Source organism: Pseudomonas kilonensis, from assembly GCF_001269885.1.
GTDB classification, from domain to species: domain Bacteria; phylum Pseudomonadota; class Gammaproteobacteria; order Pseudomonadales; family Pseudomonadaceae; genus Aquipseudomonas; species Aquipseudomonas kilonensis.
In genome coordinates this window covers 55,546-169,758 of the sequence record NZ_LHVH01000034.1, presented here as the reverse complement: position 1 = coordinate 169,758, position 114,213 = coordinate 55,546, and the positions used below count along the sequence as shown (strand labels likewise).

Genomic DNA, 114,213 nt, shown 5'->3' with positions numbered 1-114,213 from the left:
TGTTGCTGACTGGGGTTTACCTGTCCGGCTATATGACGCCTTTTGTCGTGTTCTATCTGCTGCCGATTTTGCTTGTTACGCAGTTTTCGTCTTGGATACAACACGTTACCGAGCATTTGTGGTTTTCGGAAAATACCAAGGGTTTGCCCAAGTATATTTTCTACGGCTCACTCAGCTGGGGGCGTTTTTTTGGTCGCCCTTACCCTTTGAATTACACCGGTTGGGCGTTTGCCTGGCGTGTAGTGAAGTGGGGTTTGGCAGTCGTATTCATTGATATTCCGTTGCGTGTTTTTTCCTTTATGCAAGATTTGCCGAGCCATGATTTTCATCACCGCAACCCGGGTGTGAACTTCTGGAGCATCGCCCCGGAAAGGGCGGCCAATGAAGCATTGGTATCGCGGTTTGGCCCGATGACCGAAACCTGGAGCATGACCGAGAGCTTCCTTATCTTGCGAGACCACTTGTGTCGGGATGAAAGTGATCCGTTCGATCTCATCACTTGGTACAACACGAGCAAACAGCACCTTGAGATAAAAGCGACGCGTGAAGCGTCAGCAGTAGAAGTCGAAGTTTAATGAACGATTTTGAACGAGGGAACGTGAAATGAATGTTGTTGAAGTCGCGAAGAAAGAATTGGCAGTGAACGGTTCGTTTTACTCCAGCGCTACCGAGTTTCTGTACAGTCAGAATGACTGGGATGAGATCAATACCATCCTGGCAAGTAAGGCGTTGCCGTGGGAGCAAGTCTTCATCGGTGATGCTGACGAACTCAACGATCTTGCAGTCGCCCGTTTCATGACCGACGTCGAAAGACCGATGCGCGTTAACCAGCCACTCGCGGATCAGATGATTTCGGTGGTTTGCAATCAGAAACTGCTGGGTTTTGTTTCCAATCTGTTGGGGGGGGAAGAGTTCTACATTCGCCGTATGCAGGTTAACAAGATGAAAGACGGATCTTTCATTGGCAAACATTTGGATGTCGACAGTAATCCGGATTATTTGTATTCGATCGTACTGCAGTTGGGTAAAGGTTTTTCCGGTGGCGAATTCTTGATTTTCAATGACCAGGGCGAGCAGGTGAATCTCATTCGGCCCGAGCTGCAATCCATCGTAATCACCGACTGCTCCTTTCCTCATCAGGTTGAAGCCGTGACTGAGGGTGAACGAGTATCGCTGGTGTTCTTCGTGAGCAAGTACGCAGAAAAAAATCGTCGGGTGGCGTGAGTGCTCTGGGTCAGGACGTAGATGTCATGAAAGCAACAATTAAAATAATAGTGTTTGGTATTTTCGGCGTGCTCGGTATCGCAGTTGTCGGTGTGATGTATGTGCTGCACAACATTACACTGTCCAATGTGTTCGAGACCGGTATCATAAAAGTCGCGGACGGCATTTCTGATAAAGGCAGTATTGCCTGGGATGCCAACGCCGTTCCGCACATCAAGGCTGCAAATGATCGGGATGCGTATTTTTTGCTGGGGTATAGCCATGCCCGGGATCGGTTGTGGCAGATGCAGTTCAGCAAAAACTACGCGAACGGCACCCTGTCGGAGACATTTGGCCCCAAGACACTGGACATGGACAAATTTTCCAGGACGTTGGGGTTCAAGAAAACCGCAGACTCGATATTTCAGCAGCTGAAACCGCAAACCCAGGACGTACTGAAGAGCTACAGCGACGGTGTGAACTTTTTCATCGACAAGTTCGCAGATCGCTTGCCCGTCGAGTTTTCATTGACTCGTTCCGCACCGCTCAAACGGTGGGAGCCTTCCGATTCAGTCGCGCTGCATTTATTGTTTTCATGGACGTTAAGCTCCAACCTGGGCATGCAATTGCAACGACTGTCGCTGTCCAAAAACTTGACCGTCTCACAGATTAATGAGGTGTTTGCGCCTTACCCGGGAAGTGCGCCGGTCAAAACCAGGGACTATGCCGCGCTGTACAACAACCTGGACGTGTCCGGCACCGGTTTGGCGCTGCTGGATAAACTGCCGCCCTCGAATGTCGAGGGCGTAGGGTCGAACAACTGGGTGATTGCCGGCGACCATACGGTTACGGGTAAACCGATACTGGCCAACGATCCGCACTTGAAATTGACCAATCCGGCGCTGTTTTATCTTGCTTCTATCGAGACGCCCGAGTCGTCGCTCGTGGGGGCAACTTATGCCGGTGCGCCACTTTTTGTGATCGGACACAACAAGAAGATCGCGTGGGGCTACACCAATACCGGGTCGTCCGTTCAGGATGCGTACCTAGAGAAACTGAACCCTTCGGATAACAACCTCTATCTCGCCTCCGATTCGACCTACAAGCCGTTTCGGGTGGTGCAGGAGAAGATTGATGTCAAAGGTGAGGCGTCTGTCACGTTACCGGTCCGGTATACGAATCACGGCCCGGTAATCAGTGATATCTACCAGGCGGCGCAACAGGCCATCAACGGTAAAAAATCCGTGGTCATTGCGCTGGCCTGGACCGGGCTGGAGACCAATGACAAAACCTTCGACAGCATTCTGGGCATCAACCGTTCAGAGAACTGGCCGCAATTTTTGCAGGCCTCCGCCGAGTTTGGCGTGCCTCCGCAAAACATGGTTTATGGGGATACGGCAGGCAACATTGGCTATGTTTCCGCGGGCCGGGTGCCGGTAAAAGCGAAGGATAACGACCTCTTGGGTCAAGCCCCTGCACCTGGCTGGGAAGCTAAGTATGACTGGACAGGGTATGTGCCCCAGTCGGCGAAGCCCACGCAGTTCAACCCTGCCAGTGGTTACATTGCCACCGCTAACAACCGCATTGTTCCCGATAATTACCCGTTCAACTTCGGCCATGACTGGGTTTTGCCTTATCGCTACGACCGCATCATGGATCTTTTGAAGGGGCGTGCGCCTCATACCCTGCAAACGTCCGCCGACATCCAGCTTGATCGTTACTCGTCGTCCATGGCCGATCTGTTACCCAAAATGATTGCGCTGGTCGAAGGGCTGCCTTCAACGCCTGCGCAGTTGAGCATCCTCAAGGCCTGGCGGTTTGACTCGGATCCCGAGTCGGCGGCGCCATTGATTGCAGCATACTGGGTGAAGAACTTCACGCAGGAATTGCTGGAGCAGAAAATTGGCAAAGAGCTTTTGGCGGCGGGCTGGAATCAGCGTAACTACGATGCTTTTCTCAACCTTGTGTTAAGCAAAAAAGCCGATCAGGTCTTTTGGTGTGGGGGCGCTGACAATTGTCAGCGAGCGCTGGAAAGGTCATTAAACCTGTCGCTGCAGCAAATCAAGGACAAGTATGGCGCTGACGTCAGTGATTGGAATTGGGGGCGCGCGCATACCGCAGTTGCCGAACATGTGCCCTTGCACAAGAGTCCCATGGCCTGGTTCTTTGATAACCGCAATACCATGGGCGGGGACAACTTTACGGTGAATGTCGGGCGTTACAATTACAGTGACCCGGCCAACCCGTTCAATACCAATATTGCGGCCACGTTCAGGATGGTGGCGGATCTGTCGAACCTTGATAACTCAAGTTACATACTGTCCTCCTCTAATACGGGCATAAAGTTTAACGGCTATGTGGACATGAACAGGCTCTGGGGACGGGGGGACTACATAAAAATCCCTGTGTCAGGACATATGCCTGAAAGCCATGCGCTCAGATTTTATCCAAACAACAAATTTTGAATTAAGGTGGCGTATGAACAGTCAGGAAAATAGCGCGGGTTGGGATCTGGATTACTCGGCTGTCGGCCGTAGTTTTCCGGAGAGTTTCAAGGCCAAGATCGTCGCGGATTTGCAGCAAGGAATGCCTGAATACGACGTCAATCAATACTTTGGTAATCAGCCAGGCATTTTCGAGATATACGAGCATCTGGCGCTGGCCATCGATTCGAACACCGAAAAGGTGGTGGGGATCATTGGGGCAAAAAGCCTTCCTTTTGGTTCTTCGTCGTTCCTGTATCTCTGGACGGCGATGATCGCGGATGAATACCGAGGGTCGGCGCTTTTTAAAAAGCTTAATCAGTTCTTTTTGAAAAATGTCATTCAAGCGATCGGCATGCCGAAGCTGATCGTTGCCAAGACCTATAACCCGGTTGTCTACAATATGTTCAGGGTCATGTCTTCGCGGGTTCCATCGGCACGTTTCTACCCGGATTTGCGCGTCGATGTGCAGAGTGCCGACATGGCGGCGCTGGCGGTTGAAATTGTTCACTCCTTGTCCAAGGACCTGGTGCTGGATGTGAATACCGGTGTCATTCCTGGAGGCCAGAGTTCTGTCGCGCCTAACTTCTTTCCGAAGATGGACATGTCCAGTGATGAAGTGACTAACGCGCACTTTATCAAGCACGTCACCTATTCGGATCAGATCTTGTGCGTGGTGATGCTGCAGCCTGATTCGGAGTGGTTTGTTAAAGAAAAGATCATCCGATAGTTTATGTGAGTGAATAAGACGTCTGTTCTTCTCTCGGCGCTGCCGGCGGCCATTTTTTATGGTTTGCTGGCAGCGGTATCCAATAGTGCTCACAGCATGAAAGTGATGGGGCTGGCGGCAATCACTCAAGGCCTCATCAGTTATGTTTCAACGCTCATTGCGTTGTCAGTCATGTTTAAGCTGGCGCAAATGTTGGCTGGATGGCATGCGCTGGCTCGACGTGCGGTCGTGCCATTGACCGTGGTGAGTCTGTTTTCTGCTTTGTCGGCGGCTGTTCATATAGGGGCAGGCACGCCCAATGTGTTGTTGACGATCGCCCCCTCGTTTTTGATCGGTTGGGGGTATTTCACGACGGTCTATTGGCTCAAGGATTCAAATCGGTCCTTTCGAACACCTGGCCGCAGTTCGTGAGCGCCGATACTCAAACCTGAACATTGATGAGCGCTCACCGTCGGCGCGGGTCAAGCCGCGCAAGTGAGCTGAAGAAATTCAGGATATGAAATACAAACTCTGTGGGAGCGAGCTTGCTCGCGATGGCGGTATGTCAGCCAAATAGTCATGTTGCTGATCCACCGCTATCGCGAGCAAGCTCGCTCCCACATGTGTTCGGTGGTGAGCCCGCTAAGGCGTTGCCGGCAACAAGAACCGCGCAATCACCGGCAAATGATCGGAGATGCGCAAGGTGTCGTCCTGCCTTACCTGGGCTTCGACTCGTTTGAGGCGCGGGCTGTAGAACAGGTAGTCGACGGTGCGGTCGGGGCCGTTGAGGCCGGGGTCGTTCGGGTAGTGGGTCAGCCAGTGTGCGCGATCGATACCGCTGGCCTCGTTGTTGGTGGGGATCATCGGGTATTTGTCCCACAGCTGGTGCAAGGGGCTGTCGGCGGAGTAGGGCGTGCGTTGCTCGGACGGCAGGCGTCGGTACTGGCCCAAGGGCAGCAGGTTGAAGTCGCCGCCGATCAGCCAGGGCGTGCCTGCGGATTCGAATTTATCCAGTGCCTTGGTTACGGTGGTGATTTGTCTGGGCAGGGTTTCGTCCGGCTCGGTGGCCCGTTCCAGATGCGTGTTGAGCACCGCCAGCTGGCCGCCATCGCTCAGCGCTAGATAACTTACCAACAGGGCATTTTTCGGCTGGAACTGACGGCTGATGAAGTTGGTGTCGGCCACCGGCAGTTGCACCCGTTCGGCACGGTCGATGCGGTAGCGACTCAGGGTCGCCAGTTGCCGGCCGACACTGCCGAAGATGTGCGGGTCGGGGATGAAGTCGGCCTTCCAGTCGAAGGCGCTGGTGCCGCACGGATAGAGGTCGGCCAGCCGTTCCTGCAACAGCTTGAGCTGGTCCTGGTAATCGCTGGCCTTGGCGCCCTTGTCCAGCTCCTGGAGCAACACGATGTCCGGTTGCTCGTCGCGGATGACCCGGGCCACTTCGTCGAGGCTGAAGGCCATGTCTTCCAGGGTCGGGCGTTCATCGTCGCCCTGGGCCAGGTCGTTCCAGAACACGTAGCGCTTGCCGGCGAGGAACTGCACGTTCCAGGTCATCACCTTCAAGGCCTGGCCGGGCACCAGGGGAGCTGCGTTGGCGGTGCAACTGACCGGCAGGGTTTCCCGGGGCTGTGGCCGCCAGGTCAGGGCGTAGATCGACAGGGCGGCCAGGCTGAGGATCAACAGCAGGCCCAGCAAGGTGTGGCGCAGTAGACGGGTCATGGCTCAGGTTTTTCTGCAATCAACATGAACATTCGGAACAGCACGACAGTGGTGAACAATTGCAGAAAACTGTGGATGCTGTCGATCAGCAAGCTGACCAAAGGATTTTGCGGCGGCGGATACACCGAGACGCTGGCGCCCTTGAGCAGCCACAGCGGGACCATAACAGCCAGGATGCACAGCAGGATTCGCCAGAAATGGCCTCGACTCAGGCGCGCGCTTTCCTTCATGGCGGCCAGTGGCGCCAAGCCCTTCAATACCAGCAGGTACTCACCGAAAGCCAGGACGACCATCAGCCATAGCCCTGGCAGGAAATACAACGAGATGCCGATCAGGATCAGCAGAGTATTGAGCGCGGTCAGCAAGGCGAAGCGTGGCCACTGGAGGAGCGCGGCGGCGAGCAAATCGCGGGCGCGGGGGGCTTCGCCACGACTGCGGGCATCGAGAAACAGAATCAAAGCCGCGGTGTACAGCGGGTACACCAATAGCCCGACGATCACGCTGTAGCCGGAAAAGCCGTCGGCCCCGACGGCGCTGTCCACTCCCTGCTGCAGCACCGCTTCGAGTATCACCAGCGGCAAGCACAACTGGGCGATCCGGCCCAGATGGCGCTTGAAAAAATACAAAGAGTCACGCAGTACTTCTAACGGATTCATGGGTCGGTATCGCAGTTCGAAAAAGCGGTCCGACACTTTACCCATCAGGTGACCGCAGAAACAAACGTAAACATCAGGTAAAGACCATTGAAAGCTTTTCGACGAGCCCCATTACTGATGGGCACCGGTCTTCGGGATCGGAATGGTTTCTACCCGGCAATCTAATGAGGTCGCCATGAACAGCGAAGAACAAACCCTGATCGATGGACTGTTTTCACGGCTGCAACAGGCCGAAAAGGATTCAGCCCCGCGCGACGCCCAGGCCGAGGCACGGATCAAGGAACACCTGGCCAGCCAGCCAGCGGCGGGCTATTTCATGGCCCAGGCGATTCTGGTGCAGGAGGCCGCGATCAAGCGCCTCGATGAGCAGAACAAGCAACTCACCCAGCAAGTCGAGCAATTGCAGGCCGAGCTGCAACAGGCCCGCAAACAGACGTCGGCGCCCAGCGGCGGCGGAGGTTTCCTCTCGAGTATTTTCGGTGGCAGCCCGCGGGATTCACGCCCGGCGAGCGCGCCGGCCGCAAGCGGTGGTGGCTGGCGCGAACCGGCACAGCCGTCCTTCAATGCCCAGCCCCAACAGGGCTTCGGCGCGCCGCCCGGCAATTATGGCGCACCGCAGCAGCAGGCCCCGGCAGCGGGCAGCTTCCTGGGTGGCGCCCTGAAAACCGCGGCGGGCGTGGCCGGCGGCGTGATGCTGGCCCAAGGCATCAGCAGCCTGTTTCACAGCAACCAGCAACCCCAGGAAGTCGTCGAGGTCATCAAGGAAGAGCCGGCCCAACCGGTCAACGACACCGCCAACAACAGCGACAACGGCTGGGGCGATGACCAGCGCGTGGCCGATAATGACGCCTACAGCAACGACCCGGGCGGCTTCAGCGACGCGGACTACAGCGACGATTCGTCTTCCTTCGGCGACGACGACTCCTTCGTCTGACCTGCCATTCGTCCGGGGCGCTCTGGCGCCTCGGGCCGATTATTCGCGGAACAATCCTTCGGGCTGGCATACTGGGCGACTTTTCGGCCCAGGTGGTCTGCGTGCATGTGCATCCAAGAGGAAACGCGGTGAAAAAAATTGCAGTGTTCGCCGATGTGCAGAACCTCTACTACACCGTGCGCCAGGCCTACGGTTGCCATTTCAACTACGCCGCGCTGTGGGCCGATGTCAGCAAACAGGGGCAGATCGTCGAGGCCTACGCCTACGCGATCGATCGCGGTGACAGCAAGCAGCAGCAATTCCAGCAGATCCTGCGCAACCTGGGCTTCATCGTGAAGCTCAAGCCCTACATCCAGCGCAGCGACGGCTCGGCCAAGGGCGACTGGGACGTGGGCATCACGCTGGACATCATGGACGCTGCCGACCACGTCGATGAGGTGGTGCTGGCCTCCGGCGACGGCGATTTCGACATGTTGCTCGAGCGCATTATCCAAAAGCACGGTGTACAAGCCGTGGCCTATGGCGTGCCGGGGTTGACCGCCAACTCGCTGATCCGCGCCGCCAGCCGCTACGTGCCCATCGAAGGTGCGTTGCTGCTCAAGAATTGATTTTCACGGAGTTCAAAAGGTTTGGAACGCATCGCAGTCATCGACTTTGAAACCACCGGGATCACCCCGAGCAGCAGTTGCCGGGCCACTGAAATCGCGGTGGTGATGCTCGAGCAAGGCCGGATCGTCGACCGCTACCAGAGCCTGATGAATGCCGGTGTACGGGTGCCAGCCTTCATCGAACAACTGACCGGCATCAGCAACGCCATGCTGCGCAGCGCCCCGTCGGCGGAAAAAGTGATGAACGAGGTCAACGAGTTCGTCGGCATCACGCCCCTGCTGGCCCACAACGCCGCGTTCGACCAGAAGTTCTGGGACTTCGAACTGGGGCGAATCAAGCGTACTCGCTTGCAGAATTTTGCCTGTTCACTGTTGCTGGCCCGGCGCCTGATGCCGGCTGCACCGAACCACAAGCTCGGCACGCTCAACGCTTTCGCCGGCTTGCCCCACACCGGCCAGGCTCACCGGGCCATGGCCGACGCCGAAATGGCCGCCAACCTCACCGCGCACCTGGCTTCGGAGCTGCGACAAAAGCATGGGCTGCGGGAGTTGTCCCATGATTTGCTGTGCAGTTTGCAGAAAGTGCCGGCGGCGAAGATCAATGAGCACCTCAAGCGGCATCGCGGGTTCTAAACACACCACAGAACCCTTGTGGGAGCGGGCTTGCTCGCGAATGCGGTGTGTCATTAGGTAAATGTGCGACTGACACCCCGCATTCGCGAGCAAGCCCGCTCCCACACAGGTCGTTCAGTGTTTGATCCTTATTTACCGTTGCCTTCCAACTGCCCCAACGGCACGCGCTTTTCAATGGCGCTGGACAGCACGATCGAGGTCTTGCTGAAGCCGAACTTGGCGATGCGGTTGATCAATTCTTCCAGCTCGGGCATCGAACCCACTGCCGCTTGCATGATCACGCACGGGTCGCCGGTGACCCGGTGGCACTCGGTCAGTTGTGGGATCTTGCACAGTTCGTCGTAGGTCTTCTGGTTGCCGTGCTGGTTCATTCGCAGTTCGATGACGCACTGCACCGGCAGACCGATCTTTGCCATGTCGACTTTGGCTTGATAACCGGTGATGACACCGCTGGTTTCCAGTTTGCTGACTCGCTCGGCCACGGCGGGGGCTGACAGGTTCACTTTGCGGGCCAGTTCAGCGTAGGACGCACGACCGTTGTCCAACAAAGCGCTGAGCAGCATGCGGTCGTATTTATCCACGGTTTGGCTTCCTGTTGGCGTGACTTTCGAAAACGCGATTTATAGCGCTGATCTCCGTGTTTTGAAAAGTGTATGGCTTTGATAAACAGGTTTTGTAACTTATTTTCCGTCTATCGCCTTTCTAGAATAAAGCCTCTCATTGTCCTGACTTCGAGCTGAACATGCCTGGCCTACGCCGTTTCCCCCTGCCATTGATCGCTGCTTTTTTTGCCTTGTACGTCATCTGGGGTTCGACCTACCTGGTGATTCGTATCGGTGTGGAGCATTGGCCGCCGCTGTTGTTGGCCGGGATTCGTTTTGTGCTGGCCGGTTCGTTGATGTACGGCTTCCTGCGCTGGCGTGGGGCCCCGGCCCCGACGTGGGCGCAATGGAAGGCCGGGGCCATCATTGGCGTGCTGTTGCTCAGTTTTGGTAACGGCGCGGTCAGTGTGGCCGAGCACACGGGCGTGGCGTCCGGGGTGGCGGCCCTGGCCGTGGCGACAGTGCCTTTGTTTACCTTGCTCTGTGGATATTTCTGGGGCGCGCGTAATACCCGTCTGGAATGGGCGGGGATTGTGCTGGGGTTGATCGGCATCGCCATGCTCAACCTCGGTTCCAACCTGCAGTCCAGCCCGTTGGGGGCGACCTTGCTGGTATTCGCGGCGGCGTCCTGGGCCTTCGGTTCGGTGCTGAGCAAACATGTGCAGTTGCCAACCGGGGCGATGGCCAGTGCCGTGGAAATGCTGGTGGGCGGTGTGGTGCTGTTGATCGGCAGCGTGGCCAGCGGCGAGCACCTGGACAGCATGCCGCCGCTGGAAGGTTGGCTTGCCTTGGCTTACCTGACCTGCTTCGGTTCGATCGTTGCCTTCAATGCCTACATGTACCTGCTCAAGCATGTGCGCCCGGCGGCGGCCACCAGTTATGCCTACGTCAACCCAGCCGTGGCAGTGTTGCTGGGGATCGTGTTCGCGGGTGAAACCATTGGCGCTGAAGAAAGTGTGGCGATGCTGGTGATCATCAGCGCCGTGGTGTTGATCGGATTGCCGCAGTGGCGCAAACCCAAGCCTGCGCCGGCCGCCGCCTGATTTAGGGTAAACTGCCGCGCATTGCACACCTTGCGCTGATTTTTCCTACGGTACTTCCATGACTTTCGCCACCCTTGGCCTGATCGAACCCTTGCTGCGCGCCCTCGAGACGCTCGGCTACCAGACCCCGACCCCGGTTCAGGCTCAAGCCATGCCGGCGGTGCTCGCCGGTCGCGACCTGATGGCCGCCGCCCAGACCGGTACCGGCAAGACCGCCGGTTTCGCGGTGCCGCTGTTGCAGTTGCTGACCACTGAAGGGCCGAAGGTCGCGGCCAACTCGGTGCGGGCGCTGATCCTGGTGCCGACCCGTGAGCTGGCTGAGCAGGTCCATGAAAGCGTGCGCCAGTACGCGCAAAACCTGCCGCTGAGCACCTACGCCGTGTACGGCGGCGTCAGCATCAACCCGCAGATGATGAAATTGCGCAAAGGCGTCGACCTGTTGGTCGCCACGCCGGGGCGTCTGCTCGATTTGTTCCGCCAGAACGCGCTGAAGTTCAACCAGTTGCAGACCCTGGTGCTGGACGAAGCCGATCGCATGCTCGACCTGGGCTTCTCCGAGGAGCTGGCGAACATCTACAAGGCCCTGCCGAAGAAGCGCCAGACCCTGCTGTTCTCGGCGACCTTCTCCGACGCGATCCGCCTGCTGGCCGGGCAGATGCTCAACGATCCGCTGAGCATTGAAGTGAGCCCGCGCAACGTCGCCGCCAACACCGTCAAGCAATGGGTGGTGACGGTGGACAAGAAGCGCAAGCCGGAATTGTTTGTGCACCTGATGCGCAAGAACAAGTGGAAGCAGGTGCTGGTCTTTGCCAAGACCCGCAACGGCGTCGATGCGCTGGTGGAAAAACTCCAGGGCCTGGGCATCAACGCCGACGGCATCCACGGTGACAAGCCCCAGGCCACCCGCCAGCGCGCGCTGGACCGCTTCAAGGCCAGCGAAGTGCAGATCCTGGTGGCGACCGACGTCGCCGCCCGTGGCTTGGATATCGAGGACTTGCCGTTGGTGGTGAACTTCGACCTGCCGATCGTCGCCGAGGACTACATCCACCGCATCGGCCGTACCGGTCGGGCGGGTTCGACCGGGGAAGCGATTTCCCTGGTCTGCGCCGACGAAGTGAACCTGCTGTCGGCCATCGAGATGCTGACGCGCCAGACACTGACTCGCCAGATGGAACAGGACTTCGAGCCTGAGCATCGGGTACCGGACACCGATGCCAGCGGCCAGGTGATCAAGAAACCGAAAAAACCGAAGAAACCGAAAACCTCCGGTGGTGGCGGCAAGCGCAACCTGGGCAAGTGGGTGGACAGCGGCGATGCCTCGCCTGTGGAACCTTCGGTCAAGCCTGTGCGCAAAGTGCCGGTGTTCAACACTGGGCCGCGTAAGCGCAAGCCTTGATATCAAAGGCCACATGGGAACTGTAGGAGCTGTCGAGCGAAGCGAGGCTGCGATCTTTTGATCTTACGCTTGAGATTCAAGTGTCTGGGGAAAGATCCCAGCCTCGTTTCACTCGTCAGCTCCTACGGGTTCAACCGTTCAAGAATTCCAGGATTCCCAACCCCGCCGCGCGACCGCTGGCAAAGCACGCCGTGAGCAGGTAGCCGCCGGTCGGTGCTTCCCAATCGAGCATTTCCCCGGCGCAGAACACGCCGGGCAATTGCTTGAGCATCAGGCGTTCATCCAGGGCCTCGAAGGTCACGCCACCAGCGCTGCTGATAGCTTCGTCCAAAGGGCGGGTCTTCACCAGGGTGACTGGCAGGGCCTTGATCGCCTGGGCCAGCCGCGCCGGGTCAGTGAAACATTCGGCCGGCGTGAGCTCGCGCAACAGCGCCGCCTTGGCGCCGTCGATCCCCAGCTGGCTGTGCAAGTGCTTGGCCATCGAGCGAGAGCCGCGTGGCTTGCTCAGGGCTTGCTGGATCTTATCCACAGGCCGGCCCGGCAGCAGGTCCAGATGGATCGTCGCGCTGCCGTGTTGGTTGATGGCTTCGCGAACCGGCGCCGACAGGGCGTAGACCAGGCTGCCTTCGAGGCCAGTGGCGGTGATCACGCATTCACCGAGGCGCGGTACATCGTCGTTCAAGCCCATGGCGATATTTTTCAGCGGGGCGCCAGCGAATTTGCTGATCATCAGGTCGCTCCAGGCCTCTACCTCGAACCCGCAGTTGCTCGGTTGCAATGGCGCCAGGGGCACGCCGCGTTGTTCCAGCGCCAGCATCCAGGCGCCGTCGGAGCCCAGGCGCGACCAACTGCCGCCGCCCAGCGCCAGCAGGGTCGCGTCGGGGCGTAGCGTTGTCTCACCTTCCGGACTCGCAATGCGCAAGCTGCCATCAGGGTTCCAACCGAGCCAGCGGTGGCGCGTGTGGATCGCCACGCCGGCATCGCGCAGGCGCTTGAGCCAGGCGCGCAGCAGTGGCGCGGCTTTCATGTCGGTGGGAAATACCCGCCCGGAACTGCCGACAAAGGTGTCGATACCCAGGCCATGAATCCATTCGCACAGTTCGTTTGCGCCAAATGCCCGCAGCAGCGGGGCGATATTCGCCGCGCGTTCGGCATAGCGGGACAGGAAGGCCGGGAAGGCTTCGGAGTGGGTGATGTTCATGCCGCCCACGCCGGCCAGCAGGAATTTGCGGCCCACCGATGGCATGCCGTCGTACAGGTCGACCTGAAGGCCCGCCTGGCTCAACACCTCGGCCGCCATCAGGCCGGCGGGGCCGCCGCCGATGATGGCGACGTTTGGAGTGGAAGGCTTGGAAGCTTGAGTCATGGCGAGCGATGTCTGGCGGATCAGGGCGGGCATTCTATCAGCTCGGTCCACTGGCCGAGGGGCATGGCGTGTGTGTCTACAACTTGAAAGTGTCGACCACACTCCTGAGGCGTCCGACTTCAAAATCCAGTTCCCCACACGCCTTGAGGGTCGAGCACAAGTTGTCGGTGGCATGGCGATTCAACTGACTGATCTCATGAACATCCCGAGTAAGCTGGTCAACAGCACTGGTTTGCTCCTCGGTTGCCGCGGCGACCGTCAGGCACATCTCATCGATCTCGATGATGCGTGACACCACGGTCAGCAGGCTGTCCCCGGCCTCGGTCGCCACCCGTACACTTTGGCTGCCGATTTCATGGCTGCGCAGCATGGTCTTGGCCGCCTGGGTAGCCCCCTCCTGCAGCGCCTCGATCACCGCGCGGATTTCTTCGGTCGCTGTCTGGGTGTGGTGGGCAAGGCTTCTGACTTCGTCCGCCACCACGGCAAACCCGCGCCCGGCCGCTCCGGCCCGGGCTGCCTCGATGGCCGCGTTCAAGGCCAGCAGGTTGGTTTTTCCGGAGATCGTCGAGATGACCTCCAGCACCTTGCCGATATTGGCGCTTTTGGCGTTGAGTTCTTCGATCTGTGCGCGGGTTTCTTCGATGTTTGCTTGCAGGCAACTCATGGCATTGACCGTGTTCTCGACGAGCCTGCAGCTCGAATCGATCTGCGCCCTGGCGCTCGAGGCGCCTCTGGACGCCGCCGAGGCACTCGAGGCGATTTCTTGCGCCGACGCCCCAAGCTCCTCAATGGCCGCCGCCACGTTGCTGGTAAAGCCGGATTGGTGTTCCGACTTCCCAACCGAGGAGTTGGAGGCCGTCAGGACCTTGCTGGTGGCCTCTTTCAGGGAGTTCGTCGTCGATGAGACTTCGGTGATGGAGGCATGGATCCGGTCGCCGAAGCGATTGAAACTCACGGCCAATTGGCCGAATTCATCCTTGGACAGGATCGACAAGCGTCGGGTCAGGTCACCGTCGCCCTGGGCGATATCTTCCATCGCGTGACTGATAAGGCGCAGGGGTTTCATCAACACGCGAATAAGCAGTCCGAGCAGCAGCAGGGTGGCCATGCCGGCAACGATTGTCGTGATGATCGCCGAACTGCGGAACGCAGCAAGACTGGCCATGGCTGCCTGTTTGTCCAGGACGATGCCGATGTACCAGTCTTTCATCGGCAGGCCCTTGATCGCAGAGAACAGGGTGAATTTCACGCCATCGACCGTAGTGGCTTCCACCAATCGATCATTGAGCGTCGGGGTGTTGCCCGGAAACAGATCGGACAGTGTCTTGCCGATCAGCGCCTTGTCGGGGTGAACCAGTATTTTACCTTCCTTGCTTACCACAAAGGCGTATCCGTTGCCCTCGAAGGCTTGCGCGTTGAGCGTCTGGGAAATCGTCTCGATGTTCAGACTGGCGCCCAGGACGCCGAGCGTTTGCTGCCCGGCGTGGATGGCGACCGCCTGGGTGATAATCGGGTAGTCGATCCCGGCCCCTACGTAGGGTTCGGTCATCGCCACGCCATGGTCTGCGGCGTCTATGTACCATTGCCGTTGCCTGCTGTCGTAATCGGCTGGCATCTGCCGCGGGGGATGGATCTGGAACCCACCGTCACGGGTACCCGCATAACCTGCGATAAATTGGCTCATGAGCACTTGGCTTTGCAATTTGTCGAGTATGTTTTGCGGCGAGGGATCGTCGCCGATGAGTTCGGCAAATCCCCTTAGCAGAATCATTCGTCCGTCCAGCCAGCTCTGGATATCATGTGCCATCGCTGCCGAGAGGGCGCGGGTGTGCTCCTCGATTTTTTTTACGTTGTCGTCACGCAACCGAACATCATTCAATACGGTGAATGTGCAAAACACCGTCATGATAAGCAACGAAGCAATCAGTAGTATCTTCTGGTTAAACCTGAGACTTTTCATTGCACTTTCTCTGAATAAGGATCGGTTGCGCAGGGACAAAGGTCGCCGTCAGCGGATTACCAAAGTGCTAATGTGTAACTCACGATCAGACGGGTTTCGTCCAGGTCATTGCCGAAGTTCGAACGAACCGTAGCGTTTCTGAGTTTGACCCCGAGGTTTTTTAGCGAACCGCTTTGGATCACGTAACCGATATCCGTATCGCGCTCCCACTCTTTGCCCGTGTTACTGCCCCCGACCAACGCGTTGTCACCCTGGACGTAGCGACTCATGAACGTCAGCCCGGGAATGCCCATTGCCGCGAAGTTGTAGTCATAACGCAGCTGCCAGGAGCGTTCCTGAGTGTTGGCAAAGTCATTGATCTGGACAAAGTTGACCAGGTACGGGTCGCTATTGGCAATGTACGGGAAGGGGTCGTCACCGCTCATGTGTTGATAGGCGGCCGTGAACACGTTGGCGCCCAGGGTGTAGGCAACCAGTCCGTTCGCTGCCCGGTTATCGAGCGGGCGGAAGTTACCGTCATCGGTACTTTTCGAATAACGTAGATCGAACTTCAGCGACTGCTGCGCGGCAAGGGGAATTTCATAGACGACGCCGCCAAAGAACTGCCGGTAGACATTTTCCAGATTGCCGTAGAACAGACTTGTGCTAAGGGCTTTGTTGAAACTGTAGGTACCACCGGCAAAGCGGAAGTCATCACTGACACCGCCGATGCGGTTCCCCGTGAAGTCCTGATAGTCCGAGGAACTGTTGAACTTGATTTGCGCCAGCTTGCCCCCTTGCAGGACCAACTGATCAATGTCTTTGGAGGTCAGTAGCGCGCCTTCGAACGTGGAGGGCAGCAGGCGTGTGTCATTGCTCGATACCACGGGTGTACGGAAGGCGAGTGAGCCAGCCTTTAGAACCGTTTCCGACACCTTCGCCTTGGCCGTCAGCTCAAGTTTGGAATATTCGTCCTGTGAGCCGCGGCTGTTTTTCGAACTGAGATCAGCCGGCAACAGGCCGGTGCCACCGGAACCATCACCGCCGTCAAGCTTGAGGCCGAGCATGCCAACGGCGTCGATGCCCAGGCCCACGGTGCCGGCGGTATAACCTGACTCGAACCGCAACATGGCGCCCTGGGCCCATTCTTTTGCCGCGTCCCGCTGGGCCGTCGGAGGGCCGTTGCGAAAGTCACGATTGAAGTAGAAGTTACGCAGTTCAATACTGGCCTTACTGTCGGCAATAAAATCTGCAGATGCCGTGAATGGGAAAATCAACGCGCAAGTACCCGCAATAGCGAACGCCTTATTGATTGACATGCTCTTTATGCTCCAGATAACGGCAGATTTATTTGTTGGGTTTTATCGTTATTTTGATTGCAAAGTTACATCTACAGTTTTCTGCGGGCAGCACGCGGCAACCGGGGTATTACCCCGTTGCGCGTACTGACTGCGAAAAGAAAAGTTTTAAATCAGTGAGCTGTTTGGATGCGGCCAATGACGGAGCCGGCTTCAAAGTAGTCGCCTGCTTGTTTGGCGATCTGCACCTGGCCTTCACACGGTGCGAGGACCGAGGTTTCCATTTTCATGGCTTCTACCACCGCGATCACTTGCCCCGCGCTCACCGACTCGCCGTCTTTGACGACCCAGGTATGCAGATTACCCGCCACGGGCGTCACTACCGCCTGCGGATCAGCGGCCTCGGATGGGGCCGCGCTTTCGCTGGCGCTACCCGCAGCGTTCAAGCTGACGCCTCGCAGCAGCGCAGCCGGAAGGCCCAGTTCATGGCGCTTGCCGTCGATCTCGACAAACGTGCGCAGGATGCCAGGGTCGGCGGATACGGCGGTACGTGGGGCGAGCGTGATCTGTTCGGCGAAATCGGTCTCGATCCAGCGCGTGTGCACGGCGAATTTATCGGCACCGGTGAAGTCGTCATGGTCCATCACGGCCCGGTGGAACGGCAGCACCGAGGCAATGCCTTCAATGTTGAATTCAGCCAAGGCGCGCCGGGCGCGGACGATGGCCTGTTCGCGGGTGGCGCCGGTGACGATCAGTTTGGCCATCATCGAGTCGAAGGTGCTGGGCACTCGCGAGCCGCTTATCACGCCGCTGTCCAGGCGAACGCCCGGGCCAGATGGCGGCAGGAAATCGGTGATCTGACCGGGGGTGGGCAGGAAGCCCTTGCCTGGGTCTTCCGCGTTGATGCGAAATTCGAAGCTGTGGCCACGCGGGGGCGGCGTCTCACTGAAGGACAACGGGAAACCGTCGGCGATCCGCAGTTGTTCGATCACCAGATCCACCCCAGTGGTCTCTTCGGTCACCGGGTGCTCGACCTGCAAGCGGGTATTGACCTCGAGGAACGACAGGGTGCCATCCTGGCTGAGCAGGAACTCCACCGTGCCGGCACCGACGTAGCCGGCTTTGGCGCAGATATCCTGAGCGGATTGATGAATCCGCTGGCGCTGTTCGTCGCTGATAAAGGGCGCTGGCGCTTCCTCCACCAGCTTCTGATTGCGCCGCTGCAAGGAGCAGTCACGCGTGCCGACGACGACGACCTTGCCGTGTTTGTCGGCGAGGATCTGCGCTTCGATGTGCCGAGGACGGTCGAGGAACTGTTCGACGTAGCATTCGCCACGACCAAAGGCCGCTTGCGCTTCGCGCACGGCGGAGGCGAACAATTCAGCCACTTCATCCATGCGCCAGGCGACTTTCATGCCGCGTCCACCGCCGCCAAAGGCAGCCTTGATGGCAATTGGCAGGCCGTGCTGTTCGGCAAAGGCCAATACTTCGGCGGCGCTTTCGACCGGGCCAGGCGTACCGGCTACCAGAGGTGCCCCGACCAGTTGGGCAATTTTTCGCGCCTCGACTTTGTCGCCGAGCACGTCGATGGTCTGCGGGTTGGGACCGATCCAGATCAACCCTGCGTCGATCACCGCCCGGGCGAAGTCGGCCCGTTCAGACAGAAAACCATAGCCGGGGTGCACGGCATCGGCGCCGCTGCGTTTGGCGACGGCGATCAGTTTGCCGATATCCAGGTAGGTCTCGGCCGGGCGCTGGCCATTGAGTGAGTAGGCTTCGTCGGCCTGGCGCACGTGCAGGGCGTCGATGTCCGCGTCGGCATAGACCGCAACAGACTGCACGCCGTAGTCGCGGCAGGCGCGGGCGATGCGGACGGCAATTTCACCACGGTTGGCAATCAGTAATTTTTTCATGGAAGTTTTTTCACATCGGCAGTTGAAGAGGCTTGCGTAACGGGTTGAATCTCTTTGAAGCCGTCCACAGGGTTGAAGCGAATCTGCGCATTGATAGGGATCTGGCCAGCCAGGTCGAGATGGTAGTGGGCAACTGCGCCGATCACCGGATAGCCACCGGTCAACGGGTGATCGGCGAGAAACAGAACCGGTTGGCCGCTGGCCGGAACCTGAATGGCGCCGACGCAGGTGCCTTCGCTGGGCAACTCATGGTGGTTGCTGCGCGCAAGCGGCATTTCACCGGCCAGACGAATACCGACGCGGTTGGACTGTGGGGTGACGCGCCAGAGCTGGCTGCTCAGACGCTGGATAGCGTCTTCGGTAAACCAGTCGGTACGCGGTCCCATGACCACGTCAAGGGTGATGATGTTGGCAGTAGTAGGCAATTCAAAGGCCGGGGCTTCGTTCAGCGATACGCTGGTTCCCGTGGTCAGTGTCGTAAAACCCAATAGGTCGCCGACGGCGAGCGCCGGGGGGCCGACCTGGGCCAGGGTGTCTGTGGACAGGCTGCCTAGCACCGGAGCGATGTCAAAGCCGCCGCGAATCGCCAGGTAGCTGCGCAGCCCCGCGAGGGGCGAACCCAGGCTGACGCGGTCACCCACGTCCAGCTCGATGGGCTGGTAGTGACTTGCCTGCCATTGCAGACCACTGGCGTTGGTGATTGTGACCGGGGTTTTCGCACCGGTGACAGCGATCACGGCACGGCCATGGCAAACGAAGCTCAGGCCGCCGAGTACCGATTCCACACAGGCCATGTCCGAGCGGTTGCCGACCGCGCGGTTGGCTGCCCGCAGCGCGCCCTGGTCCAGCGCGCCGGAACAGGATACGCCTTGGCCGGTCTGGCCGGGACGGCCCATATCCTGCAGTACGCTGTGCAAACCGGGGGTGATGATTTCCAGATAGGTGCCGCTGGGCGCGGTGGCGCTTGCCGGTACCGTGGGGGCGGGCAGGCCACCCGCCGGGAGCGGGCCGGCATCGGTGAACCGTACTTTATAGCCTGGACGCAGCAAGGCCGATTCAGCGCGGTTCAGGTCCCACATCTGCAAAGGCGTGACGCCGATGATCTGCCACCCACCGGGGCTGGCTTGTGGATAAACCCCGCTGAATTCCCCCGCCAGGGCAACCGCACCTGCGGGTATGCGGGTGCGTGGAGTTTGTCGGCGAGGCACCTGGAAACCGGCACCGCCAGTGAGGTAGGCGAAGCCCGGCGCAAATCCGCAGAAGGCCACGCTGTAGTCATGGGCGGTGTGGCGTTGGACCACTTCGGCACGGCTGATCCCCAGCAGCGTGGCGACCTCGTCAAGGTCTTCACCATTGTAATGGACGGGAATTTCCACCCGGCGATGCTCGATCTCGCGGCGCTGGCTCAGGTCCTGGCCAGCGATACGATTGACGAGCGCCTGCTGGGCAATGGCGCTGGGGCGAAATTGGATCAGCAGCGTTCGTGCGGCAGGAATGATCTCCTCCACGCCAGCAATAGGTTCGGCCATCAGGGCGTCGAACAACGCCAGGGTCTCGTCCAGGTCTTTCAGTTCGACGAGCAGGGCGTCCAGGTTGACGGGTAGAAAACGCACAGGAAACTCCTAGACGTGATAGGTGCTGTCAGGCACATCGGTGATGAACATATGGCCGGGCGCATGGGTAATGGCAAAGGGCACGCCCGAGGCCACGACCGCGGCCTGGGGCGTTACACCGCAGGCCCAGAACACCGGGATCTCACCGGGTTCGATGCGTACGGCGTCGCCGAAGTCGGGTCGACTCAGGTCCTGGATCCCGAGCAGCGCCGGTTCGCCGATGTGCACCGGGGCGCCATGGACTGAGGGATAGCGTCCGGAGATACCGCTCGCCTCGGCCACGCGATCGGCTGGAATCGGTCGCATCGATACCACCATTTCACCCTGCAGACGTCCCGCCGGACGGCAGGCACGGTTGGTCCGGTACATCGGTACGTTGCAACCATCAGTGATATGCCGCACTTCGATGCCGGCCTCTTGCAGGGCCGTTTCAAAGGTAAAGCTGCAGCCGATCAAGAAGGCCACCATGTCGTCGTGTTCGGCCCAGGCCTGAGTGGCGTCGCTGACTTCCTCCACCAGTTTCCCATCACGCCAGATGCGGTACAGGGGGATATCGGTGCGCAGGTCGGCCCCTTCAGCCAGCAGCGTACCTGGGCTGCCGGCGTCGCTGACGTCAAGGATCGGGCAGGCTTTAGGATTGCGCTGGGCATACAGTAGAAAATCGTATGCCCAGGCGCGCGGCAAGGCGATCAGGTTGGCCTGGGTCATGCCCGGCGCGATACCTGCCGTGGGGGTGACCAGGCCGCCACGGTAGGCAGTGCGTGCTTGGCGGGCAGCAGCGATGGCCGCCTGGCGGGCGAGATCAAGAGCGTTCATGGGCGTCCTCCGGCAAAGGGCAGCAAGGACATGTTGGCCTGTTCCAGTACGCGGCGCAGCTCGCGGGCCATTTCCACCGCTGCCGGGCTGTCGCCATGGACACAGATCGAGTCGGCCTGGATTCTGGTCAGGCTGCCATCGATCGCTTCGATGGTGCCGTCTTCAACGAGGCGCAGCATACGTTGGGCGACGAGCTTGGGATCGTGCAGCACGGCGCCTGGTTCGCGGCGAGAGACGAGGGTGCCCTGTGGCGTATAGGCACGGTCAGCGAAGGCTTCGGCGATACACTGCAACCCCTCGTTGCGGGCCAGTTCAATCAGGCTTGAGCCTGCCAGGGCAACCAATATGAGGTTGGAGTCGATCGTGCGGATGGCTTCGATCACGGCCAGCGCCTGGCGGCGATCGTGAGCAATGGTGTTGTACAAGGCGCCATGGGGCTTCACATAGCGCACGCAGGTGCCGGCGGCCTTGGCCAGGCCTTGCAGCGCGCCGATCTGGTAGATCACGTCGGCAGTCAGCTCATCGCTGGCCACGTCCATGTTTCGTCGGCCAAAGCCCACTTTGTCCGGGTAAGCGACATGGGCACCAATGGCGACATTTTTTGCCGCCGCCGCTTTCAGTGTCCGCAGGATGCCGGCAGGGTCTCCGGCGTGAAAACCGCAGGCGACATTGGCGCTGGTCACGACATCGAGCATCGCGGCATCGTCGCCCATGTGCCAGGCGCCAAAGCTTTCACCCAGGTCGCTGTTGATATCTATGGTTGGCATTCACGTGACTCCTTGTTCGTTATCGGGCTCAGGCGACGTTGAGGAAGGCGAAGATCGGCCCAACGGATTTGATTGCCATGTACCAGGTCAGCAGGCAGGTCAGGACGCCCAGTACCAGCAGCCAGCGTGGGTAATGGTAACCGCCCATGAGGTCGGACCGGCGCCAGCCGACGTAGATAAAGATGCTCAAGCCGATTGGCAGTATCAGGCCGTTGAAACCGCCCGCGAAGAGCAGCAGTGCGGCAGGAGCAGTCCCCATCAGGACAAAGATCAGCAGCGATAGGGTGATGAATACGGTGGTGGCGCGGTTGCGACCCTGCTCAGTGATGTCCGGCTTGAACACGGTGATAAAGGAAATGGAGGTGTAAGCGGCGCCGATCACGCTGGTGATACTGGCGGCCCAGAGGATGAGACCGAAGACGCGCAGGCCGAACTGCCCGGCTGCCGCCTGGAAGGCTTGTGCGGCCGGATTGGCGCCCTGGCCCGAGGTGTCGATGACTACGCCGCTGGCAACAACGCCGAGGATGGCGAGAAACAGGATGTAGCGCATGAGGCCGGTGACCAGGATGCCGCCCAGGGCTGCCTTGGTCACTGCCTGGAGATTTTCTACCCCGGTAGTACCGCGGTCCAGCAGTTTGTGGGCCCCCGCATAGGTGATGTAACCACCGACCGTGCCGCCGACGATGGTAGTAATGGTGGCGAAATTGATCTGGTCCGGAAGTACGGTCTGGTAGAGGGCTTCACCCAGTGGCGGGTTAGAGGCAAAGGCCACGAACAGCGTCAGGGCAATCATCACCAGGCCCAGCACGACGATCAGCCGGTCGACGGCCAATCCGGCGCGGTGGGAGAGGAAGATGCCGATGGCCAGCAGGGCGCTGAGACCGCCGCCCCATTTTGCATCAAGCCCCATCAGCGCGTTCAGGCCCAGCCCGGCACCGGCGATGTTGCCGACGTTGAACACCAGCCCGCCGAAGATCACCAGAACCGCCAGCAGGTAGCCACTGCCTGGAATCGCTTTGTTGGCCACGTCTGCGGCACGCATTCGAGTCAGGGTGACGATACGCCAGACGTTAAGTTGAACCACGAAGTCGATCAGAATCGAGGCCAGGATACCGAACGCAAATGCCGCACCCATCTTGGCCGTGAACGTGGCGGTCTGGGTGATGAAGCCAGGGCCGATGGCGGACGTCGCCATCATGAAAATTGCGGCGATCAGGGAAGCGCGTCGCGTCTTTGTAAAATCTTGAGCGGTCTGTGTCACGGCTGTCTGTGTCACGGCATCAATTCCTACGGTGGGAGATATTTTTTATTGAGCAACGAGCGTGCCAGGACTCAAACATCCGCCTAGAAGTGTTGATCTATAGCGTCTCGATTGTTCAACAATCAATTTGCTGTGAGGCTACAATTTGCACCAAATTGTAACCTTGTCACTCGTGGGTGTTACTTAATGATGCAGGCAACACCCTTGCTCCTTGCCATGGGCTGGGCTCTCATGGAACATCAAAGTGACTTCCTCATATTCTGGATTGCACATGAACGACGTTTCACCTTCCCTTCCTCGCTCGCTGGGAGAATCCATTACCCAGGAGATCCGCAGAATGCTGGTCGAAGGTGAGCTGGTTCCGGGCCAGCGGCTGTCCGAAGCGGCCCTGGCCGACAACCTGCAGATTTCACGCAACACCTTGAGGGAAGCGTTCAGGGTCCTGACGCGGGAGGGGTTGCTCAAGCATGAACCCAATCGAGGGGTGACCGTGGCGGAGCCGGATATGGCCTCGATCATTGACATCTATCGTGTGCGCCGTTTTATCGAATGCAAGGCCATCGCGCAGGGTTATCCGCTGCACCCGGGAACACTGCATATGCGCGAAGCCGTGGAAGCGGGCATGCGAGCGCGTGAGGCCAAGGATTGGATCGCAGTCGGCACCGCGAACATGATGTTCCACAAGGCGATCGTCGAACTCGCCGACAGCCCGCGCCTGGTGGTGTTCTACGGGCAGATATCGGCTGAGCTGCGGTTGGCCTTCGGCCTGCTCAATGATCCCGAATTCTTGCATATGCCCTATGTCGACATGAACGTTTCAATCCTGCGCTGTATCGAAGAAAGGCGACCCGAGGAAGCCACCCAGATGCTCGAAGCCTATCTGGTGCAATCGGAGCGCACTGTTCTGGCAGCCTACGAGCGCTGCATGAACCGATAGCGCCAGGCGAGCGCTTCGCAAGCAAAGCCACACCTATCGTTTTTTCCGCTCAGGCCCTCACACCCACCTTATAGTTCCGGGTATCGATGGGTGATTTCCTGGGGCGGCCGCGTGGCACTGGGCAGGCCAAGTCGCCGTTGGTCTTCGCGAGCCAACCCAGCGCCCATGTAGCGTTCGATATGAGCGCGGTCGTGAGCCAGGTTTTCAGCGCTGATTGAGTGACGGATCTTGCCTGCGATGTAGACTCAGGGGGCATGGAGGAGAGTGAAGATGGAGCCGATACTGGAACTGGAAAGCGCGCGGCTGCTGTTGCGGCAGTGGCGCGATGATGACTTGCCGGAATTTGCCGCCATGTGCGCCGACCCGCAGGTGATGCGTTATTTCCCGGCGCGCCTGAGTCGCCTGGAAAGCGCAGCCCTGATCGGTCGCGTGCGGGGACATTTCGCCGAGCATGATTTTGGTTTGTGGGCCCTGGAACGCAAGGACACCGGCGCCTTCATTGGCTTCACCGGGCTGGGTGTGGTCGGGTTCGATGCGCCTTTCACACCGGCTATCGAGATCGGCTGGCGCCTGGCCCGGGAGCACTGGGGCCTGGGGTACGCCAGCGAAGCGGCGTGGACCGCCCTGCGTTGTGCCTTCGACCAGTTGACGCTGGACGAAGTGGTGGCGTTCACCGCCGTCGACAACCTGCCATCGCAAAAGGTCATGCAGGCCATTGGCATGCAGCACGACCCGGCTGACGACTTCGAACACCCGACACTCGCCGTCGGTCATCCGTTGCGTCACCATGTGCTCTATCGCATCAATCGTGAGCAGTGGTTGCAGACCCTGCACGGTTAGCCGACACGGACGTTTACAATGCCCGCCAAAATGGCCCGGGCCACTATCATAGACTGCGCGTTTTTTGCGCTGTGTGAGGAAAGTCTGAATGAGCCACGTGTTGGAAGATCTGGTCGACCTGCTGACCCTGGAACCGATCGAAGAGAACCTGTTTCGCGGACGTAGCCAGGACCTGGGGTTTCGCCAGTTGTTCGGCGGCCAGGTACTGGGCCAGTCGTTGTCGGCGGCCAGCCAGACCGTGGAAGCGGCGCGCCATGTGCATTCGATGCACGGTTATTTCCTGCGTCCAGGCGACGCTGCGCTGCCGGTGGTCTACCAGGTGGACCGCGTGCGCGACGGTGGCAGCTTCAGCACCCGCCGGGTGACGGCGATCCAGAAGGGCAACCCGATTTTTACCTGCAGTGCCTCGTTCCAGTACGACGAAGAGGGCTTTGAGCACCAGAGCAGCATGCCGCAAGTCGTCGGGCCGGAGAACCTGCCGTCCGAGCTGGAACTGACCCAGCAGCGTGCGCACCTGCTGCCCGAGCACATGCGCGAAAAACTGCTGTGCCCCAAGCCGATCGAAGTACGCCCGGTCACCGAAAAAGACCCTTACAACCCGCAACCGGCCGACCCGGTCAAATACGTGTGGTTCCGCGCCGATGGCGCCCTGGCGGATTCGCCGGCCTTGCACAAATACCTGCTGGCCTACGCGTCGGACTTCGGCCTGCTGACCACTTCGCTGCTGCCCCACGGTAAATCGGTGTGGCACAAAGACATGCAGGTCGCCAGCCTCGACCACGCCTTGTGGTTCCATGCCGACCTGCGCGCCGATGACTGGTTGCTCTACGCCATGGACAGCCCGTGGGCCGGAAATTCCCGCGGGTTCTCCCGTGGCAGCGTGTTCAACCGCGCCGGGCAACTGGTGGCCTCGGTGACCCAGGAAGGCCTGATTCGCCATCGCAAGGACTGGGCATGAGCCTGGCCGAGGTCCGTCACTGGGTGTTCGACATGGATGGCACGCTGACGATCGCCGTGCATGACTTCGCGGCGATCCGCGTGGCCCTGGCGATTCCGGCCGAAGACGACATCCTGACCCACCTGGCCGCGTTGCCAGCGGAGGAGGCCGCGGCCAAGCATGCCTGGCTGCTGGAGCACGAACGGGACCTGGCATTGGGCTCCAGGCCCGCGCCGGGGGCGGTCGAGTTGGTGCGCGAGCTGGCCGGGCGCGGCCATCGCCTGGGCATCCTCACCCGCAACGCCCGCGAGCTGGCCCACGTCACCCTCGAAGCCATTGGCCTGGCGGACTGTTTCGCCGTGGAAGATGTGCTGGGCCGCGACGAAGCACCGCCCAAGCCTCACCCCGGTGGCCTGTTGAAGCTGGCCGAGGCTTGGAACGTGGCGCCCGAGGCGATGGTGATGGTGGGCGATTACCGTTTTGACCTGGACTGCGGACGTGCGGCGGGCGCACGGACGGTGCTGGTGAACCTGCCGGACAATCCATGGCCGGAGCTGGCGGATTGGCATGCGCGCGATTGTGGGGAGTTGCGGCGGATGCTTTCGGCTTGAGACGTCGGTTGACTGGTTAATCGCTTTCGCGAGCAAGCCCGCTCCCACAGGGGCCCTCTGTCGATTACAAAATCTGTGTTCGTCGCAAATCCCCTGTGGGAGCGGGCTTGCTCGCGAAAGGGCCTTCCCTGTCGCTGCAAGACTCACTGACCAAACAAAACCTTCAGCCCCTCCGGCGAATTGAACATCCCATCCCCATCATGCCCCACCCCCGGCACTTCGATCAGCCGCTGGTTCAACCCCTCGGGATGGCGCCGGGTCAGGTAGTCGAAAAAGAAACGCCCGCGCAGTAACCGATACGGCCCCTGGGTTTGTGCTTCGCAGCCTTTATCCAGCGCCGGATGTTCCGGGTCGGTGTCTTGTTGCCCGAGCAAATAGACGATGTCGCGCTTGGCGTAGTTATCTTCCAGTTGCGCAGGTGTTTGCCCCGCCGCGTAGGCTGGCAAGTTCTGCAGGCCGTACTTCCAATGATTGAAGCCAGGGCAACTGGCAGGGTCGAACGCCATGGGCCGTTGCGCATCGAAGTAGGCATAGGACGACGGGTTGGCGATGACAAAGCGTGGGCTGATCCGGTATTGGCCGTGGGCGAGCAGGGCATAGCGCTGCACGACCTGGGCGCCGCCGGAATGGCCGGCGATGACGATCTCTTTCACTTCGGGAAACTGCTGCCGGTCACTGACTCGCGCAACGATGTCGTCCAGTACCTGGAACGAACTGACCGGGTTGGGCCCTGTGGACAGGCCGCCGGCCATCCAGTCGTTGCCTTGCCAGCGCAGGAGGTCATTGGGCAATTGATGGCGCGCCACGTCCTGTTCATTGAGAAACTGCGGGGCGATGATCAGGGTGGTGCCCAGTTGTCCGGCCTGCCCGGCAGCCTTTTCGGCGCTGTGCAGGTAGGTGTCGGCATTGCGCAGCCGACCGTGGAGGATGATCAGCACGCGCTGGATGGACGCCGGCGGTGGGCTTACGCCGACGGCCATGGCGCCGCCCTTGAACTGCAGTCGCCCTTGGGCGACCACGTTGACGCCATGTTCCTCGGCCTGGGCAACGGCGCAGCACAGCACCAGCCCGATCAACGCCCCCCACTTCATCTACAGGGCTTTCGCCGCGAACGTGTCGCACTGACTGACCTGGCCCTGGGCGAACCCGGTCTTGAACCAGCGCACGCGCTGCGCCGACGTGCCGTGGGTGAAGGAGTCCGGCACCACGCGGCCCTGGCCTTGTTGCTGCAAGCGGTCATCGCCGATGGCATTGGCGGCGTTCAAGGCCTCCTCGATGTCTCCCGGCTCCAGCCAGTTCAGGCGTTTTTGCGCATGGTTGGCCCACACACCCGCCAGGCAATCGGCCTGCAACTCCTGGCGTACCAACAAGCCGCCGTCGCCTTCCATCTGCCGGCCTTGCTGGCGCGCTTCCTGGATTTTCGCCGACACGCCGAGCAGCGTCTGCACATGGTGGCCGACTTCGTGTGCAATGACGTAGGCCTGGGCGAAGTCCCCGGCCGCGGCGAAGCGTTGGGACATTTCCTTGAAGAAGCTCATGTCCAGGTAGACCTGGCGGTCTGCCGGGCAATAGAACGGACCGGTCGCCGATGAGGCAAGGCCGCAGGCCGAATTGACTCGACCGCTGAACAACACCAGTTTGGGTTGCTGGTATTGGCGTCCGGCCTGCTGGAACACCTGGCCCCAGGTGTCTTCGGTATCGCCGAGGATCGAGCGCACGAACTCGGCCTGTTCATCGTTGGCCGGTGGCGCCTGGCGGGTTTGTGAAGTGGCGGGGGCGGACTGGTCCATCTGCCCGGCCAGTTGCCCGAGAATCTGCATCGGGTCCTGACCGGTGATCCAGCCGATGCCGACGATCAGGAGGACGGCCGTCAGGCTCAACCCCTTGCCGCCGCCGAAACGCATTCCGCCGCCGCCCCCACCGTCACCGCGAGCGTCCACCACGTTGTCACTGCGGCGACCTTTTTTCCATAACATGTGGGAAACCCTCTGAATGACCCTGCGAGAAATGACTGCTGTGGCGATGAGTCTAGCTTTTAGGCGCCCAAGGTGCGCGCCGCGCTTGAGCTGTCAGGCAACGGACACGGGGTTTGGTTCAGCGGTGAGCCAATCCTGCCTGGCTGCGGAATTTTCATTACACTTCGGATTCAGAACTTATCGGTATGCTCGCTGGCCCAACAACTGCATCGTGTGTCACGGCCCTTACATCAAGCAACGCAGGTTTCCCTCATGACCGTCAGCACACCGCTCTCCGGCGTCAATCAGGCTTTCAAGGGCATCGTGCTTATTCTGGTCGCAACGTTCCTGTTCTCCAGTCATGACGCGTTGTCGAAATACCTCTCGGGTTTCTACCCGATCATCATGGTGGTCTGGGCGCGCTACGTGGTGCACACCTTGTTGATGGCGGGTATTTTCCTGCCGCGCTCGGGGCTGCGGGTGCTGCGTACCAAGCGTCCGTTGTGGCAACTGGCCCGGGCGTTGTGCCTGCTGGGCACCAGTCTGTTTTTCACCTCCGCGTTGATGTTCATTCCACTGGCGGAGGCGACAGCGGTCAACTTTCTCGCGCCTGTGCTGGTCACCGCGTTGTCGGTGCCATTGTTGGGCGAACACGTGACACGCGGCCAATGGATCGCGGTGATCTTCGGTTTTATCGGGGTGTTGATCATTGTCCATCCCGGCGGCGATCTGTTCACCCCGGCGGTGATACTGCCGTTCTGTTCGGCGCTGTTCTTCTGTTTCTACCAACTGCTCACGCGCAAGCTCAGCGAGATCGACAGCCCGACCACCAGCAACTTCTTCGCCGGCTTGTGCAATACCTTGGTGATGAGCGCGCTGGTGCCGTTCTTCTGGCAAGTGCCGAGCCTGTTGCACGGTGCGATGATGCTGGCGCTGGGCGCCTGCGGGATGACGGCGCACCTGATGCTGACCCAGGCCTTCCGCTTTGCCGCCCCGGCGCTGCTCGCGCCGTTCGGGTACTGCCAGATCGTGTTTGCCGGGCTGCTGGGCTGGTTGTTGTTCAACCACACGCCGACGCTGACCACCGTGGTGGGTATCGCCTTGATCTGCTTGAGTGGGTTGGCGGCGGCGTGGCAACAGCGGCGGGCTTAACACCGATTGTGAAGGGGGCAATTGTGGGAGCAAGGCTTGCCCGCGATGAAGACGATGCGGTCCTGAGTGAACCGAGGCACCTTCATCGCGGGCAAGCCTTGCTCCCACGGTGGGATAAATAATCCCGGGCTGACTGGTATCAGTTTTCCAGCGTAGGCACCTTGCGCGGTGCCATGAAGTACAGCCAGGTCAGGGCAATGAAGTACATCGCCGGGATCAGGGTGAACAGCACGGTGTAGTTGTTGTTGGTGATCGTGAGGATGTGGCCCACCAGTTGTGTCATGAACATCCCGCCGATGGCCGCGCACATGCCGCCGAAGCCGAACACCGTACTCATCATGTGCTTGGGCGTGTAGTCCATGACCAGGCTCCAGATGTTGGCGGTCCAGGCCTGGTGCGCGCCGATGGCCAGGGAAATGGCGAACACCGCCATCCACAGGCTGCTGGAACCCGCGGCCATGATCACACCAATGATGCAGCAGGCGAACAGCAGCATGGACACCAGTCGCGCCTTGATCGGATTGAGGCCACGGCCGATCAGGAACGAAGACAGGATGCCGCCGCCCACGCTGCCGAAGTCGGCGGTGAGGTAGATGATGATCAGCGGGATGCCCATCTGGGTCACGTTGATGCCCAGGTTGTACTGCTGGTTCAGGAACGGCGGCAGCCAATAGAGGTAGAACCAGAACACCGGGGCGGTGATCGAGTAGGCCAGGGCGAACGCCCAGGTGCCGCGCATGCGCAGGATGCGTGAGAACGGCACGCGGACCTGGTCCGGTTCGTCCTGGGCCTGGATGTAGTCCAGTTCCGACTGTTTGACGGTGGGGTGGTCTTCGGGGTTGAAGTATTTCAGGCCCCAGAACAGCAGCCAGATCCCGCCCAGAGCGGCCATGCACAGGAACGCCGCCTGCCAGCCCCACACGTGCAGGACCAGCGGCAGCAGCATCGGGGTGAACATCGCGCCGACGTTGGTCCCGGCGTTGAAGATACCGGTGGCCACGGCCCGCTCGCCCGCCGGGAACCACAGCCGTGTGGTCTTCACGCAGGCCGGGTAGTTGGCGGCTTCGGTGAGGCCCAGGATAAAGCGGCAGACCATGAAGCCCACCGCCGAGGTGGCTAGGCCGTGGGCGCCGGTCGCCAGGCTCCAGAGCAGCACGGCGCAGAAGAACACGCGCTTGACGCCGATCCGGTCGATCAGCCGCCCCTGCAACACGAAGCCGACGGCATAACCGACCTGGAACCAGAAGTTGATGTTGGCGTAGTCCATCGCCGTCCAGTTCATTTCCTTGGCCAGGATCGGCTGCATGACGCCCAGGGCGGCGCGGTCGATGTAGTTCAGGGTCGTGGCGAAAAACACCAGGGCGAGCATGCCCCAACGGGTCTTGCCCACGGCCATGGCGCCGCGGATCTTGTCACCGATGGTGCCGGTGGAGACTCCCAGGGCGGGGGCCAGGCGGGAACTTTGGGAAGGAATCATAACGTGTACCCGTTTTTGAAATTCTTATGGTTGGTCTGGGTCTGTCCATCGAGGTCGGCAGGGCCGGCATCCATGTGGGAGCGATGGTGCGCAGTGAGCAAAAAATCGTCAATTCAGCTATGGGCATTTTGTTCGATAATCGCCCAAAAAACTAACCGGATGGTACATATTAAATTGCTGAAAGAAACTGACAGCTCAATAATCGGCTGACTCTTTAAAAAGCGGCGCACCTTTTGTAGCCGATGCCTGTCCCGGGAGCCGAAGTCATGCAGCGTTCCATTGCCACCGTGTCCTTGAGCGGTACCTTGCCGGAAAAACTCGAAGCCATTGCCGCCGCCGGTTTTGATGGGGTGGAAATTTTTGAGAACGACCTTCTCTACTACGATGGCAGCCCTCGGGAAATCAGGCAGATGTGCGCCGACCTGGGCATCGCCATCACGTTATTCCAACCGTTTCGCGACTTCGAAGGCTGCCGCCGCGATCGCCTGTCGCGCAACCTGGAGCGGGCCGAGCGCAAGTTCGACCTGATGCAGGAACTGGGCACCGACCTGGTGCTGGTGTGCAGCAATGCTTCGGCCGACAGCGTCGGCGATGAACAGATTCTCATCGATGACCTGCGCCTGCTGGCCGAACGGGCCGGTGCGCGGGGCTTGCGGATCGGTTATGAAGCGCTGGCCTGGGGCCGCCACGTCAATACTTATCAACAGGTCTGGAACATCGTGCGCCAAGCCGATCACCCCAGCCTCGGCGTGTTGCTCGACAGCTTTCATACCTTGTCCCTCAAGGGCGATCCGAGCGCGATCGCCGAGATCCCCGGCGACAAAATCTTCTTCGTGCAGATGGCCGACGCGCCGATCCTGGCCATGGATGTCCTGGAATGGAGCCGGCATTTCCGTTGTTTTCCGGGGCAGGGCGAGTTCGACTTGCCGGGTTTCCTGGCGCCGATCATCAAGAGTGGCTATACCGGGCCGCTGTCGCTGGAAATCTTCAACGACGGGTTCCGCGCCGCGCCGCCACGGGCCAATGCCGCCGACGGCCTGCGCTCGCTGCTGTACCTGGAAGAAAAGACCCGCCAGCGCCTGGCTGAAGAAGCGAGCGCCGTTGGCCATGCCGATATCCTGTTCGCCACACCGCCGGCCAGCGAATACGACGGCATCGAATTCCTCGAGTTCGCCGTGGACGATAACCTCGGCGCCAAGCTGTCCCATTGGCTGGAACGGCTGGGGTTCGTCAAGGCCGGCCAGCATCGCTCGAAGAATGTGAGCTTGCTGCGCCAGGGCGATATCAACCTGATCCTCAACAGCGAACCGTACTCGTTCGCCCACAGTTTTTTCGAAGCCCACGGACCGTCGTTGTGCGCCACCGCCGTGCGCGTGAAAAACAGCGCCAGCGCCCTGGAGCGGGCCGTTGCCTACAAAGGCCAGCCCTATCGTGGGTTGGTGGGCCCCAATGAACTGGAGCTGGCGGCGGTGCGCGCACCGGACGGTAGCCTGATTTACCTGGTGGACCAGCAGGCCGACGTCTATGGCACCGATTTCAACCTGCAGCCGGGTGCGGTCATTGGGGCCGGGCTCAAGCGCATCGACCACATGGCGATGGCGCTACCGGCCGACAGCCTCGACAGTTGGGTGCTGTTCTACAAGAGCCTGCTGGATTTCGAGGCCGACGACGAAGTGGTCTTGCCCGACCCTTATGGCTTGGTAAAAAGCCGTGCGCTGCGCAGCCGCTGCAGTTCGATCCGCTTGCCGCTGAACATTTCCGAGAACCGCAACACCGCGATCTCACACGCGCTGTCGAGTTATCGCGGCTCCGGCGTGCATCACATCGCCTTCGACTGCGACGACATCTTCGCTCAGGTCAGTCGTGCCAAAGAGGCGGGCGTACCGTTGCTGGACATCCCGCTCAATTACTACGACGACCTGGCGGCGCGTTTCGATTTCGACGACGAGTTCCTCAGCGAACTGGCCTACTTCAACGTGTTGTACGACCGTGACGCCCAGGGTGGCGAGCTGTTCCACGTCTACACCGAGCCGTTCGAAGGGCGGTTTTTCTTCGAGATCATCCAGCGCAAGAACGGTTACGTCGGTTATGGCGCCGCCAATGTCGCGGTGCGCCTGGCGGCCATGGCCAAGTCCCGCAGCGGTGGTTTGCGACACGCCAAGTTGTAGGGAAATCGTAAACGTGGCGGTAATGGGCCGTGTCGTGGCTTCCTTCAGTGCACGGTGCGGCCCATAATCGCCAGCCTGTGCAGTGATGGCCGTGAGCCCCGCAATGACTATGAATCCAGAGCTTTCCGCAGCGCTCGACGAACCCGTCGTCGCGCCGCGCAAGAGTCGCAAGAACAACCCGGAGAAGACCCGGGAAAACATTCTTCAGGAAGCCATCGTCGAGTTCGTCCAGCAAGGCCTGGCCGGTGCCCGGGTCGACGCCATCGCCGAGCGCATCCACACCTCCAAGCGCATGATCTACTACTACTTCGGCAGCAAGGAGCAGTTGTACGTCGAGGTGCTGGAAAAACTCTACGGCGATATCCGCACCACCGAGAGCCGCCTGCACCTGGCGGAACTGGCCCCGGTCGACGCGATCCGGCGCCTGGTGGAGTTCACCTTCGACCACCACGATCGCAATGTGGATTTCGTGCGCATCGTCTGCATCGAGAACATCCACAACGCCGAGTACGTGAAGCAGTCAGGCGCGATCAAGGCGATGACCAATACCATCCTCGATTCCCTGGGCGTGATCCTGCGGCGCGGCGCTGAAGAGGGTGTGTTCCGTGCCGGCCTCGAGCCGCTGGATGTGCATCTGCTGATCAGTTCGTTCTGTTTTTACCGGGTGTCCAATCGCCAGACGTTCGGTGAGATCTTTCAGATCGACCTGTCGGATGAAGCGGTCAAGCAGCGGCATCGGCAGATGGTCTGTGAATCGGTATTGCGCTATCTGCAGGCCTGACACCGAATCCAGTGTGGGAGCGGGCTTGCTCGCGAATGCGGTGTGTCAGTTGCACATTTGCTTGCTGACACACCGCATTCGCGAGCAAGCCCGCTCCCACAGGGGATGTAGTCAGGCTTCAGTGATTCATGTCCTGGAAATGCGCCAGCATCCGCTGCGCATCTGGTGCCACGCCGCTGAATAATTCGAACGCCTTCACCGCCTGGAACACGGCCATGTTGCCGCCATCCAGTGTGCGGCAGCCGACCGCGCGGGCGTTGCGCAGCAGTTCGGTTTCCAGTGGGAAGTAGACGATCTCCGCGACCCATAAAGTGCCGCGCAACAGCTCGACCGGCACCGGCATGCCCGGTAGTTTTGCCATGCCCATGGGCGTGGTGTTCACCAGGCCATCGGCCTCGGCCATGGCGGTGGGCAGGTCATGCCCGGCGCGGGCGCGGCCAGCGCCGAAGTGTTGATTCAAGTTGTTGGCCAGCGCCTCGGCACGGCTGACCTCGACGTCAAAAATGCTCAGGGTTTCTACGCCTTCCATCAACAGCGCATGGGCCACCGCCGCGCCGGCGCCACCGGCGCCCATCTGGACCACACGCTTGCGCGCCACATCCCCCAGGCCGCGACGAAAACCTTCGGCGAACCCCAGGCAGTCGGTGTTGTGGCCGATGCGCTTGCCGTCCTTGAGCACCACGGTGTTGACCGCGCCGATACCACGGGCCTCGGGTGACAACTCATCGAGCAGCGGGATGATCGCCTGCTTGCAGGGGAAGGTGATGTTCAGGCCGGTGAAGTCCATGCGTTCGGCGGCCACCAGTAGATCGGCCAGGGCGCCGCTGTCGAGCTTCAGCGCATCGAGGTCGATCAGCCGATAGAGGTAACGCATGCCTTGGGCATCGCCCTCATGCTCATGCAGCGCAGGCGTGCGAGAAGCCTGGATGCCCGCGCCGATCAGGCCGGCCAGCACAGTGATATTCGACATGCTCATCAACCCTTCAACCGCTGACTGAAATGTTCAAGGGCCAGACGATAACCATGGCTACCAAACCCGCACATCACGCCAATGGCGACGGATGAGACGAAGGAGTGATGACGGAAGGTCTCACGGGCGTGGACGTTGGACAGGTGGACTTCGATGACCGGTACTTCGCTGGCCACCAAGGCATCGCGGATCGCCACGGAGGTGTGGGTCCAGGCTGCCGGGTTGATGACGATACCGGCGCAGCGGCCACGGGCGCCGTGAACCCAGTCCAGCAATTCGCCTTCCTGGTTGGTCTGGCGAAATTCCACCGCCAGGCCGAATTCTTCAGCGGCGCGGCCGCACAGTGCCGAGATGTCAGCCAGGGTTTCATGGCCATAAGTCGCCGGCTCGCGGGTGCCGAGCAGGTTCAGGTTCGGGCCGTTGAGCACCAGAACGATCGGAGGCATCGCAATTTCTCCACATTTTTATTGTTGGTGTCGGCGGGGTTTCAGCCGTTGGAGATAAATTGTACTAGATGGTTAATTTGGTCAAATAAAGCAGCCGACATCGGCCAATAAGTGTTCGATGATCGAACATGACCTTTGCCAAGAGAGGAGGGAGGGCTCTTGTGGCGAGGGCATTTATTTGTGGGAGCAAGGCTTGCCCGCGATACAGGCGATGCGGTCTTTCAGAAATTGAGTCGCCTGTATCGCGGGCAAGCCTTGCTCCCACAGAGCTTTGCCCAGCCAGAGGGAGGTCGCCCCAGCGTTTAACGCCGAGTCAACAACACCCCAGACTCCATGTGATGGGTCCAGGGAAATTGATCGAACAACGCGCAGCGCGTGATGCGGTGGGTGTCGTTCAGTTGCGCGATGTTCGCGGCGAGGGTGTCCGGGTTGCAGGAGATGTACAGGATGTTGTCGAAGCGCCGTGTCAGCTCGCAGGTATCCGGGTCCATGCCGGCGCGAGGCGGATCGACGAAGACACTGCCGAATTCGTAGCTTTTCAGGTCAATACCATGCAAGCGACGGAACGGCCGGACTTCGTTCAGGGCTTCGGTCAGCTCTTCAGCGGACAGGCGCACCAGCGTGACGTTATCCACAGCGTTTTCGCTGAGGTTGCTCAGCGCGGCGTTCACCGAGGTCTTGCTGATTTCGGTGGCCAGCACTTTGCGCACGCGGGTGGCCAGGGGCAGGGTGAAGTTGCCGTTGCCGCAGTACAACTCCAGCAGATCGTCGCTGCGATCGCCCAGCGCGTCATAGGCCCAGTTGAGCATCTTCTGGTTCACCGTGCCGTTGGGCTGGGTGAAGGCGCCTTCGGGTTGGCGATAACTGAAGGTACGACCGCCCACTTCGAGCTTCTCTACCACGTAGTCGTGGCCGATCACTTCGCGCTTGCCCTTGGAGCGGCCAATGATGCTCACGCCCAGGTCTGCCGCCAGCTTCGAGGCGGCAGCGTGCCAGTGCTCGTCCAGCGGGCGGTGATAACACAGGGTGATCATCGCGTCACCCGCCAGGGTAGTCAGGAACTCCACCTGGAACAGCTTGTGGCTCAGGGGCGCGCTGGCTTGCCAGGCGGCCTTGAGTTGCGGCATCAACTGGTTGATGCGCAGGCTGGCGATGGGAAACTCCTCAATGAGGATCGGTGTGCGCTTGTCGTCCTGGGAGAACATTGCGTAATGCCGTTCGCCGGCCTCGCGCCAGAGACGGAATTCGGCGCGCAGGCGGAAGTGCTTCAGGGGCGAATCGAACACCGCAGGTTCTGGTGCCTCGAATGGCGCCAACAGGTCACGCAAGCGGGTGACTTTGTCCTGGAGCTGAGCGGCGTAGGCCTGGGAATCAAAAGTCATGCGTTGTACCAACCCAACTTGATCACGAACAGGATCGACAGAATGACCAGCGCCGGGTTCAACTCACGGCCACGGCCGGAGACCAGTTTGATGGCGGTCCAGGCGATGAAACCGAAAGCGATGCCGTTGGCGATGGAATAGGTGAACGGCATTGCCAGGGCGGTCACCACCACGGGCGCGGCGACGGTGATGTCGTCCCAGTCGATTTCCGCCAGGCCCGAGGTCATCAGTACGGCGACGAACAACAGGGCTGGCGCGGTGGCGAAGGGCGGGACGCTGGCGGCCAGTGGCGAGAAGAACAGCGCCAGCAGGAACAGGATTGCCACGACGACGGCGGTCAGGCCGGTGCGGCCGCCGGCACTGACGCCCGCCGCCGATTCGATGTAGCTGGTGGTGGTGGAGGTGCCCAGCAGCGAACCGGCCATGGCGGCGGTGCTGTCGGCGATCAGCGCACGGCCCATCTTCGGCATGTGGCCGTCCTTGCCCATCAGCCCGGCGCGCTTGGCGACGCCGATCAGGGTGCCGGAGTTGTCGAACAGGTCGACGAACAGGAAGGCGAAGATCACGCTCACCAGGCCGATGTCCAGGGCGCCCTTGATGTCCAGTTGCAGGAAGGTCGGGGCCAGGGATGGCGGCGCGGAGATGACGCCGTTGAACGAGGTGAAGCCCATCAGGATCGAAACGATGGTGACCGCCAGGATGCCGATCAGCACCGCGCCGCGTACTTTCAAGGCTTCGAGGGCGACGATCAGGACAAAGCCCAGCGTGGCGAGGATCGGCGCCGGTTGTTTCAAGTCGCCGAGGCCGACCATGGTCGCCGGGTTTTTCACCACGATGCCGGCGTTGTTCAGGGCGATCAGCGCCAGGAACAGGCCGATGCCGGCGGCAATCGCCGAGCGCAGCGGCAGCGGGATGCTGTTGATGATCCATTCGCGGATACGAAAGATCGACAATATGAAGAACAGTACGGCGGAGATGAACACTGCGCCCAGCGCCACTTGCCAGGTGTGGCCCATGTGCAGGACCACGGTGTAGGTAAAGAAGGCATTCAGGCCCATGCCCGGGGCGAGGGCGATCGGATAGTTGGCGATCAGGCCCATGACCGTGGAGCCAATGGCCGCTGCCAGGCAGGTGGCGACGAACACCGCGCCCTTGTCCATGCCGGTTTCGCCGAGGATGCTCGGGTTGACGAACAGAATGTAGGCCATCGCCAGGAACGTTGTGACGCCCGCCAGGATCTCGGTCCGCACGTTGGTGTTGTGTGCCTTGAGTTGAAACAGCCTTTCCAGCATGTCTGCTCCCCGTGGCGCGCCCGGCGCCGTGAATGTATCGACCTCAACAGCAAAGCACAGGTCGCCAGCGGCGCCCGGGAATTTTCTGCGGGTCGGAAAAAGCCGCGCATCATACCAGCAGCGTAGCGTTGTGGCTGCGATCGTCGTCGATGTTTTGCCAACGCGCCAAGTGGGCCATACTGCGCGCGGTTCCGGGAGGTCTCTATGTATTGCATGAATAAAAAGCTGCTGGCGGCGGTGGGTTGCATGCTGGGTTGGTGGTTGTCCGGCCAGGCCGCCAATGCCGCGTCGGCACCGCCCTTGAGCGAGGTCAAGGTGCTCAAGGTCGAGTCGCCGGCCTGTGGCTTCGAGGACATCGTCCCGGGGCAGGCACAGACGCGTTGCGACCACAGTGGCCCGAATATCAAGGTCTACGTGCTGGAGGTCGGTTATGGCCGTCAGCCCCATGTCATCCTGGACGGCTTTGAAGTCGACGGCACCCGCTCGCCCGTGTGTGCGTACAGTAACGGCAACCTTAACGACTGCTCCGTGCGGACCAAGGTCGTTGGCTATGTGTACATCTTCGACCTGAAGGGCAAGCAAGAGGGCACCTTCAGCTTCAGCAACATCTCGATCAACGCACCGGGCAACCGGATGTCGACCCAGCTGTACATCAAATAACCGCTGTCCCATGTAGGGGCTGTGTAGGAGCTGTCGAGCGAAGCGAGGCTGCGATCTTTCCCTCTGACGCTTGAATCTCAAGCGCCTATCAAAAGATCGCAGCCTTCGGCAGCTCCTACACTACAGGTATCAGCCAGTGGAGAGAGCGCCCATGATTCCAGGAACCAAGATCCCCCGAGCCCTGATAGTCGTCGCCGAGGGTGTCGACGACTTGCAGACGGTCACCCTGATCGATGTGCTGCGTCGAGCGCAGATCGAAACCGTGGTGGCGAGCATCGAAGGGCGACGGATGCTCACCTGCGCCCGCGGCACGCGCCTGACGGCCGATGGCATGCTGGTGGACGTGCTCGTGCAGGACTTCGACCTGGTCGTCCTGCCGGGCGGCATCATCGGCGCCCAACACTTGGCGGCCCATCAGCCGCTGCAACAACTGATCAAGGGCCAGGCCGCCACCGGACGGTTTTTCGCCGCCATCGCCGAAGCCCCGGCCCTGGCGCTACAGGCCTTTGGCGTCCTGCGCCAACGGCGCATGACCTGCCTGCCCGCCGTCAGCCAGCAGTTGTCCGGGTGCAGCTTCGTCGATCAACCCGTGGTGGTGGATGGCAACTGCATCACCGCCCAGGGTTCGGCCGCCGCCCTGGCGTTTGCCTTGACGCTGGTGGAACAACTCAGTGGCAAGGGCGTGAGGAGTGTGGTGGCGGCGGAGTTGCTGGCCTGACGGACATCAAGCGTGTTGTGGGAACGGCTCGATCACAGGCTGCACGCGCTGCTCGGCTTGCCACAAATCGTAATCGGTCTGGACGCCCAGCCAGACCCTGGCCTTGCCGATCCCGGCACGCTCCAGGCGCACGGCCAGATCGGGGCTGATGGGCGCATGACCATGCAATACCCGGGAGAGATGAGGCCGGGCGAAGCCCAGGTGTCGCGCCAGTTCGGTGACCGTGATGCCCAGCTCGGGCAACACGTCCAGCCGCAAGGTTTCGCCAGGGTGTGGCGGATTGTGCATGGGCATGTTCCAGCCTCCTGATCAGTGGTAGTCCAGATAATCGACCAGTTCGATATCGGACCCGATGAAACGAAAAATAACCCGCCAGTTCCCCGAAACCCCCAGCGACCAGTATCCATCCAGCTCACCCTTGAGCGGATGCAATCGCCATCCGGGAATATCCAAGTCGTTGGCGACCTGCGCCCTGTCCATGAACTGGAGCATGCGGGCCAGGCGTTTCCCGTGGTCCGCCCGGATACCACGGGTCGACCCCGTCTCATAAAAGAGCCTGAGGCCTTTGTGCTGGAAGGATTTAATCATGGAATCGAGTGTAATGCGATACATTACACTCGGTGCGGTACATAGATACCGCACATGCCAGGAAAATCTGTGTCTCTTGCGGTTGCCACTGCTGAGCCGGACGAAAAGCGCCAGGCCTACGCCACCGCCACCCACTCGGCGGTGTTCGTCGAGGTATTGGTAGATGAAGACTTGGGTTCCGTGAAGGTCAATCGGGTGGCCAACGCGATCTATCACGCCACCGGCAAACGGGTGCGGGATTTCCCGATCACCCTCGACAAGCTGCTCTAGGCTTTTGCTTCATCCACCGGTTCGTGCATCCGGTCACGGTTGGCCAGGGTCGGGAACAGTTTGATCCAGGTTCCGGTGACCAGCAGCGTGCCGACGCCGCCCATGACCACCGCCGGCACGGTGCCGAACCAGTGGGCGGTGAGGCCGGACTCGAACTCGCCCAACTGGTTCGAGGCACCGATGAACAACCCGTTCACCGCGCTGACCCGGCCGCGCATTTCATCCGGTGTTTCCAGTTGTACGAAGGAGGCACGGATCACCATGCTGATCATGTCCGCCGCGCCCAGCACCACCAGCACCGCCAGGGAAAACCAGAACGAAGTGGAGAGGCCGAATGCAATGGTGGCGACGCCGAACACGCCCACCGCCGTGAACATCACCCGGCCGACCTTGCGCTCCACGGCAAACCGCGCCAGCCACAGCGACATCAGCAAGGCCCCGACCGCCGGTGCCGAGCGCAACAGGCCCAGGCCCCACGGGCCGGTGAGCAGGATGTCCTTGGCGAACACCGGCAGCAGCGCCGTCGCGCCGCCGAGCAACACCGCGAACAGGTCCAGGGAGATCGCCCCGAGAATGTCCGGGCGACTGCGGATGAAGCGAATCCCGGCGAGCAACGAATCCAGGGTCGCCTTGCCTTTGTTCAGCGGCGTCTGCCGGGCGGGCAGGTTGAGCATCAGGCCGCAGGCGATGAGGTAAAGCAGCACCGTCGGCCCGTAGACCCAGACACTGCCAAAGGCGTAGAGCAAGCCGCCGAGCGCCGGGGCGACGATGGTGGCCGACTGCTGGGCCGATTGCGCGGCGGCCACGGCACGGGGAAACAGCGCAGCCGGCACGATGCTCGGCAGCAGCGCCTGGGTGGTGGGCATTTCGAAGGAGCGGGCGGCGCCCAGCAGGAAGGCGAGGATGAAGATCATTTCCCGCGTGACGTTGTCAGTGGCGCTGCCGATCACCAGCGCCAGGGCAATCATCGCCTGCAATGACTGGCAGATGGCCGCCACCTTGCGCCGGTCATAGCGGTCGGCCACATGCCCGGTGTGGAGCATGAACAGCACGCGCGGGGCAAACTCCACCAACCCCACCAGGCCAAGGTCCAGGACGTTGCCGGTCAGTTGATAGAGGTTCCAGCCGATGGCCACGGTGAGCATCTGGAAGCCGCTGGCGGTGAATATCCGGGCCAGCCAGAAGGCGATGAAGGGACGGTGGTGACGGAGCAGCAGCGGCGCTTGGCTGGGCATCTATGACGGGTCCGGTGATGAAGGCATCGAGATTATCACCGAGCTGTAACTGGAAGTTGCGGTGGCTGGAAAAATAGTTAGCCAAGCATCGATCTTCCACATCGCACCGTTTTTTTGTGGCGAGGGGATTTATCCCTTTGTGGGAGCAAGGCTTGCCCGCGATGGACGCGACTCGATTTCAGAAAGACCGCATTGCCTGTATCGCGGGCAAGCCTTGCTCCCACACATCCCTTCGCCTCAGCCAGCCCTGAGACAACCTGTCACGCGACAAACGACCACGCCGTTCATCGACGAGAATGCGGCTACTCTTTGAACATTGCTTGATCCAGGTCAATACCTCTCGAGGCGTTGGGCTGGTGGCCATCCGGCCAGAGTCCTGCGTTGTGACGGTTTTAAAAAAGAACGATTTGAAAAGCATCGCACTCCATATCCCTGGGGATAGTGATGCAGGCCCCGCCCGCAGCCGGTTTTACCTGACAGAGGAAGACTTATGTTCGGTTTGGAGGCGCTCGATCTCGCCCGAATCCAGTTCGCGTTCACCATCTCGTTCCACATCCTGTTCCCGGCCATCACCATTGGTCTGGCGAGTTACCTGGCGGTACTCGAAGGCTTGTGGCTCAAGACCCGCGATGACACCTACCGCGACCTGTACCACTTCTGGTCGAAGATATTTGCCGTCAACTTCGGCATGGGGGTGGTGTCCGGGTTGGTCATGGCCTATCAGTTCGGGACCAACTGGAGTCGTTTCTCGGACTTCGCCGGTGCGGTGACCGGGCCGTTGCTGACCTACGAGGTGCTCACGGCGTTCTTCCTCGAGGCGGGTTTCCTGGGCGTGATGCTGTTCGGCTGGAATCGCGTCGGCCGCGGCCTGCATTTCTTTTCCACGGTCATGGTGGCGATCGGCACCCTGATCTCGACCTTCTGGATCCTGTCCTCCAACAGCTGGATGCAGACCCCCCAGGGCTACGAAATCATCGACGGCCGGGTGATCCCGGTGGACTGGCTGGCGGTGGTGTTCAACCCCTCGTTTCCTTATCGATTGCTGCACATGTCCACCGCCGCGTTTGTCGCCACGGCGTTCTTCGTCGGCTCGTCGGCAGCCTGGCATTTGCTGCGTGGCCGTGACAACCCAGCCATCCGCCGGATGCTGTCGATGGCGATGTGGATGGCCTTGCTGGTGGCGCCGATACAGGCGGTCATCGGCGACTTCCATGGCCTGAACACCCTCAAGCATCAACCGGCGAAAATCGCCGCCATCGAGGGCCACTGGGAAAACGTCGGCAATGAACCGACCCCGCTGATCCTGTTCGGCTGGCCCGACATGAAGGCGGAAAAAACCAAATACGCCGTGGAAATTCCTTACCTGGGCAGCCTGATCCTGACCCACAGCCTGGACAAGCAGGTGCCGGCCCTCAAGGAGTTCCCGCCTGAGGACCGACCGAACTCGACCATCGTGTTCTGGTCGTTCCGGGTCATGGTCGGCCTTGGGCTGCTGATGATTTTCACCGGCCTGTGCAGCCTGTGGCTGCGCCGCAACGATCGGATCTATCAATCCCGGCCGTTCCTCTACATGGTGCTGTGGATGGGGCCGTCCGGGCTGATCGCGATCCTGGCTGGCTGGTTTACCACGGAGATCGGCCGCCAGCCCTGGGTGGTCTATGGCCTGATGCGCACGGCCGATGCTTCGTCCGGCCACAGCTTCGCCCAGATGAGCATCACCCTGGTGCTGTTCGTCGTGGTGTATTTCGCACTGTTCGGTGCGGGCCTGAGCTACATGATGCGCCTGGTGCGCAAGGGGCCGGAGGCCCACGAAGCCGAGCCGAGCGATGGTGGCCCGGGCCAGAAACGCACGCCGGCCCGGCCATTGTCGGCCGCCGATGACGGCGACGACATGGACCATAACGAACGCTCGAACAAGGGGAATTGAATCATGGGTATTGATCTTCCGCTGATCTGGGCCGTGGTCATCATCTTCGGCATCATGATGTACGTGATCATGGACGGCTTCGACCTGGGGATCGGCATTCTCTTCCCCTTCGTCAAGGGCGAGCGCGACCGCGACGTGATGATGAACACTGTGGCCCCGGTCTGGGACGGTAACGAAACCTGGCTGGTGCTGGGCGGTGCCGGGCTGTTCGGAGCGTTTCCGCTGGCCTACTCGGTGGTGCTTTCGGCGCTGTACCTGCCGTTGATCCTGATGCTCATCGGCCTGATCTTCCGCGGCGTGGCCTTCGAGTTCCGCTTCAAGGCCAAGGCTGAGAAGCGTCACCTCTGGGACAAGGCATTCATTGGCGGTTCGCTGACGGCCACCTTCTTCCAGGGTGTGGCGCTGGGGGCGTTCATCGACGGCTTCGAGGTGGTCAATCGCCAGTTCGCCGGCGGCTCCCTGGACTGGTTCACGCCATTCACGATGTTCTGTGGCCTGGCGTTGATCGCGGCCTACGCATTGCTCGGCTGCACCTGGCTGATCATGAAGACCGAGGGCAAGTTGCAAGAGCAGATGCATGACCTGGCCCGGCCGCTGGCGTTCGTGGTGCTGGCGGTGATCGGTATTGTCAGCATCTGGACGCCGCTGGCCCATGCGGACATCGCGGCCCGCTGGTTCACCCTGCCGAACCTGTTCTGGTTCCTGCCGGTGCCGATCCTGGTGCTGGTGACGATGTACGGCTTGTTCCGCGCGGTGGCGCGCAATGCCAACTACACGCCCTTCATCCTGACCCTGGTGCTGATCTTCCTCGGCTACAGCGGCTTGGGCATCAGCCTGTGGCCGAACATCGTGCCGCCGTCCATCTCGATCTGGGACGCCTCGTCACCGCCCCAGAGCCAGGGTTTCATGCTGGTCGGCACACTGTTCATCATTCCGTTGATCCTGGTGTACACCTTCTGGAGCTACTACGTGTTCCGCGGCAAGGTGACCCACGACGACGGCTACCATTGAGGGCGTCGAGCATGGCCAAACCTGACTTGAAAGACATCGAGGCCGCTGAGCGCAAGCCATTCTGGCAGCGGCTCGGCTGGCTGGCGCTGATCTGGGCCGGCAGTGTGCTGGCGCTGTTCATCGTCGCCAGCCTGATGCGGATGTTCATGAATGCCGCGGGCCTGACCACTCACTGATGTCCCTGTGGGAGCGAGCTTGCTCGCGATGAGGACACTGCGGTCTCGCAGGAGCCGAGGTGCTTGCATCGCGAGCCAGCTTTGCTCCCACAGACGATTTATTTGCGGGCTTTGAGGATCACGAATTTCGGCGTGGCGGCCACTTGCTCGACACCGCGGAACAACCGCGCCAGTTTGCTGTGGTAACCCAGGTGCCGGTTGCCGACGATGTACAGCGCGCCGCCCACCACCAGCGCTTCGCGAGCCTGCTGGAACATCCGCCAGGCGAGGAAATCGCCCACCACTTGCTGCTGGTGGAAGGGTGGATTGCACAGCACCACATCCAGTGACTGCGCCTCTTGTCCGGCCAGGCCATCACCGGCCCGCAGGGTCACTTCGCGTTCGCCCAGGGCTGCACGCCAATTCTCGGCGGCCGATTGCACGGCCATATACGACTCGTCCACCAGGGTGTAATGGGCCTCGGGGTTTTGCAGCGCGCTGGCGATGGCCAGCACGCCGTTGCCGCACCCCAGGTCCGCGACCCGGGCCGTCCCGAGGTTTTTCGGCAGATGTGGCAGGAACGCACGGGTGCCGATGTCCAGGCCTTCGCGGCAGAACACGTTGGCGTGGTTGAGCAGCTCGATCTTTGGCTCGTCCAACCAGTAACGCGTGGGGTAGGGCGATACGATCGGCGCACTGCCTTGTGAAGAGCCGGGTTGTGGCGTGGCAATCAACAGCCGCGCTTTTTTCACCGCCAGGGAGGCCTGCACCGGGCCGATATACCGCTCCAACAAATCGCCAGCGGCCCGGGGCAGGTGCTTGATCATGGCCCCGGCAATCACCTGGGCGCCTGGCGCCAGTTGGCCTTGCAGGCGAATCAGCTGTTCCTCCAGCAAGGCCAGGGTTTTCGGTACTTTGATCAGGACGCGATCGAACGGGCCGGTCAGTGGCTCGCTGGCGGGCAGCGTCGGCACTGCATCGAAGGATCGGCCATTGCGCACCAGGTTTTTCTCCAGCGCCTGCAACGCCAGGAAGGAGTCACCGCTGCTGGTCACCAGGACGTTGTCCGCCAGACTGGCCGCCAGGGCGCCGAAGCCGTCATTGAGTACCAGGACCCGAGTCTGTGCGCTCGGCTGTTGTTCGGCCAGGTACGCGAGCAGGTACTCGTCGGCCGCATCGAAGGCTTGCAGTGGTTCGTTCTGCTGTTCGGGTTGGCGGATCAGGTCGAGTTGGGCGAAGGGGCTGTCGAGCAGGGGCATGGCTGGGGACTCTGGAGATCAACGAATGTCCCGCTGCCTGGAGGTAGGTGTCTGTGCGTGCGGGACCTCCTGAATGAACGACGTCGCGTGCAAGAAGCGGCATCATCCAAGTGGAACCGTAAATGGTACGTTTTTTTGTTGCACATTACTCGTGGGTTTTTCAGCTCGACAGTGTCGTGCCACGGGTCAGATCACATGGATCTGGGCGGCTTTAGCCACCGCTGAAATCTTATTGCTGACGTTCAGTTTTCGCATGCAACTGCACACATGGAAATTCACGGTTCGTTCGGAAAGACAAAGGATCCTGCCCACTTCCGACGCCGTCTTGCCTTCGGCTGACCACCTCAATACTTCGATCTCTCTGGGTGACAAGTGACATTTTGGCTGGACTGCGAGGGCGTCCGCCAGTTTTTTGCTGGCAAGCGCATGCAGCTTTTGACTGGCGAAGATGGCGTAGCCGAGATTTGCATAGTGCTCCTCGATATCAATGGGACAGTGGGTTCGTGCAAGACTGAACAGGCTGGACTGTGCCCCTTGTTCGTCATGAACGGCCTGGGTCCAGCCGTACTTGAGTCCTTGTCGATTAAGTTCTCGCCATAACTTAGGGGCCTGAGCGAAAACATTCTCATCCCACATGATCGGAAGTGGTGATTGATTGCAATGTGCTACTAGTGGGTCGTTCGATGCGTAACCGTTTTGTTCATAAAGCCGATCCCATCCATAAGGGTAATTATTCAGGTTCACCTTACTGGTGTGTTTGTTGGGACTTCCGAGATAGGTTGCAAATGCACAGTATTCAAATCCTTGATTGTTAAAGAAATTCACTACCAGACGATAGGCCGTCTGCAGGTCTTTTTCACAGGATAACTTCCTCAGCAACAAGTCCTTCCACCTGTCCATCGCTTTCTCCTGGGTTTGATTCGTCCATGCGGATCCAATCCCTGATGCGAATTTTTAGTGTAGGACTTTTCCTAACTTGTAGTGAGATTTTTTTTAACTAGCTTACAAAATTGTAATGCATTAGTTCTGTAGATTGATTTCTTTTACAGTGTTCTAACTTTGTACAGTTTTGGTAAAGGTTTAAATGGGATGAGTGCAACTAAAGTGCTATTACTTGCCCGTCGGTGGTGAAACGGTTCACTTTGCGGGACACTGTATGTCTTGTCCCATAGGAGTGGCTCATGACCGACAGCGCAGAGAAGTTCACCCGCCAAACCCTGCTCGATGTCCAGCCGTTGACGCCTCATCTGTTTACGTTGCGCACGACCCGGGATCGCGGCTTTCGCTTTCGGGCGGGTCAGTTTGCCCGGCTGGGGGTCGTCAAGGCGGACGGAACCACCGTCTGGCGGGCGTATTCCATGGTGTCTTCGCCGTTCGACGAGTTCCTCGAATTTTTTTCCATCGTGGTTCCCGATGGCGAGTTCACCAGCGAACTGAGCCGCCTGCAGGCGGGTGACGCACTGTTGGTGGATCGCCAGGCTTTCGGCTACCTGACGCTGGATCGCTTTGTCGATGGTCGGGATTTGTGGCTGCTGTCTACCGGGACGGGTGTGGCGCCGTTTCTTTCGATCCTCCAGGATTTTGAGGTCTGGGAAAAATTCGAGCGGATCATCCTGGTCTACAGCGTGCGCGAGGCGCAGGAGCTGGCGTATCAGGCGCTGATCAAGGAACTGCCCCAGCGCGACTACCTGGCCGAGTACGCCCACAAGTTTCGTTTCATTGCGAGCGTCACCCGTGAGCAACATCCGGGGGCGCTCAGTGGGCGGATCACCACGCTGATCGAAAATGGCGAGCTGGAGCGGGCGGCCGGCGTAGCGCTGACGCCGGAGCATTCGCGAGTGATGCTGTGCGGCAATCCGCAAATGATCGATGATACACGCAAGTTGCTCAAGGCCAGGGGGCTGCAACTGAGCCTGACTCGTCGGCCGGGCCAGGTGGCGGTGGAAAACTACTGGTAGGTTGTGGCGAGGGGATAAATCCCCTCGCCACAGGAGGGGTCAGTGACTGACTGCCTCAGGGCCGCTCGTTCTGGGTCTTGAGCAGGTCGCGAATTTCGGTGAGCAGCAGTTCTTCCTTGGTCGGAACCGGTGGGGCGCTAGGAGCCACGGCTTCTTCACGCTTGAGGCGGTTGATGGCCTTGACGCCCATGAAAATGGCGAACGCCACGATGATGAAGTCGATGGTGCTCTGGATGAATTTACCGTAGGCCAGCATAACGGCAGGCGCCTCACCCTGGGCGGCCTTGAGGGTGATGGCCAGGTCACTGAAGTCCACTCCACCAATCAGCAGGCCGATGGGAGGCATGACCACGTCGCCAACGAATGACGAAACGATTTTGCCGAAAGCGGCACCGATGATGATCCCGACGGCCATGTCGACGACATTGCCTTTGACCGCGAAGGCCTTGAACTCGCTTAGCACGCCCATGAGTTATTCCTTGTGACAGATTAAAGATGAGTGGCAGTGTAAGTCAGCCCGACGAGTCTTGCTCGAAACGCCTGCTTACAAAGCCTCAGTTATCGACCCGGTCCCGGGTGAAAAGTTTTCAAAGTGCCATCAATCGCGCGTGATACGCGGTTTCAGCCTGATGCCCCACAACGTTTTTTCTATCGGCACGGTACGGCATTTCTATTTAGGTTTTCCTTTGTCGAGCACTAGCCTCTGGATGGCGCACATGGATGCGCTCTATAACATCAGAGGAACACGCCTATGAACACTTCCCTTGGCCACGGGGCTTATTCCCATCGCCGCGCTTTTTTTGTGCTGACCGCGAGCCTTTTGTCCTTGTCTGTCAACGCGGCCACCCTGACCCGGGACAACGGTGCGGCTGTCGGCGACAACCAGAACTCGCAAACGGCTGGCCCCAACGGCCCGACCCTGCTGCAAGACGTGCAGTTGATCCAGAAGCTCCAGCGTTTTGACCGTGAACGTATCCCCGAGCGCGTGGTGCATGCCCGTGGGACCGGTGCCCATGGCACATTCACCGTTTCCGACGACCTCAGCGACCTGACCAAGGCCAAGGTCTTTGCCGCAGGCCAGGTCACGCCGGTGTTCGTGCGTTTTTCTGCCGTGGTGCACGGCAATCATTCGCCGGAAACCCTGCGCGATCCCCGTGGTTTCGCCACGAAGTTCTACACCGCCGACGGTAATTGGGACTTGGTGGGTAACAACTTCCCGACCTTCTTCATCCGCGATGCCATCAAGTTTCCGGACATGGTCCACGCCTTCAAACCCGACCCGCGGACCAACCTGGACGATGATTCTCGCCGCTTCGATTTCTTCTCCCATGTTCCAGAATCGACTCGCACCCTGACCGAGTTGTATTCCAACTCCGGGACGCCGGCCAGTTACCGCGAAATGGACGGCAATGGTGTACATGCCTACAAGTTGGTTAATGCCAAGGGTGAAGTTCACTACGTGAAGTTTCATTGGAAAAGTTTGCAGGGCTTGAAAAATCTCGATCCGAAAGAAGTTGTGAAAGTTCAGGGTCAAGATTACAGCCATATGACAAATGATCTGGTGACTCATATTAATAAGGGCGACTTCCCGAAGTGGGACTTGTACGTCCAGGTACTGAACCCACAGGACCTTGCCAAGTTTGACTTCGACCCACTGGACGCGACCAAGATCTGGCCGGGCGTGCCTGAGCGCAAGGTTGGGCAAATGGTCTTGAATCGCAATCCGGCGAATGTCTTCCAGGAAACCGAGCAGGTGGCCATGGCGCCGGCCAATCTTGTACCGGGTATCGAACCTTCCGAAGATCGTTTGCTCCAGGGACGAGTATTTTCCTACGCCGACACGCAGATGTATCGGATAGGCGCCAATGCCCTGCAATTACCGATCAACGCCCCCAAGGTGGCGGTGAACAACGGTAACCAGGACGGTGCGATGAACCCAGGCAGCACCAGCACCGGGGTGAATTATCAGCCGAGCCGCCTGACGCCGCGTGAAGAACCGCAAGCGGCACGCTACAGCCAGACCGCAATGACCGGCAGTACCCAGCAGGCGAAGATCCAGCGCGAGCAGAACTTCAAGCAGGCCGGTGATTTGTATCGTTCGTTCAGCAAGAAAGAGCGTGATGACCTGATCGACAGCTTCGGCGGCTCTTTGGCGACCACCGATGACGAGAGCAAGCACATCATCCTGTCGTTCCTCTACAAGGCTGACCCTGAGTACGGCACTGGCGTGGCTCGTGTCGCCAAAGGCGACCTGGCTCGGGTCAAGGCCCTGGCAGAAAAACTGACTGACTGATCCACAGCCAGGCAGGTGCATGACCTGTGGGAGCAAAGCTTGCTCGCGAAACAGGCGCTGGGGTCTGAAACCAGACCGAGTCGTCTGCATCGCGGGCAAGCCTTGCTCCCACAACCATGCCCCCACAGTCATCTGCCAGAGGAGACGTCATGATGCGCAGATTTCTTTTATCGATGCTTGCGACCTGGTCAGTGAGCGTACTGGCCGATCAGCCAATACCCACCGAACCGGCTGCGGTCCAGGAACAGTTGCAAAACTATTATTTCGACGCCGCTCGCCGCGGCGACGTGCCGATGCTCGAGACTTTTATCGAGGCCGGTTATTCGCTCAATACCCAGGATGAAAAGGGCTACACCGCGCTGATTCTGGCGGCTTATCACGGCCACGGCCCGGCGGTGGAGCGGCTGCTGGCCGCTGGCGCCGATGCCTGTGCCCAGGACAAACGTGGTAACACGGCGTTGATGGGCGCCATTTTCAAGGGCGAAGTGCAGATTGCGCGGCGTTTGTTGTCCACCGATTGCAGCCCGGACCAACGCAACGGCGCCGGGCAGACCGCGGCGATGTATGCCGGCCTGTTCAAACGTGCCGAGTTGCTCGACGCCTTGAAGGCCAAGGGCGCCGATCTGCAGGCCCAGGACCCGTTGGGCAATACCGCGGTGGATCTGGCGAGGGGGGAAATCAGAATGCCGGCCCCGCGCTGACCGCTGCGTGGGCTATCATCGCGGTTTTTACCCGGAGTTCAGATGGCCAAGGCAAAGCGCATGTACGGCTGCACCGAGTGCGGCTCGACCTTTCCCAAATGGGCCGGCCAATGCAGCGAATGCGGGGCCTGGAACACCCTGACCGAAACCATGGTGGAAAGCGGCGGTGCGGCGGCGCCCACCGGTCGTACGGGTTGGGCCGGTCAGCAGGCGCAGATCAAGACCCTGGCCGAAGTCAGCGTCGAAGAAGTCCCGCGTTTTTCCACCGCATCCGGTGAACTGGACCGCGTGCTGGGCGGTGGCCTGGTGGACGGTTCGGTGGTGCTGATCGGCGGCGATCCGGGCATCGGCAAATCCACCATCCTGTTGCAAACCTTGTGCAGCCTCGCCACCCGCATGCCGGCGCTGTACGTCACAGGTGAAGAATCCCAACAGCAGGTAGCCATGCGCGCCCGGCGCCTGGGCTTGCCCCAGGACCAGTTGCGGGTCATGACCGAAACCTGCATCGAAACCATCATCGCCACGGCGCGCCTGGAAAAACCCAAGGTGATGGTGATCGACTCGATCCAGACCATTTTCACTGAACAGCTGCAATCGGCCCCGGGCGGCGTCTCCCAGGTGCGCGAAAGCGCGGCGTTGCTGGTGCGCTACGCCAAGCAGAGCGGCACGGCGATTTTCCTGGTGGGCCACGTCACCAAGGAAGGCGCGCTGGCGGGGCCGCGCGTGTTGGAGCACATGGTCGATACCGTGTTGTATTTCGAGGGCGAATCCGATGGCCGCCTGCGTTTGCTGCGGGCGGTGAAGAACCGCTTTGGTGCCGTGAACGAACTGGGTGTGTTCGGCATGACCGACAGAGGCTTGAAAGAAGTCTCAAACCCTTCGGCGATCTTTCTGACGCGTGCCCAGGAAGAAGTCCCCGGCAGTGTGGTCATGGCGACGTGGGAAGGCACCCGGCCGATGCTGGTCGAGGTGCAAGCGCTGGTGGACGACAGCCACCTGGCGAACCCGCGCCGGGTCACCCTGGGCCTGGATCAGAATCGGCTCGCCATGTTGCTGGCGGTGCTGCATCGACACGGTGGGATTCCGACTCACGACCAGGACGTGTTCCTCAACGTCGTGGGCGGGGTCAAGGTGCTGGAAACCGCGTCCGACCTGGCGCTGATGGCCGCAGTCATGTCCAGCCTGCGCAACCGACCGCTGCCCCACGACCTGTTGGTGTTCGGCGAAGTGGGATTGTCGGGCGAAGTGCGGCCGGTGCCCAGTGGCCAGGAGCGGCTCAAGGAAGCGGCCAAACACGGTTTCAAACGCGCCATCGTGCCCAAGGGCAACGCGCCGAAGGAAGCCCCGCCGGGGTTGCAGATCATTGCCGTGACGCGCCTGGAACAGGCGTTGGATGCGTTGTTCGAATAGCGCTGGCAATTGCGCAAGGACTGTATGTGGGAGCAAAGCTTGCTCGCGATGCAGGCGACTCGATTTTGAAGGACCGCATCGCCGCCATCGCGGGCAAGCCTTGCTCCCACAGAATCCCCTCGTCACAAGGGACCGGGCTTTTCAGATCTGGATCAACGCCGCCAACTCCCGCTCCAACTCGTCATGGTCGCCCAGGTTCAGCTCTACCAGCCGGCGTAGGTGTGCGATGGAGTCCAGGTCAATGTGCTCGCAGGCGAAGCCCAAGTGACCATGGTCATCATGGGCCAAGCGAACTTCCATTTTGATCTCAGCATCAGGGCTCAAATGAATATCGGCCATGAAGGGACGTTCGATATCGCCAAGCCAGGGTGCGGGTTTCTTGATCAGCAACCCCTTGAGGGACAGATCCAGCAACTCTACCGGCCAGATGAAGGGGCCCTGGCTCAGCTCGGTCCTGGCATGGAAGTCAACTCGTACGAAGCGGCGACGTTCGCTCATTACGCATTCCCTCTGGAGATTCACTGACTATAGACCGAACTGGGAGAGCATCGTCACCGTTCGGCAACCGACAGACGAATGTCGAGTATGGCCTTTGCCCGGGTTAGCGCTAAACTCCTGTGGCTATCTTTCTTGTCCACCCTGGCTGGAATATAAAAATGAAAAACAATAATAGCCTGCTGCGCCATCTACCCTGGCTACTGCTGGCCGTCGTAGGCGCGTGCGCCCTGGGCGTCGTGGCATTGCGTCGAGGCGAGGCGATCAACGCCTTATGGATCGTCGTCGCAGCCGTGGCCATCTACCTGGTCGCCTACCGCTACTACAGCCTCTTCATCGCCAACAACGTGATGCAACTCGATGCGCGCCGGGCCACCCCCGCCGTGCTCAACAACGATGGCCTGGACTATGTCCCGACCAACAAACACATTCTGTTCGGCCACCACTTCGCGGCCATTGCCGGCGCGGGGCCGCTGGTCGGGCCGGTGCTGGCGGCGCAGATGGGCTATTTGCCCGGCACGCTCTGGCTGATCGCCGGCGTGGTGCTGGCCGGTGCGGTGCAGGACTTCATGGTCCTGTTCCTGTCCACCCGCCGCAACGGGCGTTCCCTGGGTGACATGGTGCGCGAGGAAATGGGCCGCATCCCTGGCACCATCGCGCTGTTCGGCTGCTTCCTGATCATGATCATCATCCTCGCGGTGCTGGCGCTGATCGTGGTCAAGGCCCTGGCCGAGAGCCCGTGGGGGATCTTCACGGTGATGGCGACCATCCCGATCGCGATGTTCATGGGCATCTACATGCGCTACATCCGCCCGGGCCGCATCGGTGAAATCTCGATCATCGGCGTGCTGTTGCTGCTGGGCTCGATCTGGCTGGGCGGGCAAATTGCTGCCGACCCGGTCTGGGCCAAGGCCTTCACCTTCACCGGGATCCAGATCACCTGGATGCTGATCGGCTACGGCTTTGTCGCGGCGGTACTGCCGGTGTGGCTGATCCTGGCGCCGCGGGACTACCTGTCGACCTTCCTCAAGATCGGCACCATCGTCGCCCTGGCGATCGGCATCCTGGTCACCATGCCCGATCTGAAAATGCCGGCGCTGACCCAGTTCACCGACGGCACGGGACCTGTGTGGAAGGGCGGGCTGTTCCCGTTCCTGTTCATCACCATCGCCTGCGGCGCGGTCTCGGGTTTCCACGCGCTGATCTCCTCGGGCACCACGCCCAAGCTGCTGGATAACGAAACCAATGCCCGCTACATCGGTTACGGCGGCATGCTGATGGAGTCCTTTGTGGCGATCATGGCCATGGTCGCCGCCTCGGTGATCGAGCCAGGCGTGTACTTCGCCATGAACAGCCCGGCGGCGATCGTCGGCAGTGATGTGGTGGCCGTGGCCCAGACCGTCAGCAGCTGGGGCTTTGCAATCACCCCCGAGGCGCTGCAAGCGGTGGCCAAGGACATCGGCGAAACCACCATCCTGGCCCGTGCCGGCGGTGCGCCGACCCTGGCGGTCGGTATCGCGCAGATCCTGCACTCGGTGCTGCCGGGTGAGAACACCATGGCGTTCTGGTACCACTTCGCGATCCTGTTCGAAGCGCTGTTCATCCTCACCGCGGTGGACGCCGGCACCCGTGCCGGGCGGTTCATGCTGCAGGATTTGCTGGGCTCGTTCGTGCCTTCGCTCAAGCGCACCGAATCCTGGCCGGCCAACCTGATCGCCACCGCCGGTTGCGTGGCGCTGTGGGGTTACTTGCTGTACCAGGGCGTGATCGATCCGCTGGGCGGCATCAACACCTTGTGGCCGCTGTTCGGCATCTCCAACCAGATGCTGGCCGGTATCGCCCTGATGCTCGCCACCGTGGTCCTGATCAAGATGAAGCGCCAGCGCTACGTCTGGGTCACGCTGCTGCCGGCGAGCTGGCTGCTGATCTGCACCACCACGGCGGGCCTGATCAAGCTGTTCGACGCCAACCCGGCGATCGGCTTCCTGGCCCTGGCACGCAAATACAACGATGCCCTGGCCGCCGGCCAGATCCTGGCCCCGGCCAAGAGCATCGAGCAGATGCAGCACGTGGTGTTCAACGCCTACACCAACGCGACGCTGACGGTGTTGTTCCTGTTCGTGGTCTTCAGCATCCTGTTCTACGCGCTCAAGGTCGGCATCGCCGCCTGGGGCACCAAGGAACGCACGGACAAAGAAGCGCCATTCCAGGCCCTGCCAGACGCTTGATAGAGGATTGCAACGATGTTCAATGACTTGAGTCGCCTGGGTAAATACCTCGGTCAGGCCGCCCGCCTGATGGTCGGCATGCCCGACTACGACAACTACGTCGAGCACATGCAAACCAAGCACCCGGACAAGCCGATGATGGACTACGAGGCGTTCTTTCGTGAACGCCAGGAGGCCCGTTACGGCGGCAAGGGTGGGCCCAAGTGCTGTTGAGTTGAGCTAGCCTCAAACCCCATGTGGGAGCGGGCTTGCTCGCGAAGGCGGAGTGTCAGTTACGATCATGTTGACTGACACTCTGCTATCGCGAGCAAGCTCGCTCCCACAGTTGTTTTGGGGTGGTCTCAGGATTTGCATACACCACCGATTCCCTGTGGGAGCGAGCTTGCTCGCGATGGCGTCGGGTCAGTAGCATCGATGTCAACTGACACAGCGCCTTCGCGAGCAAGCCCGCTCCCACAAAACCGCTTCCCTTTCAGGCATCAAGGAGATTCAGTTTGTCCTCTCCCATCCCAGTCACCATCCTCAGCGGCTTCCTCGGCGCCGGCAAGACCACGCTGTTGCGCCATCTGCTCAAGGCCGAGCACGGCCTTAAGATCGCCGTGATCGAGAACGAATTCAGCGATGCCGGCATCGACACCCAACTGCTGGGCGACGAGCCGGTGCAGGTCATGACCCTGGCCAACGGTTGCGTGTGCTGCACCATTCACACCGACCTGACCAAGGCCCTGTACCTGTTGCTTGAGCGGCTGGACAGCGGCGAGATCGCCTTCGACCGCCTGGTGATCGAATGCACCGGCCTGGCCGATCCGGCCCCGGTGGCGCAGACTTTTTTCATCGACGAGGACCTGCGCGAGCGCTATATCCTCGACGGCATTCTTACGCTGGTGGACGCTGCTCATGCCGAGATCCACCTGACCCAGGCCATCGCCCAGGCCCAGGTCGGGTTTGCCGATCGCCTGCTCCTGAGCAAGACCGACCTGGTGGACACGGCCCAGGTCCAGGCCCTTGGTGAGCGCCTGACGCGCATCAACCGACGGGCGCCGATCCGGGTGGTCGAGCACGGCAAGATCGACCTGGCCGAGCTGCTCGATATTCGTGGCTTCAATCTCAATGCGGACTTGGGCGCAGGGTTCAGCCTGCGACCGGTCGGCAAGGCCACACCGGGTGATCGCATCAGCAGTTTGGTGCTACGTACCGATAAGGCGCTGGATATCGACAAGCTCAGCGAGTTCATGAACCAGTTGCTGGAAGAACACGGCAAACAATTGCTGCGCTACAAGGGTGTGCTGAACATCGCCGGCGAACCCCGTCGGTTGGTGTTCCAGGGCGTGCTCAAGTTGTACGGTTTCGATTGGGACACCGAATGGGCCCCCGGCGAAGCCCGGGAAAGCGTGATCGTGTTCATCGCCGACGAACTGCCCGAAGAGAAGATCCGCGCCGGCTTCGAAGCCGCGCTACGTTAACAGTGTGGCGAGGGGATTTATCCCCGTTGGGCTGCGCAGCGGCCCCAAACCAGGCAACTCGGTGTGCCAGGAAGATTGAGTTAACTGCTTTAGGGCCGCTGCGCAGCCCAGCGGGGATAAATCCCCTCGCCACAACCGCTATGCGACCAGCAGCTTTTGAGCAAGGTGGTCCAGGTGCTCATCCATCAGCCGCACCGCTTCGTTGACGTTGCGGCCTTCCACGGCGTCGACGATTGCCAGGTGTTCCTGCCAGGCGCAGTGCCGGCGGGATTTGATCTCGTGTCGCGCCAGGGCCAGCGAGGTCAACGGCACCAGGCTGCCGAGGAATTGCATCAACGGTGCGTTGCCGGCCATGGCCGCCAGTTGCAGGTGAAACTCGCCGGACAGGCGTATCGCCGGGCCACGCTCACCACGATCCAGGCATTGGCGCTCGCGCTCCACCAGATCGCGCAGCAGTTGCAAGTCCTTGGGCTGCGGCGCCTTGCAGGCCAGGCGCACCAGGGTCTGCTCGGCCAGGCGGCGAGCGTGGAGGATCTGCCGGGTCTGCTCCAGGTCTGGCGCGGCGACTTGTGGCCGGTGGTTGGGCCGCAGGATCACCACTTGCTGATGGGACAGGCGCGCCAGGACGCGGCGAATGACACTGCGGCTGACGCCGAACACATCCCCCAGGCTTTCCTCGGTGAAGCGGCTGGCCGGGGCAATGCGTTGTTCGAGGATGGCGTCGAAGATCCGCGGATAGATATCGTCCACCGACGGTTTGCCGACCCGGCCGGGCAGGGGCAGGGCGGCGAGTACATTGCGGTTATGTTGATGGGACACGAGATTGTTCATGGCGGTCTCCGCAGGCCCAGGCTCAAGTGCCGAGGTTGTCGTCCGGAATATTCAATTCGATGCCCATGCGCTGGCCTTCCCGGAGAATGTGCCGGCGCATTTCGGCGCTGGCCTGTGCGCTGTTCTTGCCCCGGATGGCACGGACCACGGCTTCGTTCTCTTCCAGGCGTTCGGCCAGGTGCTCGGGGGAGTTGCGCAACACATCGGCGCTCTGCTTGAGAGCGTTACTGGTCTGCTGGACCACGTTCTGGAAGATCGGGTTGGACGTCAGGGCAAACAGTTCTTCATGGAAAGCGATGTAGGCGTTGGCGCAGGCGTCGCTGTCGTTGGCTTCCAGGGCTTCGCGCATGTCCATGAGGGTCAGGCGCAACTGGCCGACGTCCTTGCTGCTGATGGACTGGGCCACCAGGCCGACGATGAACGGTTCCAGGGTGTAGCGCAGCTGCAGCAGGTCTTCCAGGCTCGCGCCGGCCATGGCGCTGCCTTCACCGGCAGCATCGTTGAGATGGGCCTCCAGCACCACGACGCCTTTGCCGGGCATCGAGCGCACCAGGCCCAGGGTCTCCAGCACAATCACCGCTTCACGCAGGCTGGGTCGGCTGATGCCCAGTTGCTCGGCCAGCTCGCGCTGGCCGGGCAGCATGTCACCCGAGCGCCATTGGCCCCGGGCGAGGGCGGCGCGGAGTTTCTCCACCACGGAATTGACGACGGTCGATGAACTGATCACATGTGACTCCTTGAAAATCGATCAGGCGATGCCGGTTCGCGGGCCGGCATCGCCGTCTTTCAGAATTGCTGGTGATGGGCACTGCCCACCGGTTTCCTGGGTTGGAAGGTATAGCCTTGTTGGCCGGACAGCACCTTGCGCGCCCGAGGGACGTCGATGTCTTTTTCCCAGCGGGCAATCGCCACGGTGGCCACGCAGTTGCCGATCAGGTTGGTCAGGGCCCGGCCAATGCCCATGAACCAGTCCACGGCCAACACCAGCACCAGGCCGACCACCGGGATCGCCGGGATCGCGGTCAGCGTCGCTGCCAGGATCACCAGCGCCGAGCCGGGAATCCCGTGGGCGCCCTTGGAGGTGATCAGCGAGACCAGCAGGATGGTCAACAGATCGCTCATGGCCAGGGGCGTGCCGGTCGCGTTGGCGATGAAGACAATGGCCAGGGTCAGGTAGATCGAGAAACCATCCAGGTTGAACGAGTAGCCGGTGGGAATGACCAGGCCCACGGTGGAGCTGCCGATTCCCAGGTGTTCGAGCTTGCGCATGATCTGTGGCAGCACGGCGTCGGACGACGCGGTGCCGAGTACGATCAGCAGCTCTTCGCGCAGGTATTTGAGGAATGGCAGCATCGGCAGGCCCGACACGCGCATCACCGCACCCAGGATCACCGCGACAAACGCGATGCAGGTCAGGTAGAACAGGCCGACGAGGCTGCCCAGGTGCTGGAGCGACTCCAGGCCATATTTGCTGGTGGTGAAGGCAATGGCCCCGAAGACGCCGATTGGGGCCAGGCGCACGATCATGCCCATGATGCGGAAGATCACGTGGCTGAGTTCGTTGATCAGGCGCGAAATGCCGGAAGCGGCGTCACCGACGAGATTCAACGCACTGCCGAACAGCACGGCAAACAGCAGCACCTGGAGAATGTTGTTTTCCGCGAATGCTCCGATCACCGACGTCGGGATCAGGTTCATCAGGAATTGGGTGGTGGTGACCATGTGCTGGCCGCGCTGGGCGATGTCGTTCACGTCCGCGCTGGAGAGCTGCTCCAGGTGGATGTTCGCGCCGCTGCCAATGCCTGTGCTGAAAGCAAGGACCAGACCGATGACCAGGGCGATGGTGGTGAGTATTTCGAAGTAGATGACCGACTTGAGGCCGATACGCCCGACCTTCTTGAGATCGCCGGCACCGGAGATACCACTGACCACCACGCAGAACACGATCAGGCCGATGAGCATCTTGATCAGCTTGATAAAGCCGTCGCCGAGGGGTTTGAGCTGTGCAGAATATTCGGGAAGGGTAAGCCCGCAGACGATGCCGAGCACCAGTCCGAGGACAACTTGAAGGAAGATCGACCGCGAGCACCATTTGAGCATGGGAGGGATTCCTGGTTCGGTGTCCTTGTTCGCCAGGGAGGGCTGGCGTCGGGACTTCATTATTGTGGTCTTACCGGTTTGTCCAGTGCAGGCGCAGTCTAGGCGCTGTTTTCGCGGGGATGCAAGCTCGATTGTGATGATTTGGCTTGACCGGTCTTACCAGTTGGGGTGAAAGCCCTGTGCTTGAGCGTTTTCTCAAAAGAAAAAATGACGGGTGGTCAATAGCCGGCCCGGCATGGAACCCTGTGGCGAGGGGATTTATCCCCGTTGGGCCGCGCAGCGGCCCCTGTGTCCCATCGGACACACCGCAGTGATAAATACAATTGGGGCCGCTGCGCGACCCAGCGGGGATAAATCCCCTCGCCACAAGGGCTGTGCTTCGTCCCTTCGACTGACTTTACATGCCAACAGGGGGACCTTCAGAGTACGCTCAGAATGAACATGGCTTTTGACTGTTCTTCTGTCTCGGCAAGATAAAGATAAGGCGAGCCGCGTACCCTTAGTCCCCCGACATGTTTCTTATTGCCTGTCATGAGCGAGATGGGGACATGGCGGGATGTGATGTGCTTGCGCATGATGATGTTTTGCTGATGATCGAGCAGGCTGAAAAGAGTCGGGTTGCGAGTGTTTGGATCACTTACCCCAAATACTTCGAGCCAGCTTTTACTGATCAGTTTGTTGTAGTGTTCACCGGTGTTTTTCAGGGTCAGGAAGTAGCCACCCGCTGTATACCGGAAATGCAGCCGCAATGGCTCGCTGCGCACGCCCTGGTCATCGGCGTGCATGCCGAGCAGGCTTGAGTGATCCTGGGTTTGGGGTCTACCGGTAAAGAATCCACCGCTGAATGAACTGATGGTCGCCATCGCGGGTTTGCCATGCAGCCTTTCCAGCAGATTTACGCGGGTATTTAACATGCTGAGTGTTGCATTAAAGGATTGTTCACTGTCCATGTGAATAAGCGTCCTGTTTTGAGTGATTAGGTTCAGGGGGCAGGAGGGATCGTATGGGTTTACTAATTGCGTGTGGGGTTTTCTGTATTGCAGAAAATTAAGTGTTGGAGGGTGTTAGTTGTTTCGCCCTGTTTTCCAGGGCAATAAAAAAGGCCCGCATCTTTCGAAGCGGGCCTTATTCAACTGCGCTCTAGCGGGCTAATTAAGCGCCGTAGACCGGCAGCTTCTTGCAGATCGCCTTGACCTTCTCACGCACGGCGTCGATGACCGCTTCGTTGTTCAGGTCCGCCAGGATGTCGCAGATCCAGCCAGCCAGTTCCTTGCACTCGGCTTCCTTGAAACCGCGAGTGGTCACGGCCGGGGTGCCGAAGCGCAGGCCCGAGGTGACGAACGGAGAGCGTGGGTCGTTTGGCACCGAGTTCTTGTTGACGGTGATGAACGCCTTGCCCAGCGCCGCGTCGGCGTCTTTGCCGGAGATCTCTTGCTTGATCAGCGACAACAGGAACAGGTGGTTTTCAGTACCGCCGGACACCACGTCGAAGCCGCGCTCGATGAACACGCCGGCCATGGCCTTGGCATTCTTCACCACTTGTTGCTGGTAAGCCTTGAACTCAGGTTGCAGGGCTTCCTTGAAGCAGATCGCCTTGGCGGCGATCACGTGCTCCAGCGGGCCACCCTGGGCGCCCGGGAAAACAGCGGAGTTCAGCTTCTTCTCGATGTCGGCATTGGCGCGCGCCAGGATCAGGCCGCCACGTGGACCGCGCAGGGTCTTGTGGGTGGTGGTGGTGACCACGTCGGCGAATGGCACCGGGTTCGGGTAGACGCCAGCGGCGACCAGGCCGGCCACGTGGGCCATGTCGACGAACAGGTAGGCACCGACCTTGTCGGCGATCTCGCGAAAGCGCGGGAAGTCGAGGATCTGGGAGTAGGCGGAGAAACCGGCCACGATCATTTTCGGCTTGTGCTCGAGGGCCAGGCGCTCGACTTCGTCGTAGTCGATCAGGCCGTTGCCGTCGATGCCGTACTGGACGGCATTGTACAGCTTGCCGGAGGAGGAAACGCTGGCGCCGTGGGTCAGGTGACCGCCGTGGGCCAGGCTCATGCCCAGGATGGTGTCACCGGCCGACAGCAGCGCCAGGTACACGGCGGAGTTGGCTTGGGAGCCTGCGTGCGGCTGGACGTTGGCATAGTCGGCACCGAACAGTTGCTTGGCGCGGTCGATGGCCAGTTGCTCGACCACGTCGACGTACTCGCAACCACCGTAGTAACGCTTACCCGGGTAGCCTTCGGCGTACTTGTTGGTCAGTACCGAGCCTTGAGCTTCCATCACCGCGGGGCTGGTGTAGTTTTCCGAAGCGATCAGCTCAATGTGCTCTTCCTGGCGCTGAGCTTCTTGCTCCATGGCGGCAAAGAGATCGGCGTCGTACTTGGCAATAGTCAAATCACGGCTGAACATGGCGGTCCTCAAGGATCGGGGGCAGAAAAGGGGGGCATTCTACCTCAACCGGTTTTGGAAGGCATATGAAAGGGCGTCATGTCGCGGACGAATGGGTTTCACACAAGAGGGGCGTTGCCTGTACTGGCCTCATCGCGGGCAAGCCTTGCTCCCACAGAAGCCCGCTTTCCCCTGTGGGAGCAAGGTTCTCCACAGAAGCCGGTGTTCCCCTGTGGGAGCAAGGTTCTCCACAGAAGCCGGTGTTCCCCTGTGGGAGCAAGGTTCTCCACAGAAGCCGGTGTTCCCCTGTGGGAGCAAGGTTCTCCACAGAAGCCGGTGTTCCCCTGTGGGAGCAAGGTTTTCCACAGAAGCCGGTGTTCCCCTGTGGGAGCAAGGTTTTCCACAGAAGCCGGTGTTCCCCTGTGGGAGCAAGGCTTGCCCGCGAGAGGCCGGCCCAGATAGTACAAGGCCTCAGTCGAGCATGAACAACGCATCATTGCTGAACTGCGCTTCAAACCGGGTGGCCGGCATCGGGCGGCCGAACAGGTAGCCCTGGACTTCGTCGCAGCCGTGTTCGCGCAAGAAGTCCAGTTGCTCGTGGGTCTCGACACCCTCGGCGATCACCGCCAGGTTGAGGCTGTGGGCCATGGCGATGATCGCCCGGGCGATCTGCGCATCCTGCTCGCCGGACGGCAGGCCGTCGACGAAGGTGCGGTCGATCTTCAGCACATCGATGGGGAATTGCTTGAGGTAGTTGAGCGACGAATAACCAGTGCCGAAGTCATCGACGGCGATGCTCAGGCCCAGGTTCTTCAACCCGGCCAGGATCTGCATTGCCTCGCTGACTTCGCGCATCAGGATACTTTCCGTCAGTTCCAGCTCCAGGCAGGCTGGCGGCAGGCCGGTGCTGCGCAGGATATTGGCGATGCGCGTGCCCAACTGGCCGTCGGAGAACTGCCGGGCCGAAATGTTGACCGAGACCTTCGGCACCCGGACCTTGGCCTGGTGCCACGTCCTGAGCTGCCGACAGGCTTCGGTGATGACCCAGTCGCCCACGTCCACCACCAAACCGAGTTCTTCGAGTACCGGAATGAAGTCCCCCGGCGGCACCAACCCGCGTCGCGGATGGCGCCAGCGCAGCAGGGCTTCGGCGCCAGTCAAACGTTTGCCATCGCCGCTGAACTGCGGCTGGTAATACAGCACGAACTCGTTCTGTTCCAAGGCGTGGCGCAGGTCGCTTTCCAGCTCCAGGCGCTCCAGGGCGCTGGCGTTCATGTCGGCCTGGTAGAACTGGAAGTTGTTCTTGCCGCGCTCCTTGGCGTGATACATGGCCGTGTCGGCGTTCTTCATCAATTGGCTCAGTTCGTTGCCGTCCTGGGGACTCAGGGCGATACCGATACTGGCGGTGACGAAGAACTCCCGGCCTTCGAGCACGAATGGCCGGACCAGGCTGGCGAGGATCTGCTCGGCCACGGAGATGGCCCGGTTCAGCGCCATTTCACGGCTGGCGCGCGGTTGCAGGAGCAGGGTGAATTCGTCGCCGCCCATGCGCGCCACGGTGTCGTCGTCGGCGACGCAGCCGAGCAGGCGCGTGGCCATTTCCTTGAGCATCCGGTCGCCGGCGGCATGGCCCAGGGAGTCGTTGATCGGCTTGAAGCGGTCCAGGTCGAGGAACATCAGCACGACCCAGGTCTTCTGCCTATCGGCCGATTGCAGCGCGGTGTGCAGGCGATCCTGGAACAGCGTGCGGTTGGGCAGGTGAGTCAGGGCGTCGTAATAGGCCAGGCGATGAATGCGCTGCTCGCTGGCCTTGCGTTCGCTGATGTCGCTGAAAAAGCACACATAGCTGGCCAGGTCGCCTTCGTCATCCAGCACGGCCGTGATGCCGACCCAGGCCGGATAGTGTTCGCCGTTGCGGCGTTTGAGCCAGACCTCGCCTTCCCAGGTGCTGTGCTGCTGCAGCTGCTTGAGCACGTAGCGCAAGTGGGCTTCCTGCTGCTCGTCCACGGTCAGCATGTTGGGCAACTGGTCCAGCACTTGCGACACGGCATAACCGCTGACGCGACTGAACGCTTCGTTGGCCTGGACAATGTAGCCAGCCGGGTCGGTGATCAGGATCGCCGAGGTCGAGTGCTCGAAGACCGTGGCGGCCATGCGCAGGTCTTTTTCGGCGCGACGCTGCTGGCTGATGTCGCGACCGACGCCGAGCACGCCTTCGAACGCGCCGTGTTCATCCCACACCAGCACCAGCCGCAGCTCGATGGGAATCTTGCGCCCGTCGGCACGCAGGCAGTCGAACAGGAACAACTGGGTCTGCATCTGGTTGCGCAGCTCGGCCAGTTGGTCGGGCTTGTCGAGGGCCTTGCTGACCCGGTCCATCAGGCTGTAGATGCCGGTCAGTTGTTGCGGGTTGGCGATGATCGATTGCCAGCCGCTCTGGAAAATCCAGTCGGCGGTGTAGCCCAGTACCGCTTGCACCGACGGGCTGACATAGTTGAGCGAAAGCTTGTTGTCGGTGGAGAAAATCACGTCGCTGATGCTTTCGGCGAGCATCCGGTAGCGCTGCTCGCTGTCACGCAGCGATTCGCTGGCCTCGATCTGCTCGGTGACGTCCTTGGCCACGCCGATGATTCGTGTCACCTGGTTATGCCGGTCGCGGGCCAGGGCCTGTTCGCGAATGTCGAAGCAGCGCCATTTGCCATTGCGATGGCGAAAGCGCAATTGGCATTGCAACAGTTGCGTGTACCCGCCCCGGCGTTGTTCCTGGCGCAGGTTGTGGTAGTGATCGGCGTCGTCGCTGTGCAACAGGATTTCCCAGAAGTACTCGCCCATCTGGTGCAGTTCGGTGCGGTCGTAGCCCAGGGTCTGGCCCAGGTGATGGTTGCTGAAGATCATCCGCTGGCTGATGACGTCCTGCACATAGAGATGATCCGGCACGGTGCGCACCACGTCGGACCAGAAACCTTCGCGTTCGAGCAGCGAGAGTTCGATCAGCTTGCGGCTGGTGATGTCGCTGATGCTCAGGATGACCGCATTATAGTCATGCTGTTTTTCCGGCAGGCGCAGCACCAGCCACAGGTGCTGGTCGCGGCCATGGGCGTCCTGGAGCTTGATTTCCAGTTCCAGTTGCTTGTGTTGGTCGAGCAACGCTTCGAGCAGCTTCGAGCCAACGGGGTTGTTGTCCTGCGCGCCCTTGCCGACCAGCAGTTGCCAGGCCTGATCGCAAGAGTCGACGTTGAGCAGTTTCAACGCCATCTGGTTGACTTCGGTGACGTGAACTTCCTGACGCAATTGCTCGAGTTGATGGGAGGTTTTCGTCCAGGCGCGCAATTGATCGCCGTTGTGCAGGCCGGCCCGCTCAAAAAAGGCCTTGAGCCCCGACAGGTCGAGCACGCACAGGGCCACGCCGGTGCCTTCGAAAATATCCTGGTAGCGCCGTCGCCCTTCATGCAACTGTCGCTGGCGCCGACGCATGTTCAAGAGCGCGATCACTGGCAACAACGAAAACGCCAGGCCCAGCAGGCATTTGCCGATGAACGCCGGCAGCAGTTGCTCGATCACCTGGCGACGGTCGAACAGCCCTCGCAGTTGCCAGTCGCTGCTGCTCAGGGGCACTGTCAGTACGGTGTTTTTCAGGTCATCCGGGGATAGATGGGTAGGGCTGCTCGAGGGCAGGCTTTCGTCGCGGCTGATGATCTGCTGGTTGAGACGGTTTTCCACCAGCCACAATGGGCGCAGCCCCGTATCGGCCTGCTTGGTCAGGGTGGAGAAAAAGCTTGGGGTCAGGCGCAGGGCCCAGTAGCCACGGCTGCTACCGCTGGCCTGGTGCAACAATAGATGCACCACGGAGCCGTCTTCGACATTGCTGAAATAATGCGCCTGGGCCCGACTGCGCCGCACCAGTTCACCCAGGTAATCGGCGTCGTGGCTGTCGGCGTCGCTGTCACTGAGCACTCGACCGGAGGGGCTCAGCAGGGCCAGGCTGCGCAGTTCAGGCAACGACTGCTGGAGTTTGCGAACCAGTGCCTGCTGTTCGTCGGCCGTTTGTGGTTGTTCGACGATCGGTAGCAGGTTGAGGGCGATTTGCGCGTTCAGGGCCATGTTCAGGCTGACCTGTGCGGCAAGATCGGCGGTGTAGTCGATGGTGTATTGGCGCTGTTGCTGTTGGGTTTCGCGCAGTTGATCGAGCAGTTGCCAGAACAGCAAGCCGAGCAACAGCAGCACCAGGGTGGCCAGGCCACCCTTCAATGTCCCGCGCAGGGGCGAGCCGGGCACGACAGCGGGTGCGCGAGGGGACAGGGGCGGAGTGACGTTGGACAAGCTGTAATCCTGCGGTTTGCTGGACTGGCGCGACGTGCACTATAAGCCGGACGCCCGAAGGGCGGCTAGCATGCCTTGACTTGTGGCAAAGTGCCAGCCCTTGGCGGCTGGACCTTGACCGACGGTTGAGGTAGCTTTGCCGGTCAAACAAGAGCGTTCCAGCTCCAGATTCCCAGGCTCTATCCGCCCGCAGGCATTGATGACCGTCAAGAGCCGGCGCCGCGCATGGCCTGGCTCGTTCTTTTCACCTGTCACTGACGCTAGGTTCACCATGGCTCAATACGTCTTCACCATGCATCGGCTGAGCAAAGTTGTTCCGCCGAAGCGGGAAATCCTGAAAAACATTTCTCTGTCCTTCTTCCCCGGCGCCAAGATCGGCGTACTGGGCCTCAACGGTTCGGGTAAATCCACGCTGCTGAAAATCATGGCCGGCGTCGATAACGAATTCGACGGCGAAGCCCGCCCGATGCCGGACCTGAACATCGGCTACCTGCCCCAGGAACCTCAGCTGGACCCGAGCAAGACCGTCCGTGAAGTGGTCGAGGAAGCGGTTAGCGTGATCAAGGACGCCCAGGCGCGCCTCGACGAGGTCTATGCCGCCTACGCCGACCCGGATGCCGATTTCGACAAGCTGGCCGCCGAACAGGCCAAGCTCGAAGCGATCCTGCAGGCCAGCGACGGCCACAACCTGGACCGCCAGCTGGAAGTCGCCGCCGATGCGCTGCGCCTGCCGGCCTGGGACGCGAAGGTCGAACACCTGTCCGGTGGTGAAAAACGCCGCGTGGCCCTGTGCCGCCTGCTGCTGTCGGCCCCGGACATGCTGCTGCTCGACGAACCGACCAACCACCTGGACGCCGATTCCGTCGCCTGGCTCGAACACTTCCTGCACGACTTCCCAGGCACCGTGGTTGCGATCACGCACGACCGTTACTTCCTGGACAACGTCGCCGGCTGGATCCTGGAACTCGACCGCGGCGCAGGCATTCCGTACGAGGGCAACTATTCGGGCTGGCTGGAAGCCAAGTCCGATCGTCTGGCCCAGGAATCCAAGCAGCAGTCGGCCCATGAAAAAGCCATGAAGGAAGAGCTGGAGTGGGTGCGCAAAGGCGCCAAGGCCCGCCAGTCCAAATCCAAGGCTCGTCTGCAACGCTTCGAAGAAATGCAATCGCAGGAATTCCAGAAGCGCAGCGAAACCAACGAGATCTACATCCCGGCCGGTCCGCGCCTGGGCGACAAGGTCATCGAGTTCAAGAACGTCAGCAAGGGCTACGGCGATCGCGTGCTGATCGACAACCTGTCGTTCTCCATGCCTAAAGGCGCCATCGTTGGCGTGATCGGCGGTAACGGTGCCGGTAAATCGACGCTGTTCCGCATGCTGATGGGCAAGGAAACGCCGGATTCGGGCAGCATTGAAATCGGTGAGACCGTGCAACTGGCCTGCGTCGACCAGAGCCGCGAAGACCTGGACGGCAGCAAGACCGTGTTCCAGCAGATCTCCGACGGTTCCGACCAGATCCGCATCGGCAACTATGAAATCCCGTCGCGCACTTATGTGGGCCGCTTCAACTTCAAGGGCGGCGATCAGCAGAAGTTCGTCAAGGACCTGTCCGGTGGTGAGCGCGGTCGCTTGCACCTGGCCCTGACCCTGAAAGAGGGCGGCAACGTCCTGCTGCTCGACGAACCGTCCAACGACCTCGACGTTGAAACCCTGCGTTCCCTGGAAGAAGCCCTGCTGGACTTCCCGGGCGCCGCCATTGTGATCTCTCACGATCGGTGGTTCCTTGACCGCGTCGCGACTCACATCCTGGCGTACGAAGACGACTCGCAAGCGGTGTTCTTCGAAGGCAACTACACCGAGTACGAAGCCGATCGCAAGAAACGCCTCGGCGAAGCCGCTGCCCAGCCGCATCGCGTACGGCACAAGAAACTGGCCTGATTCGGTCGGTTGCATAAAAAACGGAGCCTTCGAAGGCTCCGTTTTTTTAGGGTCACAATCCCCCTGTGGGAGCGAGCTTGTAAGGCTTAATTGATGGGGCTACCCGAGCACCGCGAAATCGAGCGAGAGAACATTGGGGATTGTCGGATCGATCTCGTACAGCAAGGCATAGCCCGCCCCCGCGATTCCAGTCAGCAGACTGACGTCGGGCACCCGGTCGCTATCCAGATAAGGCCCTTCGAAAAACTGCTGGGCGACTTCGTCAAGTGCCTCTCTGACTCTGCCCATGCCTTCAGAATTATCGGAATGCCGATACAAGTCATACAGACAGATCAGATTGCCGAAATCACCATGACAAAGGTTGTAGCCCTCGCCAAACCCATGGGCCCAGAGGTTGTTCTCGCATCGTCGTATATCGTCGTGCACTGTCTGTCGGGTCGCTTCGTCCAGGGCGTCTCCCATCGATTCCATGAGTTGTCGCCTGGCGATGAGGATACCTCCATCGCCGTGGCACCACTTGGACGTATGGTCCGCCGGCCCGAGGTTGCGCAGGTCCAGCCAGAAACCATCCCGACTCAAGCGGTTTTCACCCTCCAGTACCTGGATGGCCAAGGGCACCAGCGCCGAATCGCCGGTCACGTCATAGGCTTTGCACAATGCATGGATGACGCCCGAGAGGCCATGGGACAAGCCCGTCAAAATGACGGAGCGATCACTGCGTCGTAGCAGTTGGCCGTCTTCAATCAGGATTTGATCCTTGATGTAGTCGACCATGCGTCGGATGGCCGGCAGCACATCCTTTTGCGCAGACAACGCATGGATATTGGCCAGCAGCGTCACCGTTCCACAACAACCTCCCAGGAAGTCGAACTCATAATTTTCAGGAGGCACTTCAATCAGCTGGGCCAACAGACCGGCAATTCTTTCATCATGGCTGGCGTCGCCAGTGACCTGGCGACGATTGATGAGCAAATAAATGAAAGCCCCCAGCCCGTGATAGGCACTGACCGTCGAATCGGTTTTGAAAAAGCCGAAGCGTTGTTCCAGTGAGTACAGGACTTGATCCATGCGCGACAGAAAGACGGGTTGACCACTTACTTTAAACAGGCTCAGGTAAAACAACCCAATCCCGGCGATGCCGGAGTAAAGCCCGTGATCCATGGGCGACGGGTACTTTCTGCGTGTCGTGGGATGCGTATGAAAATACAACCAGCTTACGTCCGTTGTTGTTCCCGCTACCGCGAGCTCCTCAAGGCGGGAACTGATGCTCGATATGGCGCCGAGTCGGTCCGCCTGGAGCGTCTTTTTAAGGTCTCCAGGCACCTGCCCGACACGGGGTGGCGGATGTCCAATTGGCTCTGGAAACAAACAGATTTCGAGCAGTGTGCGTTGTAAAGCCCAGTCCTTTCGGGACAGGTTGGCTATCTTTTGAAGACAGCTTTTTATCGGTGGCTCCACGGCTGCCATCTCTATTGTTTCACCCTGTGCGCTCGTAAAATGGTTGGCGCTCAGAGGCAGGGTGAAACACGGAATGCTGGACCTCTGCAGGTCGGCTATTTCATAGCGGGGAATGCCCATCTTCCGATAGGGTTCTTTCAGGTCTTTCCACAGGGTTGCGAGCAGAAGTTCTCTGTCGAGCATGTTTTGTGTAAAGCGTGGATGACGGATCAGCCCGATAAAGTCGGCATAGCGCTGAGAATTTTTGAGCAATACGCGGGTGGTCAGTTCACCGGCGGATCGTTCCAGCATCCGCATGATCTTGTATCGATGAACCATCAATTCCTTATAGGCATATTCAAAGCCTTGGAACAGTTCGGTTTTATAGGCTTCCAGTCCCTTGCGCTCACCCAGCAAAAGCGGCAGGTGTTTTTGTATCAGCTGATGCTCGAATGAGGTTTTACGCAAATGATAAAAGCCATCCTCGAAAACCAGCGAATGGCGGGTGGCGATGAATAGCTCTTGCCGACTCAGCCCGCTCTGGTCGTTATTGGGGTGTTGTGAAAAGGGGAGAAAACCGCTGGAGCATACCGACTGCTGGACCGATCTAAAGCTGTTGGACAATGCACAGCCAGCGGGCAGGTCGCTCAGCAGGTCGCTGGTGGAAGCGGTGAATAAACACTCAAGGTCGATCATGACCGGACTGTTGCCGCACGCAATAATATTCTCGTAGTGAAAGTCGATGCCGTTCAGTGCATGAATGACCGCTATCTGCGCGCCCATTTTCTTATAGAACAGTTCAACGTCCGCTGCGTTGTCGCAGGGCTCGTTGTCGATTTTTTCCACCCAGCTACGCCGCTCGCGGCTGAGAATCCTGGGGGCGCGGATGGAAAAACAATCCGCTTTTGTCCATTCATGCAGTTGGTCCAGAAGGCGGTTGAAAAAAAGCGCCTCTCGGCTTGCCCTCGGTTTGTAGACCAATGAAATCGCGCAGATTTTAACCTGACAGACCGTTTCACCACGGCCGTGGGGGTCCCCCAGGCCGAGCTCAATAGCGTCGATTTGTCGAGACGGAACAGAAAATTCAGCTTCCAGCGACTCGATATCGGCAGCGAAGTCGAGAATGACCGCATAAAGATAATCGAGGGTGTCTTCCAGCAGATCAAACAACAACGTCGCCAGCACCGGGTAGGCTTCGAAGAACTTCAGCAGCGGCAATGTGCGCAGCTGTTCATTGAACGTGCTCAAGTCAATGTCATCGCCGTGGGCGATTTTCGTGTTCAAACAATGGACCAGGCTTTGTTCTGACGTGCGACCAACCCGGGCCAGGACATAGGGTTCCAGGCTTGTAAAAAAAGTGGGTTCGTTAATGTATGTTGACGCATGGGAATAGCGCCCATCCGCTTGGAAGATCTCGATGGCATAAAGAAAAAAACGATAACCAAACCAATAAAAATTGTCTTTGTCGCCCGAGCTTGTGTTCGTTTCCATATTAATGCTGTCAAGTCGAGCAAGCTTTTTCTTCAGGGTGTTCAGGACGGTTTCACCGTCGATAGGCAGGGGCTCGTTGTCGATGGGTGAATTGATATGGGAAACCAGTTGTTCCCTGCCCGCTCCAAAGTGATCCAGCAAGGCCTGATCATCAGTATGTAGACGGCTCAGGTTGTTTTCAAAAAGGGCGATGCAACCTTCGGAAGAGAATCCGTACTTCCCTCGCTGATCCAACTTTAAAGCATTGACAAGCATGCCGTAGCTCCTGACATGGATAGAGCAGGCGGTGCCTGCTCTATGTTAACGTTTGTTGCAAGTTTCGATGGTCAGTCAGGCGCTATTAACACCCGATTGTCGAACAGCCAATGTTGGTGCAGGTTCCGAAGGTGTTGCATTCCATCGTCGTTGCCAGGATCTCGCCGGTGTTGGCGGGCGCTTGATAGGCGTTGAACTCGAAATCGAAGTCGCCGGACATGTTCAGGATTTTTTCGCTCATAGGTAGTTCCTCATCAGGTTATACAATCTAATACAGTGACCAGCGGTCAATCGGGTGCCGGAAAGCACCCGAGCTGTAGGATGTAATGAAGTTACTTAGGGGGATTAGGAGGTATCAAATACCTGCGCTGCAGGTTATTACAGGGTTTAACAAGAAATCGCGGTGCACTCTATGGTGCCGCATTTGATAATGGTCAACGCCGCTGATTCGATACCGAGGTTGTTCACCTGTGGGTAGGATTTTAGGTCGCTGTCGAAGTCACCAGGCATTGCCAATATTCGTTCGCTCATTATGTATTTCCCTTTTGTTGTGCACGGGTTGAAGTGCGGGAAAACAGTAGCACGCTGTTGGTTTAACACAAATTTGTCGTTATAACTTTATGTTGCGGTTACATGTTGCTATAGGTGTATAAGTCAGTGTTCTCTAGTTGCAGTTCGACGGAGCTGGTGCGCGTTCTTGTCACCGCACCGACAAAAGTCTGTCGACCAGGATCACTCAAGGTCGATAGCAATGACTTCAATGATGAGATTCCCGGCTGGCCGCTCCCAAGTCACCTCATCCCCTGGCTTGGCCCCCAGCAACGCCCGCCCCAGCGGCGAGCCCCAGTTGATCAGCCCATTGGCCGCATCGGCCTGGTCTTCCCCGACCAATTGCACCCGCTGCTCATGATCATGCTCATCGACAAAGGTCACCCAGTGTCCGATCCGCACTTGATCGGATGAAGTCGGCGCAACAACCTGGGCGCTTTGCAGGCGCTGCGTGAAATAGCGCAGATCCCGTTCAAGGTCGGCGATCCGCTGCTTGTCGGCCAGTTCCCCTTGGCTCGCCGGCTGGCCGTGCAGCGCCTGCAACTCGGCGACCCGGGCCTGTAGCTGGGCCAGTCCGGTGGGTGTGACGTAGTTGGGTTGCGCGCTGACCTGGCGTTCGACCGGCTGGTCGGCCTGGGCAGCGGCGTTGTCTTCGTTGACGAAGGCGCGACTCATGGCGTTCTCCTCTAGTTGGAGTTTTGGCCATGATCGCAGGCTTTTGGTTTCGACGAATGTCTGTACGCGACTTACGGCGAGCGATAAGCCCGGGCGGCGTCCTGGTCTTTCTGTTGCTGCCAGGCCCGTTCACGTTCGTCCCAATGGCGTTCGCGATAGGCATTACGCTCTTCGCTCTCGCGCATGGCCTGGCACTGGCGGAAACCATCGCTCCAGCCTTCGGCGTAGCGCGGATCCTTGAGGTAACGCGGCACGTCTTTCCTGAATTGGCCGGTGATCACCCCGGCGGCTTGCCGGCCACTGCTGCAACCGTCGTCGTAGCCGTCGGCGAACGCTGGTGGATAACCCCGGGCGATCAGGTCTTCGTGGGTGGTTTCACAGCCACCGAGCAACATCAACACACTCAGGACCACTGCCGCACGCTTCATTTCTGCTTTCCTGCCGAATCCCGCTCATACAAGAAGTCTAGGAGTGGATTCGTCAGTAAGGCGTGAAAGCGCGGTGATTAATCCGTTCGTTGCGCCTGCCTTTGTCAGTAGTGGTACCACTTCACCTCGAGCATCACCTCGTTCTCCGGCGAGGCCAATTGGCTGAATTCTCGCTGGGCACTCAGGCGCAGGCCCAGGTTGCGGGACAATTCCCATTGCTGATTGAGGCTCAGGCTGCGACGCACTTCGCCGTTGACGAAATAATCACCCTTGGCTTCCAGGCTCAGGTTGCCCAGCGGGTTTTTCCACAACACACCGCTGTTGAAACCGGCAGCCGGGGCGATGAATTGGGCGAAGTCGTTGTTGTGCTCGACCCGCACCGTGCCCAGGGCAAAGCCCAGCACCTCTTCGCCCAGCGCCCAGGTGCCACCCGCGCCGCCGTTGACGTGGCTGACCAGGGTTTCGTCGTCGTGTTTGCCTGGCACCCGCTCCAGGCCGCCGGTGACCTGCCAGGACAGCGGTTGCAGCAGCTCGTTGCGTGGGGTCAGGGAGCGAATGGTCGCCAGGTCCAGTTGTTGCACCTGCCAGTCATTGCCTTCGTACTGGCGCAGTTTCAATTGCAGGATTTCGATCTGTGCGCCCAAGGGGAAGCTCTCGACGTTGTCGTTGAGATCGTGATAGGCCATGCGCAAGCCATACTCACCGAACGCCCGGTCGCCTCGCGTGCCGAGGCCGGCCTGCCAGGTGCGCGATTGGTGACCGTCCTCGGGCAGGCCCGGTTGCGGGATATCGAGTTCCGGCGCGGGGTTCTGATTGATCGCCCGCAACAGTTCGAAACTGCGCTGGGAGCGCTGCGGATCGCGCTCCTGGCCGTTGGCGCGATAGCGCTCCAGGCGATAGGCCGCATCGATGACCAGCGCCTGGCGTTTGCGCGGCAGCGCCTTGAAGCCGGGGGCTTGCAGTTGCTGCTGGTCGGCGCTGACTTTCAGTACCCATTGCTGTTCATCGTCGCTGAGCGGTTCGGCGCGGCTGAGCAGTTCCCGTTCACGGGACGGTCGATACTGGATGCTTTCCACCAGGCCAGCTTCTTTCACTGCCTTGACGGTGTCGGTGGGAATCGCGGTCAGCGGGAACTGTTCAGTCAGGCGCAGGCTAGGGCGAGCCACTTGCAGCAATTCGAGCAGGCGATAGGAGCAGTTTTCGTCGAAGAAAAAATAGTCGAACTGGATCTGCTTGAGTTCCCAGACGTGCTCGACCATGCGCTCGGTTTCCGCCTGGCTCAGGTTCAGGCGATATTCCCACAGGTCGCGGTTCTCCAGGCTACGGTACTCGGAGAGTTTTTCCTGGTACGGCACCAGGGCGAACAGGCCGGGATAGCCGCCCATCAGGCCCTTCCAGGCATAGAGGATGCTGTTGTCCGAGCCTTCGATGTAGGCGCCGAAATTGATCGCATAGCTGAGCAGGGCGGTCTTGTCGCTTTGCACATCGGCCTGGTCGATGCGCAGCAGGGTGTGGCCGAACATCGAGGAGGGACTGTTCAGGTACGCAGCGGGGAAGATCATCACCGCGCTGTGGGGCGAGACGTCCTTGAACCATTGGTTGAAGTCGCTGCAGTCAACGGCCGGCAGATCCGTCAGGTTGAGCTGGGCCTTGAGCCAGCGCGTTCGCGCCGGGTACACGCACTGGGCATGCTGCTGGCCGGCGCTGGCCGGGCCGTACAGGGCTTTTAGCGTGGCGCTCAGTTCACGCTCGGGATGTTCGTTGCCATCGGGCGCGAGGAAGAATTTCTTGTCGCTGATATAGCTGCGCCAACCGCCGAGCTTGGCGGTTTCGTAGTGGCCCAGGGAAATCCAGAAGCGGTCATTGGCCAGTTGCTGCAAACGTTGAGGGTCGACATGAGGCGCGGCGGACAGCGGGGCGCACACACAGAGCGCCAGCCAGGCAAGGCGTTTGAGCATAGTCGGCTACTTGGAAAGGCGAAAAATAAAGACCGAAGGGGCCCCAAAAAGAAAACCCGCTCCCCGAGAGGAGCGAGTGGTGTCGAGCTTAAGCTTGAGTGGCGTACTTGGCCAGGCGAGGATCGCTTTTCAGCACGGCCAGGGTGTTGGTATGCACGTCTTCGGCGGTCACGTCAGCCTTGCTGAAGATCTGCTGGAAGTGCTCGTGGGTGACGGCGGAGAAATGTGCGCGGTCTTCCGGCGCTACACCCAGTACCACGGCATAGGTGGTCAGCGCTTCGCCTTGACCCTTGGCCATGTCTTCGGACAGCTCGTTCATCATGCCATTCATGGCCAGCCAGGACTTGCCACCGTAGGTCAGTGCCGCGTTGGTCGAGCAACCGTTGGTGCCGGATGTCATGCCGAAGGTAGCGTTACCGGAAGTGCCGTTGGTAGTGGATGCCAGGAAGTGTGCCGGAGTGCCACGCTGACCTTCGAACAGCATGTTGCCCCAGCCGCAATCCGGGCCGCCCGGCGCCTGAGCCATGGCGTTGATGGATACAGCGGTGAAGAGAGTACCGAGAAGAATCCGTTTCATAGCTATGTTCTCTTTATGTGCATACCGATGGACAGGGTCTGGCACCTTCGTTCCTGTTGAGCTAAGCGCCAGTGGGCCGGTTATTGTTCCAGCCGCGCAGTTTGGAGTTTAGGCACGATCCTGGGGTTCCGTGACATTTTGCAAAAACATTGCTGGGGATCGCCTGTCTGCTGGGCCCCGCCCGAGGTTTTCCCATTGACTATGCTTTGGGCAGAGGCGCTCCTTGCCAGTCAGGTACAGGCAGCGCCAGAATGCCGCTATCTGCCCCGCCTGATGTAAGGAAGCCCGATGCCTGATCCTGTTGCTGCCAGCTTGCGTCTAGCGCCCGAAGCGCTGACCCGTCCGTTTTCCGCTGAACAGTTCAGCTTCTCTACCACCAATGATCTGGAGCCCTTCCGCGGTGTGCTTGGCCAGGAACGTGCGGTCGAAGCCTTGCAGTTCGGCGTGGCCATGCCGCGCCCCGGTTACAACGTATTCGTCATGGGTGAGCCCGGCACTGGCCGGTTTTCGTTCGTCAAACGCTACCTCAAGGCCGAAGGCAAGCGCCTGCAGACCCCGGCGGACTGGGTCTACGTCAACAACTTCGATGAGCCCCGCGAACCCCGTGCCCTGGAACTGCCGTCAGGCACGGCCGGTGCTTTCATCACCGACATCAACGGCCTGATCGACAACCTGCTGGCGACCTTCCCGGCGGTGTTCGAGCACCCGTCCTATCAGCAGAAGAAAAGCGCCATCGACCGCGCCTTCAACCAGCGCTACGACCGCGCCCTGGATGTGATCGAGCGCCTGGCGCTGGAGAAGGATGTCGCGCTGTACCGTGACAGCAGCAACATCGCCTTCACGCCGATGAGCGAAGGCAAGGCCCTGGATGAAGCGGAATTCGCCCAGTTGCCGGAAGCCGAGCGCGAGCGTTTCCATGAGGACATCTCGGGCCTGGAAGAGCGCTTGAACGAAGAGCTCGCCAGCCTGCCGCAATGGAAGCGCGAGTCCAGCAACCAGTTGCGCCACCTCAACGAAGAAACCATCACCCTGGCCCTGCAACCGTTGCTGGCACCCTTGTCGGAGAAATACGCAGAGAACGCTGCGGTCTGCGGCTACCTGCAGGCCATGCAGGTCTATCTGCTCAAGACCGTGGTCGAGCAATTGGTGGACGACAGCAAGACCGACGCCATCGCCCGCAAGCTGCTGGAGGAACAGTACGCCCCGAGCCTGGTGGTCGGGCATCCGTTCAGTGGCGGCGCGCCAGTGGTGTTCGAGCCGCACCCGACTTACGACAACCTGTTTGGTCGCATCGAATACAGCACCGACCAGGGCGCGCTCTACACCACCTACCGGCAGTTGCGTCCGGGCGCCTTGCACCGGGCCAACGGCGGTTTCCTGATTCTGGAAGCGGAAAAAATGCTCGGTGAGCCGTTTGTGTGGGATGCGCTCAAGCGTGCCCTGCAATCGCGCAAGCTGAAAATGGAATCGCCGTTGGGTGAGCTGGGTCGGCTGGCCACGGTGACCCTGACGCCGCAGCACATCCCGTTGCAGGTCAAGGTCGTGATCATTGGCGCCCGCCAGCTCTACTACGCCTTGCAGGACCTGGATCCGGACTTCCAGGAAATGTTTCGCGTGCTGGTGGATTTCGACGAAGACATCCCAATGGGCGACGAGAGCCTGGAGCAGTTCGCCCAGTTGCTCAAGACCCGCACTTCGGAAGAGGGCATGGCGCCGCTGACCGCCGACGCGGTGGCGCGCCTGGCGACCTACAGTGCGCGTCTGGCCGAACACCAGGGGCGCTTGTCGGCGCGCATCGGTGACCTGTTCCAACTGGTCAGCGAGGCGGATTTCATTCGCCAGCTGGCCGGTGACGAGATGACCGACGCCGGCCACATCGAACGCGCCCTCAAGGCCAAGGCCACCCGTACCGGGCGTGTCTCGGCGCGAATCCTCGACGACATGCTCGCCGGGATCATCCTGATCGACACCGCGGGTGCGGCCGTGGGCAAATGCAACGGGCTGACGGTACTCGAGGTCGGCGACTCTGCGTTTGGTGTACCCGCGCGGATTTCCGCCACGGTGTACCCGGGCGGCAGCGGCATCGTCGACATCGAGCGGGAGGTCAACCTCGGCCAGCCGATCCACTCCAAGGGCGTGATGATTCTGACCGGTTACCTGGGTAGCCGTTATGCCCAGGAGTTCCCGCTGGCGATCTCGGCCAGTATCGCGCTGGAGCAGTCCTACGGTTACGTGGACGGCGACAGCGCGTCCCTGGGCGAGGCGTGTACGCTGATCTCGGCCTTGTCGAAGACGCCGCTCAAGCAGTGCTTCGCCATCACCGGCTCGATCAACCAGTTCGGCGAAGTGCAGGCGGTGGGCGGGGTCAACGAGAAGATCGAAGGCTTCTTCCGCCTCTGCGAAGCCCGTGGGCTGACCGGTGAGCAGGGGGCGATCATTCCCCAGGCCAACGTCGCGACCCTGATGCTCGACGAGAAAGTGCTGGCCGCCGTGCGCGCCGGGCAGTTCCACGTCTATGCCGTGCGCCAGGCCGACGAAGCCCTGAGCCTGCTGGTGGGCGAGCCTGCCGGCGAGCCGGACGAAAACGGCGAGTTCCCCGAGGGCAGCGTCAACGCCCGCGTGGTGGAGCGGCTGCGGGTGATCGCGGAGATGATCAGCGAAGACGACATCAAGGAAGCGGAAAAGGAACTGGCACAGCAGGCATTGGCGGAGGCCAAGCCGGCTTGATGTTTTCCTGACCGCAGCAAGCCCCCCTGTGGGAGCTAGCTTGTGGGAGAACAGCCGTGGGAGCAAAGCCTGTGGGAGCAAAGCTTGCTCGCGATAGCGTTTGTCCAGTCAACAGAAATGTTGCATGTGACAACCCCATCGCGAGCAAGCTTTGCTCCCACAGGCTTGCTCTCACAATCAATGTTTTGTGGATTATCACTAAAAAACGCCACCACTTTGGCGTCAATATTCACACTGTGACCGCTCGGCGTATTCTGGTCTCGAAAGTCCTTGCGACCGGAACTTTTCTTCTATCCTCAGCTCAAGGATAACGAGAGCCATCATCGGATCGAAACAGCCTCTTCCCGAGACTGAAATACCGGATCTACCGAGGGGCGCCGCCATGTCGCGCAACCTTTGCCTCACTCGTCAATGCCTGGGCCTTGTCACCCGTATCGAATGCGCCATCCGCCCCCTGGCGGGAGATACCGGTATGTGGACCTTGCTCTTCGCCGCCGGAATGGCTGGCGAACAACCCTCCGCCATCAAGGCCCAGGGGCCATTTCCCGGCCCGACTGCCGCCGAATCCATCCTCGATACCATTGTGCAAAGCCTGACCTTGCACGGCTATGAGCTGGCCGACGACCCGCAGATCTGGTCCCTGCACATGCAAGCCCAACTGCGTGAAATCAATGGCGGCCGTTGTCGCAATGTCGGCGGTTTCGAATTTCGTCCGCTGCATTGAAGGCCATCACCGCACGGGCACCGGCAGTAAAGTTTTGACACAAGGGCAGGGACCAGGGAGGGGCCCGGCATTTGTGGGGCCGGTCGTGGCTGATATACTCGCCGCGATTTTTCAGCCCAGGTGTGAGATTCAATGGAACGCTTTATCGAAAACGCAATGTACGCCTCCCGTTGGCTGCTGGCGCCGATCTACTTCGGTCTGTCCCTGGGCCTGCTGGCCTTGGCGCTGAAATTCTTCCAGGAAGTCTTTCACATCATCCCCAATGTGTTTGCCATGGCCGAGTCCGAGCTGATCCTGGTGCTGCTGTCGTTGATCGACATGGCGCTGGTGGGTGGCCTGCTGGTGATGGTGATGATTTCCGGCTACGAGAACTTCGTTTCGCAGCTGGATATCGCCGACGACAAGGAAAAGCTCAACTGGCTGGGCACCATGGACTCTTCGTCGCTGAAGATGAAAGTCGCTGCCTCGATCGTGGCCATTTCCTCCATCCACCTGCTGCGCATTTTCATGGACGCCAAGAACGTCGATCCCGAGCACCTGATGTGGTACGTGATCATCCACATGACTTTCGTGGTCTCGGCATTTGCCATGGGTTACCTGGACAAACTGACCAAACACTAAGGTCCGTTCACCGCGCTGGCGCAACGCCCGCCTGTAGAATTGCAGGCGGGCGTTGTCGTTTCTGGCGGCTTGCTTTGACGCAGGGTGCTCGTCACCCGTGGTGGCATCTGTGCTAGTCTGCTCGCCCTTTTGGTTCCGGGCGCTCCGGGAGGCGCTGTGTCACGCACGGCAACTCTCGAGCCGTCCGCACAGCGGAGCAGCATCATGTCCGAAGTTAACCTGTCCACCGATGAAACCCGCGTCAGCTACGGCATTGGCCGTCAGTTGGGCGACCAACTGCGCGACAACCCGCCACCGGGCGTGAGCCTGGACGCCATCCTGGTCGGCCTGACCGACGCGTTCGCCGGCAAGCCAAGCCGCGTGGGCCAGGACGAGATGTCCGCCAGCTTCAAGGTCATTCGCGAAATCATGCAAGCCGAAGCCGCTGCCAAAGCTGAAGCCGCTGCTGGCGAAGGCCGTGCGTTCCTGGCCGAAAACGCCAAGCGTGAAGGCATCACCACCCTGGCGTCCGGCCTGCAATTCGAAGTGCTGACCCAAGGTGAAGGCGCCCAGCCGACCCGTGAAGACCAGGTGCGTACCCATTACCACGGCACCCTGATCGACGGCACCGTGTTCGACAGCTCCTACGATCGTGGTCAGCCAGCCGAATTCCCGGTAGGCGGCGTGATCCCAGGCTGGACCGAAGCCCTGCAACTGATGAACGCCGGCAGCAAATGGCGCCTGTACGTGCCGAGCGAACTGGCTTACGGTGCTCAAGGCGTTGGCAGCATTCCACCGCACAGCGTGCTGGTGTTTGACGTCGAGTTGTTGGACGTACTGTAAGACATCAACGCTTAAACAGACTTTTGTGGGAGCGAGCCTGCTCGCGATGGCGGTCAGTCAGTCGATATCGATGTTGAATGACACACCGCTTCGCGAGCAGGCTCGCTCCCACAGGGTTTGATGCTTCATCCGTGGAACCTGCCGCTGAAATCACCCGTCGGGCGCAACGCCCGGGCGTAGCAGAACAGGAACAGATTGCGCACCAGCTCCTTGAGCACCAACGGTTCGCTGGAATTGAGGCTGTTGAGGTCCAGATCCCCCTGGTCCTGCAGTTCGCTCAAGGCTTCTTCTTCAAGCACCGCACAGACTTCCCCGGTTTCCCGATGCAGGATCCTGAGGTAGGGATGTGGGCGGTCCAGCCAGGCATCGATCAAATAAGTCATGGTTCTCATCTCCTTGATGGGGTTCGATGAGAATAATTCTTATTCGCTAAATAGCAAGTCTCTATTGGCGTTGCGATTGTTTTTCTGACGATGGGTTATGGCAGCTCAGGACGGCTGGCACTTGGCTAATGTCCGGGAAATGGGGGCGAAGCGCAGAGGACGAAGCTCCATCCCACACGCGGGGCGTGGGATGGGATACAGCAGAATCAGACTTTTCTGACGAACTCGGATTTGAGTTTCATCGGGCCGATGCCGTCGATCTTGCAGTCGATGTCGTGGTCGCCATCGCACAGGCGGATGTTCTTGACCTTGGTGCCGACCTTGACCACCAGCGACGTGCCCTTGACCTTGAGGTCCTTGATCACGGTGATGGTGTCGCCGTCCTGCAGGACGTTGCCGACCGAATCTTTCTTCACGGTATCGTCGGGCGCCGCTTCAGCTTCGCCGCTGGCGGACCATTCGTGGGCACACTCCGGGCAGACCAGTTGGGTACCGTCTTCGTAGGTGTATTCGGAATTGCATTTCGGGCAGGGAGGCAACGTGCTCACTAAGGTTCCTTGGGTATCAGGAGGGCAAAAGGGCGCACATTATATAGGGTTTTGTTGCGAAAGAGGGCGGTGCTGCGTTTGGAGATCTTACGGCGAGGGATTTGTGGGAGCAAAGCGTGCTCGCGATGGCGGCGATGCGATCCTTCAGAGACCGAGTCGCCGGTATCGCGGGCAAGCCTTGCTCCCACAAAAAGCCCCTTGTGGATCAGTGCGTACGCGCCACTGCAAACTCGCTCAGCTCCACCAGCGCATCGCGGTATTCGCTGGGCGGCAGGGCGTCGAGGCATTTGATCGCGCGGGCAACGTAGTCCCGGGCCAGGTTCGCGGTGTAGTCCAGCGAGCCGGAGGCTTCGACCGCGACACGGATGCTTTCCAGGTCTTCGATCCCGCCTTTCTGGATCGCCTGGCGTACCAGTGCTGCCTGTTCAGGCGTGCCCTCACGCATGGTGTAGATCAGCGGCAGGGTCGGCTTGCCTTCGGCCAGGTCGTCACCGACGTTCTTGCCCAGGGTCTCGGCGTCGCCCTTGTAGTCGAGCAGGTCGTCCACCAACTGGAAAGCCACGCCCAGGTGGTCGCCGAAGGTGCGCAGGGCTTCGCTCTGCTCGGCGCTGGCACCGGCCAGGGCCGCGGCGCTGTGGGTCGAGGCTTCGAAGAGCATCGCGGTCTTGCCGCGGATGACTTCCATGTAGGTTTCTTCGGTGGTGCTGGCATCGCGCACCTTGGACAACTGCAGCACTTCGCCTTCGGCGATGATACGCGTGGCCTGGGACAGGATTTTCATCACCGGCATCGAGCCCAGCTCGACCATCATTTCGAACGAGCGCGAATACAGGAAGTCGCCTACCAGCACGCTGGGAGCATTGCCCCACATGGCGTTGGCGGTCGAACGGCCACGCCGCATGCCGGACATGTCGACCACGTCGTCGTGCAGCAGGGTCGCGGTGTGCAGGAACTCGATGGTGGCGGCCAGCAGGCGCATGTCGTCGCCTTCGCGACCCAGGGCCTTGCCGCACAACAGCACCAATAAAGGACGCAGGCGTTTACCGCCGGCCGATGTGATGTAGTCGCCGATTTTCGATACCAGCGGCACTCGGGAAGTCAGCTGCTTCTTGATGATGCCGTCGACGGCGCTAAAATCGTCCGCCACCGCGCGGTAGAAAGCTTGGGGTTGCATCAGCGACAGGTGCTCCAGAAGGGTTGCGCGGCATGCTAGGACCCCCACCCAGGCCTGTCAAGGCGCGATGGACGGCTACTTGCAAGGCTGTTGCGCCTTGCGTACAATCGCGCACCCTGAACTTCCTGGGCAGCACCTGCCTTACGCAATTGCACCAGGGCCTTCCAGCCCATGCAGCCATGCCAGCCAATACCTCTTCTTATAAAGCGCTGGGTGAGCAGGATTATCGGAGAAATACCATGTCGTACGCAGTAATTGTTACTGGTGGCAAGCAATACAAGGTCGCCCCAGGTGAATACCTGAAGATCGAAAAACTGGAAATCGCTACCGGCGAATCCGTGACTTTTGATCGCGTTCTGTTGGTCGCCAATGGCGACGACGTGAATATCGGCGCTCCAGTCGTTGCTGGCGCTACCGTTGTGGCTGAAGTGATCTCCCAAGGTCGTCACGATAAAGTCCGCATCATCAAGTTCCGTCGCCGTAAGCACCACATGAAGCGTATGGGCCACCGCCAGTGGTACACCGAGATCAAAATCACCGGTATTCAGGCTTAATTTCAGCCTAATTCCTCACTAGGAGAATTGAACTCATGGCACACAAAAAAGCTGGTGGTAGTACCCGTAACGGTCGCGACTCAGAAGCCAAACGCCTTGGCGTGAAGATGTATGGCGGCCAGAAAATCATTCCGGGCAACATCATCGTGCGTCAGCGCGGCACCCAATTCCACGCCGGTTACGGTGTTGGCATGGGTAAAGATCACACCCTCTTCGCGAAAATCGAAGGCGTGATCAAGTTTGAAGTAAAGGGCGCGTTCAACCGCCGTTACGTGAGCGTTGTCGCAGCTTAATTGCGAGATCGCTGGAAAAGCCCTGTCTTGCGACGGGGCTTTTTCGTTTGTGGGGTGAGTCTCTTGCAAAACTGTTTGTATGGGCTGTCGGCGCTGCGGTTGGGGCGTGTCATCAGGTCGCTGCGCTCATTTTTGCAAGAGTCTTATGTCTTGTTTTTTTGGCTCGTCCGTATGGCGAGAGGCGTGTGTCATGAAGTTTGTTGATGAAGTATCGATTCGAGTAAAGGCCGGCGACGGCGGCAATGGTTGCATGAGTTTCCGTCGGGAAAAGTTCATTGAAAACGGTGGCCCGAACGGCGGTGACGGGGGCGACGGCGGCTCGATCTACATGCTCGCCGACGAAAACCTCAACACCCTGGTGGACTACCGTTACACCCGGCACTTCGATGCCGAGCGTGGCTCCAACGGCGGCAGCACCGACTGCACCGGCAAGAAGGGCGAAGACCTGATCCTGCGCGTGCCAGTCGGCACCACGGTGATCGATTCGGCCACCCAGGAAGTGATTGGCGACCTGACCAAGGCTGGTCAGCGTCTGCTGGTCGTCCATGGCGGCTGGCACGGCCTGGGCAACACCCGCTTCAAATCCAGTACCAACCGTGCGCCGCGCCAGACCACGCCAGGCAAGCCAGGCGAGCAGCGTGACCTGAAGCTGGAAATGAAGGTGCTGGCCGACGTGGGCCTGCTGGGTCTGCCGAACGCCGGTAAAAGTACCTTCATTCGCTCGGTGTCGGCGGCCAAGCCGAAAGTGGCCGATTACCCGTTTACCACCCTGGTGCCGAACCTGGGCGTGGTCAGCGTCGACCGCTGGAAGAGTTTCGTAATCGCCGACATTCCAGGGTTGATCGAGGGGGCTTCCGAGGGCGCAGGCCTGGGGATTCGTTTCCTCAAGCACTTGTCCCGTACCCGTCTGTTGCTGCACCTCGTGGACATGGCGCCGCTGGATGAAACCAGTGCCGCCGATGCCGCCGAAGTCATCGTCAACGAACTGACCAAGTTCAGCCCGGCCCTGGCCGAGCGCGATCGTTGGCTGGTGCTGAACAAGTGCGACCAGATCCTTGAAGAAGAGCATGAGGAGCGGGTCAAGGAAATCGTCGATCGCCTGGAGTGGGAAGGTCCGGTCTACGTGATCTCGGCCATCGCCAAAGACGGTACCGAGCGCCTGTGCCACGACATCATGCGTTACCTGGAAGATCGCGCCGACCGCCTGGCCAACGATCCGGCCTACAAGGAAGAGCTGGCCGAGCTCGACCAGCGAATCGAAGATGAGGCCCGTGCCCAGTTGCAGGCGCTGGACGATCAGCGTGCCCTGCGTCGCAGTGGCGTCAAGTCGGTCCATGACATCGGTGACGACGATTGGGACGAAGAAGATGTGGATGACGAGGACGGTCCGGAAATCATCTACGTCCGCGACTGATCTTGTGCTGATGCCACTTAGCTGAAGCCAGTACCTGTGTGGGCGAATCTGTGGGAGCAAAGCTTGCTCGCGATAGCGGTTTGCAGTCAGCCAATGTGTTGAATGTGACGAGGCCATCGCGAGCAAGCTTTGCTCCCACAGGCTTGATCCTCCCAAGGATTCTCGGGTGGCTGGCATTAACTGGTCCAGTGCGGTGTTATCATCGCAACCAGCCGGTTTCCAAGGCGCCGCTCATTCGAGCGGCGTTTTGGTATCTGTAAAACGCAAATACGAATAATCCCATGGGCGGTGCTGGGTCGCGCCGTTCGCTGGCAAAGGTTGAAGATGATGCGGAGCAAGGTGACGGGTGCGCAGCGCTGGGTCGTGAAGATCGGCAGCGCACTGCTGACGGCAGATGGCAAGGGCCTGGATCGCCAGGCAATGGCGGTGTGGGTCGAGCAGATGGTGGCCTTGCATGAGGCTGGCGTCGAGCTGGTATTGGTCTCTTCCGGGGCTGTGGCCGCCGGTATGAGTCGCCTGGGCTGGACGTCGCGACCCAGCGCGATGCATGAGCTGCAGGCTGCCGCCGCCATCGGCCAGATGGGCCTGGTGCAGGCTTGGGAGTCGAGCTTTGCCGAGCACGGTCGCCATACGGCGCAGATCCTGCTGACCCACGATGACCTGTCCGACCGCAAGCGCTACCTCAATGCCCGCAGTACCTTGCGCGCGCTGGTAGAGCTGAAAGTCATCCCGGTGATCAACGAGAACGACACGGTGGTCACCGACGAGATCCGTTTCGGCGATAACGACACCCTGGCGGCGCTGGTGGCGAACCTGGTGGAGGCGGATCTGCTGGTGATTCTCACGGATCGCGACGGCATGTTCGATGCCGATCCACGCAACAATCCCGACGCCAAGCTGATCTACGAAGCCCGTGCCGACGATCCGGCGCTGGACGCGGTGGCGGGTGGCACGGGTGGTGCGCTGGGCCGTGGTGGCATGCAGACCAAGCTGCGCGCCGCGCGTCTGGCGGCGCGGTCCGGGGCTCACACCATCATCGTGGGTGGGCGCTTGGAGCGGGTGCTGGATCGCTTGAAAGCTGGCGAGCGCATCGGCACCTTGCTCTCCCCGGAGCGCGGCATGTTGGCGGCGCGCAAGCAGTGGCTGGCTGGGCATCTGCAGACTCGTGGCACCTTGGTACTGGATGCCGGTGCGGTGACGGCTCTGTCCCAAGGCAACAAAAGCCTGCTGCCAGTGGGGGTGAAGCTGGTCCAGGGCAGCTTCCGTCGCGGCGAAATGGTGGTGTGCGTGGCTCCGGACGGTCGTGAGATCGCCCGCGGCCTGGCCAACTACAGCGCACTGGAAGCGCAGAAAATCATCGGTCAGTCGTCTGATGCGATTGTCGGTCTGTTGGGTTACATGGCGGAGCCCGAGTTGGTTCACCGTGACAACCTGATCCTCGTCTAAGGAAAAATCATGGGTTTGGCAAAAGGATTAATCGGCTTGCTGCTGGCTGTGCCGCTGCTGGCTTCGGCCGAAGAAATTGGCCAGGTGTCGACGGTGTTCAAGTTTGTCGGGCCCAATGACCGCATTGTGGTCGAGGCGTTCGACGATCCCAAGGTGGATGGCGTGACCTGTTACCTGTCGCGGGCCAAGACTGGCGGTGTAAAAGGCGGCCTGGGCCTGGCCGAGGATCGTGCCGAGGCGTCCATCGCCTGCCGCCAGGTGGGGCCTATCAGCTTCAAGGGTGAGCTCAAGGACGGCGAAGAGGTGTTCCGCGAGCGCACTTCGCTGGTGTTCAAGACCATGCAAGTGGTGCGATTCCTCGACAAGAAACGCAATACGCTGGTGTACCTGGTCTACAGCGATCGCGTGATCGAGGGCAGCCCGCAGAATGCGGTGACGGCTATTCCGATCTTGCCTTGGCGTTAAGTATCGGATGACGAGCGAGCCGATCGGCTCGCTTTTTTTATCTCCATGGATGTGTTGTGCTTTTGGCGCGAAGGGATTCGTATGCGTGCGTTTTTGCTGCTGTTTGTATTGGGTTGTTCCCTTTCCTCCGGGGCCTTGGCGGAACCGTTTTATAACGCCAAGCCCCTGGCTCATCCGCTGATAAAAAGCTCCCAGGAGAGTGGGGCGACGCTGGCGTTTATCCGCGAGGCGGAAGGTGTCGTGGGCTATTCGTGCCTGTGCGATTCGCCGGATGGCGCGCCGCAAGTGCTCGATCGGTATGGCGATGCCAGTGTCGAGTCGGTGTTCTACGCCAACCTCGACAGCGATCTCCAGACGTTGGTCGTGCTGTCACGGGCAAAGGGGCAGTACGCCCTTCATGGTTATCGCTTCGTACCGTCCACCGGTATGTATCGCCGGCTTCAGGCGTTGCAGCCGGTATTGGATCGTATCGCCGCTGATCGTAAGGTCCTCACTGCCGCGCTGGTCCAGAAAGAGCTGGGCAAGTTGCCGCCCTACGATTACAGCGCTGTGTTGCCAAAGACCGGTATCGTTGAATTCGACATGCTCAATCCCGCCGACGGCACGCTGGTGGGGTACTTTGGTGTTGACGGCGTCCCGGCTTCATCGGAGCAGCCAGCGGAGGATCCTCATCGCGACACCTACAAAAAAACGTTCCAGCAGCGCGAGGGACGCTGGCTCACGCTGACTTATGAGCGCGTGCCGCCTCAGGACGAGGATGTGGGCTCTGCCTATCGTGTCAGCAGGATGGCCTGGGAAACCGATCCAGCGGTGTACCAGGGCTCCGAGGATGGGGTGTGGGCGTTCTTGGGTAACGGGCGGCTCTGGGCGCTGGGTTCGTATGCCCAGGGTAAGAGAGTGGGCAAGTGGATGGAGTTCGACGAGTCGGGCTACGCGTCCACCGGCGCCTATGTGGATGGATTGCGTCAGGGGTCGTGGGTCGTCAGTGATGGCGGCACGGTTTCCGAGGGCATGATCGTCGACGATTTCTATGAGGGGCGCTGGACGATCGAGGCGCAGGACGATGAGGGGGCTATCTCCGGCTTCGATACATACAAACACGGCGATTTTGACGGGCCTTCCGAGCGCGTGCGTCATGGTGAGGTGGTCCAGCGCGGCGATTTCGTGGAGGGGATGCAGCACGGTGACTGGAAAATGCCGTGGGGTGAGGGGCGTTACGTGCAAGGTGTCCGAGAAGGCCGTTGGACATTGAAGGTGGAAAGCGGTGGTGTCCAGACCGTCGATTTCGTCGCCGACAAGAAGCAAGGCGAGTTGCGTGAAGTGGACGCCGCAGGGGTGTTACGGCTTGTCGAGCATTACCGCGCGGGTGTGTTGGATGGATTGAAAGAAGCCTATGCGGCGAATGGCAAACTCATCTATTCGGCCAACTACGTCAACGGCCAGATCGAAGGGCGGGCGCTGACCTACACGGACGACGGTGCCGTGCTGCTGTCGGACATCTCGTGGCGTTACGGTTCGCGAGAAGGTGCTTTTCGTCTTTATCATCCCAATGGCCAGCCCGATACGGTGGCAACGTACGAGGGGGATGAGCCCATTGGTAACGTGCAGTCATTTGATGCGACAGGGGTGCTGATCGCGGACAGGAACTATTGCCACGTGCCTGATGGGAAATACACCCGTATCAAGCTTTGCGGCAAGCAGCGCGGGGCTTTCAACGACGGGCATTTCGACTCCGAGAGTGATTACCTGTTCGGCAATGAGCAAAGTGCCCGCCACACCCGGGATGGGCGCAAGGTCCGGGAGGTGCTGTTGGGGCCTGATGATCGCGTGACTCGTAACGAGTACTACCCCAATGGCCAGTTGAAGTTCTCTGAAGCCAAGCAGGGCTTTCGGTTGATAACGGTCGAGGGGCGCGAATACAAGGACTACTCGTACGCCAAGCGCGAAGGTGAGACGGTCTACTATTACCCGACGGGTGTGGTTGAGCGCCGTATGAGCTTCAAGGGCGACAAGATAGTGGGTTGTTATACCGGCTACGACGAGGCGGGTGTGCAGAATTTCCCGCCACCTGGTGGTTGTCCTCCGCCGAAGCCGGTGGTTTTCAATTTTGGGGAATAATGTGGGGGTGAGCCCGTTCCCACAGGGGGATTGTGGTGGGCACAAAATTTATGCCCGCTGAAGACCCAATGTAGGAGCGAGCCTGCTCGCGAAGACGGCTGCACAGTCAATATCACTGCTAACTGACCCACCGCTTTCGCGAGCAAGCCCGCTCCCACAGGGGGATTGTGGTGGGCACAAAATTTATGCCCGCTGAAGACCCAATGTGGGAGCGAGCCTGCTCGCGAAGACGGCTGCACAGTCAATATCACTGCTAACTGACCCACCGCTTTCGCGAGCAAGCTCGCTCCCACAGGGTTAAGTGGTCTGGTTGGGGGCAAATCGCAGGCAATAAAAAACCGACCCTGAGGTCGGTTTTTTAACGAGCGCGTCGCTTAGGCAGCAGCGGCAACGTTCAGGGCCTTTACGTGGCCATTCAAACGGCTCTTATGGCGAGCAGCCTTGTTCTTGTGGATGATGCCTTTATCGGCCATGCGGTCGATAACTGGCACGGCCAGAACGTAAGCAGCTTGAGCTTTTTCAGCGTCTTTTGCGTCGATGGCCTTAACTACGTTCTTGATGTAGGTACGGACCATGGAACGCAGGCTGGCGTTGTGGCTGCGACGCTTCTCAGCCTGTTTTGCACGTTTTTTGGCGGAAGGTGTGTTGGCCACCGTCGAGCTCCTCGAAAGACTTTTTGGGAAATAGCAAACAAAATAGGCCGCGAATCATGCCGATGAGTTGAAGTCTTGTCAAGGGCGGGTGACGCGTTCCGCTGAATGGCAGGTGCTGCGCACCGAAGGATTTCTTTCCGGCGTGCGACCTGTAAACTCGCGGGCTTTGGCTCTGCACTGTTTAGCGGCGCGGAGTATCGCACAAGTGGGCGCGTTGTTCGCCTGCTGTTTATCGACAGGCAAAAACTCTTTTCATGAATCTGCTCAAATCGTTGGCCGCCGTCAGCTCTATCACGATGCTTTCCCGCGTCCTGGGGTTCGTTCGCGATACGTTGATCGCACGGATATTCGGCGCCGGGATGGCCACCGACGCCTTCTTCATCGCCTTCAAGTTGCCCAACCTGCTGCGGCGGATCTTCGCCGAAGGGGCGTTCTCCCAGGCCTTCGTGCCGATCCTGGCGGAATATAAAAGCCAGAAGGGCGACGAAGCGACCCGCACGTTCATTGCCTACGTCACCGGCTTGCTGACGTTGGTGCTGGCGCTGGTCACGGCGGCCGGCATGCTCGCCGCGCCCTGGGTGATCTGGGCCACGGCCCCGGGCTTCACCGATACACCAGAAAAATTCCAGCTCACCTCGGACCTGCTGCGGGTGACCTTTCCTTATATATTGCTGATTTCCCTGTCGTCCCTGGCCGGGGCGATCCTCAATACCTGGAACCGCTTTTCCGTGCCGGCCTTTGTGCCGACCCTGCTCAACGTCAGCATGATCATCTTCGCAGTGTTCCTGACACCGTACTTCGATCCGCCGGTGATGGCCCTGGGCTGGGCGGTGCTGGTGGGTGGCCTGGCGCAATTACTTTATCAACTGCCGCACCTGAAAAAGATCGGCATGTTGGTCCTGCCACGGCTGAACCTGCGCGACAGCGGCGTGTGGCGGGTGATGAAGCAGATGTTGCCGGCGATCCTCGGGGTGTCGGTGAGCCAGATTTCCCTGATCATCAACACCATCTTTGCCTCGTTCCTGGTCGCTGGCTCGGTGTCGTGGATGTATTACGCCGACCGTCTGATGGAATTGCCGTCCGGCGTGCTGGGTGTGGCCCTGGGCACGATCCTGCTGCCAACCCTGGCCAAGACCTATGCCAGCCAGGACCGCCATGAATACTCGCGGATTCTCGATTGGGGCCTGCGCCTGTGTTTCGTGCTGGTGTTGCCGTGTGCCTTGGCACTGGGGATCCTGGCCGAGCCGTTGACCGTCTCGTTGTTCCAGTATGGCCAGTTCAATGCCTTCGATGCGTTGATGACCCAGCGGGCACTGATCGCCTACTCGGTGGGCCTGCTCGGGATCATCGTGATCAAGGTGCTGGCGCCGGGGTTCTATGCCCAGCAGAACATTCGCACGCCGGTGAAAATCGCCATTTTCACCCTGGTGATGACGCAGTTGTTCAACCTGATGCTCATCGGCCCGTTGGCCCACGCCGGCCTGGCCCTGGCGATCAGCGCCGGCGCGTGCCTCAACGCCGGGCTGCTGTTTTACCAGTTGCGCAAGCAGAAGATGTATCAGCCGCAGCCGGGCTGGGGCAAGTTTGGCCTCAAGCTGCTGGTCGCCGTGGCGGTGATGTCGGCGGTGTTGCTGGGGGCGATGCATTTCATGCCGGCCTGGGGCGAAGGGCAGATGCTCGAGCGTTTCCTGCGCTTGGGTGTGCTGGTGGTTGCCGGCGTGGTGGCGTATTTCGGCATGTTGCTGCTGATGGGGTTCCGTCTGCGTGACTTCAATCGCAAGGCCTTGAGCTGAGGGCAAGCACCCGATAATCCCGGGCCAGGCAGTGGTTTTGTCGGTTCGATCACTTTGGGGTGCGGTGTTGCCTGTCGTCGGCCGCCGGGTGTGGTTATAATCGGCCACTTTATGAGCAAGAAGCGCGTTATGCAGCTGGTTCGAGGCCTCCACAACCTGCGCCCCCAACATCGGGGCTGTGTCGCCACTATTGGCAACTTTGACGGTGTTCACCGTGGCCACCAGGCTATCCTGGCGCGGCTGCGCGAGCGTGCGCTGGAATTGGGCTTGCCTAGCTGCGTGGTGATCTTCGAGCCGCAGCCGCGGGAATTTTTCGCCCCGGACACCGCCCCGGCCCGTCTGGCTCGGTTGCGGGACAAGCTGCAACTGCTGGCCGCCGAAGGCGTCGACCGGGTCCTGTGCCTGGCCTTCAACCAGCGCCTGAGCAAGCTCAGTGCCGCCGCATTCGTCGATACCATCCTGGTGGACGGTCTCGATGTGAAGCATCTGGAGGTTGGCGATGATTTCCGTTTCGGCTGTGACCGGTCCGGGGATTTCGACTACCTGCAACAGGCCGGTATCGCCCAGGGCTTCACTGTCGAAGCGGCGCAGACTGTCGAGATGGATGGCTTGCGCGTCAGCAGCACCCAGGTCCGCAATGCCCTGGCGGCTGCCGACTTCGAATTGGCCGAGCGCTTGCTTGGCCGGCCGTACCGGATTGCCGGACGGATTCTGCACGGGCAGAAACTGGCGCGCCAATTGGGCACGCCAACGGCTAACGTGCAGCTCAAGCGCCGTCGTGTGCCGCTCACCGGGGTGTTCCTGGTGAGTGTCGAGATCGACGGCAAGACCTGGCCCGGCGTTGCCAACATCGGTGTGCGACCCACGGTCCAGGGCGATGGCAAGGCCCACCTTGAAGTACATGTTCTGGATTTTGCCGGCGATCTGTATGACCGGCGTTTGACGGTGGTTTTCCACCATAAGCTGCGTGAAGAGCAGCGTTTTGCCTCTCTGGAGGCGCTCAAGACGGCGATCCATGCAGATATCGCCGCCGCCCGTGCCCTTGTCGCAACCAGCGCCAATCGCTAATGAAGAGCCTTAAATGACCGACTATAAAGCCACGCTAAACCTTCCGGACACCGCCTTCCCAATGAAGGCCGGCCTGCCTCAGCGCGAACCACAGATTCTGCAGCGTTGGGACAGCATTGGCCTGTACGGAAAGTTGCGCGAAATTGGCAAGGATCGTCCGAAGTTCGTCCTGCACGACGGTCCTCCGTACGCCAACGGCACTATCCACATCGGTCACGCGCTGAACAAGATTCTCAAGGACATGATCATCCGCTCCAAGACCCTGTCGGGTTTTGATGCGCCGTATGTCCCGGGCTGGGACTGCCACGGCCTGCCGATCGAGCACAAGGTCGAAGTGACCCACGGCAAGAACCTGGGCGCGGACAAGACCCGCGAACTGTGCCGTGCCTACGCCACCGAGCAGATCGAAGGGCAGAAGTCCGAATTCATCCGCCTCGGCGTGCTGGGCGACTTCGCCAACCCGTACAAGACCATGGATTTCAAGAACGAAGCCGGTGAAATCCGTGCCCTGGCGAAAATCGTCGAGGGCGGCTTCGTGTTCAAGGGCCTCAAGCCGGTGAACTGGTGCTTCGATTGCGGTTCGGCCCTGGCCGAGGCGGAAGTCGAGTACGAGAACAAGAAGTCCTCGACCATCGACGTCGCGTTCCCGATCGCCGATGAAGACAAGCTCGCCGCGGCTTTCGGCCTGGGCAAGCTGGCCAAGCCGGCGTCGATCGTGATCTGGACCACCACCCCGTGGACCATCCCGGCCAACCAGGCGCTGAACGTCCATCCGGAATTCAACTACGCCCTGGTCGACGTCGGCGACAAGCTGCTGGTGCTGGCCGAAGAACTGGTCGAATCCTGCCTGGCCCGCTACAGCCTCGAAGGTTCGGTGATCGCCACCGCGCCAGGTTCGGCGCTGGAGCTGATCAATTTCCGTCATCCGTTCTATGACCGCCTGTCGCCGGTGTACCTGGCCGACTACGTGGAACTGGGCGCAGGTACTGGTGTGGTTCACTCCGCGCCGGCCTATGGCGTCGACGACTTCGTGACCTGCAAGAAATACGGCATGGTCAACGACGACATCCTCAACCCGGTGCAGAGCAATGGCGTGTACGCGCCGTCGCTGGAGTTCTTTGGCGGCCAGTTCATCTGGAAAGCCAACCCGGCCATCGTCGACAAGCTGACCGAAGTGGGCGCGCTGCTGCACACCACCGTCATCGAACACAGCTACATGCACTGCTGGCGGCACAAGACCCCGCTGATCTACCGCGCCACCGCGCAGTGGTTCATCGGCATGGACAAGCAGCCAACCAGCGGCGACACCCTGCGCCAGCGTTCGCTCAAGGCCATCGAAGAGACCCAGTTCGTGCCGGCCTGGGGCCAGGCGCGCCTGCACTCGATGATCGCCAACCGTCCGGACTGGTGCATCTCCCGCCAGCGCAACTGGGGCGTGCCGATCCCGTTCTTCCTGAGCAAGGAAAGCGGCGAGTTGCACCCGCGCACCGTCGAACTGATGGAAATCGTGGCCAAACGCGTCGAATCCGAAGGCATCGAAGCCTGGTTCAAGATGGATGCCGCTGAGCTGCTGGGTGACGAAGCGCCGCTGTACGACAAGATCAGCGACACCCTGGACGTCTGGTTCGACTCCGGCACCACCCATTGGCACGTGCTGCGCGGTTCGCACCCTATGGGCCACGAGAGCGGTCCGCGTGCCGACCTGTACCTGGAAGGCTCGGACCAGCACCGCGGCTGGTTCCACTCGTCGTTGCTGACCGGTTGCGCCATCGACAATCACGCGCCGTATCGCGAGTTGCTGACCCACGGCTTCACGGTCGACGAGTCCGGTCGCAAGATGTCCAAGTCCCTGGGCAACGTGATCGCGCCGCAGAAGGTCAACGACACCTTGGGCGCCGATATCATGCGCCTGTGGGTGGCGTCCACCGACTATTCCGGCGAGATGGCCGTTTCCGAGCAGATCCTGCAGCGCAGCGCGGACGCCTACCGGCGGATCCGTAACACCGCGCGCTTCCTGCTTTCCAACCTGACCGGCTTCAACCCGGCCACCGACCTGCTGCCGGCCGAAGAAATGCTCGCGCTGGACCGTTGGGCCGTGGACCGTACCCTGCTGCTGCAACGCGAATTGCAGGAGCACTACGGCGAATACCGCTTCTGGAACGTCTACTCCAAGATCCACAACTTCTGCGTGCAGGAGCTCGGTGGTTTCTACCTCGACATCATTAAGGACCGCCAGTACACCACCGGCGCCAACAGCAAGGCCCGTCGTTCGTGCCAGACCGCGCTGTTCCACATCAGCGAGGCGCTGGTGCGCTGGATCGCACCGATCCTGGCGTTCACCGCCGACGAGCTGTGGCAGTACCTGCCGGGCGAGCGCAACGAATCGGTGATGCTCAACACCTGGTACGAAGGCTTGACCGAACTGCCGGAAGGTTCCGAGCTGGACCGTGCGTATTGGGATCGCGTGATGGCGGTCAAGGCGGCGGTCAACAAGGAGATGGAGATCCAGCGCGCGGCCAAGGCCGTCGGTGGCAACCTGCAGGCCGAAGTCACCCTCTACGCCGAAGACGCCCTGAGTGCCGATCTGGCCAAGCTGAGCAACGAGCTGCGCTTCGTGCTGATCACCTCCACCGCCAGCGTTGCACCTTTCGTGCAGGCGCCGGCCGATGCGGTGACCACTGAAGTCAGCGGCCTGAAGCTGAAGATCGTCAAGTCGAACCACACCAAGTGCGCCCGCTGCTGGCACTGCCGTGAAGACGTCGGCGTGAACCCGGAGCATCCGGAAATCTGCGGTCGTTGCGTGGACAACATCAGTGGTGCTGGCGAGGTTCGTCATTATGCCTAACGCAGCGGGCCGCTTCGGGCGGCTGGGCTGGCTCTGGTTGAGTGTGCTGGTCTTGGTCATCGACCAGGCCAGCAAGTACTACTTCGAGAACTCGCTGACGATGTACCAGCAGATCGTGATCATTCCCGACTACTTCAGCTGGACCTTGGCCTACAACACCGGAGCGGCGTTCAGTTTCCTGGCCGACAGCTCAGGCTGGCAGCGCTGGCTGTTCGCCCTGATCGCCATCGTGGTCAGCGCCGTGCTGGTGGTCTGGCTCAAGCGCCTGGGGCGCAATGAGACCTGGCTGGCCGTGGCGCTGGCCCTGGTGCTCGGTGGTGCCTTGGGCAACCTCTATGACCGCATCGCCCTGGGCCACGTCATCGATTTCATCCTGGTGCATTGGCAGAATCGCTGGTATTTCCCGGCGTTCAACTTTGCCGACAGCGCCATCAGCGTGGGCGCGGTGATGCTCGCCCTGGACATGTTCAAGAGCAAGAAAACCGGAGAAGCCGTCCATGACTGAGCAGCGTATCGCTCAAAACACTGAAGTGAAGCTTCACTTCGCCCTGCACCTGGAAAACGGTGACACCGTCGACAGCACTTTCGACAAGGCCCCGGCGGTGTTCAAGGTCGGTGATGGCAACCTGCTGCCAGGCTTCGAAGCGGCGATCTTCGGCTTCAAGGCCGGCGACAAGCGCACCGTGGTCGTACCACCGGAAAACGCCTTTGGTCAGCCCAACCCGCAAAACGTGCAGACCATGCCACGCTCCCAGTTCCAGGACATGGAGCTGTCCCAGGGCCTGCTGGTGATCTTCAACGACGCGGCCAATACCGAGCTGCCGGGTGTGGTGAAGGCTTTCGACGACGCCCAGGTGACCGTGGACTTCAACCATCCGCTGGCGGGCAAGACCTTGAACTTCGAAGTGGAAATCCTTGAGGTCAAGGCGTTGTAACTGACTGGATGCGGTTTAGTGTGGGAGCGGGCTTGCTCGCGAAGGCGGAGTGTCAGCCAACATTAATGTTGAATGTAAGGCCCTCTTCGCGAGCAAGCCCGCTCCCACATGGATCTTCATTGTTTTCCGAGCCCTTGGTTCGATCAACAGGCAATTCTTGCGCGCAAGACACGAGGCACAGCATGCAAATCAAACTCGCCAACCCCCGTGGCTTCTGCGCCGGTGTGGACCGGGCGATCGAAATCGTCAACCGCGCCCTGGAAGTCTTCGGGCCGCCGATCTACGTGCGCCACGAAGTGGTCCACAACAAATTCGTCGTCGAAGACCTGCGTAGCCGCGGGGCGATTTTCGTCGAGGAACTGGACCAGGTGCCGGACGACGTCATCGTGATCTTCAGCGCCCACGGGGTTTCACAGGCCGTACGCACCGAAGCCGCCGGCCGTGGCCTGAAGGTTTTCGACGCGACGTGCCCATTGGTGACCAAGGTGCACATCGAAGTGGCGCGCTACAGCCGTGACGGTCGCGAATGCATCCTGATCGGCCATGAAGGCCATCCGGAAGTCGAAGGCACCATGGGTCAATACGATGCCAGCAACGGCGGTGCGATCTACCTGGTCGAAGACGAGGAGGACGTGGCGGCTTTGCAGGTTCGCAACCCTGAGAGCCTGGCTTTTGTTACCCAGACAACCCTGTCCATGGACGACACCAGCCGTGTGATCGACGCCTTGCGCTCGCGCTTTCCGTCCATCGGCGGCCCGCGCAAGGATGACATCTGCTACGCCACCCAGAACCGTCAGGACGCGGTCAAGCAACTGGCCAACGAATGCGATGTGGTGCTGGTCGTCGGCAGCCCGAACAGCTCCAACTCCAACCGCTTGCGTGAGCTGGCCGAGCGTATGGCCACCCCGGCCTACCTGATCGACGGTGCCGAGGACATGCAGCGCAGCTGGTTCGATGGCGTCGAGCGCATCGGCATCACCGCCGGCGCTTCCGCGCCGGAAGTCCTGGTGCGTGGCGTGATCCAGCAGTTGCAGGCCTGGGGCGCAACGGGTGCCGATGAACTGTCCGGTCGCGAGGAAAACATTACGTTCTCGATGCCGAAAGAGTTGCGCGTGCGCTCCTTGCTTTAAGTCCTTTCTCGCACAGGGCCTGCTCGGCTTTGACACTTTCCAGGCGGACGCGGCCGGAAGGCGCCAGTATCACTTGATGATGGCTGACCGGCCCGCGTTTGGCGCAGACATGCAGCCTGCCGGCCTTAAAGGCGCCGTTGGGGTGCAGGGCTTCGCCCTGGTTGCCGAACATCACCCTGCGCCTCATCGGCTGGTTGCCGATCACACGAGCGCTTGCGGTGCGTTCCATCAGCAAGGTTTTCTCCTTGTTGTCCAGCATGATCCGCCAGCCCTTACCCCAATCGTTGTCTATCCCTTGTATCAATACCCCGCGGTTACGCGTGATGGCTTCGCTGCGGGCAATGCGCAACCCGCTGATCAGCAACTGCGCGGTGTCCTCGCGTTCGATGGATTCGATCAGCTCTTTGTAGCTCGCGCCGGCCCACGGCAGAACAATTGCGGCGATTGCCAGTCCCATGAGCAGTTCGATCAGGCTGAAGCCCTGTTGATACATGACGTCTCCTCCCTGGAGAGTGTGAAGCGGATCTAAGACTTATGAATTACTGTGGCGAGGGGATTTATCCCCGCTGGGCTGCGTAGCAGCCCTAAACCAGCCTCCGCAGGGTGTCAGGTTGGCTTGAATCAGCTTCATTGGGGCTGCTACGCAGCCCAGCGGGGATAAATCCCCTCGCCACAGACTGCAGCACTGCACACAAGGCGGTGGTTTGTTCTAGCGTGTAGAGGCAGGTATAGCCGACGGCAACGGAGGGCATCGATGGATCTTCGTACAAAAGGTTTCACGCTGATCGAGGTGCTGGTGGCCCTTGGCGTGCTGCTGATCCTGATTACCATGGCGGTGCCGTCATTCACGGGCTCGCTGCAGAGCACCAAGGCCGATACCGAGATCGGCGACTTGCGCCGGGCGCTGAACTTTGCCCGGATGGAGGCGATCGACCGTGGTATCACCACGCGAATTCGCCCCACGGTCCAGGGCAGTGTCTGGAGCGGCGAACTGACGGTGTATGACAGTACTGGCTCGTCGCCCAATATATTGCGGGTTGTTCCAGCGATGGGCAGTGGCGTGACTCTGACGCTACCCTCAGACGTGACTAGCATCGATTTCAACAACCTCGGCGGGTTATCGGCACCGGCCACGCCAGTGAGCTTCAATTACGTAAGAGGAGCGCAGAGCAGGACGCTGGGTGTTTGCCTCAATGGACGAATCGTATTGGGTGGAAATTGCGGATGAAGGGTTGCAGTAAAGCGGCGCAGGCCGGCATGACGTTGATCGAGGTGCTGGTGGCGGTGCTGATTCTCGGCGTCGGCTTGCTGGGGGCGGCGATGATCCAGCTCAATGCGCTCAAGTACACCGACAGTTCGCGCATGACCAGCCAGGCCAGTTTCATTGCCTATGACCTGCTGGACCGCATTCGCGCCAACTCCGGCGCCGACTACACCATCACACCGCCCAGCTCGCCGAACCTCAACGTGGCCCGGGACCAGGACCTCTACGATTTCAAGACCAACATCATCGCCTTCGGCGGCGCCACGGCCACGGGCACCATTGCCCTGAACCAGCGCGTCTACACCATCACCATTTCCTGGGACGACGCCCGGGCCGCCAACACCACCAACGCCGCTGAGGCGCGGCGCAGCTTCGTGCTGACCAGCCGTGTCGCCGTCGACCCGGTGGGGACGCCGCCATGAACCGGTACAGTCGCGGTTTTGGCCTGATCGAGTTGATGATCGCGCTGGTGCTCAGCCTGATCGTCATCCTGGGTGTCGTGCAGATTTTCATTGCCGCCAAAAACACCTACGTCAGTCAGAATGCCGCCGCGGTGATTCAGGAGGACGCGCGGTTTGCCTTGAGCAAAATGGTCCAGGAAATTCGCATGGTGGGCATGTTCGGTTGCGTGGCGACCATCATCGATGCCTCAACGGATAACAGTTTCGCTGCCAGCCAGACCACTCCAATCCGTTGGGATAACGCCAACCGGAGGTTGACCCTGGTCACCGCGGACATTGGGAGTGGCGGTAGCCTGCCGACCTGGACCGTCGTCTCCGATTGCCGTACCTCGGCGACGGCTTATTCGAACGCACGGGTGCCAGCGACGGGGCAATTGGCCTTCCCGATCCGTCGACTGGTCTACAGCTTCAACAACAACCAATTGCTGCTGGGCAGCGGCACCGGCAATCCGCCGACCCTGTCGGTGCTGGTGGACAACGTGCGGGCGTTCGACGTGACGTTCGGCATGGCCGCCAGCGCCACGGACATCGCAGCCTCGAGCTACACCGGCAACCCGGCTGACCCGGCACTGATCCGCAGCGTGCGCCTGAGCCTGACGCTCTTTGATCCAAGGAACACGGTGCGCGAGCAGACTTTCAATGTGGTTGCCGCCTTGCGCAACCGGCTGCTATGAGGGGGCGATCGATGAGTTCGATGGATCTCAAGCAGCGCCAGCGTGGCATGGCACTGCTGGTCAGCCTGGTTTTCCTGTTGCTGCTGACGCTGATCGGCCTGTCGTCGATGCAGAGCGCCACGCTTCAGGAAAAAATGACCAGCAGCGTCATGCAACGCAACCAGTCCTTCCAGATTGCCGAGGCGGCGTTGAGGATCGGTGAGAGTGCGGTGCAGGTCGAGACATACTCGCTGGCGGTCTGTACCACTACGACCCAATGTGCACCACCGGCCGATTCGGCAACCGTCACGACAGCCGGGCGCAATTCGTCGTCGGGGGTGCTCTGGGTTGCCGCCGCTGGTGGGTTTTATGGTGTGCAGAACATCGGTATTACGCAGGATGCCGTCAATCTCGACCTAAGCGGTCAATCCGTGACGCTGTACAGGATCACGGCGGTGGCTGTGGTGGGGAATAACCAGCGCAGCGTGGTGGAGAGCATCTATGCGAAATACTGAGGTGCGCCGTGGCTGGATTGTGATGTTATGGGGGGGCTTGCTCAGCCTTTACCTGATGGCCCCGGCCTATGCCTTCACGCCTTCGGACTCGCCGCTGCTGAGTGCCGGTGCCGTTACGCCGAACGTGATGCTGCTGATCGATGATTCGGGGAGCATGAACAACATTATCTGGGCCGCGGGGTTTGATCCGGCGGCGGCGCAAACGCGCACTTATGTATGCGGCGCCAATAACAACTGCAACGACAGGGATACTGAGTTGGATCAGACCGACTCGAATATCCTGTTATTGGGCCTGTTCCGTGGCGGCTGCTCGTCGGGCTGGTACGGTTTTTATCGACCCAGCCTTGGCCGGATCTGTCTGCGGCTGCCGGACCCAGTCGGGAGCGGCAATACCCGTTATACCGGTAAGTACCTGGCGTATCTGGTAACCCTGGCCAACGGTTCGAACCGGGATTTTACCACCGGCACGATTCCTACGGATTACCGAATCAACGTTGCACGGGATGTCTCCAACGACCTGGTTGCCAACAACCGTGCACTGCGCATCGGTCTCGCCACCTTCAACCCACCTAGCTTCAGCAACTCCGGCCCCGGGGGCTACATCGCCCGCGCCATCAGCGACCTGTCTCCCGTCAGCGGCAGCGTGACCCAGGCCCAGGCCAACAGCAACTACAGTGCCCTGATCAACGCGATCAACGGTTTGGGTGCCGTCGCGAATACGCCGCTTGCCGAGAGCTATTACGAAGTCACCCGCTACTTCAGGGGCATGGCGCCGTACTACAACAGCACACCGAGCACCTACACCAGTCCGATCCAGTACCGTTGCCAGAAAAACTTCGGCGTGGTGGTCACTGACGGTTTGCCCACCTTTGATCGGACGTTCCCCACCAACGACCCGCTGGGCGGCTCCCGGCTGCCGAACTGGGATAGCGGCATCAGCGGCAGCAACAACGATGGCGACAATCTCAATGGTGACGGCGAGGGCGACACGCTTTACCTGGACGACATCGCCAAGTTCGCCTTCGACATCGACATGCGCTCCACCGGTACCGACGCCACCGGCCAAAGCTGGAACGCTGCGGATTTTCCCCGCCAGTACCTCAACACCTACACGGTGGGGTTTGCCGTCACCAATACGATGCTGTCCGATGCTGCCCGCTACGGCGCAGGCAAGTATTATCCGGCGAGCGACAGCGCAGGCCTGAACGATGCTCTGTCATCTGCCTTGAGCGACATCACCTCCAAGGCCGGCTCCGGGGGCGGTGGCACCACCAACGCCGCCACGGTGTCCAGCACCTCCAGTTACTACCAGACCACCTATGACCCCAAGGACTGGCGCGGCACCATCCGTGCGTTTGGCTTCACCGCGGCAGGCACGGTCAACAGGGCGGCGGTGCAGTGGACCACCGACACCGCCATCGTGCCTGGCGCGACGGCACCGATTTACCAATCCTGGAACACGGCGACCAACGTGCCGGTGACCCTGGGCTACGGCAATTTTTCGCCGGCCCAGCAAACCAGCCTCAGCCAGAACCTGCCCACGGGGATCACCGGTAACGACCTGGTGGAGTGGAGCAAGGGCGTCAATAAGACCGGCTTGAAGGTACGCAGTGTATTGCTGGGGGACATCATCAATTCGCCGCTGGTGCTGGCGTCGCCCAATGAGCAGACCGCTGCGGATTTGCTCAATGACACGAGCTACAGCACGTACCTGGCGACCAAGGCGGCGAACATGAATACCAGCCTGGTGGTGAACGCCAACGACGGTTTCTTCAGCGTCATCAACGGTGCAAACGGTACGCGGCGTTATGCCTATATGCCGTCGAGCGTGCTGCCCTCGTTGCAGGACATTGCCGACACCAACTACGTCAATGGCGTGAGCCACAAGTTTTTGGTGGATGGACAGGTCGGCGTATTCGATACGCAATCGGGGAGTGCCTGGAAGACAGTGGCCCTGGGCGGCACGGGTGCCGGGGGCAAGACGTTCTATGCGGTTCAGCTGTTCGATGCGACGGCGGGCAATGTGTTGCGGGCATTATGGGAAATCAGCGCGCCGACTGTTGCCAACACTGCCAACGCCTTCAATGACCTGGGCTACGCCTACGCCCGCCCCGAAGTCGCGCGCCTGGCGGATGGGCGCTGGGCGGCGTTCATCTCCAACGGCTACGGCAGCAACAGCGGTGTCGCGGCCTTGTACGTGGTGGATATCCGCGACGGCTCGTTGATCAGGAAAATCGTTGTTAACAGCAACGAGACCGATAATGGCCTGTCGTCGGTCAAGCTGCGGGTCAACTCCCAGAATGTGGTGCAGGCGGCATACGGTGGCGACTTGAAAGGGCGGATGTGGAAGTTTGACCTCAGCGGTACTTCTCCAACCGCCTGGGGCGTGGCGTTTTCCGGTCAGCCATTGTTTACCGCGCCCGGTGGCGCGACTCAGCCGATCACCGTTCAACCGCTGCTGGCGAACAACCCCCAGGGCGGCACCCAAGTCTTTTTCGGCACCGGCAAATTCAACGAGGCAGCGGATAAACTCAACAAGGATCTGCAGGGGTTCTACTCAATCTGGGATGCTACTGGCGGTACCGGGCAAATCACCGTGTCGAGCCTGCAGGCCCAGTCGATCACGGGGGTGTTTTCAGGCAGCACAGGGCAGTTTGTGACCACCAGCCAGACCGACGTGGCTTATCCGTCGCAAAAGGGCTGGTATCTGCCGTTGGTATACAACAATGTGCTGACCGGGGAGCGGGTGATCAACCCGGCCAATCTGGTGAGCGGGCGCGTGGTCTTTACCACGGCCGCCGTGGACACCACCGACCCGTGCGCCAGCTTCGGTACCGGCAAACTGATCGAGCTGGATGCGTTCAACGGTAAGATGCTCAACTATGCGGTGCTCGATACCAACGGTGACGGCACGCTCAACAGCTCCGACACGATTTCCAGCGGGGTGGTCTTCACGGGCGGTATCCCGACCCTGAGCGCTGTGGTCAGCGCCAACGGGGCCACCAACATGATCGTGAACGACTCCGGTGGCGGTATCACCGACCTGCTGGAAAAATCCGCCGGCGTTACTAGCCGCCGCATCATGTGGCGGCAAATACAATGAAGAGGCAAGGCATGCGCAGATCCAACCGGGGTTTCACCTTGATCGAAATCATGATCGTGATTGCGATCATCGGTATCGTGATTACCATCGGCTATCCGAGCCTGACCGAATACATGAAGAAGGGCCGACGGGCTGAAATTGCCGGGCTGTTATCGGAGCAGGCGCAGATTCTCGAGCGCCACTACTCGAAGAACAACGTCTACACCAATGCGACCGGCCTGAGCAGCGGCAACGATTTCTACACCATCACCCAGACACTGACGGACCAGAGCTTCATCCTGACGGCTGTGCGCAAGAGCGGCTCGTCCATGGCGACGGACAAATGCGGTGATTTCACCATCAACAATACCGGCGTACGCAGTATGCCCAACGCCACTGCGGGGCTGACCACCAAGGATTGTTGGGGGCGCTGAATTTCTCTTATCCGGGCGCGTTTTTTGCGCCCTTTGTTTTAGTGAGTCGAATCAGAACATGACCAGGCAACAGCAAGTGGTGATTGTCGGCGGCGGAGTCATTGGCCTGCTGACGGCGTTCAATCTGGCGTCCGAAGGGCAGCGTGTGGTGCTGCTGGACCGTTCCAATGTCGGTCAGGAATCGTCCTGGGCCGGCGGCGGTATCGTGTCGCCGTTGTACCCCTGGCGCTACAGCCCGGCGGTCACGGCGCTGGCCCATTGGTCGCAGGATTTTTATCCACAGCTGGGCGAGCGCTTGTTCGCCACTACCGGGATCGATCCGCAAGTGCATGTCACCGGTCTGTATTGGCTGGACCTGGACGATCAGGACGAAGCGCTGGCCTGGGCCGAGCGTGAAGGGCGCCCGATGCGGGCTGTGGATATCTCGGCTGTCCACGACGCTGTGCCGGTGCTGGGCGCGGGTTTTTCCCGGGCGATCTACATGGCCAACGTGGCCAACGTGCGCAATCCGCGGTTGGTGAAGTCCCTCAAGGCTGCCTTGCTGGCGATGCCGAACGTCACGATTCATGAGCAGTGCGAAGTCGGCGGGTTCATTCGCGACGGAGGGCGTGTGGTGGGTGTGCACAGTTCTGCCGGAGAAATTCGTGGCGATGAGGTGGTGCTGGCCGCCGGTGCCTGGAGTGGCGAGTTGCTCAAGACCTTGGGCTTGAAGTTACCGGTCGAGCCGGTCAAGGGCCAGATGATTCTGTACAAGTGCGCGTCGGATTTTCTGTCGAGCATGGTCCTGGCCAAGGGGCGTTATGCGATTCCGCGTCGTGATGGGCATATTCTGGTTGGCAGTACGCTGGAGCGTGAAGGCTTTGACAAGACCCCGACGGATACGGCGCTGCAGAGCCTGAAGGCTTCGGCACAGCAGTTGATTCCAGCGTTGGGCGGTGCCGAGGTGGTCGGGCATTGGGCTGGGTTGCGGCCTGGGTCGCCTGAAGGCATTCCTTATATCGGCGAGGTGCCGGGGGTTGCGGGGCTGTGGTTGAATTGCGGGCATTATCGCAATGGGCTGGTGTTGGCGCCGGCGTCGTGTCAGTTGTTTACGGATTTGATGTTGGGGCGTGAGCCGGTGATTGATCCTGCGCCGTATGCGCCGGCGGGGCGGTTGTAAGGTTCGGTTTTTCCTGTGGGAGCGAGTTTGCTTGCGATGGCGGTGTGTTGATCGAGTACATATCCCTTGCTGCGGTAACGGCTGCCTAGGGTTCCGCCCTTACGGCGGCTCACTTTTGGAAGAGCGCCAAAAGTAACCAAAAGCGCTTTGCCCCACCACTTGGTGCCTCGCTTAGGCTCGGCATGCCCTCACTCCGGCATTGCTCCGTGGGCCGCCGCGAAGGGCCATCCATGGCCCAGCGCGGCTACCTCGGCATCCATGCCGAGGTGCCCACTCCACAACGCCTGCGTTCGGCCAGCGTGGTTAACGGGGCGCCCCAGATCAAGATCAAAAGCGAGGCGGCCTGACAGCCGACCTGGTTCTCCCAGGTGAACCCAATCCAACTGTGGGAGCGGGCTTGCTCGCGAAGGCGGCGGCACATCCAACGCTGATGCAAGCTGACCCACTGCTATCGTGAGCAAGCTCGCTCCCACATTGGATCTTCATTCAGTAGACACAAAATTTCATGTGCGCCCGGACCTCCTGTGGGAGCGAGCTTGCTCGCGATGAGGCCAGCAAGCCCAACATTCATGTGACTGAACCATCGCCTTCGCGAGCAAGCTTTGCTCCCACAGGAGGAACGCGGTCCCCATCAAGAACCAGGTCGGCTGTTAGGCCGCCTCGCGGTGGACGTTGATCTCGGGCGCCCCGTTAACCACGCTGGCCGAACGCAGGCGTTGTGGAGTGGGCATCCCGGCATGGATGCCGGGATAGCCGCGCTGGGCCATGGATGGCCCTTCGCGGCGGGCCCACGGAGCAATGCCGGAGTGAGGGCACACCGAGCCTAGGCGAGGTGCCAAGTGGTGGGGCAGAAGCGTTTTGCTTACTTTTGCGCTTCTCAAAAGTGAGCCGCCGTCAGGGCGGAACCCTAAGCCGCCGTAACCGCAGAAACGGATATACACACCACCCTCACAGCCAACCAGGCTTTGTGGGAATGGTCGGACAAAAATCTGATTCAAAAAGAATTTTCCGACGAGTTCTGGCGGTTGCCGGGTGGGAAGAACTCTGGCTAACCTTTTCCCGTCGCTGCCAATTCAGCGTCCGGGCGTCGCGGCCCGAAAAACTTGGTAATCCATTCCCTCTTTGGAGTACCGCAATGAGTGACAAACCCCTACCACCTTCAGAAACCAATAACGCTTCTCCTGACGCCAGCCTTAACCCAAAAGGGCTTGATGAAGCCGCCAAACGCGCCCTCGACTATTACCTCGGCCCAAAGCCCGAAACCAAAAAGAAACCCGCCTCAAACCAGTTGTTCACTGTCGTGGCCGGCATCGACACCGAATGTCTCCTCACCAACCTCAGCGAAACCCTGGCCTGCGCCAACGCAACAATCAGCGATCTGGCTTTCGAGCTTGACGGTTCGAGACGGCATATTGCCTTGGGGGTACTGCAGTTGATTGAGCTGAGTGAATTACTGGCCAATCGTGTTCTGGACGAGCAGGCGCCTGCGGACGGAAGACAGTCGCGGCGGTAAACATGAAACCCGTGGCAAGGGAGCAAGCTCCCTCGCCACAGGGGTAAGCGTGAGCTTCAAAACCGTGGCTCAATCCAGCCCAAGCTTCTTCAACCGATACCGCATCGACCGAAACGACAACTTCAACCGCTGCGCCGCCGCCGTGCGGTTCCAGCGGGTTTCCTCCAGCGCCTGGAGGATGAGCTTGCGCTCGACGTCTTCCAGGTAATCCTCCAGGTTGTCGACCTGCATCAAATCGGGATTGCCTGCCTCAGTAGTACTATTGCCCTCAGCCAAGCGCAGGTCATCCGCTTCGATCTGCTGCTGTTCGCAAAGGGTGTAGGCCCGTTCGAGCATGTTCTCCAGTTCCCGCACGTTGCCCGGGAAGCGGTAACTCCTGAGAGCGTCCAACGCCTGGGGATGCAACTTGGCCGGTGGACTACCGGTGTTGGCTGCCAGGCGCTGAAGCATGTGGTTGGCCAGCAGCTCGATGTCTTCACGGCGTTCACGCAACGGCGGGACGCGCAGTTCGATGACGTTCAGCCGGTAATACAAATCCTGGCGAAAGCGCCCGGCGGCGACTTCGCTGTCCAGGTCCTTGTGGGTGGCGCAGAGGATTCGCACATCCACCACTTCTTCCTGCTGGCCGCCAACAGCGCGCACGGCTTTTTCCTGGATGGCTCGCAGCAGCTTGACCTGCATCGCCAAGGGCAGGTCGGCCACTTCATCGAGAAACAAGGTCCCGCCATGGGCGGCCTGGAACAGCCCGGGCTTGTCCTCGATGGCGCCGCTGAAGCTGCCTTTTCGATGGCCGAAAAACTCGCTTTCCATCAGCTCCGTGGGAATTGCCCCACAGTTGACCGGTACAAAGGGCAGGTTGGCCCGGGGGCCTTGTTCGTGGATCAGCCGGGCGACCAGTTCCTTGCCGCAGCCCGATTCCCCGCTGATGTACACCGGTGCCTGGCTGCGGGCGAGTTTTTCGATCTGCTTGCGCACGCTGAGCATCGGTGGCGAGTCGCCCAGCAGGCTGCGCTCGAGGGTGGTGCCCGGCGCGGCGACCGGCGGCAGGCGCAGGGCACTGGTGACCAGCTCCCGCAGCCGACCCAGGTCGACCGGTTTGGTCAGGAAGTCGAAGGCGCCAGCCTTGAGGGCGTCGATGGCGGTTTCCAGGCTGCCATAGGCCGTGATCATCGCCACGGGCAGTTGGGGGTAACGTTGCTGGATGTGCTGCACCAGTTCCAGGCCGGTGCCATCGGGCAGGCGCATGTCGGTCAGGCACAGGTCGAAGGCATCCCCCGCCAGCAGGGCTTGGGCCTCGGCAAGGTTCTTGGCGCTGCGGGTGTCGAGTTTCATCCGGCCCAGGGTGATGTCCAGGAGTTCGCGGATGTCCGGCTCGTCATCGACGATCAGGATTCGTTGCCGTGAGCGATTATTCAAATCTGTTTCCGTCCGTGAGCAAAGGTGATGCGAAAGCAACCGCCGCCTTGGCGTGGTTTGAAGTCTAGGCGGGCCTGGTTGCTTTCGCACAGCTCACGGGACAGATAGAGCCCAAGGCCGGTGCCCTGGCTGCTGGTGGTAAAGAAAGGTTCGAACAAATGCGCCTGCTGCTCGGGCGTGACACCGGGGCCGTTGTCGATGATGTCCAGCGTGGACAGCTGGCTATGGGGGTCGATGAACAGTTTCAGCCAGGCCTCCGCCTGTTCGTGGGCCATGGCGCTGTGGCGCCAGGCGTTGCGCAGCAGGTTGTCGAGTACCTGGGTCAACTGGTCGGGGTCCATCAGCGTGATGTAGTCCCCTGGGTCGATGCTCAGGTGCAAGTGCTTGTGCTCGGCCATGCTTTCGCGGGCCTGCCGGACGAACTGGTCGAGCCAGCTCCGCAGGTCGAGGCGTTGGGGGGTGGTTTGCTGGCGGCGAGACAGCTGCAGGACGTTTTCAATGACGCGGTTCATTCGTTGGGAGTGATCTTGAATAATCTGCGTCAGACGCCGATCCGCGTCGTTCAGTTCCTCGGATTCGCGCAGTAATTGCGCCGCGTGGCTGATGGCGCCCAAGGGGTTGCGAACTTCATGGGCGATGCCAGCAGTGAGGCGCCCGAGGGACGCGAGTTTCAACTGCTGGGCCTGCTGGGCAACCTGGGCCAGGTCTTCAAGGAACACCAGGATCTGCTGCTGATCTTGATGCCCCAAGGCGATGAAGCTCGGTTGCAGGGTCAGGCCCGTGCCGGTAACGGTCAGGCTGGACGGGCGCAGGCTGGGGTTGTTTCGCCACAATTGCAGGCGTTCGACCAGGGCGGTGGAGTAATCGTCGAGCTGCTGGCCCACCAGATCGTGCATGCCCAGCAGGGTCAGCGCGCTTTCGTTGGCCAATTGCACCCGACGCTCACGGTCAAGCACCAGGATGCCGGTGCGCATGCGTTGCAGGATCAGGGCGTTGAGCGCTTCCAGGCCGATCACCTCGCTGGCCCGTTGCTCGGCCAGGGTTTCGCTGGCTTCCAAGCGTCGGGTCAGGCCTTGTACCAACAGCGCGGCGGCAAAACACAGTGCCCCCAGGGTGCCGGCCTGCAAGTAACTGCTGGGACGGTTCGAGTCGCTCAAGCCAAGAAAGAAACTCGAACCGACGATGCCGAGGGTGGCGACGGCCGCGATCAACAGACCGATCCGGCCGCGCAGCAGCGTGTTGCCGATGGCCACCGAGACAATGAGCAGGTTGCCGATGGCACTGGGCACACCACCCGCGGCGAAGAACAGCCACGAGAGCAGCAGCACATCAGTCAGGGCCAGGCCGAACAGCCGGGCAGGGCGGCGGGTGTTCTCAAGGAACACCACCAGCAGGATATTCAGCACCAGGTACAACCAACTGCCACTGCGCAGCAGGTCGTCATTGGCGAACTCCAGCAGGCGGTTGTCCAGTTTGCTGGAGATCAGCAGCACCAGGGTGATGCCGATGCTCAGACGATACAGGTGATAGAGACGCAGCAGGCGCTGCGCCTGTTTTTCGCGTGGGCTTGAGGCCTCAGCGCTCACGAGTGCCCGGGCCTTGCTCGAGGTGAGCCTGGCTGCAATACCATTGTTGTTCGAGGGCCAGCGCCCGGTCACGGGGCAGGTGTACGCCGCAATGGGCGCAACGAACCATGGGCGGAGCGTCCTGCTCGCGGGGAGCGTTCGGCGCGGAGGAGGTGCTCTTGAACTTGCGCCAGAACCATACCGCGGCGGCAATCAGGGCGATCCAGAACAGTAAACGAAGCATGATGGGCGGCTTTTTGGCTAGAGATCAGGCAGTTTAGCCAAGGACAGGAACGGCGCACAGCGCAATAAAACCCGGGCACAAAAAAGGGAGACCGTCGGGTCTCCCTTTTTGATGGGCCTTAGCCTCAGTCGAACAGACCTAAGGTCATGTAGCTGAACCAGGAGCGGTCGCTGGACTCGCTTTCAGGCTCTTCTTCCTCGATCACGTCGCCATTTTCATCCTTGGGCTTGAGTTCGTTCGGGATGGCTTCCTTGGCATCCTGGAACTGGCGCTGTACGTCCTGGTTGGCGCGTGTCTCGCCTGGCGGCAGCGGTGGGCTGGACTCGATCAGGCCCAGGGTCGCCTTGCTCAGCCACGAACGGTTGTCCGCTTCGTCGACCCGTGGGGTGAACTGGCCATCGACCAGGGATGGGTGATCCGGGTAGTTCAGCTTGAGGGTTTCCAGGCTGGTGGCTGCCAGTTCGTCCAGGTGCAGGCGCTGGTAGGCTTCGGTCATCACGGCCAGGCCATCACCCACCGAAGGGGTTTCCTGGAAGTTTTCTACAACATAGCGACCACGGTTGGCGGCGGCGACGTAGGCCTGGCGGGTCAGGTAGTAGTCGGCCACGTGGATTTCGTAGGACGCCAGCAGGTTGCGCAGGTAGATCATGCGCTGCTTGGCGTCTGGCGAGTAGCGGCTGTTGGGGAAGCGGCTGGTCAGCTGGGCGAACTCGTTGTAGGAGTCGCGCGCGGCACCCGGGTCACGCTTGGTCATGTCCAGCGGCAGGAAGCGCGCCAGCAGGCCGACGTCCTGGTCGAAGGAGGTCAGGCCCTTGAGGTAATAGGCGTAATCGACGTTCGGGTGCTGCGGGTGCAGGCGAATGAAACGCTCGGCGGCGGATTTTGCAGCTTCCGGCTCGGCGTTCTTGTAGTTGGCGTAGATCAGCTCCAACTGGGCCTGATCGGCGTAGCGACCGAACGGATACCGCGACTCCAGCGCCTTCAGCTTGGCGGTGGCGCTGGTATAGCTGTTGTTATCCAGGTCGTTCTGCGCCTGTTGGTACAGTTCGACTTCGCTCAGGTTTTCGTCTACGACTTCCTTCGACGAGCAAGCAGCAGTCAATGCGAGGATGGCGATCAGCAGCAGGTGTTTCACTTGCATGGCGGCTTGCGTCCCTATGACGGCCGCTGTCTTGGGCGGGGCCGTCCTGTTATGATGAGCGCCCCGTTGAAAGCCTCGGGGCAAAAGACGCCGTATTTAACCACAAGCGCGCAGCCGAAACCAAAGGCTGTGCCGACGCCCAGTCCGAGCATGTCCGATAAAATAGAACTTCGCGCAGAGGTGCCGTCCGAATTGGGCGGCCAACGCCTCGATCAAGTCGCCGCACAACTCTTTGCCGAGCACTCTCGCTCGCGCCTTTCCGCCTGGATCAAGGACGGCCGCCTGACTGTGGATGGGGCGGTGATTCGTCCTCGCGACATCGTCCACGGCGGTGCCATTCTTGAACTGACTGCCGAACAGGAGGCCCAGGGAGAATGGGTCGCCCAGGACATCGCCCTGGACATCGTCTATGAAGACGATGACATCCTGGTGATCAACAAGCCTGCGGGCCTGGTGGTGCACCCGGCCGCTGGCCATGCTGATGGCACCCTGCTCAATGCCTTGCTGCACCACGTACCGGACATTATCAATGTGCCGCGTGCCGGCATCGTCCATCGCCTGGACAAGGACACCACCGGTCTGATGGTGGTGGCCAAGACCATCCAGGCGCAGACACAGCTGGTCACACAGCTGCAAAGCCGCAGCGTCAGCCGCATCTATGAATGCATCGTGATCGGGGTCGTCACCGCCGGTGGCAAGATCAACGCCCCCATCGGTCGTCACGGCCAGCAGCGCCAGCGCATGGCGGTGATGGAGGGCGGCAAGCAGGCGGTCAGCCATTACCGCGTGCTCGAGCGTTTCCGTTCCCACACCCATGTGCGGGTCAAGCTGGAAACCGGCCGGACCCACCAGATCCGTGTGCACATGGCTCACATCAACTTCCCGTTGGTGGGTGACCCGGCCTATGGCGGACGATTCCGTATTCCGCCGGCTGCCAGCCAGACCATGGTCGAATCGCTGAAGAATTTCCCGCGCCAGGCGCTGCATGCACGTTTCCTGGAGTTGGATCATCCGACGACTGGCAAACGCATGAGCTGGGAATCGCCGTTGCCGGATGACTTCGTCTGGTTGCTGACGTTGCTCAAGCAGGACCGCGAGGCGTTCATCGGATGAGTGACTGGCTGACACCCGACTGGCCCGCGCCGGCCCGGGTCAAGGCCTGCGTCACGACCCGTGCGGGTGGCGTCAGCCTGGCGCCGTTCGACAGCCTCAACCTGGGCGACCATGTGGGCGACGAGCCTGCGGCCGTCGCCGAAAACCGTCGTCGCCTCACCGATCAATTCGCCATCACCCCGGCCTGGCTCCAGCAGGTCCACGGCATTGCCGTGGTCGAGGCTGACCCGGCCCAGGTGGCGACCGCCGATGCCAGTTGGACCGCCACGCCGGGTATCGCCTGCACGGCGATGACGGCGGACTGCCTGCCCGTACTGTTCTGCAACCTTGCCGGCACCCGCGTCGCGGCGGCCCATGCCGGCTGGCGCGGGCTGGCGAACGGCGTGCTGGAAGCCACCCTCGACAGCCTTGCCGTGCCCGCGGATGAAATCCTCGCCTGGCTTGGCCCGGCCATCGGCCCGCAAGCGTTTGAAGTCGGGCCGGAAGTGCGTGAAGCCTTCATCGCGCAACTGCCCCAAGCGGCACAAGCCTTTACCGCGAGCCCCAACGCTGGCAAGTTCCTGGCCGATATCTACGCGTTGGCACGGCTGCGCCTGGCTGCACGTGGTGTCACGGCCGTCTACGGTGGCGGTCTCTGCACCGTGACCGACCCTCGTTTCTTTTCCTACCGCCGCAACCCGCGCACCGGTCGCTTCGCCTCGCTGATCTGGATCGAACGCTAGACTTCTCTGATCTGTATCAAGGGCGCCCGGCTTGAATCTTCCAGAATCGACCACATCTATAACGGTATCTGGCAGGTTTCTTCACTCAGGATGTTTCCACGGTCCGGCCTGCTCATTAGGAAGGTGACCCATGCGTATTGATCGTTTAACCAGCAAATTACAGTTGGCCCTGTCCGATGCCCAGTCCCTGGCCGTCGGCCTGGACCATCCCGGTATCGAACCGGCGCATTTGATGCAGGCCATGCTCGAACAGCAGGGCGGCTCCATCAAACCCCTGCTGATGCAGGTCGGCTTTGACGTCAACAGCCTGCGCAAAGAACTGGCCAAGGAGCTCGACCAGTTACCCAAGATCCAGAATCCCACCGGTGACGTGAACATGTCCCAGGACCTGGCGCGGTTGCTCAACCAGGCCGACCGCCTGGCCCAGCAGAAGGGCGACCAGTTCATTTCCAGCGAGCTGGTGCTGCTCGCCGCCATGGACGAGAACAGCAAGCTCGGCAAATTGTTGCTCGGCCAGGGCGTGAGCAAGAAAGCCCTGGAAAATGCCATCAACAACCTGCGTGGCGGCGAAGCGGTCAACGACGCCAACCACGAAGAGTCGCGCCAGGCGCTGGACAAATACACCGTCGACCTGACCAAACGCGCCGAGGAAGGCAAGCTCGACCCGGTGATCGGTCGCGACGATGAAATCCGCCGCACGATCCAGGTGCTGCAACGCCGCACCAAGAACAACCCGGTATTGATCGGCGAACCTGGCGTGGGTAAAACCGCCATCGCCGAGGGCTTGGCCCAGCGCATCATCAACGGCGAAGTGCCGGACGGCCTCAGGGGTAAACGCCTGTTGTCCCTGGACATGGGCGCCTTGATCGCCGGTGCCAAATACCGTGGCGAGTTCGAAGAGCGGCTCAAGGCGCTGCTCAATGAGCTGTCCAAGCAGGAAGGGCAGATCATCCTGTTCATCGACGAACTGCACACCATGGTCGGTGCGGGCAAGGGCGAAGGTTCGATGGACGCCGGCAACATGCTCAAGCCTGCGTTGGCCCGTGGCGAGTTGCACTGCGTCGGCGCGACCACGCTCAACGAGTACCGCCAATATATAGAGAAGGACGCTGCCCTCGAGCGGCGTTTCCAGAAAGTGCTGGTGGAGGAACCGAGCGAGGAAGACACCATCGCCATCCTGCGCGGCCTTAAAGAACGCTACGAAGTTCACCACAAGGTGGCGATCACCGATGGCGCGATTATCGCGGCGGCCAAGCTCAGCCACCGCTACATCACCGACCGCCAGTTGCCGGACAAGGCCATCGACCTGATCGACGAGGCGGCCAGCCGCATTCGCATGGAAATCGACTCCAAGCCCGAAGTGCTGGATCGGTTGGAGCGGCGCCTGATTCAACTCAAGGTCGAGTCCCAGGCCCTGAAGAAAGAAAGCGACGAAGCGGCGAAGAAACGTCTGGAAAGGTTGCAGGAAGAGATCGTTCGTCACGAGCGTGAGTATTCCGACCTCGAGGAAATCTGGAACTCGGAGAAAGCCGAAGTCCAGGGTTCCGCACAGATCCAGCAGAAGATCGAACAGTCCCGTCAGGAACTGGAGGCGGCCCGTCGTAAAGGCGACCTCAACCGCATGGCCGAGCTGCAGTACGGGGTGATCCCGGACCTGGAGCGCAGCCTGCAAATGGTCGACCAGCATGGCAAGAGCGAAAACCAGTTGCTGCGCAGCAAGGTCACTGAGGAAGAGATTGCCGAAGTGGTCTCCAAGTGGACTGGCATTCCGGTCTCGAAAATGCTCGAAGGCGAGCGCGACAAGCTACTGAAGATGGAAAGTCTGCTGCACCAGCGTGTGATCGGCCAGGAAGAGGCGGTGGTGGCGGTGTCCAACGCCGTGCGTCGTTCCCGTGCCGGGCTGTCGGACCCGAACCGGCCGAGCGGCTCGTTCATGTTCCTCGGCCCGACCGGGGTCGGTAAAACCGAGCTGTGCAAGGCGTTGGCCGAGTTCCT

The 114,213-nt window shown here is 60.5% G+C and carries 105 protein-coding genes and 1 pseudogene (2 of these 106 cut by a window edge); 59 read left to right on the top strand and 47 right to left on the bottom strand.

Going from position 1 to position 114,213, the window contains the following annotated elements:
• The 5 genes in view from AD662_RS24925 to AD662_RS24905 are tightly spaced (at most 28 nt apart) and all read left to right on the top strand, a layout consistent with a single transcriptional unit that may run on beyond the window.
• On the top strand, positions 1–575 hold the end of the coding sequence (locus AD662_RS24925; protein WP_174553529.1) for a hypothetical protein. It extends 682 nt beyond the left edge of the window; only the last 575 of its 1,257 coding nucleotides appear in the window; the start codon falls outside the window, past its left edge; its stop codon occupies positions 573–575.
• Positions 576–603: 28 nt separating this feature from the next.
• Complete coding sequence (locus tag AD662_RS24920) at positions 604–1,224, top strand: 2OG-Fe(II) oxygenase (protein WP_018604931.1); 621 nt, start codon at positions 604–606, stop codon at positions 1,222–1,224.
• Between the two features lie 26 nt (positions 1,225–1,250).
• Positions 1,251–3,668 (top strand): penicillin acylase family protein, encoded by a 2,418-nt coding sequence (locus tag AD662_RS24915; RefSeq protein WP_053189906.1) that lies wholly within the window; start codon positions 1,251–1,253, stop codon positions 3,666–3,668.
• Between the two features lie 13 nt (positions 3,669–3,681).
• Positions 3,682–4,416, top strand: a complete 735-nt coding sequence (locus AD662_RS24910; RefSeq protein ID WP_018604935.1) for a hypothetical protein — start codon at positions 3,682–3,684, stop codon at positions 4,414–4,416.
• A 9-nt stretch (positions 4,417–4,425) separates the two neighbouring features.
• Entirely contained in the window at positions 4,426–4,827 is a 402-nt protein-coding gene (locus AD662_RS24905; RefSeq protein ID WP_074849483.1) for a hypothetical protein, read from the top strand.
• Positions 4,828–5,037: 210 nt separating this feature from the next.
• Here the strand turns inward: AD662_RS24905 and AD662_RS24900 are convergent, their stop codons facing one another.
• Together AD662_RS24900 and AD662_RS24895 are read right to left on the bottom strand one after the other, a co-directional pair.
• The gene (locus AD662_RS24900) at positions 5,038–6,117 is read right to left on the bottom strand and encodes an endonuclease/exonuclease/phosphatase family protein (protein ID WP_053189905.1); all 1,080 of its coding nucleotides are present in this window, start codon (positions 6,115–6,117) and stop codon (positions 5,038–5,040) included.
• Positions 6,114–6,773, bottom strand: coding sequence for a YciC family protein (locus AD662_RS24895; protein ID WP_024618231.1), 660 nt, complete (start codon positions 6,771–6,773; stop codon positions 6,114–6,116). Before AD662_RS24895 ends, AD662_RS24900 begins: the two co-directional genes overlap by 4 nt.
• A gap of 175 nt (positions 6,774–6,948) precedes the next feature.
• Between AD662_RS24895 and AD662_RS24890 the strand changes: the two genes are divergently transcribed.
• From AD662_RS24890 to AD662_RS24880, 3 genes are all read left to right on the top strand, one after another.
• Positions 6,949–7,707 (top strand): DUF2076 domain-containing protein, encoded by a 759-nt coding sequence (locus AD662_RS24890; protein WP_053189904.1) that lies wholly within the window; start codon positions 6,949–6,951, stop codon positions 7,705–7,707.
• 128 nt (positions 7,708–7,835) lie between these two features.
• Positions 7,836–8,315 (top strand): LabA-like NYN domain-containing protein, encoded by a 480-nt coding sequence (locus AD662_RS24885; protein ID WP_013694260.1) that lies wholly within the window; start codon positions 7,836–7,838, stop codon positions 8,313–8,315.
• A 21-nt stretch (positions 8,316–8,336) separates the two neighbouring features.
• On the top strand, positions 8,337–8,948 hold the full coding sequence (locus AD662_RS24880) for a 3'-5' exonuclease (RefSeq protein ID WP_053189903.1): 612 nt from the start codon (positions 8,337–8,339) through the stop codon (positions 8,946–8,948).
• 128 nt (positions 8,949–9,076) lie between these two features.
• On the opposite strand, the gene AD662_RS24875 is transcribed toward AD662_RS24880, so the two are convergent.
• The gene (locus AD662_RS24875; protein WP_018604950.1) at positions 9,077–9,529 is read right to left on the bottom strand and encodes an Lrp/AsnC family transcriptional regulator; all 453 of its coding nucleotides are present in this window, start codon (positions 9,527–9,529) and stop codon (positions 9,077–9,079) included.
• A gap of 161 nt (positions 9,530–9,690) precedes the next feature.
• On the opposite strand from AD662_RS24875, the gene yedA reads away from it, so the two are divergent.
• Both yedA and rhlE1 read left to right on the top strand, forming a co-directional pair.
• Positions 9,691–10,593 (top strand): drug/metabolite exporter YedA, encoded by a 903-nt coding sequence (gene yedA / locus AD662_RS24870; RefSeq protein ID WP_018604952.1) that lies wholly within the window; start codon positions 9,691–9,693, stop codon positions 10,591–10,593.
• Positions 10,594–10,651: 58 nt separating this feature from the next.
• Positions 10,652–11,989, top strand: a complete 1,338-nt coding sequence (rhlE1, locus tag AD662_RS24865) for an RNA helicase RhlE1 (protein WP_024618228.1) — start codon at positions 10,652–10,654, stop codon at positions 11,987–11,989.
• Positions 11,990–12,119: 130 nt separating this feature from the next.
• Here rhlE1 and AD662_RS24860 read toward each other — a convergent pair whose 3' ends face one another.
• From AD662_RS24860 to AD662_RS24825, 8 genes are all read right to left on the bottom strand, one after another.
• The gene (locus AD662_RS24860) at positions 12,120–13,355 is read right to left on the bottom strand and encodes a TIGR03862 family flavoprotein (protein WP_053189948.1); all 1,236 of its coding nucleotides are present in this window, start codon (positions 13,353–13,355) and stop codon (positions 12,120–12,122) included.
• 76 nt (positions 13,356–13,431) lie between these two features.
• The gene (locus AD662_RS24855; protein ID WP_053189902.1) at positions 13,432–15,315 is read right to left on the bottom strand and encodes a methyl-accepting chemotaxis protein; all 1,884 of its coding nucleotides are present in this window, start codon (positions 15,313–15,315) and stop codon (positions 13,432–13,434) included.
• A 56-nt stretch (positions 15,316–15,371) separates the two neighbouring features.
• A complete protein-coding gene (locus AD662_RS24850; protein ID WP_018604964.1) occupies positions 15,372–16,613 on the bottom strand; it encodes an OprD family porin in 1,242 nt (413 codons plus the stop codon).
• 152 nt (positions 16,614–16,765) lie between these two features.
• Positions 16,766–18,505: an acetyl/propionyl/methylcrotonyl-CoA carboxylase subunit alpha gene (locus AD662_RS24845; RefSeq protein ID WP_053189901.1), complete on the bottom strand. Its 1,740-nt coding sequence runs from the start codon at positions 18,503–18,505 to the stop codon at positions 16,766–16,768.
• Entirely contained in the window at positions 18,502–20,118 is a 1,617-nt protein-coding gene (locus AD662_RS24840; protein WP_018604968.1) for a 5-oxoprolinase subunit B/C family protein, read from the bottom strand. Before AD662_RS24840 ends, AD662_RS24845 begins: the two co-directional genes overlap by 4 nt.
• Before the next feature lie 9 nt (positions 20,119–20,127).
• Entirely contained in the window at positions 20,128–20,934 is an 807-nt protein-coding gene (locus AD662_RS24835; protein ID WP_018604970.1) for a putative hydro-lyase, read from the bottom strand.
• Positions 20,931–21,701: a LamB/YcsF family protein gene (locus tag AD662_RS24830; RefSeq protein ID WP_053189900.1), complete on the bottom strand. Its 771-nt coding sequence runs from the start codon at positions 21,699–21,701 to the stop codon at positions 20,931–20,933. Before AD662_RS24830 ends, AD662_RS24835 begins: the two co-directional genes overlap by 4 nt.
• A gap of 28 nt (positions 21,702–21,729) precedes the next feature.
• Complete coding sequence (locus AD662_RS24825) at positions 21,730–22,962, bottom strand: NRAMP family divalent metal transporter (protein ID WP_053189947.1); 1,233 nt, start codon at positions 22,960–22,962, stop codon at positions 21,730–21,732.
• Positions 22,963–23,233: 271 nt separating this feature from the next.
• Between AD662_RS24825 and AD662_RS24820 the strand changes: the two genes are divergently transcribed.
• The 4 genes from AD662_RS24820 (at position 23,234) to AD662_RS24805 (ending at position 26,287) form a co-directional block, all read left to right on the top strand.
• Complete coding sequence (locus AD662_RS24820) at positions 23,234–23,899, top strand: GntR family transcriptional regulator (RefSeq protein ID WP_074849481.1); 666 nt, start codon at positions 23,234–23,236, stop codon at positions 23,897–23,899.
• Positions 23,900–24,169: 270 nt separating this feature from the next.
• Positions 24,170–24,739: a GNAT family N-acetyltransferase gene (locus AD662_RS24815; protein ID WP_053189899.1), complete on the top strand. Its 570-nt coding sequence runs from the start codon at positions 24,170–24,172 to the stop codon at positions 24,737–24,739.
• Between the two features lie 88 nt (positions 24,740–24,827).
• Positions 24,828–25,697 carry an acyl-CoA thioesterase II gene (gene tesB / locus AD662_RS24810; RefSeq protein WP_018604976.1) on the top strand — a complete coding sequence of 290 codons (870 nt, stop codon included), beginning with the start codon at positions 24,828–24,830 and terminating at the stop codon, positions 25,695–25,697.
• Positions 25,694–26,287 carry an HAD family hydrolase gene (locus AD662_RS24805; RefSeq protein WP_053189898.1) on the top strand — a complete coding sequence of 198 codons (594 nt, stop codon included), beginning with the start codon at positions 25,694–25,696 and terminating at the stop codon, positions 26,285–26,287. Before tesB ends, AD662_RS24805 begins: the two co-directional genes overlap by 4 nt.
• Before the next feature lie 143 nt (positions 26,288–26,430).
• On the opposite strand, the gene AD662_RS24800 is transcribed toward AD662_RS24805, so the two are convergent.
• Entirely contained in the window at positions 26,431–27,378 is a 948-nt protein-coding gene (locus AD662_RS24800; protein WP_053189897.1) for an alpha/beta hydrolase, read from the bottom strand.
• Positions 27,379–28,263 (bottom strand): KPN_02809 family neutral zinc metallopeptidase, encoded by an 885-nt coding sequence (ypfJ, locus tag AD662_RS24795; protein WP_018610767.1) that lies wholly within the window; start codon positions 28,261–28,263, stop codon positions 27,379–27,381.
• Between the two features lie 252 nt (positions 28,264–28,515).
• Between ypfJ and AD662_RS24790 the strand changes: the two genes are divergently transcribed.
• Positions 28,516–29,394 (top strand): DMT family transporter, encoded by an 879-nt coding sequence (locus tag AD662_RS24790; protein ID WP_053182033.1) that lies wholly within the window; start codon positions 28,516–28,518, stop codon positions 29,392–29,394.
• Between the two features lie 139 nt (positions 29,395–29,533).
• Here the strand turns inward: AD662_RS24790 and AD662_RS24785 are convergent, their stop codons facing one another.
• Complete coding sequence (locus AD662_RS24785) at positions 29,534–30,871, bottom strand: MFS transporter (protein ID WP_018610772.1); 1,338 nt, start codon at positions 30,869–30,871, stop codon at positions 29,534–29,536.
• A 266-nt stretch (positions 30,872–31,137) separates the two neighbouring features.
• Here AD662_RS24785 and quiC point away from each other — a divergent pair, with 266 nt between their 5' ends.
• Entirely contained in the window at positions 31,138–33,039 is a 1,902-nt protein-coding gene (quiC, locus tag AD662_RS24780) for a 3-dehydroshikimate dehydratase QuiC (protein WP_053189896.1), read from the top strand.
• A 103-nt stretch (positions 33,040–33,142) separates the two neighbouring features.
• Positions 33,143–33,820, top strand: coding sequence for a TetR/AcrR family transcriptional regulator (locus tag AD662_RS24775; RefSeq protein WP_053189895.1), 678 nt, complete (start codon positions 33,143–33,145; stop codon positions 33,818–33,820).
• A gap of 118 nt (positions 33,821–33,938) precedes the next feature.
• On the opposite strand, the gene AD662_RS24770 is transcribed toward AD662_RS24775, so the two are convergent.
• The 4 genes from AD662_RS24770 to AD662_RS24755 form a co-directional block, all read right to left on the bottom strand.
• On the bottom strand, positions 33,939–34,790 hold the full coding sequence (locus AD662_RS24770; protein WP_371103553.1) for a shikimate dehydrogenase: 852 nt from the start codon (positions 34,788–34,790) through the stop codon (positions 33,939–33,941).
• A 5-nt stretch (positions 34,791–34,795) separates the two neighbouring features.
• Positions 34,796–35,236: a type II 3-dehydroquinate dehydratase gene (aroQ, locus tag AD662_RS24765; protein ID WP_014340320.1), complete on the bottom strand. Its 441-nt coding sequence runs from the start codon at positions 35,234–35,236 to the stop codon at positions 34,796–34,798.
• A 302-nt stretch (positions 35,237–35,538) separates the two neighbouring features.
• On the bottom strand, positions 35,539–36,618 hold the full coding sequence (trmA, locus tag AD662_RS24760) for a tRNA (uridine(54)-C5)-methyltransferase TrmA (protein ID WP_018606771.1): 1,080 nt from the start codon (positions 36,616–36,618) through the stop codon (positions 35,539–35,541).
• The gene (locus AD662_RS24755) at positions 36,615–37,910 is read right to left on the bottom strand and encodes an NCS2 family permease (protein WP_053189894.1); all 1,296 of its coding nucleotides are present in this window, start codon (positions 37,908–37,910) and stop codon (positions 36,615–36,617) included. The genes trmA and AD662_RS24755 overlap by 4 nt, the downstream gene beginning before the upstream one ends.
• Positions 37,911–38,114: 204 nt before the next feature.
• Between AD662_RS24755 and AD662_RS24750 the strand changes: the two genes are divergently transcribed.
• Positions 38,115–38,570 carry a DUF4879 domain-containing protein gene (locus AD662_RS24750; RefSeq protein ID WP_053189893.1) on the top strand — a complete coding sequence of 152 codons (456 nt, stop codon included), beginning with the start codon at positions 38,115–38,117 and terminating at the stop codon, positions 38,568–38,570.
• Positions 38,571–38,721: 151 nt separating this feature from the next.
• Positions 38,722–39,288 (top strand): DJ-1 family glyoxalase III, encoded by a 567-nt coding sequence (locus AD662_RS24745; protein ID WP_014340316.1) that lies wholly within the window; start codon positions 38,722–38,724, stop codon positions 39,286–39,288.
• Between the two features lie 6 nt (positions 39,289–39,294).
• Here the strand turns inward: AD662_RS24745 and AD662_RS24740 are convergent, their stop codons facing one another.
• Positions 39,295–39,582: a HigA family addiction module antitoxin gene (locus tag AD662_RS24740; RefSeq protein WP_018606762.1), complete on the bottom strand. Its 288-nt coding sequence runs from the start codon at positions 39,580–39,582 to the stop codon at positions 39,295–39,297.
• A 15-nt stretch (positions 39,583–39,597) separates the two neighbouring features.
• A complete protein-coding gene (locus tag AD662_RS24735) occupies positions 39,598–39,876 on the bottom strand; it encodes a type II toxin-antitoxin system RelE/ParE family toxin (protein WP_024618210.1) in 279 nt (92 codons plus the stop codon).
• Between the two features lie 90 nt (positions 39,877–39,966).
• Between AD662_RS24735 and AD662_RS24730 the strand changes: the two are divergent.
• Positions 39,967–40,146 (top strand): annotated as a pseudogene (locus AD662_RS24730) (hypothetical protein); the annotation flags it as partial.
• Here the strand turns inward: AD662_RS24730 and AD662_RS24725 are convergent.
• Positions 40,143–41,381, bottom strand: a complete 1,239-nt coding sequence (locus tag AD662_RS24725; protein WP_014340310.1) for an MFS transporter — start codon at positions 41,379–41,381, stop codon at positions 40,143–40,145. The pseudogene AD662_RS24730 and the gene AD662_RS24725 overlap by 4 nt on opposite strands.
• A 490-nt stretch (positions 41,382–41,871) precedes the next feature.
• Here AD662_RS24725 and AD662_RS24715 point away from each other — a divergent pair, with 490 nt between their 5' ends.
• The 3 genes from AD662_RS24715 to AD662_RS28935 are packed head-to-tail and all read left to right on the top strand — an operon-like array spanning position 41,872 to position 44,495.
• A complete protein-coding gene (locus tag AD662_RS24715) occupies positions 41,872–43,308 on the top strand; it encodes a cytochrome ubiquinol oxidase subunit I (protein WP_024616909.1) in 1,437 nt (478 codons plus the stop codon).
• 3 nt (positions 43,309–43,311) lie between these two features.
• The gene (gene cydB / locus AD662_RS24710) at positions 43,312–44,319 is read left to right on the top strand and encodes a cytochrome d ubiquinol oxidase subunit II (RefSeq protein WP_018606753.1); all 1,008 of its coding nucleotides are present in this window, start codon (positions 43,312–43,314) and stop codon (positions 44,317–44,319) included.
• An 11-nt stretch (positions 44,320–44,330) separates the two neighbouring features.
• Positions 44,331–44,495, top strand: a complete 165-nt coding sequence (locus AD662_RS28935; RefSeq protein ID WP_074849479.1) for a DUF2474 domain-containing protein — start codon at positions 44,331–44,333, stop codon at positions 44,493–44,495.
• Between the two features lie 98 nt (positions 44,496–44,593).
• Here the strand turns inward: AD662_RS28935 and AD662_RS24705 are convergent, their stop codons facing one another.
• Both AD662_RS24705 and AD662_RS24700 read right to left on the bottom strand, forming a co-directional pair.
• A complete protein-coding gene (locus AD662_RS24705) occupies positions 44,594–45,733 on the bottom strand; it encodes a methyltransferase (RefSeq protein WP_053182024.1) in 1,140 nt (379 codons plus the stop codon).
• A gap of 186 nt (positions 45,734–45,919) precedes the next feature.
• On the bottom strand, positions 45,920–46,633 hold the full coding sequence (locus AD662_RS24700; RefSeq protein ID WP_018606748.1) for an autoinducer binding domain-containing protein: 714 nt from the start codon (positions 46,631–46,633) through the stop codon (positions 45,920–45,922).
• A 281-nt stretch (positions 46,634–46,914) separates the two neighbouring features.
• Here AD662_RS24700 and AD662_RS24695 point away from each other — a divergent pair, with 281 nt between their 5' ends.
• Positions 46,915–47,691: a ferredoxin--NADP reductase gene (locus AD662_RS24695; protein WP_053189890.1), complete on the top strand. Its 777-nt coding sequence runs from the start codon at positions 46,915–46,917 to the stop codon at positions 47,689–47,691.
• Positions 47,692–47,746: 55 nt separating this feature from the next.
• Here the strand turns inward: AD662_RS24695 and mscL are convergent, their stop codons facing one another.
• Positions 47,747–48,160 (bottom strand): large-conductance mechanosensitive channel protein MscL, encoded by a 414-nt coding sequence (mscL, locus tag AD662_RS24690; RefSeq protein ID WP_018606745.1) that lies wholly within the window; start codon positions 48,158–48,160, stop codon positions 47,747–47,749.
• A 282-nt stretch (positions 48,161–48,442) separates the two neighbouring features.
• On the opposite strand from mscL, the gene katB reads away from it, so the two are divergent.
• The 3 genes from katB (at position 48,443) to radA (ending at position 52,095) form a co-directional block, all read left to right on the top strand.
• A complete protein-coding gene (katB, locus tag AD662_RS24685) occupies positions 48,443–49,984 on the top strand; it encodes a catalase KatB (protein WP_053189889.1) in 1,542 nt (513 codons plus the stop codon).
• A gap of 152 nt (positions 49,985–50,136) precedes the next feature.
• Positions 50,137–50,685, top strand: a complete 549-nt coding sequence (locus AD662_RS24680) for an ankyrin repeat domain-containing protein (RefSeq protein ID WP_053189946.1) — start codon at positions 50,137–50,139, stop codon at positions 50,683–50,685.
• Between the two features lie 42 nt (positions 50,686–50,727).
• Positions 50,728–52,095 carry a DNA repair protein RadA gene (gene radA / locus AD662_RS24675; RefSeq protein WP_018606739.1) on the top strand — a complete coding sequence of 456 codons (1,368 nt, stop codon included), beginning with the start codon at positions 50,728–50,730 and terminating at the stop codon, positions 52,093–52,095.
• A 141-nt stretch (positions 52,096–52,236) separates the two neighbouring features.
• On the opposite strand, the gene AD662_RS24670 is transcribed toward radA, so the two are convergent.
• Positions 52,237–52,593 (bottom strand): PilZ domain-containing protein, encoded by a 357-nt coding sequence (locus AD662_RS24670; protein WP_018606737.1) that lies wholly within the window; start codon positions 52,591–52,593, stop codon positions 52,237–52,239.
• Positions 52,594–52,751: 158 nt separating this feature from the next.
• Here AD662_RS24670 and AD662_RS24665 point away from each other — a divergent pair, with 158 nt between their 5' ends.
• The 3 genes from AD662_RS24665 (at position 52,752) to yjiA (ending at position 56,281) form a co-directional block, all read left to right on the top strand.
• A complete protein-coding gene (locus AD662_RS24665) occupies positions 52,752–54,818 on the top strand; it encodes a carbon starvation CstA family protein (protein ID WP_053189888.1) in 2,067 nt (688 codons plus the stop codon).
• Between the two features lie 15 nt (positions 54,819–54,833).
• Positions 54,834–55,031, top strand: coding sequence for a YbdD/YjiX family protein (locus AD662_RS24660; protein ID WP_003182142.1), 198 nt, complete (start codon positions 54,834–54,836; stop codon positions 55,029–55,031).
• Positions 55,032–55,312: 281 nt separating this feature from the next.
• On the top strand, positions 55,313–56,281 hold the full coding sequence (gene yjiA, locus AD662_RS24655; RefSeq protein ID WP_018601037.1) for a GTPase: 969 nt from the start codon (positions 55,313–55,315) through the stop codon (positions 56,279–56,281).
• Between the two features lie 138 nt (positions 56,282–56,419).
• Here the strand turns inward: yjiA and AD662_RS24650 are convergent, their stop codons facing one another.
• The 6 genes from AD662_RS24650 to AD662_RS24625 all read right to left on the bottom strand — a co-directional run bounded on the left by AD662_RS24650 (position 56,420) and on the right by AD662_RS24625 (position 65,917).
• Positions 56,420–57,112, bottom strand: a complete 693-nt coding sequence (locus tag AD662_RS24650) for a GntR family transcriptional regulator (RefSeq protein ID WP_053189887.1) — start codon at positions 57,110–57,112, stop codon at positions 56,420–56,422.
• Positions 57,113–57,134: 22 nt separating this feature from the next.
• The gene (locus tag AD662_RS24645; RefSeq protein ID WP_018601033.1) at positions 57,135–57,839 is read right to left on the bottom strand and encodes a FadR/GntR family transcriptional regulator; all 705 of its coding nucleotides are present in this window, start codon (positions 57,837–57,839) and stop codon (positions 57,135–57,137) included.
• Between the two features lie 59 nt (positions 57,840–57,898).
• On the bottom strand, positions 57,899–59,212 hold the full coding sequence (locus AD662_RS24640) for a C4-dicarboxylate transporter DctA (protein WP_018601032.1): 1,314 nt from the start codon (positions 59,210–59,212) through the stop codon (positions 57,899–57,901).
• 419 nt (positions 59,213–59,631) lie between these two features.
• Positions 59,632–60,162 (bottom strand): hypothetical protein, encoded by a 531-nt coding sequence (locus AD662_RS24635; protein WP_053189886.1) that lies wholly within the window; start codon positions 60,160–60,162, stop codon positions 59,632–59,634.
• A 202-nt stretch (positions 60,163–60,364) separates the two neighbouring features.
• The gene (gene glyA, locus AD662_RS24630) at positions 60,365–61,618 is read right to left on the bottom strand and encodes a serine hydroxymethyltransferase (RefSeq protein ID WP_018601030.1); all 1,254 of its coding nucleotides are present in this window, start codon (positions 61,616–61,618) and stop codon (positions 60,365–60,367) included.
• A gap of 450 nt (positions 61,619–62,068) precedes the next feature.
• Complete coding sequence (locus tag AD662_RS24625) at positions 62,069–65,917, bottom strand: sensor domain-containing protein (RefSeq protein WP_053189885.1); 3,849 nt, start codon at positions 65,915–65,917, stop codon at positions 62,069–62,071.
• A gap of 271 nt (positions 65,918–66,188) precedes the next feature.
• Between AD662_RS24625 and ettA the strand changes: the two genes are divergently transcribed.
• Positions 66,189–67,853, top strand: coding sequence for an energy-dependent translational throttle protein EttA (gene ettA, locus AD662_RS24620; RefSeq protein WP_013694244.1), 1,665 nt, complete (start codon positions 66,189–66,191; stop codon positions 67,851–67,853).
• Between the two features lie 99 nt (positions 67,854–67,952).
• Here ettA and lanM read toward each other — a convergent pair whose 3' ends face one another.
• The 6 genes from lanM to AD662_RS24595 form a co-directional block, all read right to left on the bottom strand.
• On the bottom strand, positions 67,953–71,036 hold the full coding sequence (gene lanM, locus AD662_RS24615) for a type 2 lanthipeptide synthetase LanM (RefSeq protein ID WP_053189884.1): 3,084 nt from the start codon (positions 71,034–71,036) through the stop codon (positions 67,953–67,955).
• A gap of 85 nt (positions 71,037–71,121) precedes the next feature.
• The gene (locus AD662_RS29585) at positions 71,122–71,277 is read right to left on the bottom strand and encodes a hypothetical protein (RefSeq protein ID WP_018601025.1); all 156 of its coding nucleotides are present in this window, start codon (positions 71,275–71,277) and stop codon (positions 71,122–71,124) included.
• Between the two features lie 491 nt (positions 71,278–71,768).
• Positions 71,769–72,260 (bottom strand): GreA/GreB family elongation factor, encoded by a 492-nt coding sequence (locus tag AD662_RS24610; RefSeq protein WP_053189883.1) that lies wholly within the window; start codon positions 72,258–72,260, stop codon positions 71,769–71,771.
• A gap of 71 nt (positions 72,261–72,331) precedes the next feature.
• A complete protein-coding gene (locus AD662_RS24605) occupies positions 72,332–72,688 on the bottom strand; it encodes a hypothetical protein (protein WP_014340290.1) in 357 nt (118 codons plus the stop codon).
• A gap of 104 nt (positions 72,689–72,792) precedes the next feature.
• Positions 72,793–74,646: an Lnb N-terminal periplasmic domain-containing protein gene (locus tag AD662_RS24600; protein ID WP_018601019.1), complete on the bottom strand. Its 1,854-nt coding sequence runs from the start codon at positions 74,644–74,646 to the stop codon at positions 72,793–72,795.
• An 88-nt stretch (positions 74,647–74,734) separates the two neighbouring features.
• The gene (locus AD662_RS24595) at positions 74,735–75,223 is read right to left on the bottom strand and encodes a DUF3015 domain-containing protein (RefSeq protein WP_003185616.1); all 489 of its coding nucleotides are present in this window, start codon (positions 75,221–75,223) and stop codon (positions 74,735–74,737) included.
• Positions 75,224–75,511: 288 nt separating this feature from the next.
• On the opposite strand from AD662_RS24595, the gene AD662_RS24590 reads away from it, so the two are divergent.
• The 4 genes from AD662_RS24590 to bamJ all read left to right on the top strand — a co-directional run bounded on the left by AD662_RS24590 (position 75,512) and on the right by bamJ (position 80,117).
• Positions 75,512–77,950, top strand: coding sequence for a Lon protease family protein (locus tag AD662_RS24590; protein ID WP_014340288.1), 2,439 nt, complete (start codon positions 75,512–75,514; stop codon positions 77,948–77,950).
• 382 nt (positions 77,951–78,332) lie between these two features.
• The gene (locus tag AD662_RS24585; RefSeq protein ID WP_013694243.1) at positions 78,333–78,674 is read left to right on the top strand and encodes a PA4575 family protein; all 342 of its coding nucleotides are present in this window, start codon (positions 78,333–78,335) and stop codon (positions 78,672–78,674) included.
• Positions 78,675–78,806: 132 nt separating this feature from the next.
• Positions 78,807–79,295 carry a TIGR00645 family protein gene (locus AD662_RS24580; protein ID WP_018601016.1) on the top strand — a complete coding sequence of 163 codons (489 nt, stop codon included), beginning with the start codon at positions 78,807–78,809 and terminating at the stop codon, positions 79,293–79,295.
• A 204-nt stretch (positions 79,296–79,499) separates the two neighbouring features.
• On the top strand, positions 79,500–80,117 hold the full coding sequence (gene bamJ / locus AD662_RS24575) for a BamJ family beta-barrel-assembly machinery protein (protein ID WP_018601015.1): 618 nt from the start codon (positions 79,500–79,502) through the stop codon (positions 80,115–80,117).
• A gap of 125 nt (positions 80,118–80,242) precedes the next feature.
• Here the strand turns inward: bamJ and AD662_RS24570 are convergent, their stop codons facing one another.
• The 3 genes from AD662_RS24570 to AD662_RS24560 form a co-directional block, all read right to left on the bottom strand.
• On the bottom strand, positions 80,243–80,500 hold the full coding sequence (locus AD662_RS24570; protein WP_018601014.1) for a PA4570 family protein: 258 nt from the start codon (positions 80,498–80,500) through the stop codon (positions 80,243–80,245).
• Between the two features lie 206 nt (positions 80,501–80,706).
• The gene (locus AD662_RS24565) at positions 80,707–81,048 is read right to left on the bottom strand and encodes a zinc ribbon domain-containing protein YjdM (protein ID WP_018601013.1); all 342 of its coding nucleotides are present in this window, start codon (positions 81,046–81,048) and stop codon (positions 80,707–80,709) included.
• Positions 81,049–81,253: 205 nt separating this feature from the next.
• The gene (locus AD662_RS24560) at positions 81,254–82,222 is read right to left on the bottom strand and encodes a polyprenyl synthetase family protein (RefSeq protein ID WP_018601012.1); all 969 of its coding nucleotides are present in this window, start codon (positions 82,220–82,222) and stop codon (positions 81,254–81,256) included.
• A gap of 239 nt (positions 82,223–82,461) precedes the next feature.
• Between AD662_RS24560 and rplU the strand changes: the two genes are divergently transcribed.
• From rplU to AD662_RS24530, 6 genes are all read left to right on the top strand, one after another.
• Complete coding sequence (gene rplU, locus AD662_RS24555; protein WP_003176051.1) at positions 82,462–82,776, top strand: 50S ribosomal protein L21; 315 nt, start codon at positions 82,462–82,464, stop codon at positions 82,774–82,776.
• A gap of 35 nt (positions 82,777–82,811) precedes the next feature.
• Complete coding sequence (rpmA, locus tag AD662_RS24550) at positions 82,812–83,069, top strand: 50S ribosomal protein L27 (RefSeq protein WP_003176049.1); 258 nt, start codon at positions 82,812–82,814, stop codon at positions 83,067–83,069.
• A gap of 190 nt (positions 83,070–83,259) precedes the next feature.
• Entirely contained in the window at positions 83,260–84,483 is a 1,224-nt protein-coding gene (gene cgtA / locus AD662_RS24545; protein WP_018600990.1) for an Obg family GTPase CgtA, read from the top strand.
• 327 nt (positions 84,484–84,810) lie between these two features.
• Positions 84,811–85,929 carry a glutamate 5-kinase gene (gene proB / locus AD662_RS24540; protein ID WP_018600988.1) on the top strand — a complete coding sequence of 373 codons (1,119 nt, stop codon included), beginning with the start codon at positions 84,811–84,813 and terminating at the stop codon, positions 85,927–85,929.
• 9 nt (positions 85,930–85,938) lie between these two features.
• Entirely contained in the window at positions 85,939–86,394 is a 456-nt protein-coding gene (locus AD662_RS24535) for a CreA family protein (protein ID WP_003205733.1), read from the top strand.
• Positions 86,395–86,475: 81 nt separating this feature from the next.
• The gene (locus AD662_RS24530) at positions 86,476–88,512 is read left to right on the top strand and encodes a toxin-antitoxin system YwqK family antitoxin (protein ID WP_053189882.1); all 2,037 of its coding nucleotides are present in this window, start codon (positions 86,476–86,478) and stop codon (positions 88,510–88,512) included.
• 374 nt (positions 88,513–88,886) lie between these two features.
• Here AD662_RS24530 and rpsT read toward each other — a convergent pair whose 3' ends face one another.
• A complete protein-coding gene (rpsT, locus tag AD662_RS24525; RefSeq protein WP_003185593.1) occupies positions 88,887–89,165 on the bottom strand; it encodes a 30S ribosomal protein S20 in 279 nt (92 codons plus the stop codon).
• Positions 89,166–89,419: 254 nt separating this feature from the next.
• On the opposite strand from rpsT, the gene murJ reads away from it, so the two are divergent.
• From murJ to ispH, 6 genes are all read left to right on the top strand, one after another.
• Positions 89,420–90,958 (top strand): murein biosynthesis integral membrane protein MurJ, encoded by a 1,539-nt coding sequence (murJ, locus tag AD662_RS24520; protein WP_018600981.1) that lies wholly within the window; start codon positions 89,420–89,422, stop codon positions 90,956–90,958.
• 129 nt (positions 90,959–91,087) lie between these two features.
• Positions 91,088–92,026, top strand: coding sequence for a bifunctional riboflavin kinase/FAD synthetase (gene ribF / locus AD662_RS24515; protein ID WP_018600979.1), 939 nt, complete (start codon positions 91,088–91,090; stop codon positions 92,024–92,026).
• Positions 92,027–92,039: 13 nt separating this feature from the next.
• A complete protein-coding gene (ileS, locus tag AD662_RS24510) occupies positions 92,040–94,871 on the top strand; it encodes an isoleucine--tRNA ligase (protein ID WP_024617318.1) in 2,832 nt (943 codons plus the stop codon).
• Positions 94,864–95,376, top strand: coding sequence for a signal peptidase II (gene lspA / locus AD662_RS24505; RefSeq protein ID WP_014340279.1), 513 nt, complete (start codon positions 94,864–94,866; stop codon positions 95,374–95,376). The genes ileS and lspA overlap by 8 nt, the downstream gene beginning before the upstream one ends.
• A complete protein-coding gene (gene fkpB, locus AD662_RS24500) occupies positions 95,369–95,806 on the top strand; it encodes an FKBP-type peptidyl-prolyl cis-trans isomerase (RefSeq protein WP_018600973.1) in 438 nt (145 codons plus the stop codon). Before lspA ends, fkpB begins: the two co-directional genes overlap by 8 nt.
• Before the next feature lie 182 nt (positions 95,807–95,988).
• A complete protein-coding gene (gene ispH, locus AD662_RS24495) occupies positions 95,989–96,936 on the top strand; it encodes a 4-hydroxy-3-methylbut-2-enyl diphosphate reductase (protein WP_014340277.1) in 948 nt (315 codons plus the stop codon).
• Here ispH and AD662_RS24490 read toward each other — a convergent pair.
• A complete protein-coding gene (locus AD662_RS24490) occupies positions 96,890–97,429 on the bottom strand; it encodes a GspH/FimT family pseudopilin (protein WP_053181991.1) in 540 nt (179 codons plus the stop codon). The genes ispH and AD662_RS24490 overlap by 47 nt on opposite strands.
• Before the next feature lie 261 nt (positions 97,430–97,690).
• Between AD662_RS24490 and AD662_RS24485 the strand changes: the two genes are divergently transcribed.
• The 8 genes from AD662_RS24485 (at position 97,691) to AD662_RS29420 (ending at position 104,851) form a co-directional block, all read left to right on the top strand.
• A complete protein-coding gene (locus tag AD662_RS24485) occupies positions 97,691–98,164 on the top strand; it encodes a GspH/FimT family pseudopilin (protein WP_018600967.1) in 474 nt (157 codons plus the stop codon).
• Positions 98,161–98,622: a type IV pilus modification protein PilV gene (gene pilV / locus AD662_RS24480; protein WP_053189881.1), complete on the top strand. Its 462-nt coding sequence runs from the start codon at positions 98,161–98,163 to the stop codon at positions 98,620–98,622. Before AD662_RS24485 ends, pilV begins: the two co-directional genes overlap by 4 nt.
• Entirely contained in the window at positions 98,619–99,335 is a 717-nt protein-coding gene (locus tag AD662_RS24475) for a PilW family protein (RefSeq protein ID WP_053189880.1), read from the top strand. Before pilV ends, AD662_RS24475 begins: the two co-directional genes overlap by 4 nt.
• A gap of 20 nt (positions 99,336–99,355) precedes the next feature.
• Complete coding sequence (locus AD662_RS24470) at positions 99,356–99,829, top strand: pilus assembly PilX family protein (protein ID WP_077505339.1); 474 nt, start codon at positions 99,356–99,358, stop codon at positions 99,827–99,829.
• The gene (locus AD662_RS24465) at positions 99,816–102,932 is read left to right on the top strand and encodes a pilus assembly protein (protein WP_053189879.1); all 3,117 of its coding nucleotides are present in this window, start codon (positions 99,816–99,818) and stop codon (positions 102,930–102,932) included. Before AD662_RS24470 ends, AD662_RS24465 begins: the two co-directional genes overlap by 14 nt.
• 11 nt (positions 102,933–102,943) lie before the next feature.
• On the top strand, positions 102,944–103,345 hold the full coding sequence (locus AD662_RS24460; protein ID WP_053189878.1) for a type IV pilin protein: 402 nt from the start codon (positions 102,944–102,946) through the stop codon (positions 103,343–103,345).
• A gap of 58 nt (positions 103,346–103,403) precedes the next feature.
• Positions 103,404–104,504 carry a glycine oxidase ThiO gene (gene thiO / locus AD662_RS24455; RefSeq protein WP_053189877.1) on the top strand — a complete coding sequence of 367 codons (1,101 nt, stop codon included), beginning with the start codon at positions 103,404–103,406 and terminating at the stop codon, positions 104,502–104,504.
• 206 nt (positions 104,505–104,710) lie between these two features.
• Entirely contained in the window at positions 104,711–104,851 is a 141-nt protein-coding gene (locus AD662_RS29420; RefSeq protein ID WP_156334938.1) for a hypothetical protein, read from the top strand.
• Between the two features lie 303 nt (positions 104,852–105,154).
• Here the strand turns inward: AD662_RS29420 and AD662_RS29415 are convergent, their stop codons facing one another.
• Positions 105,155–105,343, bottom strand: a complete 189-nt coding sequence (locus AD662_RS29415) for a nucleoid-structuring protein H-NS (protein WP_155252615.1) — start codon at positions 105,341–105,343, stop codon at positions 105,155–105,157.
• Positions 105,344–105,639: 296 nt separating this feature from the next.
• Here AD662_RS29415 and AD662_RS24440 point away from each other — a divergent pair, with 296 nt between their 5' ends.
• On the top strand, positions 105,640–106,017 hold the full coding sequence (locus AD662_RS24440; RefSeq protein ID WP_053189876.1) for a DUF6124 family protein: 378 nt from the start codon (positions 105,640–105,642) through the stop codon (positions 106,015–106,017).
• Positions 106,018–106,086: 69 nt separating this feature from the next.
• Here the strand turns inward: AD662_RS24440 and AD662_RS24435 are convergent, their stop codons facing one another.
• The 4 genes from AD662_RS24435 to AD662_RS24420 all read right to left on the bottom strand — a co-directional run bounded on the left by AD662_RS24435 (position 106,087) and on the right by AD662_RS24420 (position 110,383).
• Entirely contained in the window at positions 106,087–107,433 is a 1,347-nt protein-coding gene (locus AD662_RS24435) for a sigma-54-dependent transcriptional regulator (protein ID WP_053189875.1), read from the bottom strand.
• A complete protein-coding gene (locus tag AD662_RS24430; RefSeq protein WP_053189874.1) occupies positions 107,430–109,019 on the bottom strand; it encodes a two-component system sensor histidine kinase NtrB in 1,590 nt (529 codons plus the stop codon). The genes AD662_RS24435 and AD662_RS24430 overlap by 4 nt, the downstream gene beginning before the upstream one ends.
• Positions 109,009–109,242, bottom strand: a complete 234-nt coding sequence (locus tag AD662_RS24425; RefSeq protein WP_014340265.1) for a PP0621 family protein — start codon at positions 109,240–109,242, stop codon at positions 109,009–109,011. Before AD662_RS24425 ends, AD662_RS24430 begins: the two co-directional genes overlap by 11 nt.
• Before the next feature lie 124 nt (positions 109,243–109,366).
• A complete protein-coding gene (locus AD662_RS24420) occupies positions 109,367–110,383 on the bottom strand; it encodes an outer membrane protein assembly factor BamD (protein ID WP_018600938.1) in 1,017 nt (338 codons plus the stop codon).
• Positions 110,384–110,533: 150 nt separating this feature from the next.
• On the opposite strand from AD662_RS24420, the gene rluD reads away from it, so the two are divergent.
• The 3 genes from rluD to clpB form a co-directional block, all read left to right on the top strand.
• Entirely contained in the window at positions 110,534–111,496 is a 963-nt protein-coding gene (rluD, locus tag AD662_RS24415; protein WP_003205696.1) for a 23S rRNA pseudouridine(1911/1915/1917) synthase RluD, read from the top strand.
• Positions 111,493–112,218 (top strand): peptidoglycan editing factor PgeF, encoded by a 726-nt coding sequence (pgeF, locus tag AD662_RS24410; protein WP_053189873.1) that lies wholly within the window; start codon positions 111,493–111,495, stop codon positions 112,216–112,218. Before rluD ends, pgeF begins: the two co-directional genes overlap by 4 nt.
• A 130-nt stretch (positions 112,219–112,348) precedes the next feature.
• Positions 112,349–114,213, top strand: partial view of an ATP-dependent chaperone ClpB gene (gene clpB, locus AD662_RS24405; protein ID WP_053189872.1) — the 5' portion only. 700 nt of this gene lie beyond the right edge of the window; the window shows 1,865 of its 2,565 coding nt (coding positions 1–1,865); its start codon is at positions 112,349–112,351; the stop codon falls past the right edge of the window.

Excerpts from the sequence above, each read along its gene's own strand:
- AD662_RS24920 (WP_018604931.1), top strand. The coding sequence starts at position 604 with ATGAATGTTGTTGAAGTCGCGAAGAAAGAATTGGCAGTGAACGGTTCG.
- AD662_RS24915 (WP_053189906.1), top strand. The coding sequence starts at position 1,251 with ATGAAAGCAACAATTAAAATAATAGTGTTTGGTATTTTCGGCGTGCTC.
- AD662_RS24910 (WP_018604935.1), top strand. The coding sequence starts at position 3,682 with ATGAACAGTCAGGAAAATAGCGCGGGTTGGGATCTGGATTACTCGGCT.
- AD662_RS24900 (WP_053189905.1), bottom strand. The coding sequence starts at position 6,117 with ATGACCCGTCTACTGCGCCACACCTTGCTGGGCCTGCTGTTGATCCTC.
- AD662_RS24895 (WP_024618231.1), bottom strand. The coding sequence starts at position 6,773 with ATGAATCCGTTAGAAGTACTGCGTGACTCTTTGTATTTTTTCAAGCGC.
- AD662_RS24890 (WP_053189904.1), top strand. The coding sequence starts at position 6,949 with ATGAACAGCGAAGAACAAACCCTGATCGATGGACTGTTTTCACGGCTG.
- yedA (WP_018604952.1), top strand. The coding sequence starts at position 9,691 with ATGCCTGGCCTACGCCGTTTCCCCCTGCCATTGATCGCTGCTTTTTTT.
- rhlE1 (WP_024618228.1), top strand. The coding sequence starts at position 10,652 with ATGACTTTCGCCACCCTTGGCCTGATCGAACCCTTGCTGCGCGCCCTC.
- AD662_RS24860 (WP_053189948.1), bottom strand. The coding sequence starts at position 13,355 with ATGACTCAAGCTTCCAAGCCTTCCACTCCAAACGTCGCCATCATCGGC.
- AD662_RS24855 (WP_053189902.1), bottom strand. The coding sequence starts at position 15,315 with ATGAAAAGTCTCAGGTTTAACCAGAAGATACTACTGATTGCTTCGTTG.
- AD662_RS24850 (WP_018604964.1), bottom strand. The coding sequence starts at position 16,613 with ATGTCAATCAATAAGGCGTTCGCTATTGCGGGTACTTGCGCGTTGATT.
- AD662_RS24845 (WP_053189901.1), bottom strand. The coding sequence starts at position 18,505 with ATGAAAAAATTACTGATTGCCAACCGTGGTGAAATTGCCGTCCGCATC.
- AD662_RS24835 (WP_018604970.1), bottom strand. The coding sequence starts at position 20,934 with ATGAACGCTCTTGATCTCGCCCGCCAGGCGGCCATCGCTGCTGCCCGC.
- AD662_RS24830 (WP_053189900.1), bottom strand. The coding sequence starts at position 21,701 with ATGCCAACCATAGATATCAACAGCGACCTGGGTGAAAGCTTTGGCGCC.
- AD662_RS24820 (WP_074849481.1), top strand. The coding sequence starts at position 23,234 with ATGAACGACGTTTCACCTTCCCTTCCTCGCTCGCTGGGAGAATCCATT.
- AD662_RS24815 (WP_053189899.1), top strand. The coding sequence starts at position 24,170 with ATGGAGCCGATACTGGAACTGGAAAGCGCGCGGCTGCTGTTGCGGCAG.
- tesB (WP_018604976.1), top strand. The coding sequence starts at position 24,828 with ATGAGCCACGTGTTGGAAGATCTGGTCGACCTGCTGACCCTGGAACCG.
- AD662_RS24805 (WP_053189898.1), top strand. The coding sequence starts at position 25,694 with ATGAGCCTGGCCGAGGTCCGTCACTGGGTGTTCGACATGGATGGCACG.
- AD662_RS24800 (WP_053189897.1), bottom strand. The coding sequence starts at position 27,378 with ATGAAGTGGGGGGCGTTGATCGGGCTGGTGCTGTGCTGCGCCGTTGCC.
- ypfJ (WP_018610767.1), bottom strand. The coding sequence starts at position 28,263 with ATGTTATGGAAAAAAGGTCGCCGCAGTGACAACGTGGTGGACGCTCGC.
- AD662_RS24790 (WP_053182033.1), top strand. The coding sequence starts at position 28,516 with ATGACCGTCAGCACACCGCTCTCCGGCGTCAATCAGGCTTTCAAGGGC.
- AD662_RS24785 (WP_018610772.1), bottom strand. The coding sequence starts at position 30,871 with ATGATTCCTTCCCAAAGTTCCCGCCTGGCCCCCGCCCTGGGAGTCTCC.
- quiC (WP_053189896.1), top strand. The coding sequence starts at position 31,138 with ATGCAGCGTTCCATTGCCACCGTGTCCTTGAGCGGTACCTTGCCGGAA.
- AD662_RS24775 (WP_053189895.1), top strand. The coding sequence starts at position 33,143 with ATGACTATGAATCCAGAGCTTTCCGCAGCGCTCGACGAACCCGTCGTC.
- AD662_RS24770 (WP_371103553.1), bottom strand. The coding sequence starts at position 34,790 with ATGTCGAATATCACTGTGCTGGCCGGCCTGATCGGCGCGGGCATCCAG.
- aroQ (WP_014340320.1), bottom strand. The coding sequence starts at position 35,236 with ATGCCTCCGATCGTTCTGGTGCTCAACGGCCCGAACCTGAACCTGCTC.
- trmA (WP_018606771.1), bottom strand. The coding sequence starts at position 36,618 with ATGACTTTTGATTCCCAGGCCTACGCCGCTCAGCTCCAGGACAAAGTC.
- AD662_RS24755 (WP_053189894.1), bottom strand. The coding sequence starts at position 37,910 with ATGCTGGAAAGGCTGTTTCAACTCAAGGCACACAACACCAACGTGCGG.
- AD662_RS24750 (WP_053189893.1), top strand. The coding sequence starts at position 38,115 with ATGTATTGCATGAATAAAAAGCTGCTGGCGGCGGTGGGTTGCATGCTG.
- AD662_RS24745 (WP_014340316.1), top strand. The coding sequence starts at position 38,722 with ATGATTCCAGGAACCAAGATCCCCCGAGCCCTGATAGTCGTCGCCGAG.
- AD662_RS24740 (WP_018606762.1), bottom strand. The coding sequence starts at position 39,582 with ATGCCCATGCACAATCCGCCACACCCTGGCGAAACCTTGCGGCTGGAC.
- AD662_RS24735 (WP_024618210.1), bottom strand. The coding sequence starts at position 39,876 with ATGATTAAATCCTTCCAGCACAAAGGCCTCAGGCTCTTTTATGAGACG.
- AD662_RS24725 (WP_014340310.1), bottom strand. The coding sequence starts at position 41,381 with ATGCCCAGCCAAGCGCCGCTGCTGCTCCGTCACCACCGTCCCTTCATC.
- AD662_RS24715 (WP_024616909.1), top strand. The coding sequence starts at position 41,872 with ATGTTCGGTTTGGAGGCGCTCGATCTCGCCCGAATCCAGTTCGCGTTC.
- cydB (WP_018606753.1), top strand. The coding sequence starts at position 43,312 with ATGGGTATTGATCTTCCGCTGATCTGGGCCGTGGTCATCATCTTCGGC.
- AD662_RS28935 (WP_074849479.1), top strand. The coding sequence starts at position 44,331 with ATGGCCAAACCTGACTTGAAAGACATCGAGGCCGCTGAGCGCAAGCCA.
- AD662_RS24705 (WP_053182024.1), bottom strand. The coding sequence starts at position 45,733 with ATGCCCCTGCTCGACAGCCCCTTCGCCCAACTCGACCTGATCCGCCAA.
- AD662_RS24700 (WP_018606748.1), bottom strand. The coding sequence starts at position 46,633 with ATGGACAGGTGGAAGGACTTGTTGCTGAGGAAGTTATCCTGTGAAAAA.
- AD662_RS24695 (WP_053189890.1), top strand. The coding sequence starts at position 46,915 with ATGACCGACAGCGCAGAGAAGTTCACCCGCCAAACCCTGCTCGATGTC.
- mscL (WP_018606745.1), bottom strand. The coding sequence starts at position 48,160 with ATGGGCGTGCTAAGCGAGTTCAAGGCCTTCGCGGTCAAAGGCAATGTC.
- katB (WP_053189889.1), top strand. The coding sequence starts at position 48,443 with ATGAACACTTCCCTTGGCCACGGGGCTTATTCCCATCGCCGCGCTTTT.
- AD662_RS24680 (WP_053189946.1), top strand. The coding sequence starts at position 50,137 with ATGCGCAGATTTCTTTTATCGATGCTTGCGACCTGGTCAGTGAGCGTA.
- radA (WP_018606739.1), top strand. The coding sequence starts at position 50,728 with ATGGCCAAGGCAAAGCGCATGTACGGCTGCACCGAGTGCGGCTCGACC.
- AD662_RS24670 (WP_018606737.1), bottom strand. The coding sequence starts at position 52,593 with ATGAGCGAACGTCGCCGCTTCGTACGAGTTGACTTCCATGCCAGGACC.
- AD662_RS24665 (WP_053189888.1), top strand. The coding sequence starts at position 52,752 with ATGAAAAACAATAATAGCCTGCTGCGCCATCTACCCTGGCTACTGCTG.
- AD662_RS24660 (WP_003182142.1), top strand. The coding sequence starts at position 54,834 with ATGTTCAATGACTTGAGTCGCCTGGGTAAATACCTCGGTCAGGCCGCC.
- AD662_RS24650 (WP_053189887.1), bottom strand. The coding sequence starts at position 57,112 with ATGAACAATCTCGTGTCCCATCAACATAACCGCAATGTACTCGCCGCC.
- AD662_RS24640 (WP_018601032.1), bottom strand. The coding sequence starts at position 59,212 with ATGCTCAAATGGTGCTCGCGGTCGATCTTCCTTCAAGTTGTCCTCGGA.
- AD662_RS24635 (WP_053189886.1), bottom strand. The coding sequence starts at position 60,162 with ATGGACAGTGAACAATCCTTTAATGCAACACTCAGCATGTTAAATACC.
- glyA (WP_018601030.1), bottom strand. The coding sequence starts at position 61,618 with ATGTTCAGCCGTGATTTGACTATTGCCAAGTACGACGCCGATCTCTTT.
- ettA (WP_013694244.1), top strand. The coding sequence starts at position 66,189 with ATGGCTCAATACGTCTTCACCATGCATCGGCTGAGCAAAGTTGTTCCG.
- lanM (WP_053189884.1), bottom strand. The coding sequence starts at position 71,036 with ATGCTTGTCAATGCTTTAAAGTTGGATCAGCGAGGGAAGTACGGATTC.
- AD662_RS29585 (WP_018601025.1), bottom strand. The coding sequence starts at position 71,277 with ATGAGCGAAAAAATCCTGAACATGTCCGGCGACTTCGATTTCGAGTTC.
- AD662_RS24610 (WP_053189883.1), bottom strand. The coding sequence starts at position 72,260 with ATGAGTCGCGCCTTCGTCAACGAAGACAACGCCGCTGCCCAGGCCGAC.
- AD662_RS24605 (WP_014340290.1), bottom strand. The coding sequence starts at position 72,688 with ATGAAGCGTGCGGCAGTGGTCCTGAGTGTGTTGATGTTGCTCGGTGGC.
- AD662_RS24600 (WP_018601019.1), bottom strand. The coding sequence starts at position 74,646 with ATGCTCAAACGCCTTGCCTGGCTGGCGCTCTGTGTGTGCGCCCCGCTG.
- AD662_RS24595 (WP_003185616.1), bottom strand. The coding sequence starts at position 75,223 with ATGAAACGGATTCTTCTCGGTACTCTCTTCACCGCTGTATCCATCAAC.
- AD662_RS24590 (WP_014340288.1), top strand. The coding sequence starts at position 75,512 with ATGCCTGATCCTGTTGCTGCCAGCTTGCGTCTAGCGCCCGAAGCGCTG.
- AD662_RS24585 (WP_013694243.1), top strand. The coding sequence starts at position 78,333 with ATGTCGCGCAACCTTTGCCTCACTCGTCAATGCCTGGGCCTTGTCACC.
- AD662_RS24580 (WP_018601016.1), top strand. The coding sequence starts at position 78,807 with ATGGAACGCTTTATCGAAAACGCAATGTACGCCTCCCGTTGGCTGCTG.
- bamJ (WP_018601015.1), top strand. The coding sequence starts at position 79,500 with ATGTCCGAAGTTAACCTGTCCACCGATGAAACCCGCGTCAGCTACGGC.
- AD662_RS24570 (WP_018601014.1), bottom strand. The coding sequence starts at position 80,500 with ATGACTTATTTGATCGATGCCTGGCTGGACCGCCCACATCCCTACCTC.
- AD662_RS24560 (WP_018601012.1), bottom strand. The coding sequence starts at position 82,222 with ATGCAACCCCAAGCTTTCTACCGCGCGGTGGCGGACGATTTTAGCGCC.
- rplU (WP_003176051.1), top strand. The coding sequence starts at position 82,462 with ATGTCGTACGCAGTAATTGTTACTGGTGGCAAGCAATACAAGGTCGCC.
- rpmA (WP_003176049.1), top strand. The coding sequence starts at position 82,812 with ATGGCACACAAAAAAGCTGGTGGTAGTACCCGTAACGGTCGCGACTCA.
- cgtA (WP_018600990.1), top strand. The coding sequence starts at position 83,260 with ATGAAGTTTGTTGATGAAGTATCGATTCGAGTAAAGGCCGGCGACGGC.
- proB (WP_018600988.1), top strand. The coding sequence starts at position 84,811 with ATGCGGAGCAAGGTGACGGGTGCGCAGCGCTGGGTCGTGAAGATCGGC.
- AD662_RS24535 (WP_003205733.1), top strand. The coding sequence starts at position 85,939 with ATGGGTTTGGCAAAAGGATTAATCGGCTTGCTGCTGGCTGTGCCGCTG.
- AD662_RS24530 (WP_053189882.1), top strand. The coding sequence starts at position 86,476 with ATGCGTGCGTTTTTGCTGCTGTTTGTATTGGGTTGTTCCCTTTCCTCC.
- murJ (WP_018600981.1), top strand. The coding sequence starts at position 89,420 with ATGAATCTGCTCAAATCGTTGGCCGCCGTCAGCTCTATCACGATGCTT.
- ribF (WP_018600979.1), top strand. The coding sequence starts at position 91,088 with ATGCAGCTGGTTCGAGGCCTCCACAACCTGCGCCCCCAACATCGGGGC.
- ileS (WP_024617318.1), top strand. The coding sequence starts at position 92,040 with ATGACCGACTATAAAGCCACGCTAAACCTTCCGGACACCGCCTTCCCA.
- lspA (WP_014340279.1), top strand. The coding sequence starts at position 94,864 with ATGCCTAACGCAGCGGGCCGCTTCGGGCGGCTGGGCTGGCTCTGGTTG.
- fkpB (WP_018600973.1), top strand. The coding sequence starts at position 95,369 with ATGACTGAGCAGCGTATCGCTCAAAACACTGAAGTGAAGCTTCACTTC.
- ispH (WP_014340277.1), top strand. The coding sequence starts at position 95,989 with ATGCAAATCAAACTCGCCAACCCCCGTGGCTTCTGCGCCGGTGTGGAC.
- AD662_RS24490 (WP_053181991.1), bottom strand. The coding sequence starts at position 97,429 with ATGTATCAACAGGGCTTCAGCCTGATCGAACTGCTCATGGGACTGGCA.
- AD662_RS24485 (WP_018600967.1), top strand. The coding sequence starts at position 97,691 with ATGGATCTTCGTACAAAAGGTTTCACGCTGATCGAGGTGCTGGTGGCC.
- pilV (WP_053189881.1), top strand. The coding sequence starts at position 98,161 with ATGAAGGGTTGCAGTAAAGCGGCGCAGGCCGGCATGACGTTGATCGAG.
- AD662_RS24475 (WP_053189880.1), top strand. The coding sequence starts at position 98,619 with ATGAACCGGTACAGTCGCGGTTTTGGCCTGATCGAGTTGATGATCGCG.
- AD662_RS24470 (WP_077505339.1), top strand. The coding sequence starts at position 99,356 with ATGGATCTCAAGCAGCGCCAGCGTGGCATGGCACTGCTGGTCAGCCTG.
- AD662_RS24465 (WP_053189879.1), top strand. The coding sequence starts at position 99,816 with ATGCGAAATACTGAGGTGCGCCGTGGCTGGATTGTGATGTTATGGGGG.
- AD662_RS24460 (WP_053189878.1), top strand. The coding sequence starts at position 102,944 with ATGCGCAGATCCAACCGGGGTTTCACCTTGATCGAAATCATGATCGTG.
- thiO (WP_053189877.1), top strand. The coding sequence starts at position 103,404 with ATGACCAGGCAACAGCAAGTGGTGATTGTCGGCGGCGGAGTCATTGGC.
- AD662_RS24440 (WP_053189876.1), top strand. The coding sequence starts at position 105,640 with ATGAGTGACAAACCCCTACCACCTTCAGAAACCAATAACGCTTCTCCT.
- AD662_RS24425 (WP_014340265.1), bottom strand. The coding sequence starts at position 109,242 with ATGCTTCGTTTACTGTTCTGGATCGCCCTGATTGCCGCCGCGGTATGG.
- AD662_RS24420 (WP_018600938.1), bottom strand. The coding sequence starts at position 110,383 with ATGCAAGTGAAACACCTGCTGCTGATCGCCATCCTCGCATTGACTGCT.
- rluD (WP_003205696.1), top strand. The coding sequence starts at position 110,534 with ATGTCCGATAAAATAGAACTTCGCGCAGAGGTGCCGTCCGAATTGGGC.
- pgeF (WP_053189873.1), top strand. The coding sequence starts at position 111,493 with ATGAGTGACTGGCTGACACCCGACTGGCCCGCGCCGGCCCGGGTCAAG.